Annotated in this window: 100 protein-coding genes, 1 tRNA gene, 1 pseudogene and 1 riboswitch; of the genes and pseudogenes, 51 read left to right on the forward strand and 51 right to left on the reverse strand. The window is 68.8% G+C overall.

What is annotated here, in order from left to right; genetic code table 11:
* Positions 1-308 precede the first annotated feature (308 nt).
* On the reverse strand, positions 309-887 hold the full coding sequence (locus ACFXJL_RS19420) for a VOC family protein (RefSeq protein WP_384694008.1): 579 nt from the start codon (positions 885-887) through the stop codon (positions 309-311).
* A gap of 157 nt (positions 888-1,044) precedes the next feature.
* Between ACFXJL_RS19420 and ACFXJL_RS19425 the strand changes: the two genes are divergently transcribed.
* Genes ACFXJL_RS19425 through ACFXJL_RS19440 form a run of 4 tightly spaced genes read left to right on the forward strand, consistent with a single transcriptional unit; the run spans position 1,045 to position 5,745 of the window.
* A complete protein-coding gene (locus ACFXJL_RS19425; protein ID WP_384694011.1) occupies positions 1,045-2,163 on the forward strand; it encodes a sugar ABC transporter substrate-binding protein in 1,119 nt (372 codons plus the stop codon).
* Positions 2,163-3,704 (forward strand): sugar ABC transporter ATP-binding protein, encoded by a 1,542-nt coding sequence (locus tag ACFXJL_RS19430; protein WP_384694014.1) that lies wholly within the window; start codon positions 2,163-2,165, stop codon positions 3,702-3,704. Before ACFXJL_RS19425 ends, ACFXJL_RS19430 begins: the two co-directional genes overlap by 1 nt.
* Entirely contained in the window at positions 3,701-4,678 is a 978-nt protein-coding gene (locus tag ACFXJL_RS19435) for an ABC transporter permease (protein ID WP_383543578.1), read from the forward strand. The genes ACFXJL_RS19430 and ACFXJL_RS19435 overlap by 4 nt, the downstream gene beginning before the upstream one ends.
* Entirely contained in the window at positions 4,675-5,745 is a 1,071-nt protein-coding gene (locus ACFXJL_RS19440; protein ID WP_384694019.1) for an ABC transporter permease, read from the forward strand. The genes ACFXJL_RS19435 and ACFXJL_RS19440 overlap by 4 nt, the downstream gene beginning before the upstream one ends.
* Before the next feature lie 656 nt (positions 5,746-6,401).
* Here the strand turns inward: ACFXJL_RS19440 and ACFXJL_RS19445 are convergent.
* On the reverse strand, positions 6,402-6,767 hold the full coding sequence (locus tag ACFXJL_RS19445; protein ID WP_358879252.1) for an SH3 domain-containing protein: 366 nt from the start codon (positions 6,765-6,767) through the stop codon (positions 6,402-6,404).
* 415 nt (positions 6,768-7,182) lie between these two features.
* Between ACFXJL_RS19445 and ACFXJL_RS19450 the strand changes: the two genes are divergently transcribed.
* The 6 genes from ACFXJL_RS19450 to ACFXJL_RS19475 all read left to right on the forward strand — a co-directional run bounded on the left by ACFXJL_RS19450 (position 7,183) and on the right by ACFXJL_RS19475 (position 13,740).
* Positions 7,183-7,533, forward strand: a complete 351-nt coding sequence (locus tag ACFXJL_RS19450) for a hypothetical protein (protein WP_384694023.1) — start codon at positions 7,183-7,185, stop codon at positions 7,531-7,533.
* Between the two features lie 1,644 nt (positions 7,534-9,177).
* On the forward strand, positions 9,178-9,396 hold the full coding sequence (locus tag ACFXJL_RS19455) for a hypothetical protein (protein ID WP_384694026.1): 219 nt from the start codon (positions 9,178-9,180) through the stop codon (positions 9,394-9,396).
* 176 nt (positions 9,397-9,572) lie between these two features.
* The gene (locus ACFXJL_RS19460; protein ID WP_384694028.1) at positions 9,573-11,009 is read left to right on the forward strand and encodes a glycosyltransferase; all 1,437 of its coding nucleotides are present in this window, start codon (positions 9,573-9,575) and stop codon (positions 11,007-11,009) included.
* Positions 11,010-11,374: 365 nt separating this feature from the next.
* Entirely contained in the window at positions 11,375-12,652 is a 1,278-nt protein-coding gene (locus ACFXJL_RS19465) for a DUF6056 family protein (protein ID WP_384694031.1), read from the forward strand.
* A gap of 121 nt (positions 12,653-12,773) precedes the next feature.
* Complete coding sequence (locus tag ACFXJL_RS19470) at positions 12,774-13,196, forward strand: hypothetical protein (protein ID WP_384694429.1); 423 nt, start codon at positions 12,774-12,776, stop codon at positions 13,194-13,196.
* A 133-nt stretch (positions 13,197-13,329) separates the two neighbouring features.
* Positions 13,330-13,740 carry a hypothetical protein gene (locus ACFXJL_RS19475; protein ID WP_384694034.1) on the forward strand — a complete coding sequence of 137 codons (411 nt, stop codon included), beginning with the start codon at positions 13,330-13,332 and terminating at the stop codon, positions 13,738-13,740.
* Positions 13,741-13,900: 160 nt separating this feature from the next.
* Here ACFXJL_RS19475 and ACFXJL_RS19480 read toward each other — a convergent pair whose 3' ends face one another.
* Complete coding sequence (locus ACFXJL_RS19480) at positions 13,901-14,707, reverse strand: SAM-dependent methyltransferase (protein ID WP_384694036.1); 807 nt, start codon at positions 14,705-14,707, stop codon at positions 13,901-13,903.
* 581 nt (positions 14,708-15,288) lie between these two features.
* On the opposite strand from ACFXJL_RS19480, the gene ACFXJL_RS19485 reads away from it, so the two are divergent.
* From ACFXJL_RS19485 to ACFXJL_RS19510, 6 genes and pseudogenes are all read left to right on the forward strand, one after another.
* Positions 15,289-15,792, forward strand: coding sequence for an aminotransferase class III-fold pyridoxal phosphate-dependent enzyme (locus tag ACFXJL_RS19485; protein ID WP_384694039.1), 504 nt, complete (start codon positions 15,289-15,291; stop codon positions 15,790-15,792).
* A 21-nt stretch (positions 15,793-15,813) separates the two neighbouring features.
* The gene (locus ACFXJL_RS19490) at positions 15,814-15,951 is read left to right on the forward strand and encodes a hypothetical protein (protein ID WP_384694042.1); all 138 of its coding nucleotides are present in this window, start codon (positions 15,814-15,816) and stop codon (positions 15,949-15,951) included.
* A 176-nt stretch (positions 15,952-16,127) separates the two neighbouring features.
* The gene (locus ACFXJL_RS19495) at positions 16,128-17,468 is read left to right on the forward strand and encodes a UDP-glucose dehydrogenase family protein (protein ID WP_384694044.1); all 1,341 of its coding nucleotides are present in this window, start codon (positions 16,128-16,130) and stop codon (positions 17,466-17,468) included.
* Positions 17,465-17,923: a GNAT family N-acetyltransferase gene (locus tag ACFXJL_RS19500; protein ID WP_384694047.1), complete on the forward strand. Its 459-nt coding sequence runs from the start codon at positions 17,465-17,467 to the stop codon at positions 17,921-17,923. The genes ACFXJL_RS19495 and ACFXJL_RS19500 overlap by 4 nt, the downstream gene beginning before the upstream one ends.
* Before the next feature lie 86 nt (positions 17,924-18,009).
* Positions 18,010-18,099, forward strand: a pseudogene (locus ACFXJL_RS19505) (dTDP-4-dehydrorhamnose reductase); the annotation flags it as partial.
* A 62-nt stretch (positions 18,100-18,161) separates the two neighbouring features.
* Positions 18,162-18,926, forward strand: a complete 765-nt coding sequence (locus tag ACFXJL_RS19510) for a tyrosine-type recombinase/integrase (RefSeq protein ID WP_384694049.1) — start codon at positions 18,162-18,164, stop codon at positions 18,924-18,926.
* 85 nt (positions 18,927-19,011) lie between these two features.
* Here ACFXJL_RS19510 and ACFXJL_RS19515 read toward each other — a convergent pair.
* Both ACFXJL_RS19515 and ACFXJL_RS19520 read right to left on the reverse strand, forming a co-directional pair.
* Positions 19,012-19,088 (reverse strand) — tRNA-Pro (locus ACFXJL_RS19515).
* Positions 19,089-19,317: 229 nt separating this feature from the next.
* Complete coding sequence (locus ACFXJL_RS19520; protein WP_384633682.1) at positions 19,318-19,686, reverse strand: MmcQ/YjbR family DNA-binding protein; 369 nt, start codon at positions 19,684-19,686, stop codon at positions 19,318-19,320.
* 687 nt (positions 19,687-20,373) lie between these two features.
* Here ACFXJL_RS19520 and ACFXJL_RS19525 point away from each other — a divergent pair.
* Complete coding sequence (locus ACFXJL_RS19525; RefSeq protein ID WP_358879259.1) at positions 20,374-21,570, forward strand: acyl-CoA dehydrogenase family protein; 1,197 nt, start codon at positions 20,374-20,376, stop codon at positions 21,568-21,570.
* Positions 21,571-21,897: 327 nt separating this feature from the next.
* Here the strand turns inward: ACFXJL_RS19525 and ACFXJL_RS19530 are convergent, their stop codons facing one another.
* The 6 genes from ACFXJL_RS19530 to ACFXJL_RS19555 all read right to left on the reverse strand — a co-directional run bounded on the left by ACFXJL_RS19530 (position 21,898) and on the right by ACFXJL_RS19555 (position 28,168).
* Complete coding sequence (locus tag ACFXJL_RS19530) at positions 21,898-22,473, reverse strand: GAF domain-containing protein (protein WP_358879260.1); 576 nt, start codon at positions 22,471-22,473, stop codon at positions 21,898-21,900.
* Positions 22,470-23,219: an ATP/GTP-binding protein gene (locus ACFXJL_RS19535; RefSeq protein WP_358879261.1), complete on the reverse strand. Its 750-nt coding sequence runs from the start codon at positions 23,217-23,219 to the stop codon at positions 22,470-22,472. Before ACFXJL_RS19535 ends, ACFXJL_RS19530 begins: the two co-directional genes overlap by 4 nt.
* Positions 23,197-23,568, reverse strand: a complete 372-nt coding sequence (locus ACFXJL_RS19540; protein ID WP_358879360.1) for a DUF742 domain-containing protein — start codon at positions 23,566-23,568, stop codon at positions 23,197-23,199. Before ACFXJL_RS19540 ends, ACFXJL_RS19535 begins: the two co-directional genes overlap by 23 nt.
* Before the next feature lie 2 nt (positions 23,569-23,570).
* Positions 23,571-24,005 carry a roadblock/LC7 domain-containing protein gene (locus tag ACFXJL_RS19545; protein WP_329025116.1) on the reverse strand — a complete coding sequence of 145 codons (435 nt, stop codon included), beginning with the start codon at positions 24,003-24,005 and terminating at the stop codon, positions 23,571-23,573.
* Between the two features lie 7 nt (positions 24,006-24,012).
* Positions 24,013-25,899 (reverse strand): ATP-binding protein, encoded by a 1,887-nt coding sequence (locus ACFXJL_RS19550; RefSeq protein ID WP_358879262.1) that lies wholly within the window; start codon positions 25,897-25,899, stop codon positions 24,013-24,015.
* A 988-nt stretch (positions 25,900-26,887) separates the two neighbouring features.
* Positions 26,888-28,168 carry an MBL fold metallo-hydrolase gene (locus ACFXJL_RS19555; protein WP_384694055.1) on the reverse strand — a complete coding sequence of 427 codons (1,281 nt, stop codon included), beginning with the start codon at positions 28,166-28,168 and terminating at the stop codon, positions 26,888-26,890.
* Positions 28,169-28,686: 518 nt separating this feature from the next.
* On the opposite strand from ACFXJL_RS19555, the gene ACFXJL_RS19560 reads away from it, so the two are divergent.
* The 3 genes from ACFXJL_RS19560 (at position 28,687) to ACFXJL_RS19570 (ending at position 32,067) form a co-directional block, all read left to right on the forward strand.
* A complete protein-coding gene (locus ACFXJL_RS19560) occupies positions 28,687-29,856 on the forward strand; it encodes a Glu/Leu/Phe/Val dehydrogenase dimerization domain-containing protein (RefSeq protein ID WP_384694058.1) in 1,170 nt (389 codons plus the stop codon).
* Between the two features lie 386 nt (positions 29,857-30,242).
* Positions 30,243-30,863: a TetR/AcrR family transcriptional regulator gene (locus ACFXJL_RS19565; protein ID WP_358879265.1), complete on the forward strand. Its 621-nt coding sequence runs from the start codon at positions 30,243-30,245 to the stop codon at positions 30,861-30,863.
* Positions 30,864-31,185: 322 nt separating this feature from the next.
* The gene (locus ACFXJL_RS19570) at positions 31,186-32,067 is read left to right on the forward strand and encodes a carbohydrate kinase family protein (RefSeq protein ID WP_358879266.1); all 882 of its coding nucleotides are present in this window, start codon (positions 31,186-31,188) and stop codon (positions 32,065-32,067) included.
* A gap of 71 nt (positions 32,068-32,138) precedes the next feature.
* Here ACFXJL_RS19570 and ACFXJL_RS19575 read toward each other — a convergent pair whose 3' ends face one another.
* A complete protein-coding gene (locus tag ACFXJL_RS19575) occupies positions 32,139-33,212 on the reverse strand; it encodes a DUF6745 domain-containing protein (RefSeq protein ID WP_384694405.1) in 1,074 nt (357 codons plus the stop codon).
* A 215-nt stretch (positions 33,213-33,427) separates the two neighbouring features.
* The gene (locus tag ACFXJL_RS19580; RefSeq protein ID WP_358879267.1) at positions 33,428-33,754 is read right to left on the reverse strand and encodes a hypothetical protein; all 327 of its coding nucleotides are present in this window, start codon (positions 33,752-33,754) and stop codon (positions 33,428-33,430) included.
* A 177-nt stretch (positions 33,755-33,931) separates the two neighbouring features.
* Here ACFXJL_RS19580 and ACFXJL_RS19585 point away from each other — a divergent pair, with 177 nt between their 5' ends.
* From ACFXJL_RS19585 to ACFXJL_RS19605, 5 genes are all read left to right on the forward strand, one after another.
* The gene (locus ACFXJL_RS19585; protein ID WP_384694062.1) at positions 33,932-34,888 is read left to right on the forward strand and encodes an STM4015 family protein; all 957 of its coding nucleotides are present in this window, start codon (positions 33,932-33,934) and stop codon (positions 34,886-34,888) included.
* Between the two features lie 2 nt (positions 34,889-34,890).
* Positions 34,891-36,117 (forward strand): STM4014 family protein, encoded by a 1,227-nt coding sequence (locus tag ACFXJL_RS19590; RefSeq protein ID WP_384694065.1) that lies wholly within the window; start codon positions 34,891-34,893, stop codon positions 36,115-36,117.
* A 70-nt stretch (positions 36,118-36,187) separates the two neighbouring features.
* Complete coding sequence (locus ACFXJL_RS19595) at positions 36,188-37,003, forward strand: STM4013/SEN3800 family hydrolase (RefSeq protein WP_384694408.1); 816 nt, start codon at positions 36,188-36,190, stop codon at positions 37,001-37,003.
* A complete protein-coding gene (locus tag ACFXJL_RS19600) occupies positions 37,000-38,379 on the forward strand; it encodes an STM4012 family radical SAM protein (protein WP_384694068.1) in 1,380 nt (459 codons plus the stop codon). Before ACFXJL_RS19595 ends, ACFXJL_RS19600 begins: the two co-directional genes overlap by 4 nt.
* 8 nt (positions 38,380-38,387) lie before the next feature.
* Positions 38,388-39,314 (forward strand): STM4011 family radical SAM protein, encoded by a 927-nt coding sequence (locus tag ACFXJL_RS19605; protein ID WP_384694411.1) that lies wholly within the window; start codon positions 38,388-38,390, stop codon positions 39,312-39,314.
* Between the two features lie 98 nt (positions 39,315-39,412).
* Here ACFXJL_RS19605 and ACFXJL_RS19610 read toward each other — a convergent pair whose 3' ends face one another.
* Both ACFXJL_RS19610 and ACFXJL_RS19615 read right to left on the reverse strand, forming a co-directional pair.
* Positions 39,413-40,177: an SGNH/GDSL hydrolase family protein gene (locus ACFXJL_RS19610; RefSeq protein WP_384694071.1), complete on the reverse strand. Its 765-nt coding sequence runs from the start codon at positions 40,175-40,177 to the stop codon at positions 39,413-39,415.
* Between the two features lie 229 nt (positions 40,178-40,406).
* The gene (locus tag ACFXJL_RS19615) at positions 40,407-41,429 is read right to left on the reverse strand and encodes a LysM peptidoglycan-binding domain-containing M23 family metallopeptidase (protein ID WP_384694074.1); all 1,023 of its coding nucleotides are present in this window, start codon (positions 41,427-41,429) and stop codon (positions 40,407-40,409) included.
* A 3-nt stretch (positions 41,430-41,432) separates the two neighbouring features.
* A riboswitch (cyclic di-AMP (ydaO/yuaA leader) is annotated at positions 41,433-41,611 on the reverse strand.
* A 416-nt stretch (positions 41,612-42,027) separates the two neighbouring features.
* Between ACFXJL_RS19615 and ACFXJL_RS19620 the strand changes: the two genes are divergently transcribed.
* Positions 42,028-42,843, forward strand: a complete 816-nt coding sequence (locus tag ACFXJL_RS19620) for a tyrosine-protein phosphatase (protein WP_384694077.1) — start codon at positions 42,028-42,030, stop codon at positions 42,841-42,843.
* 109 nt (positions 42,844-42,952) lie between these two features.
* On the opposite strand, the gene ACFXJL_RS19625 is transcribed toward ACFXJL_RS19620, so the two are convergent.
* The 17 genes from ACFXJL_RS19625 to ACFXJL_RS19705 all read right to left on the reverse strand — a co-directional run bounded on the left by ACFXJL_RS19625 (position 42,953) and on the right by ACFXJL_RS19705 (position 61,555).
* Positions 42,953-43,153 carry a DUF6126 family protein gene (locus ACFXJL_RS19625; protein WP_358879274.1) on the reverse strand — a complete coding sequence of 67 codons (201 nt, stop codon included), beginning with the start codon at positions 43,151-43,153 and terminating at the stop codon, positions 42,953-42,955.
* 77 nt (positions 43,154-43,230) lie between these two features.
* Positions 43,231-43,851 carry an XRE family transcriptional regulator gene (locus tag ACFXJL_RS19630; protein ID WP_329025094.1) on the reverse strand — a complete coding sequence of 207 codons (621 nt, stop codon included), beginning with the start codon at positions 43,849-43,851 and terminating at the stop codon, positions 43,231-43,233.
* 64 nt (positions 43,852-43,915) lie between these two features.
* Complete coding sequence (locus tag ACFXJL_RS19635; RefSeq protein ID WP_384694082.1) at positions 43,916-45,334, reverse strand: aspartate aminotransferase family protein; 1,419 nt, start codon at positions 45,332-45,334, stop codon at positions 43,916-43,918.
* A gap of 188 nt (positions 45,335-45,522) precedes the next feature.
* Entirely contained in the window at positions 45,523-46,545 is a 1,023-nt protein-coding gene (gene hpnH / locus ACFXJL_RS19640; RefSeq protein WP_358879276.1) for an adenosyl-hopene transferase HpnH, read from the reverse strand.
* Positions 46,546-46,550: 5 nt separating this feature from the next.
* Entirely contained in the window at positions 46,551-47,213 is a 663-nt protein-coding gene (locus ACFXJL_RS19645) for a 1-hydroxy-2-methyl-2-butenyl 4-diphosphate reductase (protein WP_384694414.1), read from the reverse strand.
* Positions 47,214-47,331: 118 nt separating this feature from the next.
* A complete protein-coding gene (shc, locus tag ACFXJL_RS19650) occupies positions 47,332-49,365 on the reverse strand; it encodes a squalene--hopene cyclase (protein WP_358879277.1) in 2,034 nt (677 codons plus the stop codon).
* Positions 49,366-49,513: 148 nt separating this feature from the next.
* The gene (locus ACFXJL_RS19655; protein WP_358879365.1) at positions 49,514-50,581 is read right to left on the reverse strand and encodes a polyprenyl synthetase family protein; all 1,068 of its coding nucleotides are present in this window, start codon (positions 50,579-50,581) and stop codon (positions 49,514-49,516) included.
* 38 nt (positions 50,582-50,619) lie between these two features.
* On the reverse strand, positions 50,620-52,101 hold the full coding sequence (gene hpnE / locus ACFXJL_RS19660) for a hydroxysqualene dehydroxylase HpnE (RefSeq protein ID WP_384694086.1): 1,482 nt from the start codon (positions 52,099-52,101) through the stop codon (positions 50,620-50,622).
* 70 nt (positions 52,102-52,171) lie between these two features.
* Complete coding sequence (gene hpnD, locus ACFXJL_RS19665; RefSeq protein ID WP_358879279.1) at positions 52,172-53,110, reverse strand: presqualene diphosphate synthase HpnD; 939 nt, start codon at positions 53,108-53,110, stop codon at positions 52,172-52,174.
* A gap of 8 nt (positions 53,111-53,118) precedes the next feature.
* Positions 53,119-54,042, reverse strand: a complete 924-nt coding sequence (hpnC, locus tag ACFXJL_RS19670) for a squalene synthase HpnC (RefSeq protein ID WP_358879280.1) — start codon at positions 54,040-54,042, stop codon at positions 53,119-53,121.
* Positions 54,043-54,500: 458 nt separating this feature from the next.
* Complete coding sequence (locus ACFXJL_RS19675) at positions 54,501-55,289, reverse strand: ABC transporter ATP-binding protein (protein ID WP_358879281.1); 789 nt, start codon at positions 55,287-55,289, stop codon at positions 54,501-54,503.
* The gene (locus ACFXJL_RS19680) at positions 55,282-56,211 is read right to left on the reverse strand and encodes an ABC transporter permease (protein ID WP_384633635.1); all 930 of its coding nucleotides are present in this window, start codon (positions 56,209-56,211) and stop codon (positions 55,282-55,284) included. The genes ACFXJL_RS19675 and ACFXJL_RS19680 overlap by 8 nt, the downstream gene beginning before the upstream one ends.
* Positions 56,212-56,313: 102 nt before the next feature.
* Positions 56,314-57,159, reverse strand: coding sequence for a glycosyltransferase family 2 protein (locus tag ACFXJL_RS19685; protein WP_384694417.1), 846 nt, complete (start codon positions 57,157-57,159; stop codon positions 56,314-56,316).
* 35 nt (positions 57,160-57,194) lie between these two features.
* Positions 57,195-57,974: a CDP-alcohol phosphatidyltransferase family protein gene (locus ACFXJL_RS19690; protein ID WP_358879284.1), complete on the reverse strand. Its 780-nt coding sequence runs from the start codon at positions 57,972-57,974 to the stop codon at positions 57,195-57,197.
* A complete protein-coding gene (locus tag ACFXJL_RS19695) occupies positions 57,952-59,013 on the reverse strand; it encodes an iron-containing alcohol dehydrogenase family protein (RefSeq protein ID WP_358879285.1) in 1,062 nt (353 codons plus the stop codon). Before ACFXJL_RS19695 ends, ACFXJL_RS19690 begins: the two co-directional genes overlap by 23 nt.
* Positions 59,001-59,738, reverse strand: a complete 738-nt coding sequence (locus ACFXJL_RS19700; RefSeq protein WP_329025073.1) for a phosphocholine cytidylyltransferase family protein — start codon at positions 59,736-59,738, stop codon at positions 59,001-59,003. Before ACFXJL_RS19700 ends, ACFXJL_RS19695 begins: the two co-directional genes overlap by 13 nt.
* Positions 59,735-61,555 carry a DUF5941 domain-containing protein gene (locus tag ACFXJL_RS19705; protein ID WP_384694420.1) on the reverse strand — a complete coding sequence of 607 codons (1,821 nt, stop codon included), beginning with the start codon at positions 61,553-61,555 and terminating at the stop codon, positions 59,735-59,737. Before ACFXJL_RS19705 ends, ACFXJL_RS19700 begins: the two co-directional genes overlap by 4 nt.
* Positions 61,556-61,936: 381 nt before the next feature.
* Between ACFXJL_RS19705 and galE the strand changes: the two genes are divergently transcribed.
* The 3 genes from galE (at position 61,937) to idi (ending at position 65,244) form a co-directional block, all read left to right on the forward strand.
* Entirely contained in the window at positions 61,937-62,908 is a 972-nt protein-coding gene (galE, locus tag ACFXJL_RS19710) for a UDP-glucose 4-epimerase GalE (protein WP_384694093.1), read from the forward strand.
* Positions 62,909-63,339: 431 nt separating this feature from the next.
* A complete protein-coding gene (locus tag ACFXJL_RS19715) occupies positions 63,340-64,281 on the forward strand; it encodes a cation diffusion facilitator family transporter (RefSeq protein WP_384694096.1) in 942 nt (313 codons plus the stop codon).
* 381 nt (positions 64,282-64,662) lie between these two features.
* Positions 64,663-65,244 carry an isopentenyl-diphosphate Delta-isomerase gene (idi, locus tag ACFXJL_RS19720; protein WP_329025070.1) on the forward strand — a complete coding sequence of 194 codons (582 nt, stop codon included), beginning with the start codon at positions 64,663-64,665 and terminating at the stop codon, positions 65,242-65,244.
* A 35-nt stretch (positions 65,245-65,279) separates the two neighbouring features.
* On the opposite strand, the gene ACFXJL_RS19725 is transcribed toward idi, so the two are convergent.
* Both ACFXJL_RS19725 and ACFXJL_RS19730 read right to left on the reverse strand, forming a co-directional pair.
* Positions 65,280-65,732 (reverse strand): ATP-binding protein, encoded by a 453-nt coding sequence (locus tag ACFXJL_RS19725; protein ID WP_384694100.1) that lies wholly within the window; start codon positions 65,730-65,732, stop codon positions 65,280-65,282.
* 134 nt (positions 65,733-65,866) lie between these two features.
* On the reverse strand, positions 65,867-66,544 hold the full coding sequence (locus ACFXJL_RS19730; RefSeq protein WP_384694103.1) for an HdeD family acid-resistance protein: 678 nt from the start codon (positions 66,542-66,544) through the stop codon (positions 65,867-65,869).
* A 74-nt stretch (positions 66,545-66,618) separates the two neighbouring features.
* On the opposite strand from ACFXJL_RS19730, the gene ACFXJL_RS19735 reads away from it, so the two are divergent.
* The 3 genes from ACFXJL_RS19735 to ACFXJL_RS19745 all read left to right on the forward strand — a co-directional run bounded on the left by ACFXJL_RS19735 (position 66,619) and on the right by ACFXJL_RS19745 (position 70,172).
* Positions 66,619-67,431 carry an enoyl-CoA hydratase/isomerase family protein gene (locus ACFXJL_RS19735; RefSeq protein WP_384694106.1) on the forward strand — a complete coding sequence of 271 codons (813 nt, stop codon included), beginning with the start codon at positions 66,619-66,621 and terminating at the stop codon, positions 67,429-67,431.
* A 123-nt stretch (positions 67,432-67,554) separates the two neighbouring features.
* On the forward strand, positions 67,555-67,689 hold the full coding sequence (locus ACFXJL_RS19740; RefSeq protein ID WP_358879291.1) for an LPFR motif small protein: 135 nt from the start codon (positions 67,555-67,557) through the stop codon (positions 67,687-67,689).
* Between the two features lie 86 nt (positions 67,690-67,775).
* Positions 67,776-70,172, forward strand: a complete 2,397-nt coding sequence (locus ACFXJL_RS19745; RefSeq protein WP_384633619.1) for a Tex family protein — start codon at positions 67,776-67,778, stop codon at positions 70,170-70,172.
* A 49-nt stretch (positions 70,173-70,221) separates the two neighbouring features.
* Here ACFXJL_RS19745 and ACFXJL_RS19750 read toward each other — a convergent pair whose 3' ends face one another.
* Entirely contained in the window at positions 70,222-71,868 is a 1,647-nt protein-coding gene (locus ACFXJL_RS19750; protein WP_358879293.1) for an ABC-F family ATP-binding cassette domain-containing protein, read from the reverse strand.
* Between the two features lie 87 nt (positions 71,869-71,955).
* Entirely contained in the window at positions 71,956-73,002 is a 1,047-nt protein-coding gene (locus ACFXJL_RS19755) for an oxidoreductase (protein ID WP_384694109.1), read from the reverse strand.
* Between the two features lie 65 nt (positions 73,003-73,067).
* Here ACFXJL_RS19755 and ACFXJL_RS19760 point away from each other — a divergent pair, with 65 nt between their 5' ends.
* Positions 73,068-74,039 (forward strand): FAD-dependent oxidoreductase, encoded by a 972-nt coding sequence (locus tag ACFXJL_RS19760; protein WP_384694111.1) that lies wholly within the window; start codon positions 73,068-73,070, stop codon positions 74,037-74,039.
* A gap of 72 nt (positions 74,040-74,111) precedes the next feature.
* Here the strand turns inward: ACFXJL_RS19760 and ACFXJL_RS19765 are convergent, their stop codons facing one another.
* The 7 genes from ACFXJL_RS19765 to ACFXJL_RS19795 all read right to left on the reverse strand — a co-directional run bounded on the left by ACFXJL_RS19765 (position 74,112) and on the right by ACFXJL_RS19795 (position 81,871).
* Positions 74,112-75,137: a LacI family DNA-binding transcriptional regulator gene (locus ACFXJL_RS19765; RefSeq protein WP_384633610.1), complete on the reverse strand. Its 1,026-nt coding sequence runs from the start codon at positions 75,135-75,137 to the stop codon at positions 74,112-74,114.
* Positions 75,138-75,329: 192 nt separating this feature from the next.
* A complete protein-coding gene (locus tag ACFXJL_RS19770) occupies positions 75,330-76,622 on the reverse strand; it encodes an amidohydrolase family protein (RefSeq protein ID WP_384694114.1) in 1,293 nt (430 codons plus the stop codon).
* Complete coding sequence (gene allE, locus ACFXJL_RS19775) at positions 76,609-77,364, reverse strand: (S)-ureidoglycine aminohydrolase (protein ID WP_384694117.1); 756 nt, start codon at positions 77,362-77,364, stop codon at positions 76,609-76,611. Before allE ends, ACFXJL_RS19770 begins: the two co-directional genes overlap by 14 nt.
* A 2-nt stretch (positions 77,365-77,366) precedes the next feature.
* On the reverse strand, positions 77,367-78,395 hold the full coding sequence (locus ACFXJL_RS19780) for an aminopeptidase (protein ID WP_384694120.1): 1,029 nt from the start codon (positions 78,393-78,395) through the stop codon (positions 77,367-77,369).
* Positions 78,392-79,957: an allantoinase AllB gene (gene allB / locus ACFXJL_RS19785; RefSeq protein WP_384694123.1), complete on the reverse strand. Its 1,566-nt coding sequence runs from the start codon at positions 79,955-79,957 to the stop codon at positions 78,392-78,394. Before allB ends, ACFXJL_RS19780 begins: the two co-directional genes overlap by 4 nt.
* Positions 79,954-81,183: an amidohydrolase family protein gene (locus tag ACFXJL_RS19790; protein WP_384694126.1), complete on the reverse strand. Its 1,230-nt coding sequence runs from the start codon at positions 81,181-81,183 to the stop codon at positions 79,954-79,956. The genes allB and ACFXJL_RS19790 overlap by 4 nt, the downstream gene beginning before the upstream one ends.
* A gap of 7 nt (positions 81,184-81,190) precedes the next feature.
* The gene (locus ACFXJL_RS19795; protein WP_358879302.1) at positions 81,191-81,871 is read right to left on the reverse strand and encodes a pyroglutamyl-peptidase I; all 681 of its coding nucleotides are present in this window, start codon (positions 81,869-81,871) and stop codon (positions 81,191-81,193) included.
* A 317-nt stretch (positions 81,872-82,188) separates the two neighbouring features.
* On the opposite strand from ACFXJL_RS19795, the gene ACFXJL_RS19800 reads away from it, so the two are divergent.
* From ACFXJL_RS19800 to ACFXJL_RS19825, 6 genes are read left to right on the forward strand one after another with little or no spacing between them, the layout of a single operon-like run.
* On the forward strand, positions 82,189-83,835 hold the full coding sequence (locus ACFXJL_RS19800) for an ABC transporter substrate-binding protein (RefSeq protein WP_384694129.1): 1,647 nt from the start codon (positions 82,189-82,191) through the stop codon (positions 83,833-83,835).
* Positions 83,832-84,797 carry an ABC transporter permease gene (locus ACFXJL_RS19805; RefSeq protein WP_329025043.1) on the forward strand — a complete coding sequence of 322 codons (966 nt, stop codon included), beginning with the start codon at positions 83,832-83,834 and terminating at the stop codon, positions 84,795-84,797. The genes ACFXJL_RS19800 and ACFXJL_RS19805 overlap by 4 nt, the downstream gene beginning before the upstream one ends.
* A complete protein-coding gene (locus ACFXJL_RS19810) occupies positions 84,797-85,660 on the forward strand; it encodes an ABC transporter permease (protein WP_384633595.1) in 864 nt (287 codons plus the stop codon). Before ACFXJL_RS19805 ends, ACFXJL_RS19810 begins: the two co-directional genes overlap by 1 nt.
* On the forward strand, positions 85,657-86,658 hold the full coding sequence (locus ACFXJL_RS19815; RefSeq protein WP_358879305.1) for an ABC transporter ATP-binding protein: 1,002 nt from the start codon (positions 85,657-85,659) through the stop codon (positions 86,656-86,658). Before ACFXJL_RS19810 ends, ACFXJL_RS19815 begins: the two co-directional genes overlap by 4 nt.
* Complete coding sequence (locus tag ACFXJL_RS19820; protein ID WP_329025040.1) at positions 86,655-87,479, forward strand: ATP-binding cassette domain-containing protein; 825 nt, start codon at positions 86,655-86,657, stop codon at positions 87,477-87,479. Before ACFXJL_RS19815 ends, ACFXJL_RS19820 begins: the two co-directional genes overlap by 4 nt.
* A 26-nt stretch (positions 87,480-87,505) precedes the next feature.
* The gene (locus ACFXJL_RS19825; RefSeq protein ID WP_384633586.1) at positions 87,506-89,140 is read left to right on the forward strand and encodes an ABC transporter substrate-binding protein; all 1,635 of its coding nucleotides are present in this window, start codon (positions 87,506-87,508) and stop codon (positions 89,138-89,140) included.
* Positions 89,141-89,287: 147 nt separating this feature from the next.
* Here the strand turns inward: ACFXJL_RS19825 and ACFXJL_RS19830 are convergent, their stop codons facing one another.
* From ACFXJL_RS19830 to ACFXJL_RS19840, 3 genes are all read right to left on the reverse strand, one after another.
* A complete protein-coding gene (locus ACFXJL_RS19830; RefSeq protein WP_384633583.1) occupies positions 89,288-91,075 on the reverse strand; it encodes a BCCT family transporter in 1,788 nt (595 codons plus the stop codon).
* 76 nt (positions 91,076-91,151) lie between these two features.
* Complete coding sequence (locus ACFXJL_RS19835) at positions 91,152-92,450, reverse strand: M14 family metallocarboxypeptidase (protein ID WP_384694135.1); 1,299 nt, start codon at positions 92,448-92,450, stop codon at positions 91,152-91,154.
* Complete coding sequence (locus tag ACFXJL_RS19840) at positions 92,447-94,444, reverse strand: Xaa-Pro dipeptidyl-peptidase (protein WP_384694138.1); 1,998 nt, start codon at positions 94,442-94,444, stop codon at positions 92,447-92,449. Before ACFXJL_RS19840 ends, ACFXJL_RS19835 begins: the two co-directional genes overlap by 4 nt.
* Before the next feature lie 260 nt (positions 94,445-94,704).
* Here ACFXJL_RS19840 and ACFXJL_RS19845 point away from each other — a divergent pair, with 260 nt between their 5' ends.
* Positions 94,705-95,760: a LacI family DNA-binding transcriptional regulator gene (locus ACFXJL_RS19845; protein WP_384633574.1), complete on the forward strand. Its 1,056-nt coding sequence runs from the start codon at positions 94,705-94,707 to the stop codon at positions 95,758-95,760.
* 27 nt (positions 95,761-95,787) lie between these two features.
* On the opposite strand, the gene ACFXJL_RS19850 is transcribed toward ACFXJL_RS19845, so the two are convergent.
* A complete protein-coding gene (locus ACFXJL_RS19850; RefSeq protein WP_384694141.1) occupies positions 95,788-96,597 on the reverse strand; it encodes a helix-turn-helix domain-containing protein in 810 nt (269 codons plus the stop codon).
* A gap of 306 nt (positions 96,598-96,903) precedes the next feature.
* On the opposite strand from ACFXJL_RS19850, the gene ACFXJL_RS19855 reads away from it, so the two are divergent.
* The 8 genes from ACFXJL_RS19855 (at position 96,904) to ACFXJL_RS19890 (ending at position 107,845) form a co-directional block, all read left to right on the forward strand.
* Positions 96,904-98,481 (forward strand): ABC transporter substrate-binding protein, encoded by a 1,578-nt coding sequence (locus ACFXJL_RS19855; protein ID WP_358879310.1) that lies wholly within the window; start codon positions 96,904-96,906, stop codon positions 98,479-98,481.
* Positions 98,482-98,550: 69 nt separating this feature from the next.
* Positions 98,551-100,245: an amidohydrolase gene (locus ACFXJL_RS19860; protein ID WP_358879311.1), complete on the forward strand. Its 1,695-nt coding sequence runs from the start codon at positions 98,551-98,553 to the stop codon at positions 100,243-100,245.
* A complete protein-coding gene (locus tag ACFXJL_RS19865) occupies positions 100,238-101,602 on the forward strand; it encodes an amidohydrolase family protein (protein WP_358879312.1) in 1,365 nt (454 codons plus the stop codon). The genes ACFXJL_RS19860 and ACFXJL_RS19865 overlap by 8 nt, the downstream gene beginning before the upstream one ends.
* Positions 101,599-102,543, forward strand: coding sequence for an ABC transporter permease (locus tag ACFXJL_RS19870; RefSeq protein WP_384694146.1), 945 nt, complete (start codon positions 101,599-101,601; stop codon positions 102,541-102,543). The genes ACFXJL_RS19865 and ACFXJL_RS19870 overlap by 4 nt, the downstream gene beginning before the upstream one ends.
* On the forward strand, positions 102,540-104,522 hold the full coding sequence (locus ACFXJL_RS19875; RefSeq protein ID WP_384633568.1) for a dipeptide/oligopeptide/nickel ABC transporter permease/ATP-binding protein: 1,983 nt from the start codon (positions 102,540-102,542) through the stop codon (positions 104,520-104,522). The genes ACFXJL_RS19870 and ACFXJL_RS19875 overlap by 4 nt, the downstream gene beginning before the upstream one ends.
* Positions 104,519-105,409, forward strand: a complete 891-nt coding sequence (locus tag ACFXJL_RS19880) for an ATP-binding cassette domain-containing protein (protein ID WP_358879314.1) — start codon at positions 104,519-104,521, stop codon at positions 105,407-105,409. The genes ACFXJL_RS19875 and ACFXJL_RS19880 overlap by 4 nt, the downstream gene beginning before the upstream one ends.
* A 55-nt stretch (positions 105,410-105,464) precedes the next feature.
* Complete coding sequence (locus tag ACFXJL_RS19885; RefSeq protein ID WP_358879315.1) at positions 105,465-106,727, forward strand: Xaa-Pro peptidase family protein; 1,263 nt, start codon at positions 105,465-105,467, stop codon at positions 106,725-106,727.
* A 203-nt stretch (positions 106,728-106,930) separates the two neighbouring features.
* Complete coding sequence (locus tag ACFXJL_RS19890; RefSeq protein ID WP_329025016.1) at positions 106,931-107,845, forward strand: NAD(P)-dependent oxidoreductase; 915 nt, start codon at positions 106,931-106,933, stop codon at positions 107,843-107,845.
* A 154-nt stretch (positions 107,846-107,999) separates the two neighbouring features.
* Here the strand turns inward: ACFXJL_RS19890 and ACFXJL_RS19895 are convergent, their stop codons facing one another.
* Positions 108,000-108,188: a DUF397 domain-containing protein gene (locus ACFXJL_RS19895; RefSeq protein ID WP_358879316.1), complete on the reverse strand. Its 189-nt coding sequence runs from the start codon at positions 108,186-108,188 to the stop codon at positions 108,000-108,002.
* Positions 108,185-109,039 (reverse strand): Scr1 family TA system antitoxin-like transcriptional regulator, encoded by an 855-nt coding sequence (locus ACFXJL_RS19900; RefSeq protein WP_384694152.1) that lies wholly within the window; start codon positions 109,037-109,039, stop codon positions 108,185-108,187. Before ACFXJL_RS19900 ends, ACFXJL_RS19895 begins: the two co-directional genes overlap by 4 nt.
* A gap of 168 nt (positions 109,040-109,207) precedes the next feature.
* Between ACFXJL_RS19900 and ACFXJL_RS19905 the strand changes: the two genes are divergently transcribed.
* Positions 109,208-109,657 (forward strand): ATP-binding protein, encoded by a 450-nt coding sequence (locus tag ACFXJL_RS19905; protein ID WP_384694155.1) that lies wholly within the window; start codon positions 109,208-109,210, stop codon positions 109,655-109,657.
* Positions 109,658-109,916: 259 nt separating this feature from the next.
* Here the strand turns inward: ACFXJL_RS19905 and ACFXJL_RS19910 are convergent, their stop codons facing one another.
* Entirely contained in the window at positions 109,917-111,371 is a 1,455-nt protein-coding gene (locus ACFXJL_RS19910; RefSeq protein WP_358879320.1) for an NAD-dependent succinate-semialdehyde dehydrogenase, read from the reverse strand.
* 167 nt (positions 111,372-111,538) lie between these two features.
* Here ACFXJL_RS19910 and ACFXJL_RS19915 point away from each other — a divergent pair, with 167 nt between their 5' ends.
* Positions 111,539-112,636 carry a FadR/GntR family transcriptional regulator gene (locus ACFXJL_RS19915; RefSeq protein ID WP_384694158.1) on the forward strand — a complete coding sequence of 366 codons (1,098 nt, stop codon included), beginning with the start codon at positions 111,539-111,541 and terminating at the stop codon, positions 112,634-112,636.
* A gap of 62 nt (positions 112,637-112,698) precedes the next feature.
* Here the strand turns inward: ACFXJL_RS19915 and ACFXJL_RS19920 are convergent, their stop codons facing one another.
* Entirely contained in the window at positions 112,699-113,202 is a 504-nt protein-coding gene (locus ACFXJL_RS19920; RefSeq protein ID WP_329025004.1) for a hypothetical protein, read from the reverse strand.
* Positions 113,203-113,498: 296 nt separating this feature from the next.
* Here ACFXJL_RS19920 and ACFXJL_RS19925 point away from each other — a divergent pair, with 296 nt between their 5' ends.
* Complete coding sequence (locus tag ACFXJL_RS19925) at positions 113,499-113,852, forward strand: VOC family protein (RefSeq protein WP_358879323.1); 354 nt, start codon at positions 113,499-113,501, stop codon at positions 113,850-113,852.
* Positions 113,853-113,942 lie beyond the last annotated feature (90 nt).

The following is a 113,942-nucleotide window of genomic DNA, read 5'->3' on the forward strand; positions in this document are numbered from 1 at the left end:
GTGCCCGGCATCTGGGGGTATTTTTATATCGCGTCGGCTTGTGGTCGGGTGGGGGGGGGGCGGCGCCCCGGGGGGGGGGGGGGGGCCCCGTGTTCCTCGCCCCCCCCCGCGGCGGGTCGGGTTCTCCCCTTCACTCCGTCAGAGGCGCTCTGCCCAGGGTGTGTTCACGCGGATCCGCGCCCGCGGTACCGACGCACGGAACGGGCTCCTCTCCCCGGTTCCGGTGTCTCCGGCCTTCGGCGGCGCCCCGATGCATCCGGCTCGGGAGCCGGGCCGCTGCACACCGCAGCCCAGCCGATCCGTGCCGCTCAGCCGGTCGGCGCCCCTTCCCCGCCCCCTGGATTGGGGCATGGCACCAGTGTGGGCGCGTCCAGTTGACCTGGCTGGGGCCAGTTGGCGAACACTTCGGTGTAACTGTGGCTCATGATCTCCAGCACGGTGCCCCACGGGTCGGTGGTGTAGGCGAGTGTCCAGGGACGTCCCGGCACAAACGCGTACGGTGCCGAGATCAGTGTGCCGCCCGCTTCGGTGACGCGGGTGACCATGGCCGCGACGTCCAAGTACGTCAGACAGAGGTGCCATGGGCCGCGGTCGAGGTAGGGCACCTGTTCCTGGGGCGGTCGTGGCCCATGGGTGGGCGGATCGATGAACTGGAACAACTCGATGCCCACGCCGTTCGCGGTGAGCAGGTGTGCCTGCCATGCCTGACGAAACCGGTGCCCCAGCACCATGCCGGCCTCGGTGTGCCCGGCCGGGGCGAGTACCCGCGGTCCCATGATGCAGCGGAAGCCGAAGACCTCCCCGTACCAATCGATGGCGGCGTGGATATCGGGGACGGTCACTCCGATGTGGTTGACCGTCAGGGCGGCCATCGGGGTGTTCGGCATCGGTGACTCCTCGGTGTTGTCGAGGTCTTGAATGATGGAATGTATCCGATTTCTGCGTTCGAGGTCTTTTAAGTGAGGTTAGCGAGGAATATCGTCGCCGAATGTATCCAATCACTTGTTCAGGCTGCGATTCCGCCTGCTGTAGAGAGGATCGACGATGACCCGTTTGCGCCGAGCCGTGGTTACCGCGGTCGCCAGCGCGATGGCGCTGCTTCTGACGGGTTGTGGAGACCTGTCCGTTGTGCCGGCGAAGTTCAGCAGTACGGGAAGTCTCGACGGCAAGCGCGCGACCATAGTCGCGTTCATGGTCTCGACGGCCAACCACTATGTAGGGGCCGAGGTCAAGGCCATGCGGGCGGAAGCCGCCCGGTTGAACTACCGGCTGGAGGTCATTGACAACAAGTTCGATCAGACCGAGCAGAATCAGCAGGTCCGGCAGTTCCTCGCGTCCGGCAAGCCGGCCGCGGCCTTTGTCTACTGGCCCGCCAACAACGACACGGGGATCAACTCGGCCCGGCTCCTCGCCGCCAGGGCGCCCGTGGTCCAGCTCAGCGGAAGGGTGCTGCCGCAGGCCGAGCCGTACATCACCGCTCGCCCCGGCCAGGACAATGAGGCCATCGGCACCACGATGGGCACCATGGCCCTCAAGGCGGTGGACGAGTCCAGGGCCAAGGGAGTGAAGTTCCGCGGCCCGAAGGGCAAGCCCAACCTGCTGGAGATCACCTACCCCTCCGGGTACGAGGCCGGAGTGGTGCGACACAACGCGTTCTTCGACCGGGTCGGCGACGCGTTCAACCTGCTCTCCACCGAGAACGCGAAGTCCCCCGACGCACAAGGGGGTTTCACCGCCGCCAGCCAGGTGCTGTCCAAGTACAAGGGCGAAGGCATCGACATCGTCGTCGCCGGTTCGAACAACATCGGCACCGGTGTGGTCAAGGCTCTCCAGCAGTACGGTCTCCAGCCGGGCAAGGACGTCACCGTCGTGGTGGGCGACTTCTCCGGCGACCAGCAGCCACTGATCAAGGGCCAGATCTACTCGGCGGTGCTCCAGTCACCGGTGATCGAGGGAATCCTCGCGGTCCAGACCGTGGCCCAGCTCCGGTCAGCGGGCAAGGTCATCGACGGCACCGTGCAGTTGCCGGAAGCCCTGGTCCAGCCCCCGCTCTCGGACACCGCGCCGAGCCGCTTCACCTATATGCCGCATCCGGCGATCACCCCGCAGAATTACGAATCACTGCGTGTGTGGGGCCGCTCCATCCGGGAGTTGCAGTTCTGATGTCAGCACACACCCACCCACGTCTGCGGGTCGAGGGCATCTCCAAACGCTACGGCGCCGTACAAGCGCTCTCAGATGTCGCCCTGGAGGTCCGTCCGGGCGAGGTCATGGCCCTGCTCGGCGAGAACGGCGCCGGCAAGAGCACCATCGTCAAGGTGCTCTCCGGGCTGGTCCGCCCCGACTCCGGCACCGTGCAGATGGACGGCCATCCCATCGATCTATCCACATCGGGAGCTTCCCAAGCAGCCGGCATCGCCGTGGTGCAGCAGGAGTACAGCACCGTCGGGGCGCTGAGCGTCGCCGAGAACCTCCTGCTCGGACAGCGCGGCACCCGCCTCTGGTGGAACCGCCGCTTCCTGACCCGGAACGCGGATGAACTGCTGGAGCGCGTTGGGCTCGGGCACCTCGACAGCCGCACCCCCGTCGAGGAGCTCTCGGTCGCGGAGATGCAACTGCTGGAGATCGCCCGTGTCCTGGCAAGATCGGCCACCTTGATGATCCTGGACGAACCGACCGCGGCCCTGTCCCAGGCCGAGGCCGCCCTGGTGCTGAGCACCGTCCGCTCACTCGCCGAGCAGGGCACCAGCATCATGTACATCACCCACCGGCTTGAAGAGGTGTTCGCGGTCAGCGACCGGGTCACCATCTTCCGCAATGGCCGTAGCTCCGCCCCCGAGGAGACCGCGAGCCTCGACACACCCCAGATAGTCCGACGCATGTTGGGACGCGAACTCGGCGATATGTTCCCCGGGCCGGGTCACATCGATGACAACGCGCCGGTCCAACTCTCGATCACCGGGCTCACCGCCCCTGGCGTCGAGGCTCCGATTGACCTGTCGGTCCGACGTGGCCAGATCATCGGTCTGACCGGACAGCTCGGCGCGGGAGGATCGGCGTTGTTGAAGGCGCTGGCCGGCTTCCTCCCGACCCTGTCGGGCACGGTGGAACTCGCGGGCGAGAAGGTCGAGTTGACCAGCCGGCGCGGTGGAATCGCCGCGGGAGTCGCCTACTGCTCCCCCGACCGCAAGCGCGACGGCATCTTCGACGGCCTGTCGATCGAGAAGAACCTCTCGTCGCCCTGGCTGGATCGGGTGTCCCGGTTCGGCGTTCTCTCCAAGCGCGAGGAGCGCACCGTCGCCACCCGGTCGGCGGAGAGCTTCGCGTTGGACACACGGCGGCTCGGCTCCTCCGTCGGCACACTGTCCGGAGGTAACCAACAGAAGGTCGCGGTGGGCAAATGGCTGGGCTGCGACCCGCGCGTCCTGCTGGTCGACGAGCCGACCCGCGGTGTGGACGTCGGCGCCCGGGCCGAGATCTACAAGCAGCTGAGATCCCTGGCGGATGACGGCATGGCGGTTGTCGTCTGCTCTTCGGATACCAATGAGATCTTCGGCCTGTGCGACGTCATCGGCACATTTCACCGGGGCGTGCTCTCCTCGCTGGCACCAAAGGCGCAGTGGACCGAGGAGACGCTCGTCCGCGAGGTGATGCACAGCGGGAACACACCGTCCGAGACATCGAGTGAAGTGGGCTCGCCATGACAGACACCACCGCCAGTGCGCTGGTCGCACGTCGGCAAGAGGCCTCGCAGAGGCTGACGCGCTGGGCCATTCCCACCGTGTTCGCGGTCCTGGTCGCCGTGGCGGCGGCCACCACATCCGACTTTCTGACCTTCGACAATCTGCGGGGCGTACTGATCAACACCGCGGTGACCGGTATCGCCGCCGTCGGTATGACCACCATCACCCTGTCGGGCAACCTCTTCTCACTCGGCGCCGGCCAGTCCGCGATGCTGGCGTCGATCCTCTTCATGTGGGTCGCCTCCTCGGGCGGTTCACTGGTGCTCGGCATCCTGCTGGCCCTCGTGGTCCTGGTGGCGATCGGACTGCTCCAGAGCCTCGCCGTGGCCGCCGGGCTGAACCCGGTCGTCACCACCATCGCCGCCGGCGCGTTGATCTACGGCGCGGTCGCCGGAATCACCGGCGGAGCGGTGGTGTCGGCACCCACCTCGGCCGTGGGTGAACTCGCCGCCTTCGACCTACTGGGGATTCCACTACCGGTCTGGGTGTTCGCCGCCTTCACCGGCGCGGTCTGGCTGTTCGTCGAACGCACCACATCCGGCCGGCGTCTGCTGCTGGTCGGGTCGAACCGGGAGACCGCGGTGATGAGCGGGATCTCCGTTCGCGCCGCCACCGCCTGGGCGTTCGCCATCACATCCATCGGCCTGGCCATCGCGGGCATCTTCTCCGCGAGCCAACTCGGGCAGGTCACCGCCAACAACCTCTCCGAGTTGACGGTCGACGCCGTTGCCGCAGTGCTCGTCGGCGGAACAGCGGTCAGCGGTGGCGAGGGATCGGCCGTGCGGTCGGCCGTCGGTGCGCTGGTGATCGTCGTGCTCCAGAACGTCCTGCTCCTGCACGGGCTGCCGACCGGGGTTCGGATTCTCACCGAGGGAATCCTCCTGGTCGCCGTCGTCTCGGTCCTGCACATGGCCCGTCGGAAGGCAATGCGATGAATGAATCGACCATGGGGCGGAGCATCGGCAGAGCCACCCGTGCCTACGGTGTCCAAGGCGGCGTGCTGCTGGCACTGCTGGTGATCCTCTTTGCGATCGTTCCCGAGTTCACCGTCGGAGCGGCGGTCTTCGGCACGCTCGACGGCGTCGCGCTCATCGGAATCACCGCCGCCGGACTCGCGGTCACCATGATCGCCGGGGAACTGGACATGTCAGTAGGGTCCATGGCCGCCCTCGCCGGAGTGATCTCGATCCGAGCGGGCGAACTCGGGCTCGTTCCCGCCATCCTCATCGGCACCCTGGCCGGGCTCGTCCTCGGGCTGGCCCAAGGCCTACTGATCGCCCGCTTGCAGATCAGTTCACTCGTCGTCACCGTCGGGACCTGGATCGGATTCAGCGGCCTCGCGCTGGTGCTCGCCGATGACCGGCCCATCGGTCTGGACCGTCTGACCACCACCGATCCCCTCCTGGTGGAGTGGCTCTCGATGACCCCGGCGACGCTCATCGGGATCGGAGTCATCGCCCTGCTCGGCCTGTTCCTCGGTTTCAGTCGGTTCGGACGGGAGATCTACGCGGTCGGCGGGGCCCGCCGGGAAGCCAGAGCCGCCGGGGTACCGGTCAACGCATCGCTGGCGACGGCCTTCGGGATCTCGGGAGCCTGTGCCGCGCTGGCCGGTTCGATCGCCTGTATGCAGGGCGCGTCCGCCGACCCGCGCGGATTCACCACGCTTCTCCTCAGCGCCGTGTCCGCCTGTCTGATCGGTGGCATCAGCCTGTACGGCGGGCGCGGCAACGCCATCAATGTGACCCTCGGCGTACTCATCCTCTGCCTGATCATCGCCGGGGCCACCGCGGCGGGCGCGCCCACCTATGTCACCGGACTGGTGACGGGCGGGCTGCTGATGCTGGTCGTCACCATGGAGTTCGTCCTGGACCGTACCGTCGCGGTGCGCAGGCTGAACGCCGCACGCTCCCGTCACGCCGCGGCTCTGCTGGCCGGGATGGGCCGACCCGGTACTCCCCTGGCCGCCGCCGCTCCACCGCCTGGACCAGGAAAGACCCTCTGACCGGGCAGCCGGCTGAAATCCGTGATCCCGGGGCAGTCCGGAAACGCTCCGGGACCACGGCGACGGCGGCAGCACCCTCTACGCAGCCGGCCGACACACCGGACTACACACCCACAACATCCACCCCCAACGGCTCGCCGACACCGTCTGCAAGCGCGCCGGCTCGGGACTGACCCGCGCCGAACCGCGCGATGGGGCGCACAGGCCGCGCGTCCGCGACGTGTTTCCTCTGGCCGCACAGGCACCGGGCATCTCGCCGGACGGCCGCGGGATGGACGGTCCGTTCTCCTATGTCACCGGGAACTGGCTGATCACCGTCAGGGGCGAGGGCTCGCCCTTCCGCCGCCGGTCCATCGGTGCGACGTGCCCGCATGCGGGACTGCAACAAGATCATGGGAGAGCGCTTTCCGACCACGGAAGGCGAGCAGAAGCGTGGGTGACCGCCGGTCGGGGTGAGCCAGAGGCTGACGAAGGCCGACGAGCACCGGTGGGCCAAGAGCCCCTCTGCCCAGTGCTGTTGGGTTCTCAAGGGTGCCTGCGGGCGAGCTGCGACAACGGCCCATTCGCATTTGGGGGCACAGCAGTGCGCACCGGATGTGCTTCCCGGTGCGCACTGTGGTCAGTTGGAGTTCTGGTTCACCAGAGACTGGTTCGGCCTAGAGTGGCCGGCAAGGCTTCTTGCTGCCGTTGTCGCTCAGCTTGTCGTCGCGAACCCATCCATATGCTCCAGTGGAGTCGTTCCTGAGGTAGGTCCAGGTTTCGGTGGTTGCACCGATCTGGGTGTAGCAGTGATAGTCCAGGGAGTGGGTCGAGTAGGCAACTCCCAGAGTGGGGCAGCTGGTCGACGAGCCGCTTCTCTGGTTGGTCCCGTCCCCCGCGGTCTTCTTCCAGGCGCTGCCGTCCTTGTCCCCGAAGCCCGTCCCGCATGACGCGTATGCGGTCGCCGGCGTTGCCAGGGTGAGGGGAAGGGCCACGGCCACTGCGGCGAGTGCCGGAACGATTGCTGCGAATCGACGCTTCACGACTCCTCCTACGGTGAGTCTTGTGACGGCACTTGGTGGCCGCCGTCAACCAGCCTCGCTCGCGTCTTCGCACGGTTCCATGGCTTTGGGTGCCAACGAGTTGGCAATGCGTGCCATGTCCGCCGGACATCGCATACCTCAGGAAGGAGCACCCGGCCACCCTGCCCGCCGGCGCCCCAGGTCTGTCAGCCTCCATGCCTGTTCCGCTGGGTGCGTGGAATCGGAGGCAGCCGGCCCGTTCGTCGTCTTGGTCCTGAGGGAAGGGCTCCGGGGCAGGCGGATTCCGGGGTGGGAACGGTCATCGGCAGGCTCCTGTGGAAGTACGGACGAACCAACAGTGCTCAGCAAGATGACAGGAGCGGAGTCGTGGCACGATGACTTTGTGGAGAGTCCTGGTCTTTCAGCGCTTCGTCGCGTGCTGATCGAAGCGGTTGTCGTGGTCGCGGCGCCTGCTTCGGATCAGGTGGCTTGGCTGGACAAGTACGACATACCGCCGGACGAGATCGCCCTGGGTTTCGATGACGCCTTCCGCTTCGCCGGGCGACTGGTCGAGGAGGAGCAGCTCAGTCGTCATGTGCTGCCCATGCTGCAGATGATCGATGAGGTCTTCAGCGAGATGTCCCAAGACACCGACGTGGATCGGTGGACGAGGGAGGCATTGTCCACCGACGCCGGGTGGGGACGCGCCCGGCACTCGGCGCGAGAAGTCCTCGCCACGGAAGGCGAAGAAGCGTCACCTCTGCCAGACATCCTCATCATTCGATGAGTCCCCAACCCGGCCCGCGCTCTAGGCTGCGGTCTCGCGCTCGATGGCGGCGAGACCGCCCACAACGACGGTGTACTGGGCAAACAGGCGCAGATGAAGGCCCTTGATCGTGGCGCCATCCTGGTTGTAGGCAGCGTGGTGGCGTGCTGCGGCGCGGAGTTCGAAGACGCTTGTCGGCGTGCTCGCCGATCACCTCCAGCCCGTCTCGCCCTCCGGATCGCCGGGCGCGGCGCCGACGCCGTCAGGTACGCGCGGGGCGCCGCCAGACGGTGATCACGAGGCCATGGAACCCGAACCGCTGGTCCCCGCGCCGGGCGCCGGGACCACCCCGAACCCGAGCACTTCGTACAAGCGCCACGGACAGCCCAGAGCAGTCACGCCGCAGTCACGCCGCCGACCAAACATGCTCACGCGGGCCCGTGACTCACAGCAGCGACAGGCGGGCGGATCGGTCTGGGAGACTACGGTCGCGGCGCTCCACGGGTCCGGGACCAAGTAAAAGAACCCGAACCGCCGTCGCACCCGGGCGGGCGGCTCCGAGGGCGGGCTGCCAGGCACGGTGACGTCGGACATCTTGTGCAGTGGAGCTTGGTACGCAAGTACGGGCTTACTCCTGCAGTTGTGCAGCAGGTGATCAACAAGAGTGCCGCGTGTCGTCCTGTCTACGGGCCGGGGCCGCCCCGGCGCTGGATCGACGCGTTTGCCACCCGGTCGTCCCATGCCTCTGCGCGGTATCGGAACTCTTCACCAGTTCTTCTGGAGATCGGCCAGTTCCAGCGTGGCCCCTGGAGAGGGGCCCGGCGGCGGGTGTGGGAGGCAGTGGGTGCCGAGCCATTCGGCTGGCGGGGCGGTGGGCGATGGACAGGGCGGACCGGCGCGCCCTCTCAGCGTCCTGTTGGATCGCCGAAAGCTCGTAGTCGGGCACCGGTACCTTCACAACCTCAAACGGTCGTTGAGAGGGTGATGAATCGGTTGTTTCAGGGCGTCGTGGTGTGCCGACACCTGGCGGTTTCCGCGACGGGGCCAGTGCGTCCGCCAGATCACTGGATGAGGCTGCGCAGGACGGGGAGACCTCCACATCGTCGATCCCGTCGAACACCAGCGGTCCCAGAACCGTGCCTCGGTCTGCATGACCAGCACCATCACCGTCCACAGCCGGCCAAAGCCGCAAACGGGATGCACCCGAGGGAGCGTCATTTATGGCTGGCCAGCGACAAGGCGTACGCCGTCTCGTACGAGTCAGTCCCTCGCAATCGAACACCGAGGTAACGCTCCGCGACGACTCCCCAAGATCTGTGCCAGAACCTCGTATTCATCGACGACAGCGCGCGCACGACGCTGCCGTCCCCCGGGCCGGGCTCGGCCTGCTGCACGCCTACGGGGCAGTGATCGTCCCCGAGGAGTCACTCATCCCCTACGCCGAACGCCTTGCCGCCCTCCGTGCCTGCCTGGGGCTTCCAACCGAGACGGAGTTCAAGTGGAACCCCGGTGACAGGCCGCTGCACAAGAACTGGGACGCGCTCCGCGAGGCCCGTCCGCAGATGCTGCAAGACACCCCGGACCTCGGTATCTCGGCCGTCGTCGTCATGTGCGCGGCGGAGCAGATGCCGGACTCCTTGGGGCAAGGAGAAGATTCAGCTGGAGATGCTCAAGTATCTCTACGAGCGCGTGTCCATGGCCCTCGATAACGCAGGCCATAGCGGCATCCTCATCGCCGACGAGCCGCCCGGCGACCGAACAGACGAGAAGCGGTGGCTGGGCCAAGCCCTGGCCCTCACCGAGAACGACACCCAGTACAGGCGTTGTGCGCCGCCACTCTCACCCGTGCAGGCCACTGACAAGGCCGCCCTCGAAAGGGAGTGATAAGCATCGGATGGACCTGCATGCGCAGGAGATCCACCACCAGTCCAGCGAGGCTGTTCGCGAGAGGTTTCGGCTTGAGCCATATGCGTGACATCAGGTGCGGGAATGCAGTGCACCAAATTTAGGATTACCCCCGATGCGTGGACCAATTGCCTGCTCCAGAGGGATCAAGTCCGGTGACTCAAATCTCCGTTGTGGTGCCCTGCTTCAATGAGTCCGAGGTCATCGAAGCGTTCCACGAAGCACTGCTCTCAACCATCGAAGCCACCCAGCAGACGTTCGAGGTCTGCTACGTGGATGACGGCAGCAGCGACGGCACCCGCTCCCTGCTGAGAGGAATCGCGGCCCTCGACCCGCGCATCCGCTACACGGCCTTCAGCCGTAACTTCGGCAAGGAAGCCGCTCTGCTCGCCGGCCTGCGCATGACCCAAGGGCGCGCGGTCGTCATGATGGACGCCGACCTCCAGCACCCACCGGAACTCCTCCCCCGCATGTTCGAACTGCACCGGCAGGGCTTCGACCAAGTAGTCGCCCAACGCGACCGCACCGGCGAAGGCGTCGTACGCACCACCCTCAGCCGTGCCTACTACAGACTCGTGCGCCACTGCATGGATGTCGACGTGGTCGACGGGTCAGGCGACTTCAGACTGCTGTCACGCCGCGCGGTGGAGAGCGTGCTGTCACTGCCCGAAAGCAACCGCTTCTCCAAAGGGATCTTCTCCTGGATCGGCTTCGACACCGTCAGTTTCACTTACCACAACTGCCAACGCGCCGCAGGGTCCACAAAATGGGGAAACAGACGGCTGCTCAACTACGGCATCGACGGCCTCCTCTCCTTCAACAGCCGCCCACTGCGCCTCGCCATCTACACCGGCCTCTGGGTCGTCCTCTCCGCTGTCGCCTACGCACTGTGGACCCTGGCGAAAGTCGCCCTGTACGGGGCCTCGGCCCCCGGTTACGCCACCTTGCTGACCGCCGTCGTCGCACTCAGCGGCATTCAACTGGTGACGCTCGGCGTCATCGGCGAATACGTGGGGCGCATCTACCACGAAACAAAGAAACGTCCGCACTACGTGATCCGCGAATCGGATGTGTCCCCACCAGTTCCCTCACCCGAGGCGCCGTCATCAGATTTGGCCGAGGCCAGTTCCGAGGTTCCTGAACGGACCAGACGAGTAGCCCGGCAATTCCTCCTCTTCATTGCGATCGGCTTCGTCAACACGGCCGTCTATTTGGCCGTGTACGTGTCGCTGAACAGATGGATTCCCTATCTCGCGGCCCATGTGCTCGGGTACGCGGTGAGCGTGGTGGGATCGTTCCTCCTCAACACGTACATCACGTGCCGGACCACCCCGACGTGGCGGGCCTTCGTCCGCTACCCACTGTCGAGCGTCGCCGGCCTCGTCGCCGCCGGTGGGCTGCTCTACCTCGCCGTCGGCCACCTGGGCATGGACAAGAACATCGCCGCCGTGGCCTCGGGGATCCTCGTCACCCCGTTGTCCTTCCTCCTCGCCCGGTGGGCCATCACCTCAGGTGCTATCGCCTCATTGCCGCAGCCTCCTCCAGGCGTCAGCTCCCGTGAGCGCCCGGCGGACGAGTCCGAGATCGCTTGACACGCCCTGGGGGTACCGCCCGTCTCAACCAGGTCCACTTGCGCGCCATGCAGGGGTTCACTCCGCACTCCTGCCGTCCCTGCACATGAAATGTCCTCGGTGTGGCATCGCCAGGATGAGAACCGGAGGTCGATCAGCACATGGCCGTGAACGGCGCGGAGGCAGCACCTCCAGAGCAACCGGAGAGAGCAGTGCGGTCCGGTCATCCACGCGAAGAGGGGGGAAGCCGGCAGCGGTGGACGGTGGCGCTCTCCTTGCTGCCTCTCGGTCTTCTGGCTGCGGCCTCATGGCTCGGACGCCACGTTCGGCCAGGTGCGGATGACTGGTGCTTTCTGCCAGCCGCGCGCGACGGCGGCATCGGCGGAATGGTTGACAAGTTCTACTTCAGGGACAACGGACGGATCGGGAACGCCCTGCTGGTCGGGCTGTACGCGAAGTTCGATATCGCGGGACACCAATGGTTCGCCCTGGTGAGTGGCCTTCTCATGCTGCTGGTCCTGTGGGGGGTGACCGTCCTGGCGCTGGGCAGGGCCGCTCTGAACGTACCGCGTGGTGTCCCGCTGGTGGTGGCGTCCATGGTGACAGCGGTGTTCCTGTTTGCGACTCCCAACACCTACAAGACGTTCTACTGGCCGGCTTCCTCGGTCTCGCACACCGTCGCACCCGTGCTGGCATGCGCTGCGGCCATTCCGCTCCTGCTGGCTCGCTCACGCAGAGGCCGGACGGCCGCACTGGTGCTTGTCCTCGTCATGGGAATCTTTCTGGGGACGCTGTCCGAGCAGGCATCGGTCGTCAGCTTGGTCGTCCTCTTCTTCGTCCTGCTGTGCAGCCGCTGGATTCTCGCCGAGCACCGGCGGACCTATGCACGGTGCTGGTGCCTCGCCGGCATGGCGGGCATCGGGATCGGGACACTGATCCTGCTTGCCTCACCGGGCTCACAGAACCGTCGTGAGCGGTACGGTGCCAACGCCTCTATGTTCTCACCGGAGTCGCTGGCGGGCTCTCTGCGGGCCTTTGGGCATATCCTCGTCACACTTCTCACAACATGGCAGTACGTGGGTGCGGTCGCAGCGGGACTGCTACTCGGCCTGATGTGCCGAACCAGAAGGCCGCAGACGGCTTCGGTCGTCCTGACCCACCAACGCCTCCTCGTCGCAGCCGGAATCCTCAGCTTCCTCATCTCCGGATACCTCTGCACCCTTATCGCCTACCCCTTCTTCGGCCCGGGGCTCGCGACGGCCTCACGAGTCTGGAATGACTACCTCCTTCTGTACGTCGTCCTGCTCGTCGGAGCCGGCAGCCTTACCGGGCGCGCACTGCGCCTGCAAACCTCGCCCATCCGGGCGGTCAAGACAGCCGGGGCAGCCGCAGCCGTCTGCGCCGTCTGCTGCCTCGGGCTCGCCCTCCCCCTCGCCCACCTGGGGGAGCAGATGAGTGTGCGGGCACAGCAGTGGGACCACCAGAATCAGTGGCTTCGCACCCAGGCAGCACGCGGAGCCCAGGTCCTTCCCTACAAACCGCTGTCAGTCGGCGGTATGGGAGAACCATTCGGGATCCACGGGAGCTGGCCGGCGGGATGCGTAGCCGACTACTACCACGTAGAAAAGATCACGCACAGCCGTCAGCTCCCTGAGCAAAGCTAAAGGGCCGAAGCCAGGCACACCCCGCTCGCGTTGTCAGGGTCGCACGGAAGGTCTGTCCAGAAAACGGCTCTGTCCCCTAGTCGGTGGTAGCGCCGTGTAGTGATCACGGGAGGAGGATGCGGTGGCGAAGCAGGGGGAATCCGGCTCGGCCGTGCATTTGTCTCATGATCCGTTTGGTTCGGGTGTTGACGCCCTCGGTGCGGCCGTTGTGGTAGGGGCGGGTGAGGTCGACGGCGGTCTGATCCTGGAGTTCTTCCGGTTCGGCCCGATGCAGGATCACTTCCTTGGACGGTCCACCAACACGATGGGGCCGAAGACACCCGTTCTCGGCTGTGAATGCGGCGAGTGGGGATGCTGGCCCCTCATGGCCCGTATCACCGCGACGGTCGACTTGGTGACCTGGGACGCCTTTGAGCAACCGCACCGCAAGGCCCGCGACTATGGGGCATTCGGGCCGTTCCGGTTCGACCGTCACCCATACGATGACGCCTTGCAAGCCCTGAGCGCGGAGATCAGCTCCGGCGTCGACGACACGCGCGCGTGAGCGCCACCAGGCGCGGCTTGGTGGGCTAGAGAGGGTAGGGAAGCTGTTCATGGAAAGGTTCGAGACGGAGAGTCTGGGACTCATGCCTGGCCAGAAGGTGCAGGCCAGGGTCCTCAGCCATCGCCCATGGGGTGTGCTCGTTGAGATCGCTGGTTACGAGAATGCTGGTCTGTCGGCCTCTATCGACATGATCCAACAGTTCTCCCAGACCACGAGCAGCCACGACGAACTGCTCGCGCGCTTTCCACCCATCGGTTCACGGATCGAAGCGGTGATCGAGCAAATCCACCGCTGGCATCCGCCGGTATCAGTACGGCTGACCATCCGACCTGCCGACCTGGAGTCGCTGCTCTGGAGCTGCGACTTCTGTGGCGAACCAATCACGTTGGGCCCAGGTGGAGACGCCCTCGTCCTGGACTCTCGCAGCAGCGACGGTCCGGGAAGCCACACCCTCATCTCCCACCGCCACTGCCTGGCCGAGCGTATCCGCCCTGAGAACACGGGAGAGCGGGCACGAGCCATGAAGATCGGAAAGATGTGCTGAAGTCGCGAGGACCGCGCCATCTGCGTCTCCGCCCGCATCCCACCCCGCACCCGGCGCGCGACCTCCTCCCGCCGGTCTGCCCCAGGCTCCGCCCAAACCGCGACCGCCATCTCCACGGCCCCGGCCGCCATCTCATCAGTCAACCGGACTTCACGGTGTATCAGGGAACGCGGGCGACGGCTCCCCAGCCGGCGCGTTCGGTGGCGGTGCCGGTGGTGGCCTCCGGCCGCCAGTTCGGCCAGGACACCAGCCCCGGCTCGACCAACTCCAAGCCTTCGAAGAAGCGCGCGATCTGCTGAGGTGAGCGGAGGATGTAGGGGATGGCGCCGTTCGCGTTGTAGGCATCCTGCGCCGCCCGGTGCTCGGGCCCGTCGGCGTCGCAGTGGCTCAGCGCGAGATAACTGCCGGACGGCAGCCGCCGCAGGAGCCGCTCGATCAGGGCGAGCGCCTCATCGAAGTCGACGATATGTCCCAACACATCGGTGCAGACCAAAGCGACCGGCTGGGACAGGTCCAGCGTGTCCGCGGCTCCAGCAAGCACCCGCTCCGTGTCCCGCATATCCGCCTCGACGTAATCGGTGGCTCCTTCAGGGGTACTGGTCAGCAGCGCGCCGACATGGAGAAGGACCTGCGGGTCGTGATCCACGTAGACGACCCGGGCGTCCGAGGCGATGCGCTGGGCCACCTCATGGGTGTTGTTGACGGTCGGCAGCCCGGAGCCCAGGTCAAGGAACTGGCGAATCCCAGCCTCCGCGACGAGATAGGTGACCGTGCGCCGCAGGAACGCCCGGGACTCCTGCGCCCACTGTCGAGCCTGCGGGAGAGCAGCCTCGTAGGCGAGGCCGGCCTCCCGATCAGCGGGGTAGTGGTCCTTCCCGCCCAGCCAGAAGTTCCAGACCCTGGCGGAGTGGGGAACGGAGGTGTCAATACGCGGCGTGCCGGGCGGATAAGCGCGGTCGTCCGTCATCAGAGGTCCTCTCACGAAACGATAGGGAACGGCGTTGCCGGGCCAGGAGCGATGGCGCCCGCCTGGTCCACCAGCATGCGGTAGGCGCTCACGGTGGTGGTGTCGGACCAAATGCGGGACGCGGACGATCCGTGCCTGGCCGTCAAGGTGCCGGGATCGTCGGTCGCGACTCTGGAGGTCAACTGGGTGGGCCTGTGGCCTGCGGGTGGAGACATTACGTTTGCAGAGTCGGCGGCAGCGTGGACGACTGCGCTCAAAATCTCCTTCCGTACGTCGCAGTCATCACACCCGAGAGACTGTGACGGACGTCTTACTCAGTGGGCCCGTGTGTACGGCTCATCTGGCAACGGCGTTCCCTACTGGCTGCGTTGAGTCCAAGAGTCCCTCCGCGCGCCAGGCGCTGACGGGATCGGTAGGGTCTGGGACAGGAAATGGACCATCAGCCACCACACCAGTACCAGATCCTGCTCAGCGTGGCCCAGACCCCTCGCCAACGATCCGAAGCACCGCAGCCTGTGGACAAGGTGTCTGGAGCGGATTGACCGGCCTGGTCTGTTCCCTTCGGGATACATGTCGCCGCTGTGCTGATCGAGCCCGTCAATGGCACCACCGGGGGCGCGTTCGTGCCTCGGGAGAGCTACTTGCGGTTGGTGTCGGAGATCTGCCGGAGCAGGGGTGTCCTCGTCATCCACGACGAGGTGCTGACCGGGCTGTGGCGCACCGGGACTCCGCTCGCCAGCCATCACTGGGACGGATGCGCGCCCGACATCGTGATCCTGTCCAAGGGTCTGGGCGCCGGATGCACCGGTGTCGGCGTGGTGCGTGTCGCCCGAACCGCCCGGTGGCTGCGGCACGAGGCGGCCGATCCGCTGCCCGCGCTGGGCACCATGGCCGCCCACCCGCTCATGGCAGCGGCGTGGCTGGGCGTCCTGGACGAGCTGGAGTCGATCGACTTCGACGTCTTCACGGCCCGAGGGCACCGGCTCGGGCAGGCCCTGAAGTCCCTGAACGGTGTCGGTCCGGTGCGGGACGTGCGCGGGTTGGGCTTCCTCTACGGAGTGGAGCTCGCCCCCGGCATGCTGTGAAGGCGGCCGAGCAGCGGGGGGGTGTTCTTCTACCCGTTCACCGGCGCCGGAGAGCCCAGGAGTGAGGGCCTGGTCGTCGCGCCCGCGCCGACGTCCACGGACGACGACATCCAGTTCGTGATCACGGCCCTGTCGAGCGCGCTGGACGCCGTGGGCTGAAGCGTCGCACGGCGCCGGGACCAGTGCCCCGCTTACCCACCTGCCACCACATCGAACACCTCAACGAACCCTGAAGCGCTACGACTTGGGTGCTGCCCAACACCCGATAGCGTCCGGGGCACACCGAGTCCGGTGTGCCCCTTCCCTCCCTGCTTGAACAGACAAGGACGACCTGAATGCGCGTTTCCGTGATCGGCTGCGGTCACCTCGGTATCCCGCACGCGGCGGCGATGGCCGAACTGGGCCACGAGGTCATCGGCGTGGATGTCGACCAAGCCAAGGTCGACCGGCTCAACGCCGGTGCATGCCCCATCTACGAGGCCGGGCTGCCGGAACTCCTCACCCGGCATACAGCGAGTGGCCGTTTGCGGTTCACCACCGACATCCGCGAGGCCGCCGCCTTCGCCGAGTTGCACTTCCTCGGCGTCGGCACCCCGATCAACTCCGACGGCCGCTCCTACGACACCGCCCAAGTGTTCGGCGCGATCCGCCAGCTCGCCCCCCACCTCGACCGACCGTGCACGATCGTCGGGAAGTCCACCGTCTCGGTCGGCACCACAGCGGAAGTCACCGCCCTCACCCACAGCCTGGCCCCCGCAGGTGACCTGGTCGACGTCGTCTGGAACCCGGAGTTCCTGCGCGAAGGCCACGCCGTCCAGGACACCCTGCGCCCGGACCGGCTCATCGCCGGCCTCACCACAGCCGGGGCCGAGAAGGCGATCCGCACCGTCTACGCTCCGATCCTGGACGCCGGCGTCCCGCTCTTCGTCACCGACCCGCCAACTGCCGAGCTCGCCAAAGGCGCCGCAAATACCTTCCTCGGCCTGAAGATCAGCTACATCAACGCCGTCGCCGACATGTGCGACGCCGCCGGCGGCGACATCTCCCAGATCGTGGACATCCTCGGCATCGACCCTCGGATCGGCTCCGGCGGCATGCGGCCCGGCATCGGCTATGGCGGCGGCTGCCTCCCCAAGGACATCCGCGCCTTCACCGCCTCCGCCCACCAGCTCGGCGTCACCGATGCCGCCGCCCTCCTACGAGCCGCGGAACAGATCAACGAGAATCGCATCGGCGTCGCCATGGACCTCATCACCCGCGCGCTGGGCAACCGCCCCCTGACCGGTGCCCGGGTCACCGTGTGGGGCGCGGCGTTCAAGCCCGGCACCAACGACGTCCGCGAATCCCCCGCCCTCGCCCTCGCCCACGCCCTCCAGCAGGCCGGCGCCACCGTCACCGTCCATGACCCGCAGGCGGTGGCCAGCGCAACGGCCCGCAATCCGGAACTGGACTACACCGACGACCTGCTGGCCTCCGTCGACGGCGCCGAACTCGTCGCCCTGGCCACCGAGTGGCCCCAGTACCGGCACGCTGAACCTCAGAGCCTGGCGGACCGAACGGCCCGCCCCCTGATCGTCGACTGCCGCACCACCCTCGACCCCGGTCCTTGGCGCAAGGCAGGCTGGACCGTCCACCAGCTCGGACGCCCCGCCGAGGAGCAAAGGTCCATGCCATGAGCGGCGACCGGGGCTTCCTGCGCCGAGCCGGCGACGCCGACGCCCATGCCGCCGATGTGTGGCTGCGCTCCTTCGCCGCCGCGCTGCCGACGAGCCGCTGCGCGCACTCCGCGGCCGATGTACGAGACTGGTTCACACGCGTCCTCGTGCCCCAGTACGAGACCTGGGTGTCAGTCGCCGAGGACACCGGCACCGGAGTCCTGGTACTCCACGGCGAGGAGCTGAAGCAGCTCTACCTCGACCCGGACCGACGCGGCCAAGGTCTCGGCGATCGTTTCATGGCCCTCGCCAAGCAGGAGCGTCCAGCCGGTCTGTCCCTGTGGACGTTCCCAATCAACACGCCGGCGGAGCGGTTCTACGAACGGCACGGCTTCACCGAGGCCGAGCGGACCGACGGCAGCCGCAACGACGAACGCGAACCGGACATCCGCTACCACTGGAGCCCCGGGGCGTAGCCACAGTGAGCCCCTGCGGAGGGCGGTCCCCCGACTTCTGGGGCGACCGCCCTCCGGCACGCGCTTCTCGGGGCCACGGTGACGCCGTGACAGTTCTGATCGTCGGCGGCAGCGGCTTCCTCGGAGCCGAGCTGGTCCGGCAGGCACGAGCAGCGGGGCACCCAACGGCCACCACCTAGGCGACCCGGCCCGGCGACCCCCACGGTCAAGAACAGCCTCGCCGTCCCTCGTCCGTGTGATGGAACAGGCTGTCCGGGACGGGCTGATCACGGTCAACCCGGCCCGAGTCACCGGCTGGCAGCGCCAGTACAAACAGGTCGAAGACAAACTCGACACCCCCCGCGCCCTCGCCCTGCGCGACTGGCCCACCCTCCTCCGCCTCGCACAGGCACTCGTCGAACGCTCCCACGACCACTACCAGGGGTGGGGCGAGATCGTCGTCTTCGCCGCCGCGACCGCCGCCCGCATCGGCGAGGTCTCCGGCGTCCGCGTCGCCGACATCGACACCACCAACTGGATCTGGACCGTCCGCCGCCAGACCACCCCCGCACCCGGCGGCCTCATCGACAAGAACACCAAAGGCAAACGCACCCGTCACGTACCCATAGTCGAGGAGATCCGGCCCCTCGTCGCCGAACGCATCCTCGCCGCAGGCCCCAACCCCGACGCGCGGCTCTTCACCGGGCTGCGCAGCGGACGGATCTCCACGGCCGTGCTACGCGACGCCACCCACTGGGACGAAGTCGTCCTTTCCCTCGGCCTCGAACACCTGCGGCGCCACGACCTGCGCCACACCGGACCCACCTGGTTCGCCGACGCCGGCGTCCCCACCCACGTGCTACGCAAGATCGCCGGACACGGCTCACTCCTCACCACCCAGCGCTACCTCCACCCCGACATGTCCCAGATCACCGGCGCCGGGACCGCCCTCAGCGCCCACCTCAACCCCGTCCGCGCGCCCCTCAGCCTGGCGGTCCAGCCCGTCCCCGGAAGACACCGCTAGACCGTGTGATCCCCAAATGGTCCCCAAGAACGGCGGAAAGGCGGTATCGGATTACTCCGATACCGCCTACGACCTGCGAAAACGCTGGTCGGGACGACAGGATTTGAACCTGCGACCCCTTGACCCCCAGTCAAGTGCGCTACCAAGCTGCGCCACGTCCCGATGCTCGTCTGACCTGGGGTTTCCCCTGGCTGAACGCGCATGAGAACAATACCGCACTCCGGGCGATGGTTACGAACCGCTTTCGGCGCGCTGCGACCGCTGCGGCCGGGATGGCCAGGACCACACCGAGGCTGGGCCCGGAGCCGTACGACAAGCGCCGGCCGCCGCCCTACAACAGGGGGCAGGGGGCGAGCCCTCGCCGGCGTCGGGCGCGGAAGCAGGGCGTCCCTCACCCGGGCACGGGAGGCTGAAGCTCCGGATGCGCGTCCAGCAGCTTGCGGGGGGCGACCTGCCGCCAGGAGTCGAGCAGGATCGCACGGAGCTCCGACTCGTCCTCCAGCGCGGCGAGCCGCACCCTGATCCACGCATAGTTGTCGTCGTGCCCCTCTCGGAGGAAGAACTTCGTCGGCTCGGCCTCGATCAACTCGGCCCGCTCTTCCTTGGGGCACTTCACCCCCATCACCTGATCGTCGTCGGCGAGCGAGGCGAAGATCTTCCCGCCGCCGTCGAGGCGGAAGGTCGGCATGCCCCAGGCGAGCTTCTCGATCGTCCGGGGCAGGGAGAGCGCGACTCTACGAACGTCATCAGCGGTGGCCATGCGACGACCGTACGGTGCGCCACCGACAACCGCCCGACGGCCGATCCACCGAGTAGTCGAACCGATTCAGAAAGCGCTTTCTTGGCCATGGAACGCCCCTCGCCCCGCTTCGCGGAGGAGAACACAGCAGCCTCAGGGGAGTCATGTGACGGGGCGGTCGATGGATGAACAGGAGCATGGGGTGCAAAGGAGCGCGCAGCACTCGGTCCGCGCGCTCTGGAACATGGCGGGAGGACCCCCGGCACTCCCCGGCATACTGCACATACAGCGACATAAAGCTATCGCCATGACCGAGAGGGCAGGGGCGCGCACTTACTCGCGGCTCCATGAGTGCGCTATCCACCACCCTCCTTACATCGCGCGCTGGATAACGCTCCTACGCGCTGGGAGGCTCTGCCGCGTGGCTCAATCACCCTGTTCAGGTACGTTCATTTCCGTCCAGGTCTATGCCGTATCGGTTCTTCAGAAGGTGCCAGATGTCGCGTCTGTGCACGCCTGAGACAGGCTGTCGGCCGACCGTGCCCGCCCCCCGAGAATCCATCGCCCTCCGCATGTAGCAGAGGGAACCACGCAGGGAATGCCGTACGGCAGAGCAGAGATGGCCGGTCAGCACGTTCCCGGTCGGCTCTATGCACCACCTACTCGAACAATCGCCCGAGTAGGCGTAATCGCAGAGGAAGGCTCGCGATGGACGAGTACTTCGCCAGTCAGCTGCATCATCGACTTCGGAACGATGTCAGGGACTTCGCAGAGAAGGAGGTGAGGCCCCGAATCCCTCTGTTGGAAGCAACGCGGACCGCTCATGGCGACCTGTCCCGGCTCATAGCCAGGCAGGGTTGGTTGGGCGCCACCATCGGTCGTGACTACGGCGGCATGGGAGCCGGTCATCTGGCCAAGACGATCATCATCGAAGAGCTGTCACGGGTCAGCGGGGCCATGGGGGCCATGGTCCAGGCGTCCCAACTGGGTGTGGCCAAGATCCTGCACTTCGGCAACGCGGAGCAGAAGCGGACCTGGTTGCCGAGCATCGCGGCCGGCCACTGCCTGCCGACGATCGCCGTGACCGAGCCGGACTCGGGCGGCCATGTGCTCGGCATGACCGCCACCGCGGTGCGGGACGGCGATGAGTACATACTCAATGGCCAGAAGGTGTACGTGGGCAACAGCCACATCGGCGATCTGCACGGTGTGGTGGTGAGAACGGGACCCGGCTCGCGCGGGCTGACCGCGTTCCTGGTCGAGGCCGACCGTCCCGGGTGCATCATCGGGGAGCAGCGCCCGGCGCTGGGGCTGCACGGCTTCAGCTTCGGCGAACTGTTCTTCCAGAACTGCCGGGTGCCCGCGAGCAATCGGCTGGGGGCGGAGGGGGACGGGCTCTCGGTGGCGTACTCGTCCAGCGTGCTCTACGGGCGGGCGAACCTCACCGCCGTGTCACTGGGCATCCACCAGGCGATCCTGGACGAGACGACCAAGTTCTGTGCCGAGCGCTACCGTTACGGCAATCCACTTCATGACCTGCCGTCCATCAAGATGAAGCTGGGCAAGCTCCAGTCGCGGTTGATGACCGCGAGACTCGCGGCCTATCACGCCGTACATCTGCTGGATCAGGGTCTGCCGTGCGATGCGGAGTTGATGAACGCCAAGTTGATCAATGTGGAGTCGACCATCGACTCGGCACGCAACGCCATGGAGATCCATGCCGCGGCCGGTCTCTTCACCGACCGCCCCATCGAGCGCTATCTACGGGACGCGCTCCATATGTTCGCGCCTGCGGGCACCTCGGACATCCAGTTGCTGCGGCTGGCCGAGGTGGCATTGGGGACGGTGAAGGGACAGTGGTCGCAACGGCTCTCCGAGGCGGTCAAGCTTGAACCGGCGGTCTGAACAGGACCGACGGCGGTGCCCGGGGAAGGGGCCCTGGGTCGGTCACGTCATCGCGCGGCACTCTCGTGAACGGGTGTTGCGGGGGATCTGGACAAGGAGCGGGTCGAGGTGGGGCCTCGGAGGGGGGCGCCCACCGAGTGCACCCGTGATCCTGCTGTACGGATGGTCGGGAGGGACCGTCTGATGGGGGGAAGTGGATACGGCGGCGCTCCGCCGGGTGCGCAGCCCGGCGTATGCGGATGCCGGGGGTTGCTCGCGTTCGTCGCGTCGGGTGGGGCCTCCCTGTCGTATCCACGCCCGATCGATGTCCTGGACGTCCGTCGTGGCCTAGATGCCGCCGTCTTCGCGGCGATGAATCTGTTCGATCAGCTCCGCGGCGAGGGACTTGATGGTTTCCAGTCCCGCCCTGCCCCACGGTCGGGGCTCGGTGTCGACGACGCAGATGGTTCCGAGGGCGATTCCGGTGCGGTCGATGAGCGGGGCTCCGAGGTAGGAGCGGATGCCGATCTCATCGACCACGGGGTTCCCTGCGAATCGGGGGTAGTCGCACACGTCTTCCAGGACCAGTGCCTTCCTTCTGACAACGACGTGCGGGCAGTACCCGTGGTCGCGGTCCATGAAGCGGCTGACTTCCCCGCCCACCGCGGTCACCGCCGCGCTGAGGGCGTGGTTGTCGTGGTCACCGGTCGGAGTGTGGAGGCCGGCGAAGAACTGTCGGTGCTCGTCGATGAAGTTGACCATGGAGTACGGCGCCCCGGTCACCCTGGCCAGATGGTGGGCGAACTCGTCGAAGGCGGGGTCGGGGCGGTCCCCGAAGCCGAGTTGGCTCAGCCGCTTGACCCTCATGGGCGCTTCCCTGTCGATGGGGGTCAGCAGCAGATGACCTGTGGGGTCGAACGTCATGTCGGTGCTCCATGGCTCGGCGCGGGGGCGGGGACCGGGGTGGTGAGGAGGTGTTGAACGAGGGTGACCAGGGTGCCGATGCCGGAGCTGGCGATCCGTGCGTCACACATCACAACCGGTACCTGGGGCTTGAGGTCGATGGCGGATCTGACTTCCTCCGCGTCGTACCGGTAGGCCCCGTCGAACTCGTTCACGGCGACGACGAATCCGATTCCCCGTCCCTCGAAGAAGTCCACTGCGGAGAAGGAGTCCTGGAGCCTGCGGGTGTCGGCGAGGATGACCGCGCCGAGCGCTCCTTCGGACAGCTCGTCCCACATGAACCAGAAGCGTTCCTGGCCCGGCGTGCCGAAGAGGTAGAGCACATGGCGTTCGTCGAGTGTGATGCGGCCGAAGTCCATGGCGACGGTGGTGGTCGTCTTGGATTCGACGCCTTCGAGGGGATCCGTGGCGGCGCTGACTTGCGTCAGCAGTTCCTCGGTACTGAGCGGGTCGATCTCGCTCACCGACCCCACGAAGGTGGTCTTGCCGACTCCGAAGCCACCCGCGACCAGGATTTTGAGAGCGGTCGGGAAGAGCGGATCGGCTGCGGTGCGCTCCGATGGGTCGAGATCGTCGCTCTCGCGACGCCCGGCCGGAAGGGCGAGGGAGAGCGGTCCTTGGCTCGTGGAGTCTGCGCCCGACGGACCTTCGGTCCGAGGGCCGTACTTCCATGAGCTGTCGACTTCAGAGCCGTCGTCGTAGGCCATCGAGCACTGCCTCCAGCAATGAACGGTCGGTCGGTGTGTCCAGGCAGCGGGGCGCTCGTGTGGTGACCGCCCCGCAGTCCACGAGATCGGAGAGGAGCACCTTGGTGACGACTGCGGGAAGCCTCAGGTGCGCCGCGATCTCGGCGACGGATGTCGGACCGTCGCAGAGCCCGAGCGCGAGCGCGTGCTCCGGTCCGAGGTTGCCCTTGGGTACGGTCCCGGTGGCCATGACCAAGGAGAGCAGGTCCAGCGGGGCCGTGGGGCGGGTGCGGCCACCGCTGACCGTGTAGGGACGGATGAGTCGGCCGGCGGCGTCGTCGAGTAGGGGGCCGTCCTTGGGCGCCGGCACGATCACTGCCCCGCGATGCCAGGCGCCCCGGTCGACTGTCTGGCCGGAGTGGTGAGGTACGGTCGGACGCTTTTCACGAGCATCGCCATTTCGTAGCCGAGTACGGCGGCGTCGGCCTCTCGACCGGCGAGCACCGCCAAGCAGGTGCCCGACCCCGCGGTGGAGACGAACAGCAGGGTCGAGTCGAGTTCCACCACTACTTGGCGCACCTCTCCCCCGTCGCCGAAGCGCGTGCCGGCGCTCCGTCCCAGGGAGTAGAGGCCGGAGGCAAGGGCCGCCATGTGGTCGGCGCTGTCGGGTTCCAGGCCGTGCACGGACTTCACCAGGCCGTCGGAGGAGAGCAGTACTGCATTGCGGGTGTACGGCACACGCTGGACCAGACCGCTGAGCAGCCAGTCGAGGTCCGAGGTATGACCGTTCGGCGCATCGCTCGCCATGGTGCATCTACTCCTTGGAGGTGTTGTCGTGGCGTTGCGTTGTGGTGGTCGGGGCGGCGGTTCCGGGGGCGAGGTCCGCTTTAAGCGGCTGGGCCTCGGCGAGGCCGATGCCCCGTTGGAAGGCCGCCATCAGCCCGGGGTCGTGCAGTGCGGCCTCGTCTTCCTTGCGGGGAGGGGGGCCCATCTTGAGCTGTGGAGCTATGTGCTCCTGACTGCGCCGCTTGGGGAGTTGGGGGCGGCCCATCGTGCCGCGCACTACTCCGGTGGGAGCCGACGTGATGGTGGCCGACCGGTCGGCGACGGGTGCTGCCGCTTTTCTCGTCGTGTAGTTGGCACCGGGCCGGGCCGCTGCGGGGTTGGGGCGGTCCACGTGTTCCGCCCGTACTGGAAGGGGGGCGAGGGCGGGGCTGGAGTGCGCCGGTTGCTGCGGGCGCGGCGGTTCGGGAGTTCGCGGCACGGCGGCCACCGGGGGTGGGTGCGCGTCCGACCGTGGTGTCTGTTGGGGCAACGGCCGGAGCTGGGGGGCCTGCTGGTGAACGGGTTTCGGCGCGGTCTGCGGGCGGTCGGGGATCGAGGGGGGCGAGGTGGTGATGGTCGTGGGGGGTTTACGTCGACGGCGGGTCCTGCCGGAGACCGGGTCGCTCTGCTGGAGGCCGCCGGGCTCGGTGCCCAGGAGTCCCTGGGGCAGGACGATCGTGGCCTGGATGCCGCCGTAGATGTTCGACTGGAGCCTGACGGCGATGCCGTGCCTGCGTGCCAGGGCCGAGACGACGAACAGGCCGATGCGTCCGTCCTGGAGCAGATGGGCGACGTTGACCTGATCGGGGTCGGCGAGCAGGGCGTTCATCTTGTCCTGCTCTTCGGTGGGCATGCCGAGGCCCCGGTCCTCCACCTCGACGGCAAGTCCCGCCGTGACGTGTTGGGCGCGCAGGAGCACCTGGGTGTGCGGGGCGGAGAAGACCGTGGCGTTCTCCACCAGTTCGGCCACCAGGTGGATCACATCGGCGACCGCATGGCCGCGCATGGTGCCGTCGATCGGTGGGACGAGCTTGACCCGCGGGTAGTGCTCGACTTCGGCGATCGCGGAGCGGAGCACCTCGGTCATCGTGACCGGGTGGGACCACTGGCGCCGGGAGATCGCTCCGCCGAGGACGGCGAGGTTCTCCGCGTGGCGCCGGATGCGGGTGGCGAGGTGGTCGACGTGGAAGAGGCCCTTGAGGAGTTCGGGGTCCTCGACCTCGTTCTCCAACTCGTCGAGGAGTTGGATCTCCCGGTGCACCAGTGACTGGAGCCGCCGGGCGAGGTTGACGAAGACTTCCACCTTCTGTTCGTTGCCGACGCTGCTGGAGAGTTGGGACGCCTGAACGACCGCGGCCACGGCTGCGTCATGGGATCGGCTGAGATCCCTGGTGACGAGGTCGAACTCGTCTCCGCGCAGGGTCCTGGGCTGCGGCGCTCTGGGGGCCGGGGGGCGTTCCCCGCGGCGCAGCCGCTCCACGACCTGGCGCAGGTCCTCCTGACCGCGTTCGATGGACCGACGCAGATGGGCGCAGCGGCCCAGTACGGAGGCTGCCATCCGGTCGGCGCCCAGGGCCGCCACGGCGACCGCCGCTATGGCGAGTGCGGCGGTACCGGTCAGTACGGCCCACAGGGCGGGGGTGGGGCGTGGTGCGGCGCTGTGCACGGTGTAGGTGACGGCGGTCGCACCGCTCAGCGCGGCGACGAGGGCCGGGAGTACCGCTGTACGGAGCAGTCGAGGTCGGATGTGGGACTCCGGCGGCAGCGGGAGCGGTCGCGATCTGCGTTGCGCGGGGGCTGAGCGGGTGCTCGACCGACCGTGACGCCCGCTCTCACGGCCGTCCGACCGTGTGGTGGGTGCGCGTTGGGGAGACATCGGCGTCCTCGGTACGTGGGGGTCCATGGAGGGTGGGGTGTACTGCACGGGGATGGGTGCCATGGGCTGTTTGGGACGGATTTCAATGGTTCTCTGACGCGACGGGTGTTAGCCCGCCGTTGATCACTGGCCACACACGGTAGTCGCGCTTGGCGCACACGCGACGGTCAGTCGGGAAAGTTCCCCAGCATTGATCCCGCTCTGGTATGAGGGCTCGCACTCCGGTGCGAAACCCCACGTCGGACGGGGGTCTCGAACGAAGCACCGGAAGGACGCGCCGGCGCAGCCCCCTGACCCGGATCCACCGTGAAACGCGTATCCCCCGCGCCGGCGCACAGGAGGGGCGAGCGGCGCGAGGGGGTCAGCGAGGTCTATCGACGCAGGTGAAAAGCGATCCCGCCCTGCCCACCGGAAACCAGAGGTACTTCCGTGACTCCCCTGAACTCTGGGCCAGTTGAGTTCTGTGGGATCCAAATTAACTCTGAGTCAGAAGTGATCTCACTTCAGGCGTACGTTCGAACGATCTCGTCCGGTGTGCACAAACGCTCCGAGGGGGCGAATGGTGTGCGCCGGTACGCAAGCGGCGCGGGCGAAACGAGTTGGTTTGCGATGGGGGCGCGCAATGCATAAACGGGGCAGGTCGCCTTGCTGCGGCGCAGCACGCCGGCCGGAGTCGGGCATGGCGCGCCAGGGTGCGAGCGAGGCATCCCGGTGGCGGCCGTACGGCGAAGGCGGTCCCCGTGGCGGCCGGAGGCACCAGCAGGGCCAGGCGGAACAGCAGAAGACGATCAAGCCCGGGGGTCCCTACCACGCACTGTCGGGGCAGCCCGGTGAACCTCCTGACGCCTGCCGAACCGAAGGCCGGACGCGGGCGCCGTAGCCACACCCCCGGGGGCGCCGAAACAGGCCAACCCTTGTCTCTGCGGTGCCCCGAGACGCCGCGACCAGCGGGGGCGAGCGCATCGGGGATGCCCCCGGGCGGAGCGGGTCAGCCGGTGGGCGCAGCCTCAGGACTCCCGGGGCCTGCACCGGAGCCCTGGGTCGGATGCTCCCCACCGATGGTGGTGGCGGTGCGCTGCGCGGTCTGTGTGGGGGAGGCAGCCCCCGGCGCGACGGCGGGCACACCGGGGGTCTCCCAGCCCCCCGGGGGCACGGAGGCCACGGAGCGCCACCACGGCTCGGCGGAGAAGGACGCCGAGGTCGACTCGAAGGGCTCACCGGGGCGGGGCAGCGCAAGGTGCGCGCCGGCCTCGGCGGCGGCGGCGAGCGTGCCTTCACCGGGATCGGCCCAGGCGTGGGGCGCCAGATTGAACGTCCCCCAGTGGATCGGCAACATCATCCCGAAGGGGCGATCACCCTGGAGGTCGAGATGGGCCTGCATGCCCTCGACCGGTGTCATATGGATGTCGGGCCAGTACTCGGAGTACGCGCCGATCTGGATCATGGTGACGTCGAAGGGGCCGTGCGCGGCACCGATGTCCTTGAATCCCGGGAAGTACCCGGTGTCGCCGCTGTGGTAGACCCGGTGTTCGGGGCCGGCAACGGCCCAGGACGCCCAGAGCGTGTGCTGCTGGTTGCGCAGTCCCCGCCCGCAGAAGTGGCGCGCGGGCGTCGCGGTGAGAAGGAGGCCGGCCACCTCTGCGCTCTCGTTCCAGTCCAACTCGCGCAGTCGGTTCGCCGCCACCCCCCAGCGTTCCAAGTGGGCGCCGACGCCCAACGGGACCGCGAAGACGGTCTCGGTGTTGGCGAGTGCCTTGATGGTGGGCATGTCCAGGTGGTCGTAGTGGTCATGGGAGATCACGACGACATCGACCGGCCCCAGTGCGGCAAGGGGGGCGGGGACCGGGTGGAGCCGCTTCGGTCCGGCGAAGGAGAAGGGGGAGCAGCGCTCGCCCCAGACCGGATCGAACAGGACCCGTCGCCCGTCGATCTCGGCGAGGACGGTGGAATGGCCCATCCAGGTGATCCGCAGCCCGGAGGCGGGGGGACGGGCCAGATCGGCCAGCGTGGTGGGGTGGAGCGGGATACGAGCCGTCGGTGCCCGTCGGACCCGCGCCTCCTTCTGGAAGTAGATCTTGGCGAACTCGACCATCGAGGCCCCGGACGGCCTCGTGCGGGCGCCCACGGGATTGAGGAACACGCCGTTGGCGTACTGCGGTGAGTTGCGGATGCGCTCCAGCCTCGCCCCCGCCGGGTCCGCGCCGAATGCGGCGGGGCGCAGTGTGCGCAGCCGTGCTCTCAGCGAGTGAGGGGAACCGGCTCCGGTCACGGCACCTCCAGGTGTTGGGGTCTTCTCATTATGTGCGCGGTGTGCGGCGGTGCGGGGTGGTGATCGGCCGGTTGGAACATCGGCGTCACCGGCATCGGCGGTGGAAGGGGTCGGTGTCGGTGTCGACGGGGCTCGGGCTCGCGCTGTGGGCGGTCGGCTGACGTCAGGGTCACGCAGAGGGGAACGCACGCCGTGCGGTTGGTGTTCCTGGGGCGCCTCCCGCGTTCCCGTGTTTTGGGCCCCATCCTGAGCATTGCGCACCCTCGACCGTGGGCAGGGTCTCTTTCCGGCCGTTCGAGTTCGGTGGCGCGGTCAGTCGCGCAGCCTTCTCGGACCGGGGTGGGGTCCCGGATCTACTCGGCCGCAGGAGTACGGGGGAACCGATTCCCACTGAGGCAGCCGTCGCTGGTTCGCGTTGACAAGCTGGTCAAACAGTCTCGATACTGACTGGCCATTCAGTAGATGATCCTGGTCGAGCGCCTGCCTCACCCTTGATCACCTTCTTGAGGAGGTTCCCGATGGCCGCCCCTCTGCTCTCACTCACCTGGACGGATCCGGTCACCGGGCGCCGGGGGTTCCTCGTCGTCGACCGACTGGTGCGCGGGGTCTCCAGCGGAGGTCTGCGGATGCGACCCGGCTGCACCTTGGACGAGGTGGCGGAACTGGCCCGCGGGATGACGCTGAAGGAGGCGCTGCACTACAACCCGGACGGCAGGTACGTACCGCTGGGCGGTGCCAAGGGCGGCATCGACTGTGACCCCCGGGACCCCGAGGCGTACGGGGTGCTGGTCCGCTACCTGGAGGCGACCCGTCCGTACATCGAGTCCTTCTGGACGACGGGCGAGGACCTGGGTCTGACCCAGGACACGGTGGACCGCGCTGCCGAGGAGGCGGGGCTGGTCTCCTCGGTCCAGGCGGTGTACCGGTTGCTCGATGACGAGGAATCGGCCCGGCGGCGGCTCCGGGACGCCTTCGACATCGAGGTGGACGGCATCGGTCTCGACGAGTTGGTCGGCGGCTGCGGGGTCGCCGAGTCGGTGCTGACCGCCCTCGACCGCGCGGACGTCCCGTACGCGGGCACACGGGTGTGCCTACAGGGGCTGGGCACGATGGGCGGGGCGACGGCCCGCTTCCTCGACCGGGCGGGGCTGAAGATCGTTGCCGTGGCCGACATCAAGGGGACCATCGCCAACCCGGACGGCCTCCCGGTCGAGTCACTACTGTCGGCCCGGGACGCCCACGGCACGGTCGACCGCTCGGTGCTCCGCGCCGAGGACCGGGAACTTCCCGGCGACGCCTGGCTGTCGGTGGACGCGGACGTCCTGGTGCCGGCAGCGGTCTCCTACGCCATCGACCCGGACAATCAGGCCGGGATCACGGCCCGCTGGATCGTCGAGGCGGCGAACATGCCGGTCGTCGCTGCGGCAGAGGAGTTGCTGACACGCCGTGGGGTGACCGTGCTGCCGGACGTGGTGGTCAACTCCGCCACGAATGCCTGGTGGTGGTGGACGCTCTTCGGCGACATCGAGGCCGACGCCGACCAAGCCTTCTCCCATGTCCGACGGTCGATGAGGGCCCTGGTGAGCGGGGTGCTCGAACGCGCGCAGAGCGACGGCACCACGCCCCGGGCCGCCGCCCACGCGCTGGCGGCCGATCGCCTGCCGACCATCGCCCGGCGCTATGGCTGAACCGCCGTGTCGGCATTGCCTACCGGGGCCGAATCGGCAACTGGCCGACGACGCCGGGGCCTTCGCCCAACCGGGGCCCGTGAGGTGTGACATCGACGCACCCAACCGAGTGCGGGCGGCGGTGAACTCGAAGACAGCCGCGTGTACGGCCGGGGACCGAGCGGTGCGCCCACAACCGGACGCCCGACGACGGCACACCGCCGATGCGGGCTCACAACCACCGGCGCCCTCGACCGTGTCGACCCCGGAGCAAGGGGGGCGTCGCCACCCCGTCGAACCGGGCCGTACGGGAGGACGAAACCCCCGCTGCAAGCGACTCACCAGGGCCGAACGTGATGTGGGCATGGCAATTTTCCAGGTCAAGATCAACTGTGTAGGGTTGCCCCGTGGCCAGAGTCCGATTGAGCGTGGCGGAGCGACGCGAGGAGATCCTCGGCGCGGCCGTTGAGCAGATCCAACTGCGCGGAGTGGCCGCGTTGCGGATCGCCGATGTCGCCGCAGCGCTCGGTGTGAGCAATGCGCTGGTGCTCTACCACTTCTCCAGCAAGGAGCAATTGGTGGCCGCCGCCTTCACCCACGCCGCCGACGGTGATCTCGCCCATCTACGGAAACTGCTCAGCCGGCGCACCTCGGCACTGCGCAGGTTGAGGACGGCGGTCCGGTGGTACGCACCGACCGGCCCGGCCAAGGGCTGGCGGCTGTGGATCGAGGGCTGGGCGGTCTCCCTGCGTGAGCCCGCACTCCGGGAGGTCGCCCGTGACCTGGATCAGCAGTGGAAGGCGGCACTGACGGAAGTCATCGCGGAGGGGGCCGAGGCGGGCGAATTCCCCTGCCCCGACCCGGCTGAAGCGGCCTGGCGACTCACGGCGTTCCTCGACGGACTCGCCGTCCAGATGACCTCGTACGCCGGTTCCCTCTCCCGTGCCGCCATGCTGGAGTGGACCGATGACGCTCTGGCACGTGAACTGGGCCTGAACCGCAAGGAACTCGCGGCGGCCCTTCGCTGACCCCCGGAGTGTGCCTCCGGCGATGGAACGTTGAGCTCCGCTGCCGGTCGTGCCATGTGGTCCGGTCAAGGATCCAGCCAACCTGCCGACCTCATGCGCAGCCGTGTCCCCACCTGCTCCCCCGTGCGTCGGGATTCCCTGCCGGTGAACGGCAATCAGCCGCTCGCGGGTCCGGGGCACTGGTGGCCGAACGCCAGGCAGATCGTCAACCCCCACCATTTCGGACACCGACCCCGAGTGGCAGCACAACGGCTACTGTGCGACTGTGTCGCACCTGTCTGAGCAGCAAAACCATCCTGCCTCCCCGCACCACCCTCACGATGTGCTCGTCATCGGAGGCAGCGGCGTGGCCACCGTCGTACGGGTCGGCTCACTGCCGGTACCCCTTGTGGACACCCATGGCGTCGCGCCCATCCATGAATGGCCCGGGCACACCGGGGGGAACGTGGCGTTGGGGTGCCGAGCACTCGGGATGAACGTCGCCTTCCTCGACTTCCTCGGTGACGACTGGGCCGGACGCCAGGTCCATGAACGACTCATCGCGGCCGGTGTGGCCTTCGACCCCCTCCTCTCCCCCACCGGTACACGTCGCGCCGTCAGTCTGGTCGACCCCTCGGGGCGCAAGGTGTCGTTCCACGACGGCCGCGACCCCGACGACCTGCGGATGCCGCGCGACTTCTACCTCCCCTATCTCCAGCGCGCACGCCATGTCCATCTGTCCGCCGTGGACTTCGCCCGGCACCTCTTCGACGACATCGCGGCCTTGGGTCTCTCCGTCTCCACCGACCTCCAGGACTGGGACGGCGTCGACGAACGTCAACGGGAGTTCGCACTCCGGTCGGACCTGGTCTTCCTCAGCTCTGCGGGGGCCGGCGAGCGCATAGCCTCCGTGATGCGGGACATCCTGCGCAACGGGCGGGCGCAGGCCGTGATCGCGACCGCCGGAGCGGGTGGCTCCTACCTCCTCCTCCGGGAGGGAAGCAGCACTCCCCGCCCCATCCCCGCCGCGATTCCACCCGCTCCGGTGGTGGATTCCAGCGGGGCGGGCGACGCCTATGTCTGTGGTTTCCTCTACGGTCTGCTGGCCGGCCAGGACCTGGAGACGAGCGCCCGATTGGGCGCGCGGGCAGGGGCTCATGCCTGTACCGGCGAGGGCAGCACCGCATTGATCAGCCAGGAGGAGTTGTTGTCGGTCGGGGTCTGACGGACCGACACGACCCGACGGCTGCCCCTCCAGAGCAGCACGGCGGTCCCACTGGGCCGTCCCGCTGTGCGTCAGGTCTGTCGCAGCGGCTCGTACGCCTGCTCCTGAAGCCCGAAGGTCCAGGCCACACCCTCCCGAGCGGTCCTCGTGGTGGGCGGCACCCGAAGCCAGTAGGTGCGGAAGGTGCCGTCGGGCTCCGCGGTGGAGTTGACGACCTCGACCATCACCACATCCTCGTCATCGGCCAGTTCGATCCGCCAGAGGATGCCCGACTCATCCTTGTGCATGGGCTTCGCGCCCGACTCGGCGAGGTAGCGGTCGTAGCCGTAGTGCTCCAGCATCACCCGGCGCAGTTCGGCGTTCTCCTCGTTGCGTATGCGTGAGGCATCGATGGAGGAGAGTTCGTCGAGGAAGGCCGCGGGCACCGGCATGCCACGCCAGGCATAGAGACTGAAGCCGTCGGGGAAGGCGAGCGCGGGACCCTCGCCGCTGTCGAGACGGCCGGCTTCGTCGCGGTGCAGTACGGTCGGACGCTCACACATCACCACGACCTTCTCGTGGGGCCACCACCAGCCGGCGTGGGCGGCGACTCTCGCGAGCCCGTCCAGACGCTCGCTGCGGCCGTCGAAGGCGGCCAGCCAGGCGGCATCGTGCTGGCCGAGGACGGCGTCCAGCAGCACATGCCGGACCGAGTGCAGAGAGGGCCGCTCTTCCGCGGTGGCCTCGTCGACGGCCCCAGACAGTGCCCCCGCAGCGCCTGTCGACGCCCGGGCAGTGGAGCGACCGGTCAGTTCGTCGACGACGCCGGCCCGGATGCGGTCGGCGAGTGCTCGTGTGGTGTCCCACAACCGGGCGCCGGTTGAGCCCCACAACTCCGTCCAACCCGCCGGACCCAACTCGTCGTGCACCCGACGGCGCTCCTCCGCCCACGGGCGGGTGCGCACCTGCTCCCGGACCGAGGGTCCGGCGCCGCTGAGGGCCCGCACCGCCTCGACGCCCGCCCGCGGCGATTCGACCCAGACGATGCGCTCGGGCTCGGCCAGCCCCGCGGTCCGGTAGGCCAGCCGTACGCCGTGCTCGGCGGCTGTCCGGTCCGCCGGTCCCGTCGCCGCGGCAACGGTCCGCCACTTGTCCACACTGTGGATGCCCTGGCTGGACTGCATGTGCTGGATCTGCTGCATGGGCTGCACGTCTTGCATAGGAATCCCCGTCCCCGTTCGACCGGTCTCACCCGGTGCCGTCTTGTTCTGCGTGCCGTTCTTCACTGTGATGTCGAGCGATGCGATGTGGAGCGATGTGATGTGGAGCGATGTGATGTGGAGTAGTGCGGTGTTGAGCAGTGCGGTGGAGCGTTGTGGTGTCAGTCGGCGACGATGCGCACCGCTCCCGGCAGGTACTCGCGCTGGCGCACCACTCGGTACCACCCCTTGGGGAGGGTGATCGCGGCGTGTTCCTCATGCACGACCCGACCGCCCTCGGGGAGGTGGAGCACCATCGGACCGAAGGGGCCTGGTTCCAGGACCAGCCGTCCCGGTCCCATCACCGCATGCGCATGACCGGTGACTTCGCCCAGAGCGAGCACCAGGCGACCCAGTCCGTCACGCGGCTGCGATCGGGCCTGTGCGATGTGTGATGGCACGGCTTCCTCCGTGACGGGCACGATCAGCACGTCTCCCTGCCGGTACATGGCTCTCCCCTCAACTCCCGGCGCCCGGTGCGCCGAAGCTGGAATCGACGCTAACCGCAGGGTCTGACAACGCACCGACGCAGTGAGCAGGAACGGCCCTGCGCGTCGCGTTGTCAGTGGGACTTGGTACAACTGCTCGGAACTGGCCGATCAATGTCGCCCCATCTGGAGCCCGTCATGACCATTTCCAGCCATTTGCACGAGCTGCACGGGTTGCCCGTGTTCGACTTCCCCACGGCCTCGGCCCAGGCGAAGACCGAGCTGCCGTCCGTGGCATCCGTGGCCTGGCGAGTCTCCGCCGAGTACGACGGGGAGGAGTGGGAGGACGCCTTCGCCCGCTTCGTCGCGGCGGTGGACACCACGGGGGTGCGGGCCCTGGTCGTCGGCCTGTGGAACGAGGCGTACGACCGAGGCCCGGAAAAGATCATCTCCACCCTGACGGAGTCCGCGGACGACTTCCCCGCCCTGCGGGCACTGTTCCTCGGCGACATCACGTACGACGAGTGCGAGATCTCCTGGATCCAGCAGGGCGAGGTCGCCTCCCTGCCCGAGGCGTTTCCCGAGTTGGTCGAGTTCGGTGTGCGCGGCGGCAGCGGCCTGCAGTTCTCGAAGATCCGTCATGCCAAGCTGCAATCGCTCGTGGTGGAGTCCGGTGGACTGCCGGTCGGTGTCGTCCGCGGCATCGCGGACAGCGACCTCCCCGCACTGGAAGGCCTCGACATCTGGCTCGGATCTTCCTGGTACGGGGCGGACACCGCGGTCGCGGACCTGGAACCCTTCTTCGCCGGCTCCCGCCTGCCCAACCTGGGCTATCTGGCGCTCCGCAACAGCGACATCCAGGACCAGATCGCGACGGCGTTCGCAGGTGCTCCCGTAGTGGCCCGCCTGCACACGCTGGACCTGTCCATGGGGACCCTCGGCGACGAGGGGGCGGAAGCACTGCTGAACGGCCAGCCGTTGACACACCTTCGGCGCCTCGATCTGCACCATCACTTCCTCAGCGCTCCCATGGTGGAGCGTCTGGAGGCCACTTTCGCGGGGACAGACGTGTCGATCGACCTGTCCGAAGCCGAGCTGGGCGAGACCGAAGCGGACGAGGACAACGACCACCGCTACACCTCCGTGGCGGAGTGACCGTGGCCGAGTCCCGCCCGCCGGCCGCTCCCCAACTGGTGGTCGTCGGCAATCCGGCCAACCGACGTGTCGTCCTCTTCCGGGAAGCCGCACGGCGTGCCCGGCTGCCCGAGGTACGGGTGGTCCCTTGGATCGACGTGCTGCGCGGGCGGGCTCGGTTCCACGCCGACGAGTGGGTGCGGCTGGATTCGCCGGGCGAGGACGCCGAGGTGGAGAAGGCCCTGCGTGGCGTCGACGATCCGACCCGGGTGGAGGGCACAGCCCGTTGGTACCAGCGCTTCACTGCCGCGGTGCACGAGGTATCCGCCATCGCGAGCGCCGCGGGTGCCACCTTGCTCGACGACCCTGCCGATCTGGCGGTCCTGTTCGACAAACGACTCTGCCACGGGGTGCTCTCGACCGCAGGACTCGCCGTACCCGATTCGCCGACCTCCGGTGCCGATGGACCCCCCGTCCACGGCTGGGCGGACGTCAGGGCCCTCCAGCAGAGCACCGGCCTGCGCCGGATCTTCATCAAACTCGCCCACGGTTCATCGGCGTCCGGCGTACTCGCCGTGGAGACCGCGAGCGGCGGTCGGGTCCAAGCGACCACCTCGGTCGAACGTGACGACTCGGGTCGGCTGTACAACTCGCTGAGGGTGCGCCGCTACCGGACGGAAGGGGAAGTGGCGGCGCTGGTCGACACCTTGGCTCCGGACGGCCTGCACATCGAGCGTTGGGTCCCCAAGGCATCCCAGGACGGGCGGACCGCAGATCTGCGGGTCGTCGTCACCGCCGGCCGCGCCACGCACGCGGTCGTACGGACCAGTCGCTCCCCCATGACCAATCTCCACCTCGGCGGCGCCCGCGGCGATCTGGCCGCGGCACGCATCGCCGTCGAGAGGGCGGGCGGGGAGTGGGCCGGGGCGCTGCGACTGTGCGAAGAGGCCGCGTCCGCCTTCCCCGGCTCACTGCGGGTCGGGGTCGACCTCCTACCCGCATCGGACTGGCGGAGCTTTTCCATCGGTGAGGTCAACGCCTTCGGTGATCTACTGCCCGGTCTGACCGGTCTACCCGGTAGCGGGGCCGAGTCCGAGGACACCTACGGCGCCCAGCTCACCGCCGTGCGGATGCGCTGCGCAACCCGCTCCCGGCCCACCGACACCGTCGACGAACCACCGGCGCCCACCACAACGGTGTCGCGCAACACAGCGCCCCGTAGGACGAGGAACCACCGTGCCCACGCCTGACACCGCCGTCGTACCCCCACCCGTACCCCCCGCGAGCGCGGAAGGCGCCGCTCGGCCCGACGACCCGGACATGAACGACGTCGTCGGACGCGACGACATCCTGTTCCTGACGTTGGACACCCTGCGCCATGATGTCGCCGCCGAACTCTGTGCAGCGGGCCGCACACCCCATCTCGCCCGCTTGCTACCGGGCGGCACCTGGCAGCGGCGACACGCCCCCGGGAACTTCACCTACGCGTCCCACCAGGCCATGTTTGCGGGGTTCCTCCCGACGCCTGCCGAGCCCGGCCCCCATCCGCGGCTCTTCGCCGCCCGCTTCGCCGGGAGCGAGACGACCGAGCGGCGGACGTTCGTCTTCGACGCGCCCGACCTCGTCTCCGGGCTCGCCGGAGCCGGGTACCGCACGGTGTGCATCGGTGGCGTCGGCTTCTTCAACCAGCAGGGGCCGCTCGGCTCCGTGCTGCCCGGCCTGTTCCAGGAGAGCCACTGGGAGCCGGAGTTCGGGGTGACCTCGCCGGTGTCGTTCGAGGCCCAGATCGAGCGCGCCGAAGAGGTGGTCGCGGCCCTGTCGCCCGATCAGCGCCTGTTCCTCTTCATCAATGTCCCCGCACTGCACCAGCCCAACTGGTTCCATCTGCCGGGCGCCACCGAGCAGTCCGGGGACACCCGCGAATCCCATGCCGCGGCGCTGGAGTACGTGGACCGTCACATCGGGCGGCTGTTCACGACGGTTCGCAGCCGCCGCCGTTGCTTCGTCATCATCTGCTCCGACCATGGCACCACCTACGGCGACGACGGCTACACCGGCCACCGCCTCGGCCACGAAGCCGTCTGGACCGTGCCGTACGCCCACTTCTTCCTTGAGTCCGACGAGGCACCCGCATGAGCACTCCCCTGGTCACACCCCGCCCCTACCAGAGTTATGTCTACGCCTATCCGCACAAGACGGCCTACCGCAGGCTCGCCGAGCATCCCCGTCTGCGCGACGCATGGGCGGCGGAGCCGACCGACGCCCTCTCCCTCTATCTGCACATCCCGTTCTGCGAGATCCGCTGCGGCTTCTGCAATCTGTTCACCCGCATCGGCGCTCCCGACGAGCTCACCACCCGTTACCTCGATGCGCTCGACCGCCAGGCGACGGCGGTGCGCGACGCCTTGGGCGACAGCGCGCCCGTGCGGTTCGCTGCGGCAGCGTTCGGCGGTGGCACACCCACCTTCCTCACCGCGGGAGAGTTGGAGCGGCTCTGCGACATCGCCGAGAAGCGCATGGGGGCCGAACTGGCAGCGATACCCCTGTCCGTGGAGGCATCCCCTGCCACGGCCACCGCGGATCGACTCGCCGTACTCGCGGAGCGCGGCACAACGCGGCTCAGCATCGGCGTCCAGAGCTTCAGCGACTCGGAGGCGAAGGCGGCCGTCCGTCCACAGCGCCGGGCCGAGGTCGAAGCCGCTCTCGGCCGCATCCGGGACGCGCGCATCCCCGTGCTCAACATCGATCTGATCTACGGCATCGACGGTCAGACGGAGGACAGTTGGCGTCACTCGCTGGATGCGGCGCTCGCCTGGCGGCCCGAGGAGCTCTACCTCTATCCGCTGTACGTCCGGCCCATGACCGGTCTCGACCGGCGCGGCCCCACCGGCACGGGGCAGGCGAGCGACCCACACCCACCGGGGCACCTGAACGGCGACGCCGCCTGGGACGAGCAGCGGCTCCGGTTGTACCGCCAGGGCCGCGACCATCTTCTCGACCAAGGCTATGAGCAGGTGTCGATGCGTATGTTCCGCCGTCCCGACGCGCCCCATCAGGGGGCGGACGACTACGCGTGCCAGACCGACGGAATGATCGGACTCGGCTGCGGAGCCCGTTCGTACACCTCCGAGTTGCACTACTCCTTCGACTACGCGGTGCGGCCCGGTGAAGTGCGTTCCATCATCGACGACTACACGCGGACCGAGAACTTCGACCATGCCGAGTTCGGCTACCGCATCGACGGGACGGAGGCACGTCGTCGCCATCTGTTGCAATCGCTGCTCCAGGCGGAGGGCATGGACACGGCCGACTACCGGGAGCGGTTCGGGTGCGATCCCGTCGATGACTTCGCCGCCGAGTTGGGCCGCTTCGCCGCACTCGGTTGGTTGGAGAGCGGAACGCCCGGGCGGATGAAGCTCAGTGCGGAAGGGCTGGCGCACTCGGACGCGCTGGGGCCGGAGCTCTTCTCCCCGGCGGTTCGCACGGCCATGGCGGAGTACGAGTCCAAATGAGCGGTCCGATGGATCTGACCCTGCTCTACCGGGGTCCGCTGGCCTCCTGTGACTACGACTGCCCCTACTGCCCGTTCGCCAAGCGCCGCGACACCCCCCAGCAACTGCGCACCGACCGGGCTGCGCTGGAACGATTCACCACCTGGGTGTCCCAGCAGGGCGACGATCGGCTGTCGGTCCTGTTCACACCCTGGGGCGAGGGTCTGGTGCGCTCCTGGTACCGGCGCGCCCTCGTCGAACTCTCCCAACTGCCACAGGTGCACAGGGTGGCGATCCAGACCAATCTCAGCTGCCGCACCGATTGGCTCGCCGAAGCGGACCTCACCACCCTTGCGCTGTGGTGCACCTACCACCCGGGGCAGACCCCCTACGAGCGGTTCCTCGGCAAGTGCGAGGACCTGGCCGGGCTCGGCGTCCGATTCAGCGTGGGCATCGTCGGCGTACCGGAGCACCTCGACCATGCGCGAGAACTGCGCGCAGCCCTGCCCGATCACGTCTACCTCTGGGTCAACGCGGCGGAGGGACACACGTACACGGACGCCGAAGCAGCGCAGTGGACGGAACTCGACCCTCTCTTCGCCTACAGCCGCCGTGCGCACCGATCGGTCGGGCTGCCATGCCGGACCGGGGAGTCCGTCGTGTCCGTCGACGGCGACGGCACGGTACGGCGCTGCCACTTCGTCCCCGCGGAGTTGGGCAACCTCTACGACGGCTCCTACCGCGAGGCGCTGCGCCCGCGCCCGTGTCCCCTCGCGGTGTGCGACTGCCACATCGGATACGTCCACCTGGAGTCGCTGCCCTTGTACGACGTCTTCGCCGGAGGGGTGTTGGAGCGGATCCCGGCCTCGCCCGCCCCGGGGCGACGGCCTCCGGGCCGGGCGATCCTGCGTTCGCGGGATGCCGATGCCGGGCCGCCTGCCGGACAGACCAGGTGACCGTGGCGGCCCGGTGCAGGGACCACTCCGCAGTCGGGACCGCAACGGAAAAGGTGGAGGACCTGTTCCATGGTCGGAGGCCGGGCGGTGGGGGCGGGTTACAGGGGCAGCAGATCGGGGCGCTTGGCCTCGATGTGGTCGCCCGAGCTCTCGCCGCGGAGCCTGCGGCCGATCCAGGGCGCCAGATGCTCGCGTGCCCAGTAGATGTCGTCCCGCCGCACCTCCAATGTGCCGCGTCGCGGTAGTGGGGGCCAGGGCTGGTCCGGGTCGTTGGTGACGTCGAGTCCCAGCACCTGGGCGGCGCGCACCGCGACCCTGGCGTGTCCGTCGGGCGACAGATGCAGCCGGTCGGTGTCCCAGGCGCGACGGTCCTGGACGGACTTCAAGGACCACAGGTCGAGTACCGGACAGCCGTGTCGGTCGGCGATCGCCCGAACGTGCGCTGTGTACGTGGCGACCTTGCCCCGCAGATGGCGCAGTACCGGCATCCCCCGGGTGTCGAAACCGGTGGTCACCATGACCGTGCCCACCGCGTCGGTGAGGTCGGCAACCGCCCGTTCCAGTCGCTCGGCGACGTCGTCCGGGTCGCTGCCCGGCCGGATGATGTCGTTCCCTCCGGCACAGAACGTCACCAGGTCCGGGGCGAGTTCCTTCGCGCGGGGCACCTGTTCGGCGACGATCTGGTCGAGGAGTCTGCCGCGCACGGCGAGATTCGCGTAACGGAAGGTGTGTTGCGGCATTCGGTCACCGAGAAGCGCGGCGAATCGATCCGCCCAGCCGATGAAGGTTCCGTCGGGTGCCGGGTCCCCGACCCCTTCCGTGAAGCTGTCGCCGATCGCCGCGTACGACGCGAATGTATTCATGCTCCCTGTTCCCGAATCGCCTGCCACGACCACTCATCTTGTCCTCCGCGATGTGACCTACGCGACCGTAAGGAGAGGTTGACGCCGGGTGATCTATGCCACCAGGAAAAGGGCGCATCCCTGGGAATGCGAGGAAGTCCCCGTTTCGCGGCTGCGAAACGGGGACTTCCTCGTGCTGGTGGTGCCGGGGGTCGCACGCGACCTCCGGCACCGGGTCAGGGCGACTCGATCAGAGCGAGACGCCGTGCTGACGCAGGTACGACACCGGGTCGACGTCGGAGCCGTAGCCGGGGCTGGTGCGGATCTCGAAGTGGAGGTGCGGACCACTGGAGTTTCCGGTGGAACCGACCGCGCCGATCTGCTGTCCACCGCTCACGCTCTGCCCCGAGGAGACCGAGAGGGAGGACAGGTGTGCGTACTGCGAGTACTTGCCGTCGGTGTGCTGGATGACGACCTCGTTGCCGTAGGCGCCGCTCCAGCCTGCCGAGACGACGGTGCCGGGGCCGACCGAGCGCACGATGGTGCCGGTGGCGGCAGCGAAGTCGATGCCGGTGTGGTAGCCGCTGGACCACATGGCGCCCGAGACCTTGTAGGAGGTGCTGACACCGACCGCGGAGAGCGGGCTGGCCCAGCCGGAGCCGGTGGCCTCGCTGGAGGACTCGGCGGCGGTGGAGGTCTGGGCGGCGGACGACTGGGCCACCGGGGCCTCATCGTCCTTCTTGACCTCGGCCTCGACCTTGGCGGGACGCTCCTGCTTCGGCTCGACCTTGGCGGGACGCTCCTGCTTCGACTCGGCGGCAACCTTGGGCTTGGCCGGCGCGACGGGCTTGCTCTCAGCCGTCTTCGACTCGGACGTCTTGGACTCGGCGGCGGACGCGCCACCGATGGTGAGCTTGAGGCCGGGGTGGATCAGTGAGGGGTTCTCGCCGACCGCGTCACGGTTGTCGGCGTAGAGCTGCTGCCAGCCACCGTCGACCCGGTGCTCCTGCGCGATCTTGGAAAGGTAGTCGCCCGCGACGACCCGATAGGTGACCTGAGTGGCCACCCGCTCGGCGGGCGCCGTCGCGGGTGCGGTGGTGGTGGCGGCCGAGGCGACCACGGGTGCCGCGACGGGGGCGGTCTGCTCGGCGGCGAAGGCGTTCGTGGCGCCCATCAACGGAAGGGCGATGGCTGCGCCACCGGTGCCGGCGGCAACGATTCCCCGGGTGATGGTGCTGGTCCTGGTACGGCGGTGCTTACCCTTTGCGGGCATGGCGCATTTCCTCTCCGGCGCCTACGAGGTGAGCTGTCGGGTTCGAGCTGGAGATGCCCGGCCGCACTTCTGCGCGACTTCACCCCAAGCCGTCCGGAAATCCGGATCGGCGTACTACCTGGGTCCCCCGCTCCTGCCACGCGTGGATGTGGATGAATTCCGGGCGGCGGCAGGATTAGGCGATCCGTCCGGAGTTCCGTGACCGTAATCGAGCCCTCTTCAGGCAAACAAGCCGGGCCCTTTTCTGATCAATGACAAAGGTCACGACGGGGGGAATTTCCCGTAACACTCCGTGGAAGGCGATGTGGCAACTCCCGCCGCCCCGTCGGGAATCCTCTGCGGTGCGCCGCAACTGAGGGTCACCACTATGATCCCGCTCACGAGCGGGCCCTCAGCCACTCGACAGGCAGGACATCCAACCACCGAAGTACCCAATTCGGACAGAAGCAGCCCGGGCGTCCCTCACAGGTAATGGGTGGAACAATCAGTTCCCAACAGAGATCACACAAAATGATCATCTGATGAGCGAATGTCGTATCGTCGAGAACACGCCAATGTCGGCGAGCGGCGCCGACGGCAGTGACCCTCAGGAGCCTCTGTGACGCAGCAGCTGCCGCCGCAGGTCCCGTCCATCGAGCCGGAACTGACCGGAGTACGGAACTTCCGGGACGTCGGCGGCCTGCCGGCCCTGGACGGACGTCGGGTGCGACATGGGCGGCTGTTCCGCAGCGGTCATCTGGCCCATGCGACCGGAAGCGATGCCGCGTTCCTGTCCTCGCTGGGACTGCACACGATCTTCGATTTCCGCAATGAGGCGGACATGCTGCTCGACGGTCCGGACATTCCCCTCCAGGGCGTGCGCAACCTCAATCTCCCGCTCAGTGACCCTGCGGACGGCGCGGAGTTCTGGCAGATGGTGCGCGACGGAGACATCGAGCAGTTGCGGTCCATCCTGGGGGACGGCCAGGCCGCGGCACGGATGTCCGACTCCTATCAGAGGATCATCACGGAACGCACCGGCGAGCACAGCAGGGTCCTGCACGCTCTCGCCGAGGACAGCGTTCCCGCGCTGATGCACTGCGCCGCGGGCAAGGACCGCGCCGGGCTCTCCATAGCCGTGTCGCTGCTGGCGGTCGGCGTGGAGCGGGACGCGATCGAGGCGGACTACCTCAAGTCCAACGACCCGCACCGGCGATACCGGGTGCACCGCAGTGATGCATCACCGGCCGGGATGTCGCCCGAGGTGATGGAACTGCTCAGTCCGCTCTTCGACGCGCGCAGGGAGTACCTCCACACCGCGTTCGCGACCATCGACCGGACGTGGGGCGGGACGGAGCGGTACCTCACCGAGGGGCTGGGGATCACTGCCCGGACACGGGAGCAGTTGCGCGACCGACTGCTCGACGAGGTCTGACCCCAGGGCGGGCGGCGAACCTGACGGCCGTGGGCACGGGCCATGGCCGGCTTGACGCCCGCGGCGGTCACTGCCGGCCTGTGCAGGCGTCCGCCTCGATGACCGGTCGCTACTTGGCGCCCATCTCGAAGAGGAGATAGAGGAAGCCGGCGAAGACATGGCCGGCGATCAGATAGGCGAAGAGGCGCACCCAGATGCCACGGGGGAACCGTCCGTTCTCCTTGCCCTTCCTGACCACGGCGGCGTTGTCGGTCACCGAGGTGCTTTCGGGTGCGACGGTGTTCTCAGGTGCGGTGGGGTTCTCTGACATGGCGGTCCTCTCGACTTCCGGTCTTGGTGGGCTCGTCCCGCGTGCTGGGGATCGCTCCGGGCGGGCGCTCGGCTGGATCAGACGTGCGGATAGAGGTCGGGACTCTGGAGCAGGGTGTGGACGAACAGCATCTCCGCGCCTTCACGGGTGGCCGCTGCGATCCGGTGGGGAGTGAGCGAGTCGTAGTGAGCGCTGTCTCCCGGCCCCAGTTCGTGCACGGCTTCCCCGAGGCTGAGCCGAAGGCGCCCGTCCAGGACGTACAGCCATTCCTCGCCCGGGTGGACCCGCACCAGTTCGCCCTGGGCGCCGTAGGGAACCACCAGTCGCAGGGGTTGCATCGCCCGCCCGGGCGTCCCCACCTGGTGATAGGTCCAGCCGTCGGCCACGGCGGGCTCGCGAACGCCGGCCCTGATGACCGGGTCGCGCTCGGGTGCGAGTTCGCCGAGCAGCTCGGCGATGGTCGTACCGTAGATACGGGCCAGGGAGAGCAGCATCGGCAGCGAGGGCTGACGGCGGCCGGTCTCCAGACGGGACAGGTGCGCGGGCGACAGTCCTGCGCGCTGGGCAGCCGCTTCGAGGGTGAGCCCCCGTCTGCGACGCAGGTCCCGCAGTTGCGGCGCCACGTCCGGCAGCTCGGCCGGCGGCTCCCCGACCCGGGTTCGAAGGTCCGGGGGATGGCCCCCGGGAGGACTCTGCATGGGTCCATTGCGCCAGGAAAGTACCTCTGAGGCAAGTTTCGTGCCTCAAAGGCAAAATCCCAGCTCAGCGGTTGGCCACGGCCTGCTTGACCAACGTCCTGCCGAAGTCCCACATCAAGCCGCCGCCGGCGTGTGCGTCCTCCATGACCGCGGTGAAGCCGGCCAGGAATCGATCCACCTCGCGTTCGCCGATCGTCAGCGGCGGAATCAATTTGATCACTTCCATCCGGTCCCCTGAGACCTGGGTCAGGATCCGGTGCCGTTCCAGCAGCGGGACGGCCACCATCTGGGCGAACAGCCCCTTGCGGGCCGCTTGCAACACGGTCCAGCGGCTGCGCAGCGCCAGGGATTGGGGACGCCCGAACTCGATTCCGATCATCAGCCCCCGCCCTCGTACCGCATGGAGGAACTCATATCGGTCCACGAGGGCGGCCAGCCGGGACCGCAGGAGGTCACCGGTCGCCCGGGCGTTGGCGACGATCTGTTCGTCCTCGATGACCGAGAGGACCGCGAGACCGGCCGCCATCGCCTGTGCGTTGGAGCCGAAGCTGGCCGAGTGGACCAGCACCCGGTCCATGGAGGAGTAGACCTTCTTGAAGATCCAGTCCCTGCCGATCGTGGCCCCCACCGGCACATAGCCGCCGGAGAGCGCCTTCGCCACACAGATCAGATCGGGCTCCACCCCTTCCTCGTGCTGATGGGCGTAGAAGTCCCCGGTCCGCCCCAGACCGGTCTGCACCTCGTCGACGATCAGGAGCGCCCGGTGCCGGTGGAGCAGTTCCTGGGCTGCGTACAGGAAGCCCGGCGGGCACTCGTGGACACCCTTCCCCTGGATGGGTTCCACGATGAGGGCGGCCACATCGCCCGTGCGGAGCTCCCGCTCCAGGGCGTCGAGGTCGCCGAGGGCGATGGGAGTGTCGGGCAGGAGCGGGGCGAAGCCCTCCCGAAAGCCGGACTCTCCGTTGACGGAGAGGGAGCCGGTGGTCAGTCCGTGGAAGGCGTGGTCGCAGTAGAGGATGCGAGGGCGTCCGGTGGCGTACCGGGCGAACTTCAGGGCCGTTTCCACCGCCTCCGTACCGCTGCTCCCGAAGAACACCCGGTCCAGATGGGGGCTGTGGGCGAGGAGCTTCTCGGCGAGCAGCCCGGGCAGGGGCGGGCAGTCGAAGCGGGTCAGGTCCGCCAGTGAGGCGTCCAGCACATCGTGCAGTGCCTGCCGGACGACGGGATGGTGGCGACCGAGTCCCATCACCCCGAAACCGGCGAGCATGTCGAGGTAGTCCCGTCCCTCCGCATCCCAGAAGTACGCGCCTTCGGCCCGTTGGTAGACCTTGTCGAATCCGATGGTCCGCAACATGCGCGGGAGTTGTGGGTTGAGGTGGCGCTCGTGCAGCGCGTAGCGTTCGGCGCCGCGTGCGGCGAGCAGGGCCGTGAGGTCGAAGCCGGCGGGGCCCGACCCGTTCGCCGAGGACAGCGGATCGGTCATGGGTTGTTCTCCTTGACTGCCTGCGCCGCGGTGACGGGAAAGAGTTCTGGCCAGGTCGGTGCGACGCCTTCCCCCTGGTCCTCGGCAGCACCGTGTGGTGGTGACCGACGGGTCCGACCGCGCGAGTCCACAACGGAGAGCAGTCCTTGGGGACGGTCCCGGTGGGGTTGGCTCGCGCGGCCGGCCAGCTATCCGCGGTTTCCGGACATCGTTTCGCGCGCCGCGCGCAGGGATTCCTTCAGCGAGCCCATGGTGGCGAGCACGGCCGTGGGCTCATAGCCGCAGTGGGCCATGCAGTTGGCACAGCGCGGGTCCTTGCCGCGGCCGTACTTGCTCCAGTCGGTCTCCTCGACGAGTTCGCGGTAGCTGGGCACGTAGCCGTCGCTCATCAGGTAGCAGGGCCGCTGCCAGCCGAACAGCGAGTAGTTGGGAATCGCCCAGGCCGTGCAGGGGAAGTCGACCTTGCCCTCCAGGAAGTCCAGGAAGAGGGGCGAGTGGTTGAGCCGCCAGCGCCGGCGGTTGCCGTCGGCGAAGGACTTTCTGAACAGTTCGCGGGTCTGCTCGACGCCCAGGAAGTGCTCCTGGTCGGGCGCCTTCTCGTAGGCGTACGCGGGGGAGATCATCATCTCGTCGACCTGGAGGTCGTCGTTGAGGTAGTTCAGCACCTCGATGATGGTCTGAGGGGTGTCGGTGTTGAAGAAGGTCGAGTTGGTGGTGACGCGGAAGCCCCGGCGTTGGGCTTCCTTGATGGCCGCCACCGCCTCGTCGAACACTCCTTCCTTGGCCACCGATTCATCGTGCCGCTCGCGCAGTCCGTCGATGTGCACGGCGAAGGCGAAGTAGCGCGAGGGAGTGAACTTCTCGATCTTCTTGCGGAGCAGCATCGCATTGGTGCAGAGGAAGACGTACTTCTTCTTGGCCACCAACTGGCGCACGATTTCATCGATCTGAGGGTGCATCAGAGGTTCGCCGCCCGCGATCGAAACCATCGGGGCACCGGACTCCATCACCGCCCCGACCGCCTGTGCCACCGGCATGCGCTGCTTGAGCACACCGGCCGGGTGTTGGATCTTCCCGCATCCTTCGCAGGCGAGGTTGCAGGCGTAGAGCGGCTCCAGTTCGACGATCAGTGGGAACTTCTCCCGCCTGCGAAGCTTCTGTTCCAAGAGATAGGTTCCGACGCGGATGGTCTGACGGAGCGGCATGGCCATCTAGCTCACCTCCGGGGGAGCGGCAGAGAACGGTGCCATTCATGAAATGCAGGAAGTACGGCACGGAGAACACGGAAAGCTGATATTCCACCGCGCACCGTGCCAATACGGACCAGCTCATGCTCTGGAGCGTCCACGACCACCCGGACGGCCGCAACCGGACGGGGCCCGACGCGTAGGGCGGTACGCAGGGTGACCGCCGACTCCATGTCCACCGCGATCGCTCCCCCGGCGTGCAGGGCAGCCCTCTCGGGGCCGCGGACGACATGGGCGGAGCCGATGAGCACTCCCGTGTGGACCCGGCGTCCGGGAACCGCCCGGGCGAGCGCTTCGGCGAGGGTCGAGGTCTCGATGCAGAGGGTGCCGAGGTCGGTCACCGTGGTGTGTTCGCCGCCCCTGGTCCGGGTGGCCACCACCAGGTCACCGGGTCGCATGCCGGGTGCGAGCCCGGCGCAGAAGCCCGAGGCGATGACCGCCGCATCGCGCAGGGAGGGGTCGGCCAGCGCGGCGCCGAGGGCCCGCGCGGCGTTCCCCGGTCCCATTCCGGTCCGCAGGACGGTCGCCCGCCCCTGCGCACCACGTGCCCCGGTGCGCAGGGCCAGTCTCTCGATCGCCAGTGCACAGGCGATCAACAGGGGCCGGGAACCCGCCTGGTCCTGATCGCGCAGCTCTCCGTGCTCTGGGCCGCGCTCACGTTCCACCGGAGGACCGTTCGTCCTTCGGTCCGCACCGGCGTGTTGCGGTGCCCGGCCCTGGTCAGGGGGGTGTTGTGCCGGGCCCCGTGGGTCAGCCACGCGCATGCTCCGAGGCGAAGCCGGCGAGCACCGGTTCACCCCTGACGTAGCGTCCGAGCGCGGTCAGCGGAAAGACCTGGCGGTACAGGTGGTAGTTGATGGAGAAGTCCCAGGGGAAGCCCGTGCCGGTGAAGTACGGCTCGTCCCAGGAGCCGTCGGCACGTTGTGTTCCGGTGAGCCAGGCCACACCCCGCTCGACCGCCTTGTTCTCCCGCTCCCCCGCGGCCAGCAGGGCGAGCAGGGCCCATGCGGTCTGGGATGCGGTGGATGCCCCCCTGCCGACCCACTCCTCCTCGTCGTAGGAGCGCAGGTCCTCACCCCAGCCGCCGTCGTCGTTCTGTACGGATTCGAGCCAGCGCACCGCGCGCCGGATGGCAGGGTGGGCGGCGGACATTCCCGCCGCCATCAGCGCGGGCACCACCGAACCGGTGCCGTAGATGTAGTTGACGCCCCATCGGCCGAACCAGGCGCCGGTCGGCTCCTGTTCGGCGAGGAGCCAGTCGATGCCGCGGCGGGTACGGGGGTCGTCGGTCCTGCCTTCGTAGGCCAGCATCTCGACGACGTGGGCGGTCACATCAGCTGACGGCGGGTCGATGACTTCGCCGAAGTCGCAGAAGGGCAGCCGATTGGGGAGGGGGCTGGTGTTGTCCGCGTCGAAGGCGCCCCACGCCCCGTTCTTGGACTGCATGCCGAAGGTCCAGCGCGTCGCGCGGGCGATGGCGCCCTCGACCCGCACCGGGTCGGGGTGCCGCACCCGACGCAGGGCGAGGACCACCTCAGCGGTGTCGTCGATGTCGGGGTAGTTGTCGTTGTGGAACTCGAAGGCCCAGCCTCCGGGGGCCAGTTGTGGCCTCCGCACCGACCAGTCGCCGGGCCTGACCACCTCCTCGCCCAACATCCAGTCGGCCGCCCGGACCAGGGCGGGGTGATCGGGCGGCAGTCCGGCGTCCGCGAGTGCCACGGTCGCCAGGCAGGTGTCCCACACGGGCGACTGGCACGCCTCCACCATGCGGACGGGCCCACCTGCCTCGCCGTGCTCCTCGCGCCACACGGCGAAGCGGTCCAGGGACTCCAACCCGGCCCGCATGACGGGATGGTCGATGTCATAGCCGAGCAGATGGAGTGCGATCAGGGAGTAGACGGCCGGAGGCTGGATGCCGCCCCAGCATCCGTCGTTCTCCTGGCGTTCGACGATCCACCGTGCCGCAGCGTCCATCGCCGCTCGGCGCAGCCTCCTCGGAGCCACCTTGTGGTAGAGGTGCAGGGCCTTGTCCGCGCGCTGGAAGAAGCCGTCCCAACTGAGGGCGGCGGCCAGGGGACGTGGCGGGTTGGGCCGCCGGGCATCGGTGTGGAGTTCGTCCAGTGTGAACGGCGCCGGTCGGACCGGGCGCTTGGCCGAGACCACCGTGAGCGGCACGATGGTCTGACGGGCCCAGCAGCCGAAGTCGTAGATGTTCAGGGGGAACCAGCGGGGCAGGAAGATCAGCTCCGGGGGCAGTTCGGGCAGGTCGTCCCACTGCCACCAGCCGAACAGGGCCAGCCAGATCCTGGTGAACACACGGGCACCGGCGATCCCGCCGTGCCGTCGCGCCCATGCGGAGGCGAGCACCATATGGGGCTCGTCGGGCAGGTCTCCGGCCAGTCGGAGCGCCACGTACGCCTCGATGGTGGCGGACAGATCAGCCGGCCCCCGGTAGAAGGTGGTCCAGGCGCCGTCCTCGCGCTGCTCGGCGCGGATGTGCCGAGCGGCGGCCTCGGTGGTGCGGTCGTCCCTGACGCCGAGGAACTGCCGGAGCAGCAGGTCCTCGGCGTCCATCGTCACATTGGTCTCCAGGTCGCCCTTCCACCAGCCCTGGGCGTCCTGTCTGCTGAGCAGGTGCTCGACGGACAGTGCCACGGCCCGTCGTGCGTTCCCCAGCACGTCGTGGCCGCCGGGGTGCAGGGGCACGTGGACTTCGGTCATCTCGCCGGCCGCAGCCGCGTGGGCCCGCACGGGCCCACCGCTTCCATCGGTCGTCGCTGTCATGGCTTCCCCTTCGGTGCAGTGGTGCGCTGTGCTCTGCGGTGCTGGGGTTTCCGTCGGCCGGCGGGCGGTTCAGGTTCCGCTCACTGGTCGGCGACTGCCATGGATATGGGGGGCGGGGTGGGGATCATCTCTCTCGCGTCCTGCCGGACTATCGCTTCCGTACGACGACGAAATCGGCGAGCGCGGTCAACTGCGCCCTGATGTGGGTGGGCATGTCGACGCCTGCCAGTGCTTCGATGGCGACGGTGTGCTGACGGCGTGCCTCCTGTGCGGTCCACTCACGACCGCCCGCCTCCTCGATCAGTGCGGCCCTGGTGGCGAACTCCTCCTCGGAGAACGTGTCGAAGTCGTTGCTCTTGGCGTCCGCTGCGAGCAGTTCGCCGAGGCGCCTGGAGGCCGGGCCGCCCTCGGCGAGTGCCGCGACGACCGGCAGGGACTTCTTGCGCTGGCGCAAGTCGCTCCAGGTCTGCTTGCCCGTCGCATCGGGATCGCCCCAGATGCCCAGCAGGTCGTCGATGGCCTGGAAGGCAAGGCCGAGGTGGTACCCGTACGCCTCAAGGGTGTCGGCGGTGCGGTCGTCCGCGCCGCCGAGCACCGCGCCGATGGACACCGCGCAGGCGAGGAGCGCACCCGTCTTGTTGCCCTCCATCTCCAGGCACTCCTCGACGGTGACCCGCTCGCGGTGCTCGTACGAGATGTCCTGGGCCTGGCCGTCGATGAGCTTGCGGGTGGCGCTGGTCAGCCGCCGGGTGGCGCGACCGGCCTCCACCGTGCCGATCTCCAACAGCAGCTCATTGGCGAGGGCGAAGAGTGCGTCACCCACCAGGATGGCCTGGGCGGGCCCGTGGACCTTCCACACGGTGTCGCGGTGCCTGCGCTGCTCGTCGCCGTCCATCAGATCGTCGTGCAGCAACGAGAAGTTGTGCACCAGCTCCACGGCGACGGCGCCGGGAACACCGACCTCGGCCGGGGCTCCCGCGGCTTCCGCCGAGAGCAGGGCGAGCGCCGGTCGCACGGCCTTGCCGCCGTCCCCGACGGACGGCCGCCCCTCGGCGTCGATCCAACCGAAGTGGTACGAGGCAACGGTGTCCATGGGTGCCGCAAGGCGGTCCACGGCAGCGCGCAGTACCGGTGTCGACAGGGCACGTCCGCGCTCCAGGAGCGCGGCGACGTCCACGCCTGCTGCGGTGTCATCAGCCGGATTCGCCGAAGGCACAGTCGGCACGGTCTCTCCTCTTGTTCCGGTAAACGGGCTCACGCCGCCTCCTTGAGCGGATGTTCATGGGGGCGGCCGAGGTCCTGGAGGGCTGCGCCTGCGGCGGTGAATCCGCTGCGCACGGCGCCCTCCATGGTCGCGGGCCAGCCGGTGGCGGTCCACGCGCCCGCAAGGTACAGGCCGGGCGCACGGGTCGGCGCACCGGGCCGCAGTCTGCCGACGCCCGGAGTGGGGGCGAAGGTGGCCGTCCGCTCCCGGGTGACGAAGAAGTCCTCCACCCGGGCCTGCCGTGCGGGCGGCAGCAGCCGCTCCAACTCGGGCAGGTACCGGGCCCGCAGTTCGGCCACGGGTGCGTCGATCTCCTCCTGGGCCGCCGACTGGGAGATGGCCAGGTACTGGCCCTCCTTCACTCCGGCGGCCTCGGTGCGGTCGAAGACCCACTGCACCGGGGAGCCGAGCGCGGTGAAGAACGGCCGGCGCAGCACTTTGCGGTCGTAGCGGACGTGGATGTTGAGGATGGGCGCGGTGGCGATGTCGAGCAACCGGTCGGGGTTGGCGAGGGCTCCCTCGGGGAGCAGGGCGTGGGCCTCGCGCTGGGCGACGGCGAGCACCACGGTGTGGGCGTCGAGCCCCTCCCCGTCGATTTCGACGCGCCAGCCGCCGTCCCGGGCAGCCCTGATCTCACGCACCCGGGTCCCGGTCTCGACGCGCACGCCCGCCGACTCCAGCGCCTTGCGGGCGAGGGTGTCGTGCAGATCGCCGAGGGGCACCTGGGCCCAGCCGATGTCCGCGGCTCCGGGATCGGAGAGCAGCCCGGTCTTGAAGACCATGGCCGCAAGTCCCGTCGAGGCGTTCGCCGCGGTGGCGTTCAAGGTGGCCACGCCCACGAGGTCCCACAGGGCTTCGATGGCCCGGGGGGTCTGGCCGTGGCGACCGAGCCAGGTGGCGAAGTCGATGCCGTCGAGCTCGGGATCGGCGGGGTCGAGGCGACCGAGTGCGAGGGCGGCCCGGCCGACGCTCGCCCGCTCGGCGAGCGAGAGGTGCGGGTACGTCGCGAGGCTCGCGGCGAGGTGCAGGGGTACGGGCAGCGCGGACCTGCGCAGCCTGCCCAGCCGGGGCCCGGACGCTCGGCCCACGTCCAGTACGGGCACGTCCAGTCGGTCCTGGAGCGGTGCGAGGTGCGCGCCCTCGACCCGATCGAGGAACCAGCGGTAGGCGGTGCAGCAGCGCAGGTACACGTGTTGGCCGTTGTCGATGGTGAGGTCGCCGCGCTGGAAGGAGAAGGCGAGCCCACCAAGCCGAGGGCGGCTTTCGAGGAGGGTGACCCGCAGGCCCGCGTCAGCGAGTTGCAGGGCGGTGGTCATGCCGGCGAGACCGCCGCCGATGACGACCGCGTGCCGCCCGCTCGCGGCGTCGTCAGCTGGTGGTTCCTGACGGACATCGGTGGTGTTGTCGCTCATGCGGCCCCCCTGCTGCCCTTGGTCGCGGACCGAGCGTCGCCAGAGTGCCCCGGTGAGCAACGGGTCGGGGCGGGCTGCGCCCCTGCGATCCGGCCGATAGCCGCCGGATCGGATGGTGTCGCCTCGTGGATCATGGACGGCCCCGCAGTGTGTGGCGGCTGATGTGCCGGGTGTCCAGGCCGGAGAGTCCGCGCACGGCGACGTACGCCTTCTCCCGGCCCGGCAGGGAGACCCGACCGCGCAGGACTGCCTCCGGATCGCGTTCGATGCGGTCAAGCAGTCGCCGGTAGATGCCGGCCATCGCCGCGACGCACGCCCCGCTGCGCCGGTCCAGCATGGGAAGCAGCCGGTAGCCCTCGGCGAAGAGTGCGCGGGCGCGGCGGACTTCGTAGTGGATCAGCCCCGCGAAGTCGGAGCCGATGGGGGGCGTGGCCGTGGTGAAACCGGCCGAGCAGCCGAACTTGGCGAGGTCGTCGGCGGGCAGGTAGGTCCGTCCGTTGATGGCGTCCTCGCGGACGTCCCGGAGGATGTTGGTGAGTTGGAGCGCAAGGCCCAGGGTGTCCGCGTACTCGGCGGCCCGCTCGGTGCCCGGCGTGCCGGGCTGGGTGCCGAACACACCGAGGGAGAGCCGGCCGATGGCGCCTGCGACACAACGGCAGTAGACCTTGAGGTCGTCCCAGGTCTCGTAGGACTCCCCGCGCACATCCATCAGCACGCCGTCGATGAGTTCATCGAGGCCGTCGAGCGGCAGCGGGAAGCGGCGCGCGGTGTCGGCGAGTGCGACCGCGACCGGGTCGGTGTCGTCCTCGGCGACGTCCTCACGACGAATGCGGTCGAGCAGTTCCCGGGTGGCTTCCAGGCGCTTCTGCTTCTCGGTGGGGACGAGTGCGCCGTCGCCGATGTCGTCGACGCGCCGGGAGAACGCGTACAGGGCGGACATCGCCAGTCGCTTGTCGAGCGGCAGCAGTCTGATGCCGTAGGCGAAATTGCGCGCCTGCTGTCCGGTGACGGCCTCGCAGTAGCTGTACGCGGCCTGCACCGGGGCGGGCGCCCGTGTCAGTTGTTCCATGGTCCGGCTCACCCCTCTTTACGCGCTCTTCGCAATACGGCTCCCACGTCGCGGAGCAGTTGTGTCCTGGCAGGTCTGGGCGGCCCGCCCAGTACGTCGTACCGGGCGGATCTGATGGCGCCGATTGCGGCCCGTCCCCCGCCGGTGAATCCGGCGAGCAGGAGGCGGAGCCGGCCCGTCACGCTGGCGACGAGGGGAATGCCCTCGTCGAGCAGTTCATCGGCCCGCGCGGCCTGGAACGCGATCAGTGCGCGCACCGATGCGTTCGCCGACGGCGCCTTGAGGTCGGCCTCGGTGACGTGGAAGCGGCGCATGTCCTCGGCGGGCAGATAGACGCGGTCACGGTCGAGGTCCTCGGCGACGTCCTGGAGGTGTTCGACGATCTGGAGCGCGGTGCAGACGGCGTCGGAGCGGCGCAGGCGTTCGGGGGTCGTCGTTCCGGTGAGCTGGAGCACGAGGTGTCCGACGGTGTTGGCGGACACCTCGCAGTAGGCGAGCAGTTCGTCGTAGCTCTCGTAGCGGTGGACCACCTGGTCACGGCGGTTCGCCTCGATCAGCCCGAGGAAGGGTTCGATCGTGAGGGATCGAGCGCGGACCGTCGGGGCGAGCGTGCGCAGGATCGGGTGACGCGGCTCGTCCGCGGCGAAGACCCGTCGGACGTCGGCTTCGAAGGCGTCGAGGACGACCAGCCGATCGTCGGCCTCAGCGGGTGCGACGCCGAGCCATCGGGCATCGGCACCGCCGGATGCGAGGTCGCCGTCGCCGATGTCGTCGACGAGTCGGGCGTATCCGTAGACGGCCATGAGGTCCGCGCGCCAGGCCCGTGGCAGGAAGAAGGGAGCGACGGGAAAGTTCTCCTCCGTCGCCTTGTCGAGGGTGGCGCGCACGGTGGGCGCCGGGAGCGCCGTGGGGATCTGCCGGGTCTCGGTCATACGTGGCTGCCAGGTGCGCGGACGGCGAAAGCCTCGTGGAGCTGGAGAATTCCGATCATTGCCGTCACATCTCCCGTTCTACACTGCCGACCCAATCCATCCCATTTCGGACACGCCGCCGGTCGTTACGTCGACTGGAGGTCCGACCGCCGGACGGGGCATCGAGGACGTATCGCCCCACTTGCCGCGATTCAGCACTGGTACAGCTTACGTCGTACAACACCCGCCGATGCATCGGGGCGTAGCGGCCATTACACGAACGTCGCATTATCAGCCAACCTTTCATCGAATAAACGGACTTGGTCTTCCACAGGTTCCCGGTCCCCCACGGCGCGGGTCTCGGCGGAGCGTGCCGCCTTCATGTCCGAGGACGCGGGAAGGCCCCCGCCAGGATGACCAGGCGGGGGCCCTATCGGGGCCGGCCGGCTGCCGGAACCGCTCCCACGGCTCTACCGCAGCTACTTGCCGGTCTCCTTCTCGTACGCCTTCAGGACCTCGGCGGTGGGACCGTCCATCAGCAGTTCGCCCTTCTCCAGCCACAGCACCCGGTCACAGGTGTCACGGATGGAGCCGAGGCTGTGGCTGACCAGGAAGACCGTGCCGGCCTGCTTGCGCAACTCCCGGATGCGCTGCTCGGAGCGGATCTGGAACTTGCGGTCACCGGTGGCCAGGGCCTCGTCGATCATCAGGACGTCGTGGTCCTTCGCCGCCGCGATCGAGAACCGCAGCCGCGCGCCCATGCCCGACGAGTAGGTCCGCATCGGCAACGTGATGAAGTCGCCCTTCTCGTTGATGCCGGAGAAGTCGACGATGGACTGGTAGCGCTCGCGGACCTGCTCCCGGGACATGCCCATCGCCAGGCCGCCGAGGATGACGTTGCGCTCGCCCGTGAGATCGCCCATGAGCGCGGCGTTCACGCCCAGCAGCGAGGGCTGGCCGTCCGTGTACACCTTGCCGCGTTCGGTGGGCAGCAGTCCGGCTATGGCCCGCAGCAAGGTGGACTTGCCCGAACCGTTGGTGCCGATGAGTCCGATGGCCTCACCGCGGTACGCGGTGAAGGAGACACCGCGCACGGCGTGCACCGTACGCACACCACGCTGGCGTTCCACCTTCTTCTTCCCGCGCACGATGCGGTTCAGGGCCGCGGTGGCGCCGCCCCTGCCGCCTCCCGTGCCGTGCACCCGGTAGACGATGTGGACATCGTCGGCGATGACGGTGGGGATCCGTTCAGTGTTGTTATCAGCCACGTCCGTACCGATCTTCAGCCTTCCAGAAGTACACGAACCCGCAGACGCCGAAGAGGACGGCCCAGCCGACGGCGAACGCCCAGACGTGATCCGGCAGATTCGACGAACCGTAGTCGTCGATGAGCGCGAAGCGGATGAGGTCCATGTAGATGGCCGCCGGGTTCCACTGGAGCAGATTGACGATCCAGGTGGGCTTGCCCTCAAGCATGAGCGGAATGGAGAACATCACACCGGACGCGTACATCCAGGTCCGCATGATGAACGGCATCAACTGGGCGAGGTCAGGCGTCTGGCTGCCGAGCCTGGCCATGATCATCGCGAGGCCCGCGTTGAACACGAACTGGAGCACCAGCGCCGGGATGAGCAGCAGCCAGGAGAGCTGCGGGTAACTGCCGAATCCGACCACGATCAGCAGCAGCACGACCATGGAGAACATCAACTGCTGGAGCTGCTGGAGCGCGAAGGAGACGGGCAGGGAAGCCCGCGGGAAGTGCAGGGCACGCACCAGACCGAGGTTGCCGGAGATGGCGCGCACACCCGCCATGACGGAGCTCTGGGTGAACATGAAGACGAACACGCCCGTCACCAGGAAAGGGATGTAGACCTCGACCGCCATGCCCCGGTTGGCCTCCAGGATGAGGCCGAAGATCAGGAAGTAGACCAGGGCGTTCAGCAGCGGGGTGACCACCTGCCACAGCTGCCCCAGCTTGGCCATGCTGTACTGGGCCGTGAGCTTGGCCTGCGAGAAGGCCAGGATGAAGTGCCGCCGGCCCCACAGCTGACGGACGTACTCGGTCAGTCCCGGCCGGGCACCGCTGACCGTCAGACCGTACTTGGTGGCGAGCTGTGCCGGAGACAGACCGTCGTCGGCCGATGGCCGGGCGGTCATCGTGATCGCGCCGTCATGGGTAGTGTCACTCACAAGTGGAAACTTTCGTCTTCGAGATGCGCGGCAGTTGGGGCGCGGTGCCCGGCCGTCGCCGGATCGCCGGAGTGCGCCCGGTGCTCTCAAGGCCCAAGCTTGTCAGATCACCGGTGGTCGGCCCAGTCGGGTGAGCCGCCACACAGTACGCCACTTCATGGGCCGGCGGACACCGCACGGTGCCCGCCAACCCTCGGCGAATCCGCCCAGCCACGCCTTCAGCGCGGGCGCCGAAGGCCGCCGGGCGAGTGTGAGGAGCACCCAGACACCGAGGTAGATCGGCACCAGGGGTGCGGGCAGGTTACGACGCGCCAGCCAGACCCGGTTGCGGGCCACCATGCGGTGGTAGACCGCGTGCCGAGAGGGTGCTGTCGTCGGGTGGTGGAGCAGCAGGTCCGAGCGGTAGTCGATGGACCATCCCGCATCGAGGGCCCGCCAGGCGAGGTCGGTCTCCTCGTGCGCGTAGAAGAACTCCGCCGGCAATCCGCCGACCTCGGCGAACACCGCGGTGCGCACGGCGCTGGCACCACCGAGGAAGGTGGTCACCCGAGACGAGCGCATCGGGTCGGCCGCACGCAGTCGCGGCACATGACGACGCTGGGTGACGCCCGTCTGCGGGTCCGCGATCCGGAAGCTGAGAATGCCCAGCCCGGCGTCCGCGGTGAACGCCTCACGCACCAGTTCGGCGGTGCCGGGGTCGGGCAGCAGTCCGTCGTCGTCGAGGAAGAGCAGCGCGTCCATCTCTGCGCCGGACGGTCCGAACGCCTCGATGCCGGCATTGCGACCGCCCGGGATGCCCAGGTTCTCCGGCAGCTCCACCGTCCGCACCCCGGCGGGCGCCCCGGTGACCGGGGCGCCGTTGCCGACGACGACCACGGAGACGGGGTCGCCCTTCTGCGCGGCCACCGACTCCAGCAGGGCCCGCAGATCGTCGGGGCGGTCACCCATGGTGATGACCACCGCGCCGAGCTTGAGGGAGGCGGTCACTTGAGCCTGCTGGAGGCGAGGATCGAGACCAGGTGCAATAGCGTCTGGACGACGGCGATGCCGGCCAGGATCGCGATGCCGAGACGGGTGAAGAACAGATCGCCCTGGACCGCGTCGAGGATCGCGCACACCAGGATGAAGAGGCTGGCCTCGATGCCGCCGACGAGCCGGTGGAACTTCAGTGCCGCGGCGGCCCGACGGGCGAGCGCGAGTCCAGAGGACCGCGGGACCGAAGCCTCGTCCTTGACGGCCGACAGGCCGCTGCGCTGCCGGGCGACGTCGACCAGGTCCGTCTCGGCCTTGATCAGGATGGCGCCCAGGGCCGCGATGGTGCCGAGGAAGGCCCAGAGCCACTCGGGGCGCCCGTCGCCGAAGACATCGGCGCCGCGCACACCGAAGCCGACCAGCAGGGCCGCCTCGCAGATGTAGTGACCGATGCGGTCGAGGTAGACGCCCGTCACCGAGGTCTGGCCGCGCCAGCGGGCGACCTCCCCGTCGACGCAGTCGAGCAGCAGGTAGAGCTGGAAGAGCACCACGGCGAGGATCGCGCCGGTGAGTCCGGGCACCAGCAGTACGGCACCGCCGATCACTCCGACCACGACCATGAGGTAGGTCAGCTGGTTGGGCGTGATCCGGGTGTTCACCAGGTAGGGGTCGACGTGCAGCGAGATCTCTCGCATGTAGAGGCGTCCGGCCCAGTGTTCGCCGCTTCTCCGGTCCTTCACTCCCTCCGGGTGAACGACCGGGCGGAGTTCAGCTACGGATGGTCTTGGCATAGTCGGCGTACGCGTCCCTGATCTGGTCGGGGGTGAGGTCAAGGTGCTCAAGGATGGTGAAGCGCCCGGGGCGGGTCTGGGGGGCGTACTCCACGGCCTCGACGAATTCGTCCACGGTGAAACCGATTTCGGTGGGCAGCACCGGCAGCTCGTGTCGGCGCAGCACTTCCGCGATGAGTCCCGATGCCTCGGTGGCACCCCTCAGGTGCATGGCGAAGGCGGCTCCGAGACCGACCTGTTCACCGTGGCTCGCGGCTCGTTGGGGGTGGAGCAGATCGAAGGCGTGGCTGATCTCGTGGCAGGCACCGGACGAGGGTCGGGTGTCACCACTGATCGACATCGCGATACCGGTGAGGACCAGGGCCTCGGCGAGCACGGTCAGGAACGCGTCGTCCCCCACCCCGCCGGGGTGCCGCAGCACGGCTTCGCCCGCGGTCCGGGCCATGGCGGCGGCCAGTCCGTCGACGGGTTCGCCGTTGATCTCGTGGGACAGCTCCCAGTCGGCGATGGCGGAGAGGTTGGAGACGGTGTCGCCGATGCCGGAGCGGATGAACCGTGGCGGTGCCTCGCGCACCACGTCGAGGTCGATGACCATGGCGATGGGCGTGGGGACGCCGTAGGAACCGCGGCCGTTGTCGTTGTCGAGCGTGGCGACGGGCGAGCAGATGCCGTCATGGGCGAGGTTGGTGGCGACGGACACCATGGGCAGCCCGACGCGGGCCGCCGCGTACTTGGTGACGTCGATGATCTTGCCGCCGCCCAGGGCGACCACGGCGTCGTACCGCTGTCCCTTGATGGCGTCGGCGAGCGTCACCGCGGAGTCGATGGTGCCGTCGGCGACCTCGTACCAGTCCGCGCCCGGGAGCACCGGCGCGAGCCTCTCGCGCAGGGTGCGCCCCGAGCCGCCGCTGATCGCCACCGCGAGCTTGCCGGACGACGAGATGCGCTGGTCGGCGAGGAGCCCGGCCAGATCGTCGAGGGCTCCCCTGCTGATGTCGACGACGACCGGCGACGGGATGAGCCGGGTCAGTACTGGCACGCGATCCCACGGCCCTTCGTGAGGTCGTCGTGGTTGTCGATCTCCACCCAGCTGACGTCGCCGATGGGGGCCACGTCCACGCCGAAGCCGCGATCGGCGAGCTCCTGGTAACCGTCCTCGTAGTAGAGGTCGGGGTCACGCTCGAAGGTGACCTTGAGGGCGTCCGCGAGCTCGACGGCCGCCTCGGGTTCGATCAGGGTGACGCCGATGTACTCGCCGGTCGCGGTCGTGGGGTCCATCAGCTTGGTGATGCGCCGCACCTGGTCGGCGTCGTCCGTGATGACCTTCATCTCCTCGTCGGCGAGCTGCTTGACCGTGTCCAGGGCGAGGATGATCTTCCGACCCTCGCCCCGGGCTGCCAGCAGGGTCCGCTCGACGGAGACCGGGTGGACGGTGTCCCCGTTGGCGAGGATGACTCCGCGCTTGAGGACCTCCCGGGCACACCACAGGGAGTAGGCGTTGTTCCACTCCTCGGCCTTGTCGTTCTCGACGAGGGTGAGCTTGAGGCCGTAGGCGGCTTCCAGCGCGGCCTGACGCTCGTAGACGGCTTCCTTGCGGTAACCGACGACGATCGCCGCTTCGGTGAGCCCGATCTCGGCGAAGTTGCTCAGGGTGAGGTCGAGGACGGTCTTCTCACCCGCCACGGGCACGAGGGCCTTCGGAAGCGTGTCGGTGTAGGGGCGCAGTCGCCGTCCGGCACCGGCGGCCAGTACGAGGCCGATCATGCGGTTTCTCCTTCGTCATGTACGGCGGGTGCGGAGGAGGACACCCAGAAGCGGATGCTCTCGACCAGCACCACGAGGGCAATGACCGCGGCGAGGGTCGTCAGCGCGATGGTGAATCCGGTGCCACCGACCAGGGCGGCCAGCAACGTGACGGCCGCGATCCGGCCCTCTTGCCCGCCGATCGCCCGCACCAGCCAGTGCGGAGGCGCGCCAGTGCCCCCCCGGATTCGGTACACCGTGTCGTAGTGATGGTAGGCGACTGCCGCGACCAGCCCGAAGGCCGCGGGCAGGGCCCCGGTGGCGCCCTCGACCTCGGCGCGGGCCGCCAGTGCCAGCAGCGTGCCGTACTCGGCGGCGCGGAAGATCGGCGGAACCAGCCAGTCGAGCGCCCCCTTGAGGGGGCGGGCGACCGCGATGCCCGAGGTGACGGCGTAGAGCACAGCGGCGATCAGGGGCCAGGGGGAGCCGTAGTCGCTCAGCGCGGCGGTGGTGACGAGCCCGGCAGCTCCCAGGAACGCGATCACGGGTGCGGCCAGTGCGGGCAGCCCGCGGACGACACCGTGCGCGGCCCGTGCGACGGCCTCGGCCAGCGGGCCGCAGTCGGCGAGGTCGTGCAGGGCGCCGGCGGCGCGGTCGGTCCGCTCCGCCCGGCGGGTCAACGAGCGCAGCAGACGGCCCGCGGTCGTGTAGCAAGCGGCGAAGGAGCACCCGATGAGCAGGGCGTAGAAGACGATCCGGGGGGTGGTGACGGCCGTCAGGACGGCGATCATGGCCCAGCGCTCGCCGATGGGGAGCACGATCATCCGTCGGACCCAGACCGTCCAGCCCACGCTGTCCAGCCGGTCGGAGAGCGCCGCGGTGGGGCTGGTGTTGGAGACGGCGTCGTGGTTGGCCTCGTTGAAGGAGAAGTCCACGACGTGACGACAGGTCTGGAGCACCATCGCGGCGAGCGCGAGCCCCCACACGTCATCGCCACCCCGGGCCGCACCGAGTGCCAGACCCGCGTAGTAGGCGTACTCCTTGGCCCGGTCGAAGGTCGCGTCGAGCCAGGCGCCCATCGTCGAGTACTGGAGCGAGTAACGGGCGAGCTGTCCGTCGGTGCAGTCCAGAACGAAGGAGAACAGCAGCAGGACTCCGGCTGCCACATAGCCGCCCCGGGTGCCGGTCGCGGCGGCACCCGCCGCGATCAGGGCGGTGATCAGCGACGCGGTGGTGACCTGGTTGGGGGTGAACCCCCGTCGGGCGCACCAGCGGGCGAGGTAGCGCGAGTAGGGGCTGATCGCGAAGGTGGTGAAGAAGCCGTCCCGGGCCTTGACCGCGGAACGCAGGCGTACGGCCTCCTCGTCCACGGCGGCGACGGCCTGGCGTGCTTCGTTGCGGGCCTGCGGGTCGTCGGGCACGGTCGCCACGAGGGAGCCGAGTTCCGGACGGTGGACGGCCGTGCCGTCGGCGGTCAGATCCTCGGCGAGGAGGTCGGGCAGTGCCCGGTCCACCCGTACCGTGTGTTCGGCGCCCCTGGACTCCACCGCGGTCACCGCTCCCTTGAGGGCGGAGCGCGCTGCTGGCTGCGCGGTGAGCGCCCCCGGCACGGCGGCCACCGGGAACCGGGGGTCGGTCAGGGCCAGGCGCAGGGAGTGGACGTGGCCGACGAACCGGGCGTCCACGAGGGCGACCCGCTCGTCGGCGGGCACCGCGGTCAGGATCTCGGCGGTGCGCTCGGCCTCCGATGAGACCCGTACGTCGAAGCCCAGGGACCGCAGATCGCCATCGAGGGACGATCCGGGCACGGGCGGACCGGTGAGGATGGCGGTCGGCAGACGAACTCACTCCTTGGAACCGAGGGTGGTGGTGCGCGGCGGCCCGTCCCTGCACTGAAGGACGGCGGCACGTCGGCGGAGACTGCGGCAGAGGCTATCGGATGCACTCAGGCGGGAGTTCACTGGCCATTTGCGCCCCGGTCGGCCTCCGACCGGCATAGCGGGCACCCGTGGAGGGGAGCCCGCACCGAGATCATCATTATCGATCAGTGCCTCGGGCCACAAACCGCCCCCTCATGGCTCCGGGGCCTTTGCCACGGGTCAGGGCGTGCGACCCCGGCAAGACCCGGTGGACAGGCCGCGGATCGTCTCCGACCCATCCCCGCCAGAACATTCAGGCGGACGACGCCATTTACTCGGACACGTCCTAGGCTGGCGGCCATGAGTTGGCTGATTACAGGTGGAGCGGGGTATATCGGCGCGCATGTGACGCGGGCGATGCTGGGGGCGGGCGAGCGGGTCGTGATCCTGGACGATGTGTCGTCGGGGATGGTCGAACGTCTCCCGCGAGAGGTTCCGCTTGTCCGCGGTTCGGTATTGGACCGGGAAGTGGTGGATCACACCATCGCGACTCACGATGTCACGGGGGTTGTACATCTAGCAGCGAAGAAGCAGGTCGGGCAGTCTGTCGAGCAGCCGCTCCACTACTACCAGGAGAACATTCACGGTCTGACCGTGTTGCTGGATGCTGTCGTCAAGGCAGGTGTTCAGAGGTTCCTCTTCTCCTCTTCGGCCGCGGTGTACGGTGTCCCTGAGCTGGACTTGATCCCGGAGTCGGCACCCTGTGCGCCGATCAACCCCTACGGGGAGACCAAACTGGCCGGGGAATGGCTGGTGCGGGCCACGGGCAAGGCGCACGGGCTGTCGACGGCCTGTCTGCGCTACTTCAACGTGGCGGGCACGGCCACACCGGAGCTGGCCGATACCGGGGTCTTCAACATCATCCCGATGTTCTTCGACCGCATCACCCGTGGTGAGGCACCCCGGATCTTCGGCGATGACTATCCGACGCCGGACGGCACCTGCATCCGCGACTACATCCATGTAGCCGATCTTGCGAACGCCCACCTCACCGTGGCACGCAGACTGGCCGAGGGGGATGTGCACGGTGATCTCACCGTCAACATCGGCCGGGGGGTCGGCGTCTCCGTTCGGGAGCTCGCCGATCTGGTGGCCGAGGTGACCGGCTACACCGGGGAGCCCGTGGTCGAGCCGCGGCGGCCAGGTGACGCGGCGAAGGCGGTGGCGTCGGTCGGGCTGATCGGCGACGAGCTGGGATGGTCCGCGTCGCACGGGGTGCGCGAGATGGTGGAGTCCGCCTGGGCCGGATGGCGACTGCGACACCCTGAGTAGCCGGACCGGCCCGCCTACGGCGGGAAGGAGCCGCGTCCGGTCGGGCCGTGGGGACGGCCAAGGGCCCGACCGTTGCCCCCTGGATCCATGGCCCTTCTTGCTTCACCTTCCGTTGCTCCGTTCCTCCGTTGCTCCGTTGCTCCGCTCGTCCGAACGCCCCCGATACGCATAGCGGGTGCAAACAGCGCTCGACGGCGTACGGCGGTGACCTTCGGGTGAATGCGCGGGGGCGCCTGCGCCGGGGCGGCCGTCCCTTCCGCGTCTCACTCTTCGGACGAGCTGAAATGTCCGCCCGCGCCTCTGACCTGCGGAACGTTTTCGCAGGTCAGAGGATATGACAACGGTGTTCAGTGCCGTGTTGCCTATACCCCCTACCCGTAGTTCACTGTGGATTCGACAGATCATTGTTCGATGACCGGGAGGCGTCTCCTATGGGGGCTGGGCACGACCACGGACACTCGCACTCGCACGCACCGCCGACGGGGACCGCAGCCGCGGCCTACAAGGGGCGGTTGCGGATCGCACTCACGATCACGCTCAGCGTGATGGTGCTGGAGATCATCGGCGGTGTGATCACCGGCTCCCTCGCCCTGGTCGCCGATGCGGCCCACATGGCGACCGACGGCGTCGGTCTCGCCATGGCACTGCTGGCCATCCACTTCGCCAATCGGCCCCCCAGCCAGACCCGCACCTTCGGTCTCGCCCGGGCGGAGATACTCGCGGCGCTCGCGAACTGTCTACTGCTGCTCGGCGTCGGCGGCTTCGTCCTCTTCGAGGCGGTGGAGCGGTTCATCACCCCCGCCGAGACGCAAGGCGGGCTGACCATCGTCTTCGCCCTGGTCGGCATGGTCGCCAACATCATCTCCCTCTCGCTGCTCATGCGCGGTCAGAAGGAGAGCCTCAATGTGCGCGGGGCGTATCTGGAGGTGCTGGCGGACACCCTCGGGTCCCTCGCCGTCCTGGTGTCCGCCACGATCATCATCACCACCGGCTGGCAGGCGGCCGACCCGATCGCCTCGCTGGTGATCGCCCTGATGATCGTGCCACGCACCTTCAAGCTGCTCCGGGAGACGCTGAACGTCCTCCTTGAGTCCGCCCCCAAGGACGTCGACATGGCCGATGTGCGGGCCCACATCACCGCCCTGCCGGGCGTGGAGGACGTCCACGACCTGCACGCCTGGACCATCACCTCCGGAATGCCGGTCCTCTCGGCCCATGTGGTGGTGAGCCCCAGCGCCCTGCAGGCGGAGGGCCACGAGAAGATCCTGCACGACCTCCAGGAGTGCCTGGGGGACCACTTCGACGTGGAGCACTGCACCTTCCAACTGGAGCCCGTCGGCCATGCCGAGCACGAGGCGAGGGTGTGCCACTGAGAGGGCGTCCCGGACGCTGATGCAAGGTGGATTCAGGGGCCGCCGAGTCACATCTGACTCGGCGGCCCCTCACATGGGCGCACTGTCAAGCCGTGCGAGCCCCCTGCACGAGGCGGGCGCCGTCGATCGGCATACCGGTGTCAGGACCCCAGCACAACTGGTGTTTGATTGACCTTGGAATGTGCCGCGGGACGGCACAGGGCACGATCCCGATTCCACGACCTGCGGAGTGCCGCCCCTGGCCCAGGTTGACCCCGGGGCCCGGGCTAGCGAGATGGACATTAAAGGACATGCCCGGACAAGCAGAGGTGCGGACAAGCCGCTTTTGTACGGCAGACTAGGCAGGCCCCTCAGGGCGAGGACCACATGCGAAGGATGGTTATGCCGACCTCACCAGCCACCGCCACGAACAGTGCACCCCCCACGATTCTGCTCGAATTGGTCGACGAGCAGGGCAATACTGTCGGCACCGCGGAGAAGCTCGCCGCCCACCAGGCACCCGGGCAGCTGCATCGGGCCTTCTCCGTCTTCCTCTTCGACGAGCAGGGCCGGCTGCTCATCCAGCGCCGCGCCGCTGGCAAGTACCACTCCCCCGGCGTCTGGTCGAACACCTGCTGCGGACACCCGTACCCGGGCGAGGCACCGTTCGCCGCCGCAGCCCGGCGCACCCACGAGGAGCTCGGCCTCTCGCCCTCACTGCTCGCCGCAGCGGGCACGGTCCGCTACAACCACCCGGACCCGGCGTCGGGCCTGGTGGAGCAGGAGTACAACCACCTCTTCGTGGGTCTCGTCCAGGCCCCGGTCCTGCCCGATCCCGACGAGGTCGGCGAAACGGCCTACGTCACGGCGGACGAGTTGGCCGAGCGGGTCGAGAAGGACACCTTCTCGACCTGGTTCATGACGGTGTTGGACGCGGCGCGCCCCGCGGTCAGGGAAATGACGGGCCGCGCCTGCGGTTGGTAGCGGCAGCGCGGTAGGGGCGCCCCACCGGGCGTCCCTCAGCACCGCGTCAGCGGCAGCTCCACCCATACGACCTTTCCACCCCGCGCGGTGTGTTCGACGGCGTAGCTGCCGCCCGCCTCGCGCGTGATCTCCCGCACCAGGTGCAACCCGCGGCCCCCGGTCTGCCGCCAGTCCGTCTCCAGCGCCTGAGGGCGGTAAGGATGGTCGTCCTCGACGCAGACCCGTACGCGTTGTGCGACGACGGTGACCTCCACGACCACCTCGGGCGAGAGCACTGCGGCGTGCTTGACCGCGTTGGTGACGAGCTCCGAGACGATCAGAAGGATCCCCTGGAGCAGGTCGTCCCCCATCGGGACGCACTGGCGGCGCAGGAGGTCGCGCACCGCCTGTCGTGACTGGGGCACTGACACCTCGACCGTCGGGGCGGTGAACCGCCAGACGCCCTCGTATGCCAGTGGATGCGCAGGGACGCTCCCGCGGCTCTCCATCGTGCGGTACCACCCTTGGCTCGGCAGCTACTGACCATCGGGTCAACAGTGTTGGCAGCGAGCCGGGCCGGGCTGTGGGTCTGAACAGAAGTCGGCACCAATTGACCCGTATTGACCGCGTGCGTATGCCAGGGTCAACCGCGCGACTGGTCCTGGTCTCCTTCTGGCCGGTGTGCGTCGTGGCGGCTCCCGGGCGAGGGGCTGGTGGCACCGGGGGCGGTGGTCCGCCCACCCCCACCGCCTGCACCCGCAGGCTCAGCGACCATACGCACGATCCGACGGCCGCCGACCCCGATCGCCAGCAGTCCCAGACCGTCGAAGAGCAGGGCCAGCGAGAAGAACAGCCCCAGGACGTACCGGCTGCTCTCCGGCCAGTTACCCAGGACCAGGATGCCCAGCAACAGTCCGAAAGCCCCCTGGAGCAGGGTCCAGCCGAACTGCGGACCACGCACCACCAGGGAGCCCACCAGCCGAAAGAGCCCGCCGGTGAGGAACAGCAACGCTGCGAAGAGTGTCAGGGCCTCCGCCGACCCCTCCGGGTGTCTGATCACCACGACTCCCGCGGCGATGTTCAGCGCCGCGACCACCACGGCCAGCCAGAAGTAGTCACTGCCACGGGACTCGATGGCGTGCAGCAGACCGATCACCCCGCCGATGAGCAGCAGCCAGCCGAACAGCAGCATGGAGGTGAGCGTGGCGGCCCACGTGTAGATCAGGCCGACGAGTCCGGCGAGCACGAGGATCACACCGAGCGCGGCCAGCAGACTGAAGTTGCGCTTCAGTTTCTTGGGCGCCTGAGCGGTACCGGCCATCGCTTCCTCCTTGCCGAACCCCCCTGTGCCCCTCCTTGATCGTAGGTCCGCTGGTGGCGGATAGCATCCGCCACATGGAGTCACCAACCCAGCCGAGCACCCCGCCGCGGGTGACACACAGCGTCACCGACGGTGTGGCCACCGTGGTGATCAGCAATCCGGCCAAGCGCAACGCCATGACCGGATCGATGTGGCGGGAGCTGGCGGAGCTGCTCGGACCGCTGGCCGGCGACCGAGACGTACGGGCTCTGGTGCTCACCGGGGAGGGTGCCACGTTCTGCGCCGGCGCCGACATCGCCGCGCTGAGGGGGACCGGGGAGTCGTCACAGTCGCTCGCGACCCGCGCGGAGGAAGCCCTGGCGGCCTTTCCCAAGCCGACGCTCGCCGCCGTGCGCGGCCACTGCGTGGGCGGCGGGTGCCAGCTCGCGGCGGCCTGCGATCTGCGGTTCGCCGAGGAGGGTGCGCTGTTCGGGGTGACACCGGCCAGGCTGGGCATCGTCTATCCGTCCTCCTCGACGCGTCGGCTGGTGTCGTTGACCGGCCTGTCCGCGGCCAAGTACCTGCTGTTCTCCGCCGAGCTGATCGACACGGACCGGGCGCTCAGGACCGGCTTGGTGGACGAGGTGGTGCCGACGGGCCGGCTGGGCCAGCGTGTCGCAGCCTTCACCCGGACACTGGCCGCTCGCTCGCAACTCACCCAGGCCGCGGCCAAGGAGTTCGCCGCGGGCCGGGTGGACCGGGACGCCTACTGGGCGGAGCAGGCGCGCTCGGCCGACGAGGCGACGGAAGGCGTCGCCGCCTTTCTGGAACGTCGTGCACCGCGGTTCACCTGGACGCTTCCGGAGCCGGCGCCCGAGCTTCGCCCCGGGGACCTTCGCCACCGCTGAATCGGGTGGCCGTCCGCCGCCCGGTTCACACAGCACCCCGGTCCGGCCCGCACGATCGTGTTTGGACGCGCCGCCCGGGGCAAGCCGATCCCTGATCGCACACCACGCCATCAGGAGGTTTCCATGTTCCGCGCCATCGCAGATGTGCTCCGTACCATCGGCTCCGCCGTCGCCACCGTCGTCACCCTGCCGTTCCGTCTCCTGGCCCGTCTCTTCGGCGGGGCATCGGGCCGAGGCGGCCGTACGCGACGTGCCTGAGGGGCGGGCAGCGCGACATCCGTCCCGGCGGACCGGCACAATGCACTCTCAGGCACTGGCAGTACGGGAAGGCGAGTCGGGGAACCGTGACGACGTCCATCGAAGGCAGGATCGCCGAGGAACTCGGCGTACGGGAGCGGCAGGTCAAGGCGGCCGTGGACTTGCTCGACGGCGGGTCCACCGTGCCGTTCATCGCGCGCTACCGCAAGGAAGCGACCGAGATGCTCGACGACGCGCAGTTGCGCACGCTCGAAGAGCGCCTGCGGTACTTGCGGGAGTTGGAGGACCGGCGGGCGGCGATCCTTGAGTCCGTACGGGAGCAGGGCAAGCTGGACGCGACCTTGGAGGCGCAGATCCGCAGCGCCGACACCAAGGCGCGCTTGGAGGACATCTATCTGCCGTTCAAGCCCAAGCGGCGCACCAAGGCGCAGATCGCCCGCGAGGCGGGGTTGGAGCCCCTGGCTGAGAGACTCCTCGCCGATCCGACCGTGGAGCCGCTGACGGCCGCCGCGCCCTTCGTGGACGCGGACAAGGGCGTCGCCGATCAGGCCGCGGCGCTGGAGGGCGCCCGCTCGATCCTGACGGAGAAGTTCTCGGAGGACGCCGATCTGATCGGTGAGCTGAGGGAACGCATGTGGACGCGGGGCCGGGTGGCCGCGAAGGTGCGCGAGGGCAAGGAGGAGGCCGGAGCGAAGTTCGCCGACTACTTCGACTTCGCGGAACCGTTCACGGAGCTGCCGTCGCACCGGGTGCTGGCCATGCTGCGGGGCGAGAAGGAGGACGTCCTCGACCTCACGTTGGAGCCGGACGCGCCGTCCCAGGAGCCGGGACCCTCCGCCTACGAGAACGCGATCGCGCGTCGCTTCGGCGTCGCCGACCGCGGTCGCCCCGGCGACAAGTGGCTCGCGGACACCGTGCGCTGGGCCTGGCGCACCCGGGTGCTGGTGCACCTCGGCATCGATCTTCGGCTGCGTCTGCGGACGGCCGCCGAGGACGAGGCGGTGCGGGTGTTCGCGGCGAATCTGCGCGATCTGCTGCTCGCCGCACCGGCGGGAACCCGGGCGACGCTGGGGCTCGATCCCGGTTTCCGTACAGGTGTGAAGGTGGCCGTCGTGGATGCGACGGGCAAGGTGGTCGCCACGGACACGATTCATCCACACGTGCCCGCCAACAAGTGGGACCAGGCGCTGGCGCGGCTGGCACAGCTCGCCCGGGAGCACGCGGTCGACCTGGTGGCGATCGGCAACGGCACGGCGTCTCGTGAGACGGACAAGCTCGCGGGTGAACTCATCGCCCGCCACCCCGAGTTGAACCTGACGAAGGTGATGGTCTCGGAGGCGGGGGCATCGGTCTACTCGGCCTCGGCGTTCGCGTCGCAGGAGTTGCCGAGCCTCGATGTGTCGTTGCGGGGTGCCGTCTCGATCGCGCGCCGGTTGCAGGACCCGCTGGCCGAGTTGGTGAAGATCGACCCGAAGTCGATCGGTGTCGGCCAGTACCAGCACGACCTCTCCGAGGTGAAGCTGTCACGCTCGTTGGACACGGTGGTCGAGGACTGTGTGAACGGTGTCGGCGTGGACGTCAACACGGCTTCCGCTCCCCTGCTCTCCCGGGTCTCCGGCATCGGTGCGGGTCTCGCGGAGAACATCGTGGCGCACCGGGACGCCCATGGCCCCTTCCGGTCGCGCAGGTCGCTCAAGGACGTGGCGCGGCTCGGGCCGAAGGCGTACGAGCAGTGCGCGGGCTTCCTGCGGATCCGGGACGGCGAGGACCCGTTGGACGCCTCCAGCGTGCACCCCGAGGCGTATCCCGTGGTGCGTCGCATGGCGAAGACGACCGGTGGCGCGGTCGCGTCGCTGATCGGCAACACGGGTGTGCTGAAGTCGCTGCGGGCCGACGAATTCGTGGATGAGACGTTCGGACTGCCGACGGTGACGGACATCCTGCGGGAGTTGGAGAAGCCCGGTCGGGATCCGAGGCCGGCGTTCCGTACGGCTTCCTTCAAGGAGGGCGTGGAGAAGATCGGCGATCTGGCGCCGGGGATGGTGCTCGAAGGCGTGGTCACCAATGTGGCGGCCTTCGGTGCGTTCGTCGACGTCGGGGTGCACCAGGACGGTCTGGTCCATGTGTCGGCGATGTCCCGGACGTTCGTGAAGGATCCGCGGGAGGTGGCCAAGCCGGGTGACGTCGTCAAGGTGAAGGTCATCGACGTGGACATTCCGCGCAAGCGGATCGCGTTGACGCTGCGGCTCGACGACGAGGCGGCGCCGAAGAAGGCGGAGGGTGGCGGACGCACACCGAGGGATCGAGGCGACCGCAACGACCGCACTGACCGCACTGACCGCGGTGGACGCAACGAACGCGGCCAGCAGCGCCGTCAGCAGGGTGGGCGCGGTGGTGACCGCCAGGTGCCTGCGCCGACGAACAGTGCGATGGCGGACGCGCTGCGCAAGGCGGGGCTGACCGGCCCCGATCGGCGGCGCTGACCCCTTCGATCGCTAAGGACCGTGGGGGTCGGGCTCCCGGCTTCCACGGTCAGCTCTCGGTGATCTTCCCGTCGGCCACCTCGATGCGTCGGGTGGTGCGCACCGCCGCCAGCATCCGGCGGTCGTGGGTCACCAGCAGCAGCGTTCCCTCGTAGCGGTCGAGCGCCGCTTCCAACTGTTCGATGGCGGGCAGGTCGAGGTGGTTGGTCGGCTCGTCGAGGACGAGAAGGTTGACCCCGCGGCACTGGAGCAGCGCGAGTGCGGCGCGGGTGCGCTCGCCGGGTGAGAGGGTCGTCGCCGGGCGCAGTACGTGGTCGGCGGTGAGGCCGAACTTGGCGAGCAGCGTGCGGACGTCTGCCGGTGGGGTGTCCGGAACGGCGGCTCCGAAGGCATCGAGCAGGGTTTCGGGACCATGGAAGAGTGCCCTGGCCTGGTCGACCTCGCCGACGACGACACCGGGGCCGAGTGCGGCATGGCCCGCGTCCAGGGGCAGCCGGCCCAGGAGTGCGGCGAGGAGGGTGGATTTGCCGGAGCCGTTGGCCCCGGTGATGACCACCCGGTCCGCCCAGTCGATCTGGAGCGTGAGCGGCCCGCAGTGGAAGTCGCCGCGGCGGACCTCCGCCTGTTGCAGGGTGGCCACGACCGATCCGGAGCGGGGTGCGGCGGCGATCTCCATCCGCAACTCCCACTCCTTGCGGGGTTCTGCGACCACGTCCAGTCGTTCGATCATGCGTTGTGTCTGGCGTGCCTTGGCCGCCTGCTTCTCGCTGGATTCGCTACGGAACTTCCGTCCGAGCTTGTCGTTGTCACCGGCCTTGCGCCGGGCGTTCTTGACGCCCTTGTCCATCCAGGACCGCTGCATCCGGGCGCGGCCTTCGAGGGCCGCCCGCTTGTCCGCGTACTCGTCGAACTCCTCGCGGGCGTGCCGTCGGGCGGCCTCGCGTTCTTCCAGGTAGGAGTCGTAGCCGCCGCCGTACAGGGTGATGTGGCGTTGGGCGAGGTCGAGTTCCAGGACCTTGGTGACGGTACGGGTGAGGAACTCGCGGTCGTGGCTGACCACGACCGTGCCCGCGCGCAGTTGGCGGACGAAGCCCTCCAACCGTTCCAGGCCCTCCAGGTCGAGGTCGTTCGTCGGTTCGTCGAGGAGGAAGACGTCGTAGCGGGAGAGCAGCAGGGATGCGAGCCCCGCACGGGCCGCCTGGCCGCCGGAGAGTGCGGTCATCGGGAGGTCGAGGACGCATCGGCCGCTCGAGAGCCCGAGGGATGCGGCGATCTCCTCGGCGCGTTCGTCGAGATCGGCACCGCCGAGCGCGAGCCAGCGCTCCAGGCCGGTGGAGTAGGCGTCGTCGGCGCCGGGGGATCCATCGGCGAGTGCCTGTGCGGCCCGGTCCATCTCCTCCTGGGCGGCGGCGACGCCGGTGCGGCGGGCGAGGAATGCGCGCACCGACTCCCCCGGTCGGCGTTCCGGCTCCTGCGGGAGGTGGCCGACCGTCGCGGTCGGCGGGGAGAGGCGCAGCTCGCCCTCCTCGGGCACCTCCAGGCCGGCGAGCAACCGCAGCAGGGTGGACTTGCCCGCGCCGTTGACACCGACGAGCCCGATCACATCGCCGGGCGCGACGACGAGATCGAGGGAGGAGAACAGGGAGCGGGCGCCGTGACCTGCGGCGAGGTCCTTGGCGACGAGGGTGGCAGTCATCAGACGCCGATTCTACGACTCGCCCTCCTGCTGGTGCCCGGCGCCGTTGCCGTCGGCCCTGCGGCTGGGGCGGGGCGAGCCGGTGCGTCACCGCGGGACGGGAGCGACCAGGGCGGTGTCCATCGATCGGGCCACCAGGTAGGACTGCCCCTTGACCGCACGCGGCGACAGTGGAAGACGGTGCTCCCCCACGTCGAGCGGCCCGGTGAAGACGGTCTGCTCGTGGGTGCGGTACAGCCGATCGAGCCGGTACGCCATGACCAGCACCTCGCAGGGCGAGGCCACGGTCAGCAGGGCCTCGCCTTCGCTGACGCTCAGCTCGGTGAGTCTGGGGGCCTCCCACGGTCCGCGGGGGAAGGCTCCCTCGATCTGGGCCACCAGAACGGGGATGACCGGGGCCAGCCCGTCGACGAAGGTGACGTCCGCTCCGGCGGCGGTGAACGCCGCCCGGACGCTGGCGCGCTCCTCGATCCCGACCGCACGGCCGAAGGCGACCACTCCGTAGGTGCGCAGTTCCTCGGCCGGTACCCGGGCGGCGTCGCGGGAGATGTCGGCTCCCACCCCGATGGTGCGCAGGGCGGCGGCGAGTTTGCGCAGCACGGAGGCGCGCGCACCGATCAGCAGGACCCGCCGGCGCGGCGGCCTGGTGGGGGAAGCGGAGGCGTCCGCACTCGTGGCGGCGATCAGTCGCTCCAACTCGGCCCGATAGGTGCCGCCGTGGAAGCGGAACGGCCCGAGCCCTTCGTAGCCCTCGCGTTCCAGATCGGCGTGCTCGGACGTCTGCCAGGCGAAGTCGCGCCAGACGACGTCGTCGCCGTCGCGCTCGATGACGGCCGTGACCGCGCCGCAGCCGAGGTCCGCGCACTCGGGGCAGGCGTAGATGACACAACGGCCGCCCTCCAGGGGTGCGGAGGCGTCGAGGAGCAGGGTGCGTACCTCCGCGGTGAAGATCGCCGGGGGTACGTCGGATGCCAGCGGGGAGACCGCATCGAGATCGCTGAGCTGGAACAGCAGCGGTTGGCCGCCGACGATGAAGTCCATGAAGTCCCGATGCGTCTTGAAGACGCCGCTTGCGAGAACTCCCCCGGCCCGCATCGCCGGTGCCAACCCGAAGGTGGTGTACTCGGCAGACATGCCCTGAGTATCCCCTCGGTCACGCGGTTCACCACGTGGTGGAGCACATTCGCTACCGTCCCTTCATGAACCCTGATGCGGTGGTGGTGGGGGGCGGCGTCAGCGGGCTGATGACCGCAGTGCTCCTGGCGGAGCGGGGGCATCGTGTCCGTGTGTGGACGCGCGACGACATAGCCGGGACGACATCGTCGGTGGCGGGTGCGCTGTGGTGGCCGTATCGGATCGAGCCGAAGGAACTGGTCGCGGCGTGGTCGACGGCGACCTGGGAGCGCATGGTGCGGTGGGCCGGGCACCCGGACCGGACGGGGGTCCGGCTGGTGTCCGGGATCATGGCCGGGACCCGGCTGGAGAAGGTGGACGCCTGGACGCGGTGGGCCGGGGAGCTCAGGGCCGCCGGCCCGGACGAGTTGCCGTCCGGACATCTGGAGGGGGTGTGGGCACGGCTGCCGCTCGTTGACATGCCGGTCCATCTGGCCTGGTTGCGGGAGAGATTGGAGTCGGCCGGCGGTACGGTCGAGTTCCGTCGGGTGCAGCACCTGGACGAAGCAGCGGCGGCGGCACCGTTGGTGGTCAACTGCGCGGGGCTCGGGGCGCGGGAGTTGGCCGGGGACGATGGTCTGCTCGCCGTCCGCGGCCAGGTGGTGTGGGTGGAGAATCCCGGCATCCGGGAGTGGCTGGTTCTGCCGGACGGCGGCCCCGACGGGGGCCCGGAGCAACTCACGTATCTCTTTCCGCAGCCGGGACGGCTGGTCCTGGGCGGCACGGCGCAGGACGGGGACGAGAACGGTGAGCCCGATCCGGCGACGGCACGGGAGATCGTGGCCCGGTGCGCCCGCCACCACCCGGCGATCGCGGACGCCCGGGTACTGGGCCATCGTGTGGGGCTGCGGCCGGCCAGGGCTGCGGGGGTGCGCATCGAGTCGGAACCGCTGGCAGGCGGCGGGCTGTTGGTGCACAACTACGGTCACGGCGGGGCCGGTCTCACCGTCGGTTGGGGGTGTGCGCGGGCGGCCGTGGCCCTCGTACCCCGGCCCTGACGATGTCTGACCCGAGTCCCGGACCGTGGACCAGGTGACACGGGCGCCGCCCCCGGTTCGCCTCGCGAGGGATCAGCGCCGGGTGGTACTGGCCCGTACCCGCAGTTGGCTCGGCACCACGGCCGGACGGTCGACCTGGTGGCCGCCCAGCCGTTTGAGCAGCATGCCGACCGCGGCGCCCGCCTGGTCGGCGGGGCGCAGGTCGATGGCGGTGATGGGCGGATCGGCCTGCTGTGCGAAGCGGTTGTCGATGCCGATCGCCAGCATCACATCGTCGGGGATGCGCACGCCCCGCTCTCGGCAGGCACGGGTCACGCCCTCGCTGTACTGCTCCGCGGAGGCGATCAGCGCGTCCGGGGGCTCGTCGGCGTCGAGGAGGGCGCAGGCGGCACGGTAGGAGTCCGCCTCCAGCCGGTCGACGGAGACATGGGCGACCCGGGGGCGGAGTTCTCGTTCGGCGCACCAGGACTGGTAGGCGTCCTCCCCTTCCAGTGTCCAGGCCCAGGAGGAGCGCGCCGAGAGCAGGGCGATCCTGCGCGCGCCGCCCTGGTGGAGGTGGTCGAGCAGATCGCGCATGTTCTGCTCGTTGTCACCTGAGACATAGAAGGGGCGTTCGGGGCGCTCCGGGTCGCGTTCGATGGAGACCACCGGGATGCCCATGCCCTCCAGCATGTCGATGCGCGGGTCGCTCGCCGCCGGGTCACAGAGCACCACCCCGTCCGGGCCGATCAGCCGCCACTCGTCCTCGGTGCTGATCCGGGGCGTCAGCATCAGGGCGTACCCCTCGCTGAAGGCGGCGCGTGCCGAGCCGGACGCGATCGTCATGTAGTAGTCGAGGCCGATCATGTCGTACTCGTTGCCGCTGACGTCACGGTGCGGCAGGACGAGGGCGATGGTGCCGGTACGGCCGTGGCGGAACGCCTGCGCCACCCGGCTGGGGCGGTAGCCGAGCGCGTGGGCCGTCTGCCGGATCCGCTCGCGGGTCTCCTCGCGGAGCTTGCCCTTGTTGTTGAGCGCATCGGAGACGGTCGTCACCGACACCCCGGCCGCTGCGGCGACATCACGGATCGTCACCCGACCGACCGCGGGCTTGGTCACCTTCACCACGGAATCACCAGATTCACTCGGAGCCCTGCTGGAGACGAGGGCGAATCGCTCGGAACCGACGCGGACGTCGTGGGGCGCGAGGAGCCGCGCATGTATGCATACGGTACGACGGGCGGGGCGGGAGGGGGACGGATGTCGAGGGTCCGATTTCCCGTGCCGGCCCCCGCCCTGCCCGTTGGACGTTCAGCTCGACCTCACCGGCTCGGGTGCCGGTGCGGTCCACATCGTGCCGACGCGGCTGGCCACCACTCGTCCGCCGCGCACCGACCAGCGGGGCCCGGGCTCGTTGCGCAGTGCGTCCGTCTTGGTCGTGGCCGCCAGGACCACGAAGTCGGCGGGGCCACCGGTGCGCAGTTCGTCGTGCGGAACACCGACAGCGCGGGCGGCGTGCTCCGTGATCAGGCGCCAGGCGGTCTCGATGCCCTCGTCGTCCTCGTCGCTGAGCGGGAAGGCGTGCCAGGCCAGCCGGGCGAGATCGAGCGGATCGAGGTTGCCGAAGGGTTCCCAGTTGTCCTGGAGGTTCCCGGTGCCGACCGCCACGGTGACCCCGGCCGCCAGGAGTTCGGCCGCGCGTGAGACACCCCGGTACGGATACGAGCCGGAGAGGTTCGTCGGGCACACCGTCACGGCGATCCGGGCCTCGGCGACCTTGGCGATCACCCGGCGGGCGTCGTCGTCGGGGTAGGTCTCCAGGGCGCCCACGTGGTTGGCGTTGACGAGCCCCTGCATCCCGTGGGCGATGGTGCGTTCGGCGAGGGGTTCGAGCAGCCGCTCGGTGGGGTCGGTGAAGTAGTCGATGTTGATGTCGATGCCGACGCCGAACCGTTCGGCCAGGGCGAAGACCTGGTCGAGGTGGGAGATCTGGTCCTCGTAGGACCGTTCGTTGTTGGGCCAGCCACCGACCCGATGGGCTCCGGAGGCGAGGGCGGCGGCGACGAGGTCGTGGGCGCCCGGGTCCTGGACCAGTCCTTCCTGGGGAAAGGCGGTCACCCTCAGGTCGAGCAGGTCCAGGTGCTTCTCCCGGGCGTCCATGACGCCCTCGAACGAGGTCAGTCCGGTGACGCTGTCGATGTCGGCCTGCCCCGCGACCGTGGCGATGCCCTGGGCGGCTGCCAACTGGAGGAAGTCGCCCGCCCGCCCGGCGACTTCGTCCCGGGTGAAGGTGGCTTTGAGGTCACGCTGCCGCTGCATCAGCGCGGGTCGATCAGTGAGCCGGGCGGGCAGCCCCAGCGGGCCGATGAGGCGGCGGCTGAGTGCCTTGTCGGGATGGCTGTGCGGCTCGGTGAAGGCGGGGGTGAGCAGTCCGCCGCGGGCGACGATCCGTTCCACGGCTGCGATGTCCGTGCCGACGCCGGGACCCAGTGCGGCGATGCGCCCCTCACGGACGACGACGTCGACGATCCGCCCGTCGAGGGTCGCGCCCTCGACGACCAGTTCCGCGGAGGTCGGTGCGGTGGGGTTCTCAGAAGCCGTCACGGTTGATGTCCTTGTAGAGGAGGTACGAGGGGCGGGTGCTCCCGGTCGCGTAGAAGGACTGGGGGCAGTAGGGCGCCATGTAGATGAAGTCGCCGGCCGAGACTTCGACGTGGTCGTCGCCGAGGTAGTAGACACCTTCGCCCTCGGTCATGTAGAGGCCGTGTTCCTGGTGGTGGACCTCGACCATCTGGAACCGGGAACCCACCTCGAACCGCATGAAGTTCATGGCCATGTCGTAGCGCTCGTCGAGCGGGAGCAGTGGGGCGTAGGTGCCGCCGATGGTGTCGTCCGGGTGGTGGGTGACGTCGTCGACGTGTCCGATCACCACCTCCGGGTCGGCGACGCCCGCCACCCGTTCGTAGCGACGCTTGACCCAGAGCACCCGGGAGGCTCCCGGGGTCTCGATGGAGAACTCGGCCCCCTCGGGGAAGAAGGCGAAGCCGCCCGGTGTCAGGGTGGCGGTGTGGGCGTCGGCGCCGATGTGCGCCTCGCCGTCGAGTACGTACAGGAAGTTCTCGAAGCCGGCGCCGAGGGGACGGGTGCTCCGGCCTCCCGGCTCGAACTCCAGCAGGTACTCGCCGAAGCGCGCGGGCAGTGAGCGCGGAGTGGCGAGCGGCATGGCGTTGACGCCGGTCAGATGGGGAAGTGCGTTCTCGACCAGGTTCTCCGGGCACATCAGGGTGTAGGCGGCCCGGACACGGCCTCGGCTGGCGCTGACGTGGTGGACGGTCGGGTTCGTCATGGTCAACTCCTCGGTGGAAGGCTGGGTGTGCGGTACTGGCCGTCGGCGAGGACGGTGAGGCCGTCCGCGTGGACGCTGGGGCGCTCGACGACCATGTCGACGTGGACCGGGGACTCCCAGTCGGCGCCCGTGTAGTCGGGGAAGGGATGGCCGAAGGCGATGTGCACCCCGGGCACGTTCTCGTCGAACAGCAGGTTTCCGGTGATCGCGAACAGGGACCGGTTGGTGCCCAGGGCGAATTCGCCCAGGCGCAGTCCACCGGGGGCCTCGCCGAGCCATGTCCGCAGTCGTACGGCCAACGTTTCGTCGGGGTGGTCGAACGCCACGGCCGAGCCGTCGGCGACCTCGATCAGCAGCGGTTCGGCGAGCAGTCCTGACTCGGCGTTGAAGGGGTAGCCGATGACCGAGACGGCGAGTACTCCCTCGGCGGTGAGCGGGGTGCAGAACACCTCGCCCTGCGGCAGTCTGCCGCCCTGTCCACCGCATTGGTACAGGCCCGTGAAGGGGGTCCAGGGCCGGTCGGGAGCGCAGGTCAGGGAGAGGTCGGTACCGGTGGCGCTGGTGATGCGCGCGGACCGGGTGCCGGTGAGGAGGTCGCGGACCTGGAGGGTGAACCGGGCGACCTCGGTGTAGTCGACGGCCATACCGATGCCGAGGGCGATGTCGTCGAGCGCGGGCATGTGGGCGTGCCGGGCACCGAGGCGTTCAAGGTGTTCCCAGAACGTCGGGTCCCAGGCGAGCAGATCACCGGGGTCGGCCGCCGCGAACACGGTGACGGTCGGACGGTGGGCGTCGAGCGCGCGCCCGATCTCGTGCCGGGCTGCCTCATAGCCCGCGGCGACATCGGGGATGACGGCCACGGAGGCGCTGGTCAGGGTTCTGGCCTGGGCGGCGATGACCTCGGCCAGCGGGCGGGTCGCACGGTCGGTCAGTACGAGCACCCGGTCACCGTCGGTGCAGGCCAGACAGGTGCGCATCAACTCGGCAGCCCCGGCGACCACGTCGGGCAGCCGTGTCGTCGGCGAGCTCATCGCGCCTCCTTCTTCGATGCCGGGGTGGGGGCGACGGGCCCTGCCAGGGGAAGGAACCGTCCCGTCCCCTTGGCGGCGATGACTTCGCCGTCCAGGGCCACGGTCACTCCGCGCACCACCGTGCGAACGACCTTGACCGTGCTGGTGCGACCGTCGTACGGGGACCACTGCTCCGCGGCGTGCTGCTGCTCCGCGGCGCTGACCACCCAGGGGGCGTCGAGGTCGAGCAGGGCGAAGTCGGCGTCCAGACCGACGTCCAGTGACCCCTTGGTCGTCTGCGCACCCACGAGCCGTGCGGGTTCGCTCGTCATCAGCGGCACGATCTCGGTGAGCGCCATACCGCGGGCGATGGCCTCGCTGATGACGAGGGGGACGTACTCCTGGACGCTCTGGATGCCGAAAGGGCAGCCGAAGACATCCTCGTCGGCGATGAGTTTGTCGGCGCGGCCGTAGGGACAGTGGTCGGAGACGATCGCATGGACCTGGCCCGAGCGCACGCGGTCCCACAGCCGTTCCACCTGGTGCGCATCGCGCAGCGGCGGCGCACAGACACCGAATCCGCCCAGGTGGGGCAGTTCCGATGCGGTTAGGAGCAGATGGTGGGCGGTGACTTCGCAGGTCGCATCGAGACCTTCGGCACGGGCCTCGGTGACCAGGTCGATGGATTCGGGCGTGGAGAGGTGGACGAGGTGGACGGCGCAGCCGGTGGACCGGGCCAGCCGCAGGACCTCGCGCACGGCGTTGATCTCCGTGGCGGGTGGGCGGGCCTCCAGCAGGGCGGCGAAGTCGGTGCGGCCCGCGGCCCGTAGGGCGGCTTCGCCGTGGGCGAGCGCGTCCCGGTCCTCCGCGTGCACCAGCACCCGGGCGCCGAGCCGTGCGGCGGTCGCCATTCCGGTGAGCAGATCGGTCTCGGTCGCGGGGGGAAAGTCCATGTCGTTCTCGGGCAGGAACGCCTTGAAACCGGGGGCGCCAAGTCCGTGCTGACCGGCCATCTCGTCCAGCGAGGGCCGGGTGAGGGCGCCCCAGAGGCCGAAGTCGACGACGGCTCCCGTGGCGGCCTGCCGGGTCTTGGCCTCGTAGCGGGCGGCGGTGGTGGTCGGCGGGTCGGAGAAGGGGTGCTCGACGACGAAGGTGACGCCGCCGGCCGCCGCGGACCGCGTTCCGGTGTGGAAGTCGTCCGCCAAGGAGATGCCGGGGACGTCGAAGTGGACATGGAGGTCGATCACACCGGGGATCAGATGCAGTCCGGTGGCATCGATGCGCCGGGGGGCGTCGACGGCGGTGGCCGGTGGGACGATGGCCGACACCCGTCCGTCGCTGACCAGCACGGTGGCGGGGCGAGCGCCCTCCGGGGTGACGACGGTGGCTCCGGTGATCGCGAGGTCGCAGCGGTCGACGGATGCGGCGTTGTGTTGCACGGCTTTTCGACCCGCGTGTGCGCTGGGCAGTCCGGTGACGCGTGCTGCTGCCTTCGTGGGGTCAGCGGCCCGGGGCGTGCGCACGGCGCGCGGAAGGGATGCGGACCCGCCGACCGTGTGGGGGGCGGGGGTGTAGGAGGTCATGGGGCCACCGGTTCCACGATGCGGCTGCCGGTGTCCCGGCGACTCACCACCCGCCCGCGCCGCAGTGTGGTGCGCGCTCCGGGGGTGTTGGCGATGGCCGTGGCCCGGTCGGGCGCGTCGAGCAGCACCAGGTCGGCGTCCTCGCCCACTTCGATGTCACCGCCGCGTCCGCCGAGTGCGACTGCCGCCTGGCCGCTGACCATGTCCCAGACGGTGTCCACCGCTCCCTCGTCGTGGAACCCGGCACCGAGGAAGGTCATCTGCGCCCGATCCAGCGGATCGAGGGTGCCCAGCGGGTACCAGCCGTCGTTCATGTTGTCGCTGCCGGCGGCCACGGTCACTCCGGCGGCCATGAGTTCCTGGGGGCGGGACAGCCCGCGCGGGCCGCCGTCCAGCAGGTTCAGCGGAACGACCACGATCTTGAGGTCGGCCTCGGCGACGGCGGCGATGACCCGGGCCGCGTCGGCGTCCGCGTACACCTCCAGACCACAGCAGTGGCTGGCCAGGACCCGGCCCTGGTAGCCACGGCGAACGGTCTCCTGTGCGATGTACTCCAACATGGTCTCGGTGGCGTCGATCATGCAGTCGGCGTGGATGTCGACGTCCACGTCGAAGCGTTCGGCGAGGTCGAAGATCTCACGGACATTGGCCCGCTGGGCCTCCACGGTGTCTTCGACGTTGGGCCAGCCGCCGATGAGGTCGGCGCCCGATGACAACGCCTCCACCAGCAGACCGCGTGATGCGGGGTCCCGGTCGAGCCCCTCCTGGGGGAAGGCGACGATCTCCACGTCCATCAGATGGGCCACCTGCTCACGGGCGGCCAGCACCCCGTGCAGTCCGCGCAGCCCGGAGTGCGAGTCGACGTCGACATTGGCCCTCAGGGTGGTGACGCCGTTCGCGGACGCCAGTTTCAGCGCCCGCACCGCGCGCTCGGTGACGTCCTCGACGGTGAAGCCGGTCTTGATCAGTCGGGCGCGTTCGAACGAGTCCTTGGCTTCGGCGGGCGCGAGGCTGCGGCTGTACGCCTTGTCCGGGTGGTAGTGGGGCTCGGTGAAGGACCGGGAGACCAGTTTGCCACCGGCGTCCAGGACGTCCGCGGCCTCGGCGGCGATCGAGCCGCTCGGTACGACGGCCATCACCTTGCCATCACGTATGTGCAGGTCAACGGGTTCGTCGCGGCCGTGGACGCGACCGCTTCGGATCAGCAGATCGAGTGCGAAGGACATGGCGCTGTCACCACTCCCATTCATTGGCGGGGACGGGGATGTCGGACGGATGGGCCACCACCGCCGCGAGTCCCGCGCGTAGGGCGGAGACCTGGAGCGCGAGGGACATGCTGGGGCCGTTGTGTCCGATGCGGGCCACGTGTTCCGGGGTGTCGGGCAGATGGACGAAACCGCAGCGGGTGGACAGCCCGGCCCGGGCGGTCAGATGCAGTGCGGTGTACATGACGGCGTTGCAACCGTGGGTGGAGGCCGAGTTGGAGATCAGCGCGGGCACTCCGGCCTCGCGCATCGCCGTGGCCATGGCCTTGATGGGCAGGGTGGCGAGGTAGGCGGCCGGCCCGTCGGCGTAGAGCGGTTCACCGGCGGGTCTGCGCCCGTCCTCGGCGAACTGGAAGTCCTCCACGTTGACCGCGGTGCGCTCCACGGTGACGGTGGTCCGTCCCGAGAAGACACCGCACGAGATCACCGCGGCGGGCGGCTCGTCCGTGCGCAGCAGCGGCAGGAGGGCTTCCTCCGGGCGCTCACCCCACAGGAGGCTGCGGCCGACCACCCGGTGGCCGTCGATCTCCTCGCCGTCGAGGGCGAGGGCGACGGCGGAGCTTGGGTTGGCGGCGTAGTGCAGCTCGGTCCGGGAGGCCAGGGTGCCGAAGGCGCCGTTCCCGGTCACCAGAATCCAGGGCAGGGTCATCACACATCTTCCGATGGATGGAATGCTCAGATCGTCAGGCGGAAGACCAAACAGCCGCCATGGCTCAGCATCATGGCGCACGAAGGACAGAAAAGAAACGTTTCTTTTTCTCAAAGAAACGTTTCTTTGAGAGTCTTGACCCCGCGAATCCACGGGTGTTAACTGCCGCACAACAAGCCGAGCACGATGGCTCCGCAGCGCAGCCGAGACGTTGGTGATACCCCCGCCGGGATGGCTCCTCCGCTGCCCGAATCTCCCCTTGCCCTTCGCTGTTGCCCTGCCCTGCGTGACCCCGATCCCTCGCGGAGGTACTCCACTTGAACGCCCTCCCCGTCCCGTCAGGGACCAGACGTCTCACCGTCGCCCTGGTCGTTGGGACACTGGCGCTGACCGCCTGCTCCGGCGTCAGCCAGGACAAGAAGCCCGCAGGCCAAAAGGGGCTCACCGTCACCGAGGTGACCCCCAAGTCGTCCGGTCCGCTGGACCGGGTCACCTGGGCGGTCTCCGCCGAGCCCTCCTCGTTCGACTGGATCTACAACGCCAGCTTCGAGACCGGCCAGATCATGGCGAACGTCTGCGAGGGGCTGATGCGGCTCGCCCCCGACATGTCGGTCGAGCCCGCACTGGCCGAGTCCTTCACCAACCCGACCCCGACGACCTGGGTGTACCGGGTCCGCTCGGGAGTGACCTTCCACGACGGCACGGCGCTCACCGCGGAAGACGTGGCCTTCAGCCTGAACCGCAATCTGGACACCAAAGCGGGGTCCTTCTGGTCGGGCGCCTACGAAAACGTTTCTTCAGTGAAGGCAACGGGCCCACTGGAAGTCACCGTCACACTGAAGCAGCCGGACGCCCTCTTCAACTCGTACATGAGCAGCCCCGCGGGCATCGTCGGCAGCAAGGCGACGGTCACGGCCAAGGGCAAGGCGTACGGAACGCCCGACGGCGGTGTGAACTGCGTCGGCCCCTTCTCCCTCAGCAAGTGGGACAAGGGCCAGTCGATGACGCTCAAGCGGGATGACAACTACTTCGACCCCCGGCACAAGGCCAAGTCCGCCGAGGTCGTCTTCCGGTTCGTCCGCGACCCCGCCGCCATGGTCAACGGATTGCTCTCCGACTCCATCGACGGCAGTTGGTTCCTGCCGCCGTCCGCACTCAAGCGACTGTCGTCCAGTGGCAAGGGAACGGTCTACTACGGCAAGTCCACCCAGGGCTTCAACGCCATCGTGATGGACAGCAAGGGGCCGCTGCGCGATGTGCGCATCCGGCAGGCGCTCTCCATGGCGATCGACCGCAAGGGGATCATCGACGCGGTGATCAACGGTGCCGGCGAGCCGCAGAAGGCGCCCGCCGTCCCCGGCTCCTGGGGCTACGCACCCGAGAAGTACAAGTCGGCGTGGGATGCACTCAAGGTCACCGAGCGCGATCTCGAAGCGGCGAAGAAGCTGGTCACCGAGGCCGGCGCACCGACCGAGCCCATCGTCGTCGCGACGACCAGCGCCGAGGCGGAGGTCCCGGTGATCGGCGCGGAGATCCAGTCCGCGGCCAAGAAGATCGGCCTCGACGTCCAGATCAAGTCCATCCCCGCCGACCAGTACAACGGTGTGTACACGGACAAGAAGGCACGCGAGGGCATCGACCTCTATCTGACCGGATGGGGCACCGACTTCGCCGATCCGCTCCAGATGTACCAGTACTTCCAGACCGATCACTTCTACAACTTCTCGGGCTTCTCCGACCCGAAGTACGACGACCTCATCGTCCGCGCCGGCAAGACGCAGGACCCCGCACAACGCGCTGACCTGGTCACCCAGGCACAACAGATCGTGGTCGACGAGTTGGCGTGGATCCCGCTCTACGCCCCGTACAACACGCTCTTCCTCAACAAGCGGCTCACCGGCACCCCCGCCTCCTACATGCAACTGCACTACCCGTGGGCGGCACACCTGGGAGCGTCCTCATGAGCGACGCGCTGAGCGGTGCGCTCAGGATGATCGCCAAGCGGGTCTCGGCCCTGGCCCTGTTGATGCTCACCACCTCGTTCATCGTCTTCTCGGCGATGTACCTGGCGCCCGGCTCGCCGGAGTCGTTCCTCGCCCGGGGCAACTCGGTGACCGCGGACACCCTCCAGGCCATCCGGGACCAGTACCGGCTGGACGACCCGTTCTTCGAGCGGTACCTGTCCTGGCTCGGTGGGCTGGTGACCGGGGACTTCGGCCAGTCCTTGCAGTTCCGCCAGCCCGTGGACGACCTGATCGCCTCCCGGATCACCACCACGGGCACCCTGGTCGCCTATGCCTCCGTGTTGATCCTCGCGTCCGGCATCGTCATCGGTGTGATCGCGGCGGTGAAGCGCGGCAAGGTCGACAGCGCGGCGATCATCGGCACCACGGTCGCCATGGGTACGCCGTCGTTCGTGGTGGCGATCGGTCTGACCTCGCTGTTCGCCGTCACCCTCGGCTGGTTCCCCGCCTTCGGCGCGGGTGAGGGGTTCTTCAACAGGATCTGGCACCTCACCCTGCCGGCGGTCGCCCTCGCGCTCTCCTCCGCCGCACTCGTGGCCCGCGCCACCCGCTCGTCCATGCTCGCCGAGATGGGCAAGGAGTACGTGGAGACCGCCCGGGTCCGGGGCATTCCCGAGGGGCGCATCATCTGGCGGCACGCATTCCGCAATGCGATGGTGCCCGTCGTCACCCTCGCCGGCCTGGTGGTCTCCGGTCTGCTGGTGACCACGACGCTCGTGGAGACGGCCTTCGGACTCAACGGGATGGGCTCGCTGCTGGTGCAGTCGGTCAACGCCAAGGACTTCCCCGTCACCCAGGCCATTGTGTTGATCATCGTCGGGGTCTTCGCCCTCTGCAATCTGCTGGTCGATCTCCTCTATCCGCTGGTGGACCCGCGGGTGCGCGGAAAGGTAGGTGCCTGATGGCGGTCATGACCGAACCCGCCCTCGTCCGGCGCCGGGGCTTCGGCCGACGGCTCGGCGGCAACAAAACGGTCGCCCTGTCCATCGGGGTGCTGGCGGTCTTCGTCCTCACGGCGCTGTTCGCCCCCTGGCTCGCACCGCACGATCCCAATGCGGTGTCCCTCGCCAACAGCCTCCAGGGGACGTCCGCCGACCACCTCCTCGGCACCGACCAGTCCGGACGCGATGTGCTGTCCCGACTGATCTACGGCGCCCGCAGCTCCCTGCTCGGTCCGCTCGGTGTGGTCGTCGGCGCGACCCTGCTCGGCGTCACCATCGGTGTGGTGGCCGCCTGGCGCGGCGGCTGGGTCGACGCGGCCCTCTCCCGGGCCATTGAGTTGATCTTCGCCTTCCCCGGTGTGCTGCTCGCGATCCTGCTGGTCTCGGTGCTCAGCGCCGGACTGAAGGCGACCGTGCTCGCCCTGGCCATCGCCTACACCCCCTACATGGCCCGAATGACGCGCAGTGCCGCACTCAGCGAACGGCACCGCCCGTACATCCGCGCCCTGGAGATCCAGGGGTTCCCCGCGGTGGGCATCATCGTCCGGCACCTGTTGCCCAACATCGCGCCGATGGTCCTGGCACAGGCGTCGCTCTGCTTCGGCTACGCCATGATCGACCTCGCCGGTCTCTCCTTCCTCGGCTTCGGCGTCCAACCGCCCCAGGCCGACTGGGGCGCCATGATCTCCGAAGGTCAAGTCGCCCTCCTCCAGGGCGCGCCGCTGTCGGCACTCGCCCCGGGCGTCCTCATCGTGGTCGCCGTCGTGTGCTTCAGCCTGATCGGCGAGGGTGTCGCCGACCGCATCAGAAGGGCGGACCGATGACCACCCCCATGCTCACGGTGGAGGACCTCACGCTCGCGGTCCGCCGCGGCGACGACAGCAAGCCGATCCTGGCGTCGGTGTCCCTCAGTTGCGCCCGCGGGGAGATCGTGGGGCTGGTCGGCGAATCCGGCTCGGGCAAGTCGATGACCCTGCGCACGGCGGTGGGCCTCACCCCGGCGGGCTCGGACGTCAGCGGTCGGGTGACGGTCTCGGGACAGGACGTGCTCAACGCGTCGGGCAAGGAGTTGACGAAGCTCCGGTCCCGTACGGCGTCGATGATCTTCCAGGACCCGCGGGCGCACATCAATCCGTTCCAGCGCATCGGCACCTTCCTCGCCGAGGGCCTACGCATCCACCAGCGCCTCTCCAAGACGGCAGCCGCCCGTACCGCACAGGGGCTGCTCGAAGAGGTCGGACTGCCCGATCCCGCCCGGCACATGCGCCAGTACCCGCACGAACTCTCGGGCGGGATGCTCCAGCGGGTGATGATCGCCGCGGCCCTGGCGAGCGAACCGGAACTGCTGCTCGCGGACGAGCCGACCACCGCGCTCGACGTGACCACCCAGGCCGAGATCGTGTCGATCCTGCTGCGGCTGCGCCGTGAGCGTGGGCTGTCGATCGTGCTGGTCACCCACGACCTCGATCTCGCGGTGTCCGCCTGTGACCGCATCCATGTGATGTACGCGGGCTCCATCGTGGAGTCCGCGTCCGCCACCGAGCTCGCCCGGGCCCCTCGTCACCCGTACACGGCGGCCCTCTTCGCCGCCCGGCCCGCACCCGACCGCAGTGAACTCCAGGCGGTTTCGGGCCGGCCGTTGGGACTGTACGAGGTCAAGGGCGGGTGCGCGTTCGCCCCCCGCTGCCCGAAGGTGATCGACCTCTGCCGGGAGACGGCCCCCGAGCCGCGCCCGGTCGACGGACACCTGGTGAGCTGCCATCGGACGACCCCACCGCCGCTCGACCGGTCGAGCGTGCTCACGAAGGGAGAGCGGCCGTGACCGCGACCCACCCCGTCACCCGGGTCGAGAAGTTGCGCAAGACCTATGACCACGGCAAGGTCGTCGCCGTCAACGACGTGTCCTTCGAGGTGCCCGTCGGTGGATCGCTCGGCATCGTCGGCGAGTCCGGGTCCGGCAAGACGACCACGGCCAGGTTGATCGTCGGTCTGGAGGCGCCCGACTCGGGCCGTATCTTCTTCGACGGCCAGGAGATCGGCGCCGGAAGCTCACGCAAGGTCCGCCGACAGCGGGCCCGGACCGTCCAACTCGTCTTCCAGGACCCGTACCAGAGCCTCGACCCCCGGCAGACGGTCGGCGACGCCATCGACGAGGTGATGCGACTGCACACCGACTTGCAGGGCGGCGACTTCGACGCCCGGCGCACCGAACTCCTGGACCAGGTGGGGCTGGGCGTGCGGGAGGCCGCCGCCCTTCCGCGGGAACTGTCCGGAGGGCAGCGACAGCGGGTGGCGATCGCCCGTGCCCTGGCCGCCAACCCCAAACTGCTGGTGCTGGACGAGGCGGTCGCCGCGCTCGACGTGTCGATCCAGGCACAGATCCTCAATCTGCTCTCCGAGATCCGGCGCGAGACCGGAGTGGCGCTGATCTTCGTCAGCCATGACCTCGAAGTCGTGCGATGGGTCGCGGACGATGTGGTCGTGATGTTCCGCGGCTCGGTGATCGAGAGCGGATCGACGGCCGACGTACTGGAACACCCCGAACACCCTTACACCCGGCTCCTGCTGTCCAGCGTTCCACGCCTGGGCTGGGACCCCGCCCTTGTGTCGCAGGCGCGACGCGAATTCCTCGCCACCCAGTGACTCACGCCTGCCTCATGGAGGAAGCCATGCCCCGCACCACGCGCACCACGGTCCTCGCCGCACTCACCGTCGTCACGGCCCTGACGCTCTCCGCCTGTAGCGGTGTGGAGAAGGCAGGCGGCAAGCAGTCGAGCAAGCCCGAGCTCACCACCGCACTGCCCGCAGCCAAGGGCGATGTGGACGGCCTCAGATGGGCGCTGTACGCCGAGCCGTCGTCCCTGGACCCGATCTACAGCAATGACTTCCCACCGATGGAAGTGCTCGCCAACGTCTGCGAGAGCCTGCTGAGGATCGACCCCGACTTCACCTTCAAGCCCTCGCTCGCCACCTCCTGGACCACGCCTGACCCGCTGACCTGGGTCTATCAACTGCGGGACGGGGTGACCCTGCACAGCGGGGCCACCATGACCGCCGAGGACGTCGCCTACAGCCTCGGCCGCAACCTCGACAAGTCCCTCGGCTCGTACCACGACGCCGTCTACAAGAACGTCGCGTCGATCAAGGCGACCGGCCCGTCCCAGATCACCGTGCGGCTGAAGACGCCGGACGCCCAGTTCAACCAGGCGATGGCGACGCCCGCCGGTCGGGTCATCGGGCAGAGTGCGGCCAAGAAGGCCGGCAAGAAACTCGGTCGCCCCGACGGCGGAGTCGACTGCACCGGTCCGTTCCGGCTGGCCACCTGGTCGGCAGGAAAGTCCATCACCATCAACCGCTTCGACGGCTACTGGGACCAGGCGCGCAAGGCCAAGGCCGCGAAGGTGGAGTTCGAGTTCATCCGCGACCCGGCGGCGCGCACCACCGCCATGCTCTCGGGCGAACTGGACGGCTCCTGGTTCGTGCCCGCATCGGGCTATGCGAAGCTCCGCGCCACCGATAAGGGATCACTCCACTTCGGTCGTACGTCGGGCAGTTACGTCGGCATGGTGACCGACCTCAAGGGCCCGCTCGCCGATGCGAAGATCCGCAGGGCGCTCTCCCTGGCCGTCGACCGGCAAGGCATCATCTCGGCGGCCGTGTCCGGCGCGGCGGAGCCCCTCAAGGCACCCACCGCTCCCGGGACCTGGGGCTACGCCCAGCAGGAGCTGAAGGCCGCCTACGACGCACTGCCCGATCCGAACGGTTCGGTCGACGAGGCCAAGAAGCTCGTCAAGGAGGCCGGAGCACCCTCCGAGCCCATCACCATCGCCGTGACCGGTTCCCAGTCCGAGATGCCGATCATCGGTACGGAGGTCAAGCGGGCGGGCGAGTCGATCGGTCTCAAGGTCGACATCAAGACCCTGCCGGCCGACAACTACAACGCCCTGTACAGCGATGCCAAGGCGCGTGAGGGCATCGACATGCTGTTCTCGCTGTGGCAGGCGGACTATCCGGACCCGACGGCCCTCTACCAGTACCTCCAGTCGGGCGACACCTTCAACTTCGCCCAGTGGTCGGACCCGACCTTCGACAAGCTCATCGACGAGGCGAAGGCCGCCGCCGACACCACCGAGCGCGCGAAGCTCATCACCCAGGCGCAGAAGATAGCCGTCGAGCAGGGCATCTGGATGCCGCTGTACTCGCCGTTCAACCCCGTCTTCCTGAAGAAGGGGCTGACCGGGGCGCCAATCTCCTCGGTCCAGCTCACCTATCCCTGGGCGGCCGACATCGGCAGCGCCCAGTAGGGCCACGCCGGGGGCGTGGGAGCGGGGGGATGGGCCCCCGCTCAGGGGCGAGGGCTCCCGGACCGTTCGCGGTCCGGGAGCCCTCATCCGTGTGTGCCGCGGTGGCGCGCGGAGCGCTGAGTGCCCCGGCCGCCGGTCGGCCCTCGCTCAGCCGGAGTCGTCGCGGCGCTCAGTGGTCCCGGAAGCAGAACCACCAGAACCGGAATCGGAGCCGAACCCAGAACCCGAGCCGCCGTCGCCGTCGCCTTCGCCTTCGCCGGGTCCGATCCGGATCTCGAAGTCACCGTCGTACCTCTCATGACCGGCGATCACCGCGGACTCCACCATCTCGGCGCCCACTTCCCCACGCACGATCAGCGGATCGTGCCGCAGGTCGCGCATCAGCGCCACACACATACCGAGCATGACGACCACGAAGGGGGCGGCCACCAGGATCGTCAGGTTCTGTAGTCCGGCCAGCGCATCGCCCTTCCCGTTGCCGATCAGCAGCATGATCGCGGCGACCGCACCGGTCAGCACGCCCCAGAAGACGACGACGAGCCGTGAGGGCTCGAACGCGCCCTTCTGGGAGAGCGTCCCCATCACCACGGATGCGGCGTCCGCGCCGGAGACGAAGAAGATCCCGACCAGGACCATCACCAACAGGCTCATCGCCGTGGCGATCGGGTACTCCTGGAGCACGGCGAAGAGCTGTCCCTCCGGGGTGGTCTCACCGGCGAGCTTGCCCTCCTTCTGGAGCTGCATGGCGGTGCCGCCGAAGACGGCGAACCAGACCAGGCTCACGGTGCTGGGCACCAGGATGACGCCGCCCACGAACTGACGGATCGTCCGCCCACGGCTGATGCGGGCGATGAACATGCCGACGAACGGCGTCCAGGAGATCCACCAGGCCCAGTAGAAGACGGTCCAGTTGCCGAGCCACTCGGCGACGCCCTCACCGCCGCCCGCCTCGGTGCGGCCGGCCAGTTGCGGCAGTTCACCGAAGTACGAGGCGATCGAGGTCGGCAGCAGGTCCAGGATGAGGATCGTCGGACCGGCGATGAAGACGAAGAGGGCGAGCAGCAGCGCCAACACCATGTTGATGTTGGAGAGCCATTGGATGCCCTTCTCGACCCCGGAGATCGCGGAGGCCACGAACGCCACGGTGAGGGTGGCGATGATGCCGACGAGGAGTCCGGTGCCCACGGTGGCGAGCCAGTTCAGTTCGGTGAACCCACTGCCGATCTGGAGCGCTCCGAGCCCGAGGGAAGCCGCGGAGCCGAAGAGGGTGGCGAAGATCGCCAGGATGTCGATGACGCGCCCCACACCGCCGTAGGCGTGCCGCTTGCCGATGAGCGGCTCGAAGACGGCGCTGATGGTCTGTCTGCGGCGCCTGCGGAAGGTGCTGTACGCGATGGCGAGTCCGACGACTGCGTAGATGGCCCAGGGGTGCAACGTCCAGTGGAAGAGCGTGGTGGCCATGGCGGTGCTCATCGCCTCGGCCGAGTCCTCGGGCCGGGTGCCGGGCGGAGGGGTGATGAAGTGGGCGAGCGGTTCGCTGACCCCGTAGAACATCAGACCGATCCCCATGCCGGCGCTGAACATCATCGCCACCCAGGAGACCGTGCGGAACTCGGGCCCTTCGTCCTCGTGGCCGAGGGGGATCTTCCCGTACCGACTGATCGCGAGCCACAGGGCGAACACCACGAAGCCCGAAGCGGCCAGGACGAAGGCCCAGCCGCCGTTGTGGATCAGCCCGTTGAGCAGGCTGCTGGAGATGTCCTCCAGGGCTTCGGTGGCGATGGAGCCCCAGACCACGAAGGCGAGGGTGAGGACGGCGGTGACGCCGAAGACCACGCGATCCGTCGAGGGTCGCCCGGTCTCCTGTGGATGATCGGCGAGCGAGGCCGTGACCGGCCTCGCTCCCCGATCGTCCGGTTGCTGTTCGTGCGTCACGGGTGGCACCTCTCAGGGGTAAGCGGAAAATCTGGTTCCGCATACCCCCTACCACAGGTGCCACGCATGTCAGCGATCAACAGGCGGTGACGGGCTGACCTGATGCGAGACGGTAAGTGGCCCGTGAGTCGAGCAGCAGCGGAACGAGCTTGCGCTGCGACTGGCGCAGCGGCACGAACGCGCCGTCGCCAACCTCGCGCGCCACCACTCCGTGCAGCGCCAGTTCGTCCTGGACCTCGGCGAACTGGGTCCCGTCCAGCCGGTAGCCGCAAGGGGGATCGGCCAAGGTCTCCGCCGGGGTGGCGGGAGTGTTGTCGGCACCCCCCAGATAGATCGGGCCGCGGTCCAGGAAGCCGTTCCAGCGTGCGAGGGAGGTCGCGGCCCGAACCGCGGGCCCGCGCTCACCGGCAAAGGACATCAGCCCCTCCAGAGCTGCCAGTTGACTGCCCACCCGTCGACGGTTGTTCAGGGCGGGATCGGCCTTCTCGGCGTCCGTCAGCGGGTCGACACGGCTCTCGATGAGGAGCCCGACGGAGTTCTTCACCCCCGAGGCATTGCGGAGGATGCGTTCCTGACCGTCGCCCGCCACCTGTCGGATCGGCTCGCCGGTGGCCGGATCGGTCCAGATCCCGTACGTCCCGCTCGTGTGCCCCTTGTCTTCGGCGGCCGGTCGGACATAGCGCTCGGAGAGGGCCTTCGACTCCCGGTGCACCCGGGCGTCGGTGTTCAGATTGCGCGGCCACAGATCGAAGAGGTCCCGGTCGTAGTAGGGCGGCGATGCACCGTACTCGTGCAGGTCGTAGATGACGTCGGGTCGATGGTCCCGGATGACGGCGGCCATCGCCCGGCCCTCGGCGGTCTTCAGTGCGATGTGGTCGCGGTTGACGTCCACCCGGTCGGAGTTGCCCCGGATGTCGGCCACCCGTCCGTCGGGGTTGGCGTTGGGGATGACGAGGATCTCGGTACGGGCCAGAAGTGCGCGGGTCTGACGGTCACGGGCGAAGGCCAGATCACGGACCGTGGTCAGACAAGCCTCGCGCCCGGAGGGCTCGTTGCCGTGCTGCGAACAGATCAGGAGCACGGTGGTGACGGTGGCGGCCGGCCGGGCACCGATGGCCACCAGCGCCAACTCGCGTCCTTGCTTGGTGGTTCCGATCGTGGAGAGCGCGACGCGGTCACTGGCCCGGTCGACGGCGGCGAGGAAGGAGCGCTCCTCCTCCTCGCCGGTCCAACGGGTGCCGCCGCTGGTCTCGAATCCGGTGCGCGGTGCGGTCGTCACGTCCGCGTCCGCGGCCCGTGCGGGTGCGGCCATCAGTCCGGCCGTGAGGGCGACCGTCAAGGCGGCCAGGGCGAAGGGGCGTACGTGGAACGTCATCGGCTGGCTCCCGGGATCGGTCGGACGGCACGCGGGCCCGCGACCGCATCGGGCCGGGTCGGGCTCGTCGTCGGAGCAAGGACGGGACCGCGGGTGGCGCGTTCGAAGGCGCGGGAGCCGCCGACGATGGGCAGCCGGGCGAATGTGCGCGCCAGATCGAGGGTGAGCGTCGGTGTGGTGGCCGGTGGCTCGATCAGATGGCGATCGGTGCCGGCGATGATCAGGGCGAGCCGATGGCCGGCGGGCACCACATGGTCGGCGGCATGCAGATCGAGGGTGATGGTGTGTGGCTTGCCCGGGGTCAGCGGTCGCTCCCGGCCGGGGGACGCGTGGTGGCCCAGATCGGCCCAGCCCCGGCTGAAGACGGTCTGTTCGACGGCCTTGGTCCGGGCGATCGTCTCCTGGAAGCAGGCGCTGTCGCCCGAGGTGCTCGCCCCCCAGCAGCTGCGCTGCGGCAAGGTCGTGATGCCCTCACCGGCGGCGGCGTAGTCGCGGATGACATCGGGGCCGAGGTCCACGAGTACGGCGGTGAGATGGGCGCTCGTGGTAGTCGGGGTCGCGGTGACGGTGACCGTACCGGAGCCGGACAGTCGCAGCGGACGGCTCAGCGGTCGGGAGATGAAGCCGACCTTGGCGGGGGTGGGACGGTCGACGGCGGCGGCCCAGTCGATCTCATGCTGCGTGCGGTCGTCGGTGAAGGTCTCCCGGGCACCCGGGCGCGCGGGACGCTGCGAGAGCGTTCCGACCCCCGGTCGGGCTCCCGGCCCAGGACGGAGCGTGGTGACACGGGTGGAGCGCGGTGGCCAGTGCCGGTCGGTGGTCCACTGGTCGGGCGCGCGCTCGATGTCGGCCATGGGTTCGTCGTCGATACCGTTGTCGTATCCGAGGAGGTGGTGGTCGAACCAGCGGTGCAGGGTCTTCACCCACTTCGCTCGCCGGAAGTCGAAGGGGTCGACGTGCCCGACCTGCGAGAGCCACACCTTGCGTTCGACGCCCTGGGCTGCGAGGGCGTCCCACCACTGGCCGAAGTGCTTCCCGCGGACGTTGAGGTCCTGCATTCCATGGACGGCGAAGACGCTGGCCTTGACCTTGTGGGCGGCGCGCACATAGTCGCGTTCATCCCACAGGCGGGTGTGGTCGCCGGTGCGCGGGGCGTCGTCGACCAGCCGCTTCTTGACGGCTCGACACGGTTCGCGGGCCGCGGGGCTCTCGATGTTCTCGGCGAGCCAGTCCGGGCCGGAGTCGAAGAGGGGCGCGCCCTTGGCGAAGTAGTAGTCGTACCAGGAGGAGAGTGCGCCGATGGGGACGATCGTCTTCAGACCCTCGACGCCGGTGGCGGCCACCCCGTTGGCGATGGCGCCGTCGAAGCTCTTGCCGATCATGGCGGTGTCGCCGGTGGACCAACCGGCGCTCGATAACTTGGATCCGGTGCGACTGGTGTAGCCGGCGGCGCGGCCGTTGAGCCAGTCGACGACCGCCTTGGCGGACTGGATGTCCTGTCTGCCGCCGATGTCGACGCAACCGTCCGAGCGGTTGGTGCCGGAGAGGTCGACGGCGGCGAAGGCGTAGCCGCGCGGGACGAAGTAGTTGTCGTAGTAGAGGGGGATCTGGACCGGTCTCCCCGCCGCGTCGTAGGTCTTGCGCTGGGTCTCGTTGCCCCGTCCGCAGCAGGCGTAGTAGGGGCTGGCGTCCATGATCACCGGAATCTTCTGGCCCCGGTGCACCGGTTCCGACGGGCGAACGATGTCGACGGCGACCCGGTCGCTCCTGCCGTCGCCGTCGCCGTCGAGTCGGATGTCCACCCACACCGATTCACGGATCGCCTTCTCGTAGGAGTGGATCGGTCTGCTCTCCCGGCGGTCCGCGTCCCCGCGGTCCGTCCCGGGCGCGGGCTGCGCATGCGCCGGGGCCAGGGAGACGGCCATCAGGGCGGCCGACGCCGCCAGTACGAGCGATCTGTACGTCGTGCGGGTTCCCCGCGTACGTATCGGCATGAGCGGGAAGCTACCCCCGTCGACTCACCGGCGACAGAGGGCCTTCGGCTGATTACCGGGGCGGGTGTGACCGGGCCCGCTCGCCCCCACGGCCCCCGCCGTCGGAGCGCTCAGGGGTTGCCCAGCAGGTCGCAAGGGGCTCACACCGCCGCGGGCCCCCCGCTATCCTGACTCCCCCATGGCAGCACCCCCCAGCTGCTGACCCTCCCGCGGCCGGTTCTGGGCACACGGCTGGCCGAACGAGCCAAGGAGCGCACGCCGTGACCGAGCGGACCACGGGGCCTCGTCCCACGCTGGAGTCCGTCGCCGCCCGGGCCGGGGTTTCCCGGGCCACGGCGTCCCGGGTCGTCAACGGCGGCACGGGGGTGCGGGGCGCCCTGGCGGACAAGGTGCGCCAAGCCGTCGAGGAACTGGGCTACATACCGAACCACGCGGCCAGGACGCTGGTCACCCGGCGCACGGGCGCGATCGCGGTGATCATCGGTGAGCCCGGGTTCCGGGTCTTCTCCGATCCGTTCTTCGAACGGCAGGTGCGCGGCATCAATCGGGAGTTGACGGCCCATGACGCACAGCTCGTCCTGTTGTGGGCGGAGGGCCCGGGCGACCACGATCGGATCGCCCGTTACCTGGGCGGCGGGCATGTGGACGGCGCGCTGGCGTTCTCCCTGCACACGGATGGGGCGCTGACGTCGGCGATCCAGTCGGCACGGGTGCCGGCGGTGTTCGGCGGCCGTCCCGACGGGCCGGGCGCTGCCGTGGCCGACGTACCCCATGTGGACTGTGACAACCGGGGAGGCGCCCGCGAGGCGGTCGACCATCTCATCGCGATCGGTCGGCGTCGGATCGCCCACATCGCAGGGCCGCGGGATCAGACCTCGGCCCTCGACCGGCTCGCCGGTTATCACGACGCGCTGGCGGGTGAGGGGGAGGCGCTGGTGTCGCAGGGCGATTTCACCGCGGAGAGCGGGGCGCGGGCCATGGCCGACCTGCTGTCGCGCCGACCGGACGTGGACGCGGTGTTCGCCGCCAATGATCTGATGGCGACGGGTGCGCTGCGGACGCTGCGGGAGCGGGGGCTCACGGTGCCGGCGGATGTGGCGGTGGTCGGTTTCGACGACATGCCGTCGGTGGCCGATGCGACCGATCCGCCGCTCACCACGGTGCGCCAGGACATCGAGGGCATGGGACGGCTGATGGTCCGGCTGTTGATGCAGATCCTGAAGGGCGACGGTGACGGTGGCGACGAGGGCGCAGCGGGCGGGCTGCCGGCTTCGGTGGTCACGCCGACGACCTTGGTGCGACGGGCCTCGGCGTAGTACCGGGGCCCCGCATCCTCGGCCCCGTCAGTCGGTGTGGTGGACGACGACGGAGATGGCGCGCACTTCTTCCCCGGTCATGTTCCGGTACTGGTGGGGGGTGGCCGGGTCGAACGCCAGCGAGTCCCCCGCCTCCAGGACGTACGTCTCGAAGCCGACGTCGGCGTGGAGCGTGCCCACCAGGACGAGTTGGTACTCACGGCCGTCGTGCCGGATGGGGCAGCGGGTGTCCGTGGAGCGTCCGTAGGGTGCGTAGACGACTTCCAGGAAGTCCACCCGGGCGTCCTGTAGCGGGGTGAGACGTTCCCAGCGGACGCCGCTGGCCAGATCGATGGTGCGCCGGCGTCCCTTGCGCTGGACGATGGTCTCGGCAGCCGGCTCCAGTGCCGGGCCCGTGGGGGCGGTGCCGTCCGCTTCCAGGACCGAGGTCCCGACCGTCTCCCGCCCTTCGGGTGCGCCGATCCGCACGGTACGGGCGGGTCCGCTCCCGTTGGCCGGTGCGCCGATCGTGGCTGTGGCCGTGACGAACCGGGGCGTCCCGTCTTCGTCGGTGTGCGGTGCCCCGGCGATGTGCGGGGCCTTCGCCCCCCGGGCGGCAGGCGCGGGAACCTCATCGGAATCCGCGACCCCGAAGAGGTAGTCGAGAGAGATCTCCAGTGCGTTCGCTATCCCGTAGATCACCCCGGCGGACGGTGCGGTCTGACCGCGCTCGACCTGTGAGATGAGACTCGCGGAACAGCCCGCCAACCTGCCCAGCTCGCGCAGCGACAGACCACGTTCGGCACGGACTCTTCTGAGTCTGCCGCCAAGGCCGGCGCTTTCCCCCTCAGGCTTCATCGAGCCTCCCGATCGATCCTAATACGCCGTGTTCACGCACTAGACAACTGTATAGGACTGCACAGCGCTGCACATACATGCACGTCATATTGAACACTCTTCGGCGCGTCCTGGGTAGAGCGCTACACAGATGTCCAGTGGCTATGGACACTGATGTCTGGCTTGCCCTGCCACAGTGGGACTTTACGGAGGCTTTCCGAAGAGTCCGTGCAGAACCCTTGACAGAGTGACTGCACACACGTGCACCATAACGCACATCGCACCGCGTATCGGCGCTCAGAAGAAGCTGCTGTGGAGGTTCTCGCCGTGACACAAAACGGATTGCCCACCCCTGCGGGGCGGGTTCGCCGCTCCCGCACCAGATATGCCCGCACGGCAGGCGGGCTGCTGCTCGCTACCGCTCTCACCGTCACCCTGGCCTCGTGCAGCAATACGGACGACACCACGTCCGCGCCGCAGAAGAAGTCCGGCACGGGACCGAGCGGAACCCTCAAGGTCGGCACCAACCAGCAGTTCGAAGACTGGGAGACCGTCACCAAGCAGAACAGCACCTTCACTTCGCTGGTCTACGAATCGCTGCTCAGCGTCGCCCCGGACGGATTCACCCTCAAGCCCCAGCTGGCGACGGAGTGGAAGGAGACCCAGCTCCAGGTCGAGTTCACCCTCCGCTCGGGCGTCTTCTTCCACGACGGCACCCCCTTCAACGCGGACGCCGTGGTGAAGAACCTGGAGCGGATCAAGAACACTCCGAGCCAGTACCGCAGCCAACTGGCATCGGTGAAGTCGATCACCGCGGTGGACGACACCCATGTGCGCCTCGACCTGTCGGAGCCGGCTCCTTCCCTGGTCACCAACCTCGCCCGGCTCGGGATGTACATGGTCTCCCCCAAGGCGCTCGCCGCCGGGGACTGGAAGACCCAGGGCATCGGCACCGGTCCGTGGAAGTTCGACGCGAAGGCGTCCACCAAGGGGCTGCGCACGGTCGTCACCGCCTTCGACAAGTACTACGACAAGGCGTCCATCGGTCCGGCCCGCGTCGAGGTCACCCAGATCAACGACCCCGACAGCCTCTACAACGCCCTGCGCGCCGGACAGCTCGACGTCGTGTGGACCACTCCCCCGCTCGCTGAGCGCGCGGACAAGGAGGGCATGAAGTCCACCTGGTTCCCGTCGGTGCTGTGGCACCTCCAGATGTACGACACCAAGGGCGTGTTCGCGGACAAGAAGTTCCGCCAGGCGGTCTGCTACGCGATGAACCCGCAGGACTACACGGACGCGGCGCTCGGCGGCAAGGGCAAGACCCCGCTCCAGCGCTTCCCCGAGGGCCAGCCGGGTCACAACCCGACCATCCAGGGCTACCCCTTCGACCTCGACAAGGCGAAGGCGCTCATCAAGGAGGCCGGCGGTCCCCGCGAGTTCACCCTGATCAGCTACGACACCCAGCGGACGATCGCCGAACTGTTCCGCAGCCAGATGTCGAAGATCGGCGTGAACGTCAAGCTCGAACTGCCCAACTTCCCGCAGTTCCTGAGCACGTACCAGAACGGCAAGTACCCGGCCGCGATCCTCTCCGACGGCTCCCGCTCCGGCGCGTACGACTACTACAACCGCAAGTTCGCCATCGACGCCCCGGGCAATCCGCTGAAGGTGCCCTACCCGCAGATCGACGCGGCGGCGGCCGAGGGTCTCAAGGCCACAACGCCCGAGGCACGCGACGCGGCCTGGCAGAAGCTGTCCAAGATCGTCAACGACGAGGCCCTGGACTGCGGCTACTTCGACTACACCGGCTTCTGGGCCTACAACCCGAAGAAGGTCGACAACATCAAGTCGACCACCAATGACGTCGCGGTGTTCCGCTACCGGGAAGCCCAGCCCAAGGGCTGATCCTCGCTCCACCCCGCCGGCCACCCCGGCCCTTTCCGTACCGTACGTCCCGGATGGAGAAACCCACCCATGAGCACTGTCCAGCCCCCGAGCACCCGTCCCGATCTGGTCCTTCTCAACGGCCGTGTGACCACCATGTCAACGGACGAGCAGTACGCCGAGGTCGACGCGATCGCCATCACCGGCGAGCGGGTCTCCGCCATCGGCACCAGCCGGGAGATCGAGGACCTGGCAGGACCCGACACGACCGTGGTGGACCTGGCGGGGCGCCGGGTCATCCCCGGCCTGATCGACTCCCACGTACACGTCGTCCGCGCCGGCCGCACCTGGCGGGACGAGGTCCGCTGGGAGGACGAGCTCTCCTTGGAGAGCGGTCTCGCTGCCATCACCCGGCGCGCCGCCGAACGGCCCGCCGGCAGCTGGATCAGGGTGATCGGCGGCTGGCACCCGGCGCAGTTCCCCGAGAACCGGGGACCGAGCCGCCAGGAGCTGGACGAGGCCGCGCCCGACAACCCCGTCTACGTGCAGTTCCTGTACGACTGGGCCGTTCTCAACACGGCGGCCATGCGGGAGTTGGGCGTGGACCACGCCCTCGTGCGCCAGCTCGGCGAAGAGGGCTTCAAGACCGCCTCCTTCGAGACCGACGCCGACGGCGAACTGACCGGCAAGGTCAACGGCACCCCGTTGATGGAGTGGTTCTACCGGCGGATGCCGAGCCCCACCCTGGAGGAGCAGATCGCCTCCACCGCCGAGATGTCCCGCGAGCTCAACCGCCTCGCGATCACCGGCGCCATCGACGGCGGCGGCTTCAACAGCGGACCGGCCGCCTACCCCGCGATCCGGGAGACCTGGCGGCGCGGCCAGCTCACGGTCCGCACCCGGCTCGCCGTGCACGCCGAGCGTGCCGGCACCGAGCTGGAGGACCTGGCCGGGTACCTGCGCTTCACCCCGCTGGACGTCGGCGACGGAATGCTGCGCGTCATCGGTTCCGGAGAGGTCGCCCTCTACCGGACCGTCGACAAGATCGCACACCCTGTCGTCATCGACGACGAGGTGCGGGAGCAGCTGCGCGGCATGTTCTCCGACCTGGCCAGCAACCGCTGGACCGTGCACACCCACGCACACCACCACGAGACCATCGACGCCGTCCTCACCGCCTGGGAGCAGGTGCACGCCGAGCACGACATCAGCAAGCTGCGCTGGGCACTCGTCCACGCCGAGCCCCTCAAGCCGGTTGACGTGGACCGCATCGAGGCGCTGGGCGCCGGAGTCCTCGCCCAGGGTCTGTTCCGCTTCCAGGGCGATGAGGCCATCACCGCCTGGGGAGCCGAGACCGTCTCCGAGGCCCCGCCGATGCGCAGCCTGATCGAGCGCGGCATTCCGCTCGGCCTCGGGTCCGACGCCATGCGGGTCGCCTCCTACAACCCCTTCGCCACCCTCGCCTGGTTCCTCAACGGCCGCACGGTCACCGGTAACGACACCCTCGCCCCGCAGCACCTGCTCAGCCGGGAAGAGGCACTGCGCGGCTACACCGCATCCGGTGCCTGGTTCAGCTTCGAGGAGAACGACCGCGGGCGCCTCGAACCCGGACTGCTGGCCGACCTCGCCGTCCTCAGCGACGACTACTTCAGCGTCGACGAAGAGGTCATCCCCCGTATCGAATCCGTTCTCACCGTCGTCGGCGGACGTGTGGTCCACACCGCCAAGCCCTTCGCCGACATCGCCATCGCCGCCCCCGAACCACAGGGAGTCAGCCGTGCCTGAGACCAACCGTCCCAACGAGTCCCGAGTGCTCATCAAGAACGCCACCGTTCTCACGATGGACCCCGAGCTCGGTGATCTCACCCCCGGTGACATCCTCATCGTCGGCGACCGGATCGCCGCCATCGGCACCGACCTGGTCGACGAAGACGCCCAGGAGATCGACGCCCGCGGGATGATCGCCATCCCCGGCCTCATCGACACCCACATGCACGCCTGGCAGACCCCGCTCAAGGGACTGCACTCCAGCGGCTGGACCTTCGACGACTACCAGTCCCAGGTCTTCTACCTCCGTGAGCACTTCGTCGCCGAGGACATCTACGACGCCACCCTGGCCGGCTCGGTGCAGATGCTGGACGCCGGTGTCACCGGTGTCCTGGACTTCTGTCACAACGTCATGTCGCCCGAGGCGGCCGAGGCCGGAGTGCGGGCCCACCGCACCACCGGACAGCGCACCCTGTGGGCGTACGGGATGCTCGGCAGCTTCGGTGCCCCGCCCGAGGACCACGCCTGGCGCCTCAACCACATCCGGGAACTCCACGAGGAGACCGCGGACGACGAGCTGCTGCGGGTCGGCATGGCCCTGTCGTCCATCGAGTTCGGCAGCATGGACCGGATCTCCAAGGAGATCGGTCTCGCCCGCGAACTGGGGATGCGGATGAGCGTCCACCAGAACCCGCCCGGCCAGATCCGCGCCCTGCACGAGGCCGGCCTCCTCGACGAGGACATCCTCCCGGCGCACGCCAACGCGGCGGACGACGGGGAGCTGGAACTCCTGGCGTCCTGCGGCGGCGGCATCTCCTTCACCCCCGAAGGCGAGTTCGGCGGCGGGCGTTCGATGACCGTCCTCAACCGCGCCTACAAGGCGGGCGCCTCCCCGAGCCTGGGCATCGACACCAACTCGCGGGTCTCCATCGACCTCTTCGCCACGATGCGGCTCACGTTCCTGCTGATGCGCAACGTGGACGCCTCCATCGAGCGCGAGGCGGGCCGCTGGCCGCTGGAGCGCCGCTCCGGCAGCCCGACCGTCGACCCGCGGCAGATGTTGGAGTTCGCCACGGTCAACGCGGCGCGCGCCATCGGTCTCGGCGATGAGCTCGGCGTCCTCGCCCCCGGGCGGTTCGCCGATGTCGTCCTGGTCAACACCGAGCCGTACGGCATGGCGCTCGGCGACCCGGCCGCCCACATCGTGCTCCAGACCAACCCCTCCGACGTCGACACCGTCATCGTGGGCGGAGTGGTCCGCAAGCGCGGCGGCCGGATGACCGACCTGGACCGCACGGAGGCCGGCGCCGCGGTCCGTCGGGTGCGCGAGCGCGTCTTCGCCGACGCACGATCAGCGCAAGGCGCGGACGGATGACCAAATTCGTCCTCCAGCGGCTGCTCTCCGCACTGCCCACACTGCTGCTGGTGTCGGCGTTCGTCTTCACCCTGGTGCATCTGACGCCCACCGACCCGGTGGCGCAGATCCTGGGTGAAGGCGCACCCGCCGCCGACAAGGACGCGCTCAGGGACCAGATGGGCTTGAGCAGGCCCATCTTCGAGCAGTACATCGACTGGCTCGGTGGAGCCGTCACCGGAGACCTCGGGAACTCGCTGTACACCAGCGTCCCGGTCTCCGAGTCCATCTCCACCGGCATCGGCATCACGCTCTCCCTCGCCATCGCGGGCATGGCGCTCGCCCTGCTGGCCGGCGTGCCGCTCGGGGTACTGGGTGCGCTGCGCCCGGGCACCCTCGCGGACCGTCTGCTGACGACCGTGGTGGCCCTCGGGCTCGCCGTCCCCAGCTTCTGGCTGGGACTGCTGCTGGTGCTGGTGTTCGCGGTGAACCTCGGCTGGTTGCCGGTCGTCGGCTACACACCGATCACCGAGGACCCGGGCGCCTGGGTGACCGGGATGATCCTGCCGGCGATCGCCCTCGGCTCGCACACCGCCGCCGTGATCGCCCGACAGACCCGCAGCGCCATGATCGACGCGCTGGAATCGCCGTACGTCACCACGCTCCTGGCCCGCGGCATCCGCAAGCGGAAGATCGTCCTGCGGTACGCGATCAAGAACGCCATGGTCCCGGTGCTGGCCGTGATCGCCATCCAGATGTCGGTCCTGGTCGCCGCGAGCTTCGTCATCGAACGGATCTTCGCGGTCCCCGGTCTCGGCACGATGCTCATCGACAGCGTCGTACGCGCCGACTACCCGGTGCTCCAAGGCTCCATCGTCCTCGTCGCGGTCATCGTGTTGTTGGTCAACCTGGGCGCGGACCTGCTGTACGGCGTGATCAACCCGAAGGTGAGGCCCCAATGAACGACAACCCGCGCGAGGGGACGCTCCAATCCACCGCCGTCCTCACCGAGCAGACCGATCCCGCTGACGTCCCCGGGGCCGGCGGATCCCCTGGCGACACAGCCGAGGCAGCCGCACCACGGGTCAAGGCCCGCACGCTGCGCCGGATGCTGCGCCAGCCCGTCACCCTGTTCTGCATCACCATGCTGCTGCTCCAGGTCATCCTGGCGTTCGCGGCGCCCTGGATCGCTCCGTACGACCCGGCGGCACCCAATGTGCAGAACAAGTTGCAGGGCCCCAGCGGCGATCACTGGCTCGGCACCGACGATCTGGGTCGCGACACCCTGTCGAGGCTCATCTACGGCACCCGTACCGCACTGCTCGCCTCCGCGGAGAGCGTTGCGATCGGTCTGGTGCTCGGCGTCGGCCTCGGGGTCTTCGTGGGCTACCGGGGCGGTTGGTGGGACCGGATCGGCATGCGGATCGCCGATGTGATGCAGTCGATCCCCGCCCTGCTGCTCGCCCTCGCCCTCGTCGCCGTCCTCGGCAGCGGTCTCGGCAATGCGATGCTCGCCGTCGGACTGATCTTCGCCGTGAGCTTCATGCGGATCACCCGGGCCGTCGTCCTGGCGGAACGCGAGAAGCTGTACGTGGATGCGGCGCGCGTCCTCGGGTTGCGCTCCTCGGGCATCATGCTCCGGCAGGTGCTGCCCAATGTGTCGCCGCCCATCATCGTCCAGGCGTCCATCGCACTCGGTACGGCGCTGTTGATCGAGGCGACCCTGAGCTTCCTCGGTGTCGGCATCGACGCCACCCAGGTCAGCTGGGGCGCCATGCTGGATGCGTCGCGACAGCACGTGTCCGAGCATCCGCTGCTGGCGATCCTGCCGGGAGCCGCGATCACCCTGAGCGTGCTCGTCTTCAACCTCCTCGGCGACGGGCTCAGGGACGCGGGTTCACCGCGGTCCGCGCCCCGGGCCGGTTCGGGAAAGAAGAAGGCGCTGCCGATCGTCTCCACACCGGTCGCCGCGCCCGACGACGCACTGCTGCGGGTGGACGGGCTGACCGTCACCGACCGCAACGGCGCCCAGTTGGTGTCGGACGTCTCGTTCCACATCAAGCGGGGAGAGACCTTCGGCGTGGTCGGCGAGTCCGGCTGCGGCAAGTCGATCACCGCGGCGGCGATCCTCGGGCTGCTGCCCAAGGGCGTCACCGTCGCCGGTGGTTCCATCCGGCTGGAGGACTCCGAGATCGCCGGGCTGTCCGGTGAGCGGCTGCGCCAGGTGCGCGGCAAGCGGATCGGCATGGTCTTCCAGGACCCCGGCTCCGCGCTCTCCCCCGTCCACACGGTGGGCCGCCAGCTCACCGACGCCATCCGTGCGCACTCCGGCCTCAGCAAGGACGAGGCCAACGAGCGGGCGGCGGAACTCCTCGCCCTGGTGGGCGTGCCCAATCCGCAGGAGCGTCTGAAGGACTATCCGCACCAGTTCTCCGGCGGCATGGCCCAGCGGGTCGTCATCGCGGGTGCACTCGCCTGTGATCCCGAGTTGTTGATCGCCGACGAGCCGACCACCGCGCTCGACGTCACCATCCAGGCACAGGTGCTCGATCTGCTGGCGTCCCTGCGGGAACGGCTCCAGATGTCGCTCCTGATCATCACCCATGACCTGGGGGTCGTCGCGGACACGTGCGACCGGGTCGCGGTGATGTACGCGGGGCAGATCGTCGAACAGCGCACCGTCAAGGACGCGTTCGCCGAGCCGAAGCACCCGTACACGGAGGCCCTGCTCGCCGCCGTACCGCACAGCGAGACGGACGGTGAGCCGCTGGCCACCATTCCCGGTCGGGTTCCTCCCGCCTGGGCCTGGCCGCAGGGCTGTCGCTTCCATCCGCGTTGTCCGTACGCCACGGACAACTGCCGGACCGGCTCGGTGCCGGCCGACGCGGACGGGGTGCGCTGCCTGAGGGTCACCGAACTCGAACTGGCAGGTGCCCGATGAGCATCGACATCACTCCCGACACCGAACAGCAGCCCACCCCGTCGGACGGGGCACCCCTGCTGTCGGTGGAGAACCTCACCGTGCGCTACCAGTTGGGGCGCGGCATGACCGGAAGGGCGAAGACGCTCACCGCCGTGCGGGACGTCAGTTTCGCCATCGAGAGCGGTCGTACGCTCGGACTGGTGGGCGAGTCCGGCTCCGGCAAGAGCAGCATCGGCCGGGCGATCCTCAGGCTGGCTCCGGTCTCGGGCGGACGGGTCGTCTTCGACGGCAAGGACATGGCCACCTTCGGCAAGCGAACCCCGCTGTCGTTCAACCGTGACGTGCAGGTGGTCTTCCAGGACCCCATGTCGTCACTCAACCCCCGGCAGACCATCGCCACCACGATCGGCCAGGCCATCACCCGGCACCGTCCGCTCTCCGGACTGGAGCGGGACCGGGAGGTCGAGCACGCCCTGGACCGGGTGGGGCTCTCCGGCTACCACGCCGATCGCTACCCCCACGAGCTCTCGGGCGGTCAGCGGCAGCGCGTCGCCATCGCCCGGGCGCTGGCCCCTCGCCCCCGGTTGATCGTCTGTGACGAGCCGGTCAGCGCGCTGGACGTGAGCACCCAGAGCCAGGTGATCAACCTGCTGATGGAGCTCCAGCGCGAGTTGTCCGTCAGCTATCTGTTCATCGCGCACGACCTGGAAGTCGTGCGACACATCAGCGATGACATCGGGGTGCTCTACCTGGGCCAGATGGTCGAGTCCGGTCCGGCCGACCAGGTCTACCGCACGCCTTCCCACTCCTACACCCAACGGCTGCTGGCCTCGACGCTGGTGGCCAACCCCGCCCGGCAGGCGGCTCGCACGGCCCAGCGGCGGGCGCTGGCCACGGACGCCTAGGCGTCCGCCCGGTCACGCGAGCGCTGTTCCCCCCTCTGAGCATCGGAGATCCATCATGAGCGGTTCCCTCCCCATTCCGGCGCTGCCCATAGCTCCCGCGCCCGGCCACGGCATGGTCGACTTCGAGGAGCGCGTCAACTTCGAGCGGCTGCGTTCCTACCGCACCTCCCGCATCCAGCAGGCGCTGGAGGAGAGCGAACTGGGCGCGGTGTTGGTGTTCGACAACAACAACATCCGCTATCTGACGGGCATCTCGATCGGTGAGTGGACCCGCGAAAAGCTGTCGCGGTACGCCATCTACACCCGTACCGGCGAGGTCATCCTCTGGGACTTCGGCTCGGCTGCGGTGCACAACCGGATGTACGCACCGTGGATGAAGCCCGAGAACTGTCTGTCGTCCTGGACGACCATGCGCGGCGCGGTGCCGCCGGACGCGGGGCTGATGGCCAAGGCCATCACCGAGATCAAGGACCGGCTCGCCGCTGCGGGGGTGGGCGGCATGCCCATCGGTGTGGACATCCTCGACATACCGCTACACTCCGAGCTCGTCCGGCAGGGCATCGACGTCCGGGACGGCCAGCAGGTGATGCTGGACGCCCGTCAGATCAAGAACCGCGACGAGATCACCCTGCTGTCCATGGCCGCGGCCATGGTGGACGGCGCCTACCACGACATCACCGAGGCGCTGAAGCCCGGTGTGCGTGAGAACGAGATCGTGGCGCTGGCCAACAAGCGTCTGTACGAGATGGGTTCGGACGACGTCGAGTCGATCAACGCGGTCTCGGGCGAGCGCTGCAACCCGCACCCGCACAACTTCTCGGACCGCATCATCCGCCCGGGTGACCAGGCGTTCTTCGACATCATGCACTCGTACAACGGCTACCGGACCTGCTACTACCGCACGTTCAACGTCGGCCGGGCGACCCAGGTGCAGCACGACGCCTACTCGCGTGCCCGGGAGTGGATGGACATCGCGATCCAGGCGATCAAGCCCGGTGTGTCCACCGCCGATGTGGCGCGGCTGTGGCCGACCGCGGAGGAGATCGGTGTCCAGGACGAGAAGACGGCGTTCGGTCTGCTCTTCGGCCACGGTCTGGGTCTGGCGCTGCACGAGCGGCCCATCATCAGCCGGCTGACCTCGTTGGAGAACCCGATGCTGATCGAGGAGGGCATGGTCTTCGCCCTGGAGACCTACTGCCCGGCGGCTGACGGGGTCTCCGCGGCCCGGATCGAGGAAGAGGTCGTGGTCACCGCGTCCGGCGTGGAGATCCTGACCCGCTTCCCGGCCGACGAGTTGTTCATCGCCAACAAGTACTGATCCACGGCGAGACCCCGGGCGCGTCGAAGGGACGGGCGACTCCCCTCGGGGGGACTCCCCCCGAGGGACCGGCTCGCCCAGATCATCGCCACGGCCGTGGGTCACTGACGAACATCATGAATTTCGCTCAGATATGACCCATATTGAGCACAGTTTCCAGCATGAGCAGTTTCTTGCAATCAAAGATCGAAAGGGTACAAACAATGAGCGGAACCCGCGGTGAGCGGCTCGGTTGGCTCGGCACCGGTCGCATGGGCACGGTGATGGCCGGCGCCCTGCTGGACGGTGGCTCGGACGTCTCCGTATGGAACCGTACGGCCTCGAAGACCGCACCCCTGGTAGAGAAGGGCGCCAAGGCGGTCGACTCCATCACGGACCTGGCGGACGTGGACATCGTCTTCGTGATGGTCTCCGCGAGCGCGGACCTGATCACGGTCACCACCGGTGAGGGCGGTCTGCTGCGAGCGAAGAAGCTGCCGCAGGTCATCGTCGACTGTTCGACCGTCTCCGCCGAGGCATCGGCCGAGGTGCGCGCCGCTGCCGAGGCCGCCGGCGTCGCCTTCCTGGCCTCTCCCATCAGTGGTAACCCGGCCATGGTCGCCGACGGCCGGGGCGCGATCGTGGCCTCCGGGCCGCGGGAGACCTACGACCGGGTGGCGCCCTACCTGGAGATGATCGCCCCCACCGTGGTCCACGCCGGACCGGGCGAGCAGAGCCGACTGGTGAAGATCTGCCACAACCTGATGCTCGGCATGATCACCCAGGCGCTGGTGGAGGTCACCACGCTCGCCGAGAAGGGCGGCGTGCCGAAGGCCGCGTTCGTGGACTTCATCAACGGCTCGGTGCTCGGGTCGACCTTCATCAAGCACAAGGGCCGGGCGCTGGTCGAGCGCGACTACACGCCCACCTTCAACAACAAGATGCTGCGCAAGGACTTCGACCTCGGCCTCGGCGCAGCCCGCCAGTTGGAGGTCCCGCTGCCGGTGAGCAGCATGGTCCACCAGCTGATCCAGACCGCGATCGGCCACGGCTTCGCCGAGCAGGACTACGCCGCCCTGTACGAGGTGGAGGCGCGGGCCGCCGGTATGCGTGACGGAGACTCCGAGCAAGCCGAGTAACGGACGTCTCCCACTGAACCGACCGCCGTGTGCGTACCAGCGCTCCCCTGTCCTGCGAGGGTGCGCACGCGGCGGTCATCCACGTGACCGGACCGGGGCGCACCACCCGGTCCGGTCACATCGGATTTCCAGGTCGTACGCAACGGGATCGCGGTCACACGCCTTCGGCTGCGAACCGCACGAAACGCACCCAGCCCACACGCCCAACGGCGAACGACGGACGCTCCACATCCTTGGAATCCCGCACACACACCACCTGCTCCACAACGGCGACCTCCACACAGTCGTCGCCCTGCGCACTGCTGTAACTCGACCTGAACCAGCAACGCTCGACCGGACTCATAACACTCCTCGCATCCGCTCCAGCAGACCCAACGAGTCTTTCGGGGAGAGAGCCTGCGAGCGCAGTCTGGCATAGCGCATCCGAATCCTGCGGACCTGATTCCCGTCAGAGATGAGTCTGCCGCTTTCTTGTCCCTCCGAGTACGCCAGCCGGCGTCCCTCCATCGTTTCCAGAAGGCGAACGGAGCCAGCCAGGCACGCGTGGTGCTCACTGTCGACGGGCATGATCTGGATGGTGACATTGCGCAGGGATGCAAGCTCGCAGATGTGGTCGAGCAGGCCCACCATCACCCCAACTCCGCCGAGTCGACGCATGAGTACGCCTGCCTCGATGACAAAGTCGAACGCACAGTTGGGACGCTCCCGAAGGAGTCTCTGCCGCTCCAGACGCGCCCCTACCGTGGCCTCCAACTCATCGTCTCCCATCGGCGGAACATCATTCTCACAGAGGGCACGCGCGTACCCCTCCGACTGCAACAACCCCGGCACCAGACGGCATTCGTAGGTGCACAGGCTGACGGCCGCCCTCTCCAATCTGGCCCATCGACGGAACCAAACGGCCAACCCGGGCTCGCTCCTCGTCAGGTGCCTGGCCGCCTTGCGCAGCGCACCCGTGTTTCCCAGGAGTTCTTCGGCCCTCTCCACGAAGGCGGGATCTGGCATCCGGCGGCCGAGTTCCACCGATGCCACCGTGTGCTTCGAGTACCGCACGCGCGTCCCGAACTCCTCGCGGGTGATGCCCGCGTGTTCCCGTAATGCCTGGACGACCGCCCCGAAGGTCCGCAGACTGTCCGAAGGGTCAGGCTCCCGCTCCCAGTCACCCACCGTCGTGTCCGTCTCGTCCACGGTCATACGCCACACCTCCGGGGCCATGAACGGGGCCTGTTCCGCCCCTGAGCATCACTCACCCAGCGTGTTGGACGGATCGGCGTACTGTCCATCGAACAGTCACGTACGCGATGCGCGCGTACCAGGATCACCCCTGGTAGGGGCCTTGGACCCAGCGGCATGGTGACAGTCATGCACTTCACAGCGCCTGAATGCGCCGTCACCGTACGTGTGTTCTCCAAGAGGTTTCCTTGCACCGCCAGGAGCGCCCGACTCGCCCGGCGAGTCACCGCCGCAACACTGGACCGCTGGGAGGTGGCGAGCGAGATCAGGGACCGGGCGGAGGCCGTCATCGCCGAGTTGGCCACCAACGCGGCAATCCATGCGTGGGTGCGTGGGCGCGGATTCCGGGTCGCACTGCGGTGGGACACGACCTGTGGCCTCCTGCTGCTGGAGGTCACCGACGCCCGCGGCGACCGGGCGCTCCCCCGAAGCGCGACGCCGACGGACGTACGGGATGCCGAAGCGGAGTCGGGACGCGGCCTGCTGATGGTCGCGGCGCTCGCCGATCGATGGGGTGCCCGACCCCATCCGCCGAGCGGCAAAACCGTGTGGGTGGAATTGGAGACCGCAGGTCTCTGAGGTGAGGACGTGGCGTTGGGCCTGGGCGGCCTGGTCGCGTGGGGTGAACACCGATGCCCGTCGCGACCCCTGCGGCTGCCAGCGCGGGCAGAACCTCATGTTCTCCACTGCGCTGCGGGATCGCCTGCCGGACTCATGTGATGTGCCGGACTCGTGTGATGCCTGTAAGCGGCATCACGCCGGACAGTACGCCGAAGGGGCAGGCCCACCCCCCATGATGGGCCTGCCCCTTCCGGTGGTGCGCTCGCGAGGCGGGCGACTACCAGTCAGTGGCGATGTACTTGGTCTCGGTGTACTCAAGGATTCCCTCGTGCCCGCCTTCGCGCCCCAGCCCGCTCTGCTTGACGCCTCCGAAGGGTGCGGCGGGGTCGGAGACGATGCCGCGGTTGAGGCCGACCATTCCGGTCTCCAGCGCTCCGGAGACCGCGAGGCCCCGACGAAGATCGCGGGTGTAGACGTAGGACACGAGGCCGTACTCGGTGGCGTTGGCGAGCCGGATCGCCTCGGCCTCGTCGCGGAACCTGACGAGCGGGGCCACCGGTCCGAAGATCTCCTCGTCCAGGATGGCGGAGCCGGGGGCCACCTCGTCGAGGACGGTGGGCTCGTAGTAGTAGCCGATGCGGTCCGGGATGCGCCCGCCGGTGCGCACCCTGGCGCCGCGCGCCACCGCGTCGTCGACGAGTTCGGCGACCTTGGCCTGTGCTTCGGCGTTCACCAGCGGTCCGACCTCGGTGTCCTTCTCCAGTCCGGGCCCCATGCGCAGGGAGCCCATCGCGGCGGCGAGCCGGATGCCGAACTCCTCGGCCACGGACTCATGGACGTAGAAGCGGTTGGCGGCCGTGCAGGCTTCGCCGCCGTTGCGCATCTTGGCGAGCATGGCGCCCTGGACGGCGGCGTCGAGGTCGGCGTCCTCCAGGACCAGGAAGGGTGCGTTGCCACCGAGTTCCATGGAGGTGCTCAGGACCCGGTCGGCCGCGCCGTGCAGAAGCCGCCGGCCGACCTCGGTGGAGCCGGTGAAGGAGAGCTTCCGTACGGCCCGGTGCTCAAGCATGGCGGTGACGACGGCTCCGGAGCGGTCCGCGGGGACCACATTGACCACCCCGTCGGGCGCGCCGGCCTCCGCCATGAGGGCACCGATGGCCAGCGCGGTCAAAGGGGTGTCGCTGGCGGGCTTCAGAACGACCGAGCACCCGGCGGCCAACGCCGGCCCGATCTTGCGGGTCGCCATCGCAGCGGGGTAGTTCCACGGCGTTACCAGCACGGCGACGCCGATGGGCGCGCGGTCGACGAGTATCCGGTAGCCGCCCGCCGGGGCGTGCTGAACGGTGCCCGCCAGACGTACCGCCTCCTCGGAGTACCAACGGAAGAACTCCGCGGCGTAGGCGACCTCGGCCCGGGCGTCGGGCAGGGCCTTGCCGTTCTCGGCGCTGATCAGGGTGGCGAAGAACTCCGACCGCTCGGTCATCAGCTCATAGGCGCGCCGCAGGACGGCCGAGCGCTGGCGCGCGGGAGTGGCGGCCCATCCGGGTAGTGCCTGCTCCGCTGCGTCGACCGCGGCGACGGCGTCACCGGCGGTGGCGGAGGCCACCTGGGCGATCGGCATGGCGGCGGCGGGATCGTGGACCTCGATGCGGCGCCCGTCGGACGAGGGACGCCAGGCACCCCCGATGAGCAGTTCGGTGGGGCAGTGGTCGAGGGCGACGCGCAGTTCCATGGGACTCCTCAGCAGGAAAAGGGCATTGGCTTAGCCAATTAGCCAATATAGGCCCGTGGCGCAAATGGGTCCATGCCCAATCCGTCACGTTCAAGGAGGAAGTCGCGATGTGGCAAAGTGGCCTGGCCACCGGGCCACAGGGTCCGCGTCTCGGAGGAGGCAGAGCCGTGTCAGAAACCCGTGCCCCGGGACCGGACCACCGGGAGGTGGCTCCGGGCACCGGTGCACCCTCGGTCGGCGCGGACACGCTCGCCACCTTGGGCAACCACTCGCCATCGGGGCACGTGGTCTCCCCACGAGCCCCGCGGCGACCCGAAAGAGCCACGGCCGGTGGCACCGCAGATGCAGCGTCGGAGGGCACCCGACAGCGGAATGCGCCCAATGAGTCGGAGGGGTCCATGGAGCACGGTGACAGCACACCGCCCGGCACGACCGAGGCCAAGGCGGCACAGCGGCCGAAACGCGGGAGGCGCGGTGGGGCCTCGCGTACCGATCCCGCCGTGAACCTCCAGCCCGTGCGACCCCTTGCCGTGCGCCCCCTGTCCGATCGGGTCGCCGATCAGATCCGCGAGTTCATCATCAGCGAGGACCTCGCCGAGGACACCCGACTGCCCGCCGAACGCGAGTTGGCCGTCCGGTTCGGCACCAGTCGTCCCACGGTGAGCCAAGCGCTGCGCACCCTCTCCCTGATGGGGCTGGTGGAGATCCGTCCCGGTTCCGGCGCCTACGTCGTGCATCGACCCGACCGGGTGATGACCGCGACGGTGGGGCTGATGCTCGATCTCGACCGGCAGTCGATCCCCCACCTCGCCCAACTACGGCTCTGGCTGGAGACCGTCGGCGTACAGGAGGCGATCGGTGCCCTGCGCGAGCGCTCGTCCCAGGTGGACGCGGGCGTACCCGACGGACTCGACGGACTCGACGATGTCCGCGCGGCGTTCGAACGGCTTCGGGAGAGCTCGGGAAACGTCTCCGCCTGGATCGCCGCGGACACCGTCTTCCACGCGACGATCGTGCGCCACTCGGGCAATCCGTTTCTCGCGTCCATCTACGAGTCGGTGCACACGGCCGTCATTCGCTATGAGTACGAGCCGTGGGTCAGGGCCCAGAGCATGCCCCCCTGGCTCGCGCCCGGAGAGGCCGAGCGGCTCATCGCCCTTCATGAGCCGATCATGGCCGCGATCGAGGCCGCGGACGCCCCGGCTGCCCTGGAAGCAGTGCGGCACCATCACGACACGCTGATGACGAACCTCCGCACACGCTGAATCGGCCCACCCGGCAGATCGTCCCGGGTCAGTTCAATGCCGGGGTCAGTTCAATGCCGGGTTCAGTGCTGGGGCGGGCGGGCGTCGCCGTCCGTCGGACCGGTCACCAGCGCCTCGCCCACGACCCGCTCGGCCATGGCCAGGCCCCAGAGATCCACGTCGGCGCGCAACTCTGCTTCGGCGACGGCTCGTGCGGCCTCGATCTCCACAGCGCCCTCGGCCAGGATGCGCGCCCGCTCCCGCTGGCCCTCGGCCCGGGCGGCGTCGATCAACGCCAGGCCGTCTTCATGGGCCTTCTGGCGGGTACGGGCGGCCTCGTGGCGCGCCTCGGCCAGGATGGCGTCACGCTCCGCGCGGACCTCCTCCGCCTCGGCACGCACGCGCTCGGCCTCGGCGGCAACTCCGTGGGTGGCCTGCTCCCGCCTGCTGATGATGTCCGCGGCCCGGGGCAACACCCAGCGGGCGAGCAGCACATAGACGATGGCGAAGGACAGCAGTCCGACCAGAATCTGATAGCCGCTGGGATTGAGCGGTCCAATGTCGAACGGCAGCAGATTCTCGTTCATGATTCTCGCCTACCCGTTCGACTCGCGCGGGAACCGTTCACACCAGGGGCAGTTGGTCGGTTTCCCCTGCGGTTCCACCACAAACTCCCATCTTCCCCGGGTGATGGCGGGAAGGTGTCTGGCCCGTGTCCGAAACAGCAGGTCACGTTCACTCGGAAGCAGTACACGGGGGCGTCCGAGCGGGAGGCATCGGGTCTTTCCCGTGCTGGGGGCCGTGTGCGACGTATTGGAAGTCTTGGACGTCTTGGAAGTCTTGGCGCCTGCCACCGAAGCCCCGACAGGTCTAAGCTCCGCGGATGACCTTGCAATGGGAACAGGTAGTCGTCCACTCGGTGGATCCGACAGCCTTGGGGCAGTGGTGGGCCGAGGCCCTGGGGTGGGTGGTGGTGCACTCCTCCGATGACGAGTTCGAGATCCGTCCGGCACCGGATCGTCTGCCCGGGTTGGAGTTCGTCCGCATCCATGAGAGCAAGAAGGCCAAGAGCCGACTGCACCTCGACTTCAGGCCCGACGACCAGGAAGCCGAGGTGGCTCGTCTGCTGGCTCATGGCGCACGGCGTACTGACATCGGCCAGGGTGATCAGCCGTGGGTCGTCCTGGCGGATCCCGAGGGCAACGAGTTCTGCGTCCTCAGCCAGCCGCGCCCCTAGGAGCTCCCTGCTCCGAGGCCCTGCCTCTCAGTCCTCACCGTGTGCACCCGGGAGGGTTCTGGCGCCGACACGGGCCGGCGGGTCGCCGAT

This window comes from Streptomyces sp. NPDC059256 (assembly GCF_042753785.1).
Taxonomy (GTDB): domain Bacteria; phylum Actinomycetota; class Actinomycetes; order Streptomycetales; family Streptomycetaceae; genus Streptomyces.

Bases quoted from the DNA above. Each gene is read 5' to 3' on its own strand.
- ACFXJL_RS19875 (WP_384633568.1), top strand. From the start codon at position 102,540: ATGAACGACAACCCGCGCGAGGGGACGCTCCAATCCACCGCCGTCCTC.
- ACFXJL_RS19750 (WP_358879293.1), bottom strand. From the start codon at position 71,868: ATGACTGCCACCCTCGTCGCCAAGGACCTCGCCGCAGGTCACGGCGCC.
- ACFXJL_RS19440 (WP_384694019.1), top strand. From the start codon at position 4,675: ATGAATGAATCGACCATGGGGCGGAGCATCGGCAGAGCCACCCGTGCC.
- ACFXJL_RS19635 (WP_384694082.1), bottom strand. From the start codon at position 45,334: ATGACCGATCCGCTGTCCTCGGCGAACGGGTCGGGCCCCGCCGGCTTC.
- ACFXJL_RS19755 (WP_384694109.1), bottom strand. From the start codon at position 73,002: ATGTCTGCCGAGTACACCACCTTCGGGTTGGCACCGGCGATGCGGGCC.
- ACFXJL_RS19500 (WP_384694047.1), top strand. From the start codon at position 17,465: ATGAGCGGCGACCGGGGCTTCCTGCGCCGAGCCGGCGACGCCGACGCC.
- ACFXJL_RS19895 (WP_358879316.1), bottom strand. From the start codon at position 108,188: ATGAGTCCGGTCGAGCGTTGCTGGTTCAGGTCGAGTTACAGCAGTGCG.
- ACFXJL_RS19435 (WP_383543578.1), top strand. From the start codon at position 3,701: ATGACAGACACCACCGCCAGTGCGCTGGTCGCACGTCGGCAAGAGGCC.
- allE (WP_384694117.1), bottom strand. From the start codon at position 77,364: ATGACGAACCCGACCGTCCACCACGTCAGCGCCAGCCGAGGCCGTGTC.
- ACFXJL_RS19465 (WP_384694031.1), top strand. From the start codon at position 11,375: ATGGTTGACAAGTTCTACTTCAGGGACAACGGACGGATCGGGAACGCC.
- ACFXJL_RS19870 (WP_384694146.1), top strand. From the start codon at position 101,599: ATGACCAAATTCGTCCTCCAGCGGCTGCTCTCCGCACTGCCCACACTG.
- hpnD (WP_358879279.1), bottom strand. From the start codon at position 53,110: ATGGAACAACTGACACGGGCGCCCGCCCCGGTGCAGGCCGCGTACAGC.
- ACFXJL_RS19885 (WP_358879315.1), top strand. From the start codon at position 105,465: ATGAGCGGTTCCCTCCCCATTCCGGCGCTGCCCATAGCTCCCGCGCCC.
- ACFXJL_RS19790 (WP_384694126.1), bottom strand. From the start codon at position 81,183: ATGTCCTTCGCACTCGATCTGCTGATCCGAAGCGGTCGCGTCCACGGC.
- ACFXJL_RS19825 (WP_384633586.1), top strand. From the start codon at position 87,506: ATGCCCCGCACCACGCGCACCACGGTCCTCGCCGCACTCACCGTCGTC.
- ACFXJL_RS19520 (WP_384633682.1), bottom strand. From the start codon at position 19,686: ATGGCCACCGCTGATGACGTTCGTAGAGTCGCGCTCTCCCTGCCCCGG.
- ACFXJL_RS19835 (WP_384694135.1), bottom strand. From the start codon at position 92,450: ATGACGTTCCACGTACGCCCCTTCGCCCTGGCCGCCTTGACGGTCGCC.
- ACFXJL_RS19630 (WP_329025094.1), bottom strand. From the start codon at position 43,851: ATGCAGAGTCCTCCCGGGGGCCATCCCCCGGACCTTCGAACCCGGGTC.
- ACFXJL_RS19890 (WP_329025016.1), top strand. From the start codon at position 106,931: ATGAGCGGAACCCGCGGTGAGCGGCTCGGTTGGCTCGGCACCGGTCGC.
- ACFXJL_RS19740 (WP_358879291.1), top strand. From the start codon at position 67,555: ATGTTCCGCGCCATCGCAGATGTGCTCCGTACCATCGGCTCCGCCGTC.
- ACFXJL_RS19735 (WP_384694106.1), top strand. From the start codon at position 66,619: ATGGAGTCACCAACCCAGCCGAGCACCCCGCCGCGGGTGACACACAGC.
- ACFXJL_RS19550 (WP_358879262.1), bottom strand. From the start codon at position 25,899: ATGTCTCCCCAACGCGCACCCACCACACGGTCGGACGGCCGTGAGAGC.
- ACFXJL_RS19425 (WP_384694011.1), top strand. From the start codon at position 1,045: ATGACCCGTTTGCGCCGAGCCGTGGTTACCGCGGTCGCCAGCGCGATG.
- ACFXJL_RS19560 (WP_384694058.1), top strand. From the start codon at position 28,687: ATGGCCGCCCCTCTGCTCTCACTCACCTGGACGGATCCGGTCACCGGG.
- ACFXJL_RS19920 (WP_329025004.1), bottom strand. From the start codon at position 113,202: ATGAACGAGAATCTGCTGCCGTTCGACATTGGACCGCTCAATCCCAGC.
- ACFXJL_RS19860 (WP_358879311.1), top strand. From the start codon at position 98,551: ATGAGCACTGTCCAGCCCCCGAGCACCCGTCCCGATCTGGTCCTTCTC.
- ACFXJL_RS19925 (WP_358879323.1), top strand. From the start codon at position 113,499: ATGACCTTGCAATGGGAACAGGTAGTCGTCCACTCGGTGGATCCGACA.
- ACFXJL_RS19430 (WP_384694014.1), top strand. From the start codon at position 2,163: ATGTCAGCACACACCCACCCACGTCTGCGGGTCGAGGGCATCTCCAAA.
- ACFXJL_RS19730 (WP_384694103.1), bottom strand. From the start codon at position 66,544: ATGGCCGGTACCGCTCAGGCGCCCAAGAAACTGAAGCGCAACTTCAGT.
- ACFXJL_RS19510 (WP_384694049.1), top strand. From the start codon at position 18,162: ATGGAACAGGCTGTCCGGGACGGGCTGATCACGGTCAACCCGGCCCGA.
- ACFXJL_RS19545 (WP_329025116.1), bottom strand. From the start codon at position 24,005: ATGGCGAGCGATGCGCCGAACGGTCATACCTCGGACCTCGACTGGCTG.
- ACFXJL_RS19725 (WP_384694100.1), bottom strand. From the start codon at position 65,732: ATGGAGAGCCGCGGGAGCGTCCCTGCGCATCCACTGGCATACGAGGGC.
- ACFXJL_RS19780 (WP_384694120.1), bottom strand. From the start codon at position 78,395: ATGAGCTCGCCGACGACACGGCTGCCCGACGTGGTCGCCGGGGCTGCC.
- ACFXJL_RS19715 (WP_384694096.1), top strand. From the start codon at position 63,340: ATGGGGGCTGGGCACGACCACGGACACTCGCACTCGCACGCACCGCCG.
- allB (WP_384694123.1), bottom strand. From the start codon at position 79,957: ATGACCTCCTACACCCCCGCCCCCCACACGGTCGGCGGGTCCGCATCC.
- ACFXJL_RS19700 (WP_329025073.1), bottom strand. From the start codon at position 59,738: ATGATCGGCCTCGTACTGGCCGCCGGTGCCGGACGGCGACTGCGCCCC.
- ACFXJL_RS19595 (WP_384694408.1), top strand. From the start codon at position 36,188: ATGAACGACGTCGTCGGACGCGACGACATCCTGTTCCTGACGTTGGAC.
- ACFXJL_RS19815 (WP_358879305.1), top strand. From the start codon at position 85,657: ATGACCACCCCCATGCTCACGGTGGAGGACCTCACGCTCGCGGTCCGC.
- shc (WP_358879277.1), bottom strand. From the start codon at position 49,365: ATGACAGCGACGACCGATGGAAGCGGTGGGCCCGTGCGGGCCCACGCG.
- hpnH (WP_358879276.1), bottom strand. From the start codon at position 46,545: ATGGCCATGCCGCTCCGTCAGACCATCCGCGTCGGAACCTATCTCTTG.
- ACFXJL_RS19880 (WP_358879314.1), top strand. From the start codon at position 104,519: ATGAGCATCGACATCACTCCCGACACCGAACAGCAGCCCACCCCGTCG.
- ACFXJL_RS19910 (WP_358879320.1), bottom strand. From the start codon at position 111,371: ATGGAACTGCGCGTCGCCCTCGACCACTGCCCCACCGAACTGCTCATC.
- hpnC (WP_358879280.1), bottom strand. From the start codon at position 54,042: ATGACCGAGACCCGGCAGATCCCCACGGCGCTCCCGGCGCCCACCGTG.
- ACFXJL_RS19810 (WP_384633595.1), top strand. From the start codon at position 84,797: ATGGCGGTCATGACCGAACCCGCCCTCGTCCGGCGCCGGGGCTTCGGC.
- ACFXJL_RS19585 (WP_384694062.1), top strand. From the start codon at position 33,932: ATGACCATTTCCAGCCATTTGCACGAGCTGCACGGGTTGCCCGTGTTC.
- ACFXJL_RS19495 (WP_384694044.1), top strand. From the start codon at position 16,128: ATGCGCGTTTCCGTGATCGGCTGCGGTCACCTCGGTATCCCGCACGCG.
- ACFXJL_RS19605 (WP_384694411.1), top strand. From the start codon at position 38,388: ATGGATCTGACCCTGCTCTACCGGGGTCCGCTGGCCTCCTGTGACTAC.
- ACFXJL_RS19905 (WP_384694155.1), top strand. From the start codon at position 109,208: ATGCACTTCACAGCGCCTGAATGCGCCGTCACCGTACGTGTGTTCTCC.
- ACFXJL_RS19840 (WP_384694138.1), bottom strand. From the start codon at position 94,444: ATGCCGATACGTACGCGGGGAACCCGCACGACGTACAGATCGCTCGTA.
- ACFXJL_RS19420 (WP_384694008.1), bottom strand. From the start codon at position 887: ATGCCGAACACCCCGATGGCCGCCCTGACGGTCAACCACATCGGAGTG.
- ACFXJL_RS19690 (WP_358879284.1), bottom strand. From the start codon at position 57,974: ATGCCAAGACCATCCGTAGCTGAACTCCGCCCGGTCGTTCACCCGGAG.
- ACFXJL_RS19805 (WP_329025043.1), top strand. From the start codon at position 83,832: ATGAGCGACGCGCTGAGCGGTGCGCTCAGGATGATCGCCAAGCGGGTC.
- idi (WP_329025070.1), top strand. From the start codon at position 64,663: ATGCCGACCTCACCAGCCACCGCCACGAACAGTGCACCCCCCACGATT.
- ACFXJL_RS19900 (WP_384694152.1), bottom strand. From the start codon at position 109,039: ATGACCGTGGACGAGACGGACACGACGGTGGGTGACTGGGAGCGGGAG.
- ACFXJL_RS19610 (WP_384694071.1), bottom strand. From the start codon at position 40,177: ATGAATACATTCGCGTCGTACGCGGCGATCGGCGACAGCTTCACGGAA.
- ACFXJL_RS19795 (WP_358879302.1), bottom strand. From the start codon at position 81,871: ATGACCCTGCCCTGGATTCTGGTGACCGGGAACGGCGCCTTCGGCACC.
- ACFXJL_RS19580 (WP_358879267.1), bottom strand. From the start codon at position 33,754: ATGTACCGGCAGGGAGACGTGCTGATCGTGCCCGTCACGGAGGAAGCC.
- ACFXJL_RS19615 (WP_384694074.1), bottom strand. From the start codon at position 41,429: ATGCCCGCAAAGGGTAAGCACCGCCGTACCAGGACCAGCACCATCACC.
- ACFXJL_RS19530 (WP_358879260.1), bottom strand. From the start codon at position 22,473: ATGACGTTCGACCCCACAGGTCATCTGCTGCTGACCCCCATCGACAGG.
- ACFXJL_RS19455 (WP_384694026.1), top strand. From the start codon at position 9,178: ATGCTCAAGTATCTCTACGAGCGCGTGTCCATGGCCCTCGATAACGCA.
- ACFXJL_RS19480 (WP_384694036.1), bottom strand. From the start codon at position 14,707: ATGACGGACGACCGCGCTTATCCGCCCGGCACGCCGCGTATTGACACC.
- ACFXJL_RS19525 (WP_358879259.1), top strand. From the start codon at position 20,374: ATGGACGAGTACTTCGCCAGTCAGCTGCATCATCGACTTCGGAACGAT.
- ACFXJL_RS19535 (WP_358879261.1), bottom strand. From the start codon at position 23,219: ATGGCCTACGACGACGGCTCTGAAGTCGACAGCTCATGGAAGTACGGC.
- ACFXJL_RS19685 (WP_384694417.1), bottom strand. From the start codon at position 57,159: ATGGGTGACCGCCCCGACGATCTGCGGGCCCTGCTGGAGTCGGTGGCC.
- galE (WP_384694093.1), top strand. From the start codon at position 61,937: ATGAGTTGGCTGATTACAGGTGGAGCGGGGTATATCGGCGCGCATGTG.
- ACFXJL_RS19760 (WP_384694111.1), top strand. From the start codon at position 73,068: ATGAACCCTGATGCGGTGGTGGTGGGGGGCGGCGTCAGCGGGCTGATG.
- ACFXJL_RS19850 (WP_384694141.1), bottom strand. From the start codon at position 96,597: ATGAAGCCTGAGGGGGAAAGCGCCGGCCTTGGCGGCAGACTCAGAAGA.
- ACFXJL_RS19600 (WP_384694068.1), top strand. From the start codon at position 37,000: ATGAGCACTCCCCTGGTCACACCCCGCCCCTACCAGAGTTATGTCTAC.
- ACFXJL_RS19625 (WP_358879274.1), bottom strand. From the start codon at position 43,153: ATGTCAGAGAACCCCACCGCACCTGAGAACACCGTCGCACCCGAAAGC.